At 38.7% G+C, this 115,343-nt stretch carries 98 protein-coding genes (2 of these 98 cut by a window edge); 69 read left to right on the top strand and 29 right to left on the bottom strand.

All coding sequences use genetic code 11. The annotated features are described in order from the left end of the window. Positions 1-177, bottom strand: partial view of an AzlC family ABC transporter permease gene (locus RCP16_RS17925; RefSeq protein ID WP_308640977.1) — the 5' end (the start) only. The gene continues 516 nt to the left of window position 1, outside the view; only the first 177 of its 693 coding nucleotides appear in the window; the start codon lies at positions 175-177; its stop codon lies off the left edge, out of view. 189 nt (positions 178-366) lie between these two features. On the opposite strand from RCP16_RS17925, the gene RCP16_RS17920 reads away from it, so the two are divergent. Further along, positions 367-936 (top strand): helix-turn-helix domain-containing protein, encoded by a 570-nt coding sequence (locus RCP16_RS17920; protein ID WP_308640976.1) that lies wholly within the window; start codon positions 367-369, stop codon positions 934-936. Between the two features lie 88 nt (positions 937-1,024). On the opposite strand, the gene RCP16_RS17915 is transcribed toward RCP16_RS17920, so the two are convergent. Together RCP16_RS17915 and udk are read right to left on the bottom strand one after the other, a co-directional pair. Continuing rightward, complete coding sequence (locus RCP16_RS17915; protein WP_308640975.1) at positions 1,025-1,306, bottom strand: hypothetical protein; 282 nt, start codon at positions 1,304-1,306, stop codon at positions 1,025-1,027. 183 nt (positions 1,307-1,489) lie between these two features. After that, entirely contained in the window at positions 1,490-2,125 is a 636-nt protein-coding gene (gene udk / locus RCP16_RS17910) for a uridine kinase (RefSeq protein WP_069325792.1), read from the bottom strand. A 356-nt stretch (positions 2,126-2,481) separates the two neighbouring features. On the opposite strand from udk, the gene RCP16_RS17905 reads away from it, so the two are divergent. The 9 genes from RCP16_RS17905 (at position 2,482) to RCP16_RS17865 (ending at position 9,228) form a co-directional block, all read left to right on the top strand. Next, positions 2,482-3,708, top strand: a complete 1,227-nt coding sequence (locus tag RCP16_RS17905) for a Zn-dependent hydrolase (RefSeq protein WP_308640974.1) — start codon at positions 2,482-2,484, stop codon at positions 3,706-3,708. A 240-nt stretch (positions 3,709-3,948) separates the two neighbouring features. Next, complete coding sequence (locus RCP16_RS17900) at positions 3,949-4,464, top strand: hypothetical protein (RefSeq protein WP_308640973.1); 516 nt, start codon at positions 3,949-3,951, stop codon at positions 4,462-4,464. Positions 4,465-4,560: 96 nt separating this feature from the next. Further along, positions 4,561-5,208, top strand: a complete 648-nt coding sequence (locus tag RCP16_RS17895; RefSeq protein ID WP_308640972.1) for a hypothetical protein — start codon at positions 4,561-4,563, stop codon at positions 5,206-5,208. Positions 5,209-5,279: 71 nt separating this feature from the next. Beyond that, complete coding sequence (locus tag RCP16_RS17890; protein ID WP_308640971.1) at positions 5,280-5,711, top strand: hypothetical protein; 432 nt, start codon at positions 5,280-5,282, stop codon at positions 5,709-5,711. A gap of 96 nt (positions 5,712-5,807) precedes the next feature. After that, entirely contained in the window at positions 5,808-6,137 is a 330-nt protein-coding gene (locus RCP16_RS17885; RefSeq protein WP_285097369.1) for a hypothetical protein, read from the top strand. Positions 6,138-6,583: 446 nt separating this feature from the next. Continuing rightward, positions 6,584-6,871, top strand: a complete 288-nt coding sequence (locus RCP16_RS17880; protein WP_308640970.1) for a hypothetical protein — start codon at positions 6,584-6,586, stop codon at positions 6,869-6,871. A 240-nt stretch (positions 6,872-7,111) separates the two neighbouring features. Then, positions 7,112-7,639, top strand: a complete 528-nt coding sequence (locus tag RCP16_RS17875; protein ID WP_308640969.1) for a hypothetical protein — start codon at positions 7,112-7,114, stop codon at positions 7,637-7,639. An 86-nt stretch (positions 7,640-7,725) separates the two neighbouring features. Beyond that, positions 7,726-7,953: a hypothetical protein gene (locus RCP16_RS17870; protein WP_069329738.1), complete on the top strand. Its 228-nt coding sequence runs from the start codon at positions 7,726-7,728 to the stop codon at positions 7,951-7,953. Between the two features lie 138 nt (positions 7,954-8,091). Continuing rightward, complete coding sequence (locus RCP16_RS17865) at positions 8,092-9,228, top strand: threonine aldolase family protein (RefSeq protein ID WP_308640968.1); 1,137 nt, start codon at positions 8,092-8,094, stop codon at positions 9,226-9,228. Between the two features lie 358 nt (positions 9,229-9,586). Here RCP16_RS17865 and RCP16_RS17860 read toward each other — a convergent pair whose 3' ends face one another. Next, positions 9,587-11,092, bottom strand: coding sequence for an FAD-dependent oxidoreductase (locus tag RCP16_RS17860; RefSeq protein WP_273592934.1), 1,506 nt, complete (start codon positions 11,090-11,092; stop codon positions 9,587-9,589). A gap of 148 nt (positions 11,093-11,240) precedes the next feature. On the opposite strand from RCP16_RS17860, the gene RCP16_RS17855 reads away from it, so the two are divergent. From RCP16_RS17855 to RCP16_RS17830, 6 genes are all read left to right on the top strand, one after another. Next, positions 11,241-11,903 (top strand): peptide-methionine (S)-S-oxide reductase MsrA, encoded by a 663-nt coding sequence (locus tag RCP16_RS17855; protein WP_308640967.1) that lies wholly within the window; start codon positions 11,241-11,243, stop codon positions 11,901-11,903. A gap of 718 nt (positions 11,904-12,621) precedes the next feature. After that, positions 12,622-13,620 (top strand): LacI family DNA-binding transcriptional regulator, encoded by a 999-nt coding sequence (locus RCP16_RS17850; protein WP_069329734.1) that lies wholly within the window; start codon positions 12,622-12,624, stop codon positions 13,618-13,620. Between the two features lie 12 nt (positions 13,621-13,632). Then, positions 13,633-14,634, top strand: coding sequence for an N-acetylglucosamine kinase (locus RCP16_RS17845; RefSeq protein ID WP_308640966.1), 1,002 nt, complete (start codon positions 13,633-13,635; stop codon positions 14,632-14,634). A 66-nt stretch (positions 14,635-14,700) separates the two neighbouring features. Beyond that, the gene (locus tag RCP16_RS17840; RefSeq protein WP_273592937.1) at positions 14,701-16,032 is read left to right on the top strand and encodes a 6-phospho-beta-glucosidase; all 1,332 of its coding nucleotides are present in this window, start codon (positions 14,701-14,703) and stop codon (positions 16,030-16,032) included. Between the two features lie 164 nt (positions 16,033-16,196). After that, on the top strand, positions 16,197-17,405 hold the full coding sequence (locus RCP16_RS17835; protein ID WP_308642505.1) for a family 8 glycosyl hydrolase: 1,209 nt from the start codon (positions 16,197-16,199) through the stop codon (positions 17,403-17,405). 261 nt (positions 17,406-17,666) lie between these two features. After that, complete coding sequence (locus tag RCP16_RS17830) at positions 17,667-18,497, top strand: endonuclease/exonuclease/phosphatase family protein (RefSeq protein ID WP_308640965.1); 831 nt, start codon at positions 17,667-17,669, stop codon at positions 18,495-18,497. A gap of 100 nt (positions 18,498-18,597) precedes the next feature. Here the strand turns inward: RCP16_RS17830 and RCP16_RS17825 are convergent, their stop codons facing one another. From RCP16_RS17825 to RCP16_RS17800, 6 genes are all read right to left on the bottom strand, one after another. Then, positions 18,598-19,155 (bottom strand): type II toxin-antitoxin system RelE family toxin, encoded by a 558-nt coding sequence (locus tag RCP16_RS17825; protein ID WP_308640964.1) that lies wholly within the window; start codon positions 19,153-19,155, stop codon positions 18,598-18,600. Between the two features lie 3 nt (positions 19,156-19,158). Beyond that, a complete protein-coding gene (locus RCP16_RS17820) occupies positions 19,159-19,476 on the bottom strand; it encodes a hypothetical protein (protein ID WP_069329728.1) in 318 nt (105 codons plus the stop codon). A gap of 73 nt (positions 19,477-19,549) precedes the next feature. Continuing rightward, positions 19,550-22,576, bottom strand: a complete 3,027-nt coding sequence (locus RCP16_RS17815; protein ID WP_069329727.1) for a DEAD/DEAH box helicase — start codon at positions 22,574-22,576, stop codon at positions 19,550-19,552. Further along, on the bottom strand, positions 22,573-23,829 hold the full coding sequence (locus RCP16_RS17810) for a hypothetical protein (RefSeq protein ID WP_308640963.1): 1,257 nt from the start codon (positions 23,827-23,829) through the stop codon (positions 22,573-22,575). The genes RCP16_RS17815 and RCP16_RS17810 overlap by 4 nt, the downstream gene beginning before the upstream one ends. 177 nt (positions 23,830-24,006) lie before the next feature. Then, positions 24,007-25,140 carry an MFS transporter gene (locus RCP16_RS17805; RefSeq protein WP_308640962.1) on the bottom strand — a complete coding sequence of 378 codons (1,134 nt, stop codon included), beginning with the start codon at positions 25,138-25,140 and terminating at the stop codon, positions 24,007-24,009. A gap of 168 nt (positions 25,141-25,308) precedes the next feature. Then, a complete protein-coding gene (locus RCP16_RS17800; RefSeq protein WP_371748123.1) occupies positions 25,309-25,857 on the bottom strand; it encodes a TetR/AcrR family transcriptional regulator in 549 nt (182 codons plus the stop codon). 150 nt (positions 25,858-26,007) lie between these two features. Here RCP16_RS17800 and RCP16_RS17795 point away from each other — a divergent pair, with 150 nt between their 5' ends. From RCP16_RS17795 to RCP16_RS17750, 10 genes are all read left to right on the top strand, one after another. Next, positions 26,008-26,646 (top strand): LysE family translocator, encoded by a 639-nt coding sequence (locus tag RCP16_RS17795; RefSeq protein ID WP_308640961.1) that lies wholly within the window; start codon positions 26,008-26,010, stop codon positions 26,644-26,646. 287 nt (positions 26,647-26,933) lie between these two features. Beyond that, positions 26,934-28,511 carry a response regulator transcription factor gene (locus tag RCP16_RS17790; RefSeq protein WP_273592942.1) on the top strand — a complete coding sequence of 526 codons (1,578 nt, stop codon included), beginning with the start codon at positions 26,934-26,936 and terminating at the stop codon, positions 28,509-28,511. Positions 28,512-29,197: 686 nt separating this feature from the next. Continuing rightward, the gene (locus tag RCP16_RS17785; RefSeq protein WP_273592943.1) at positions 29,198-30,988 is read left to right on the top strand and encodes a cache domain-containing sensor histidine kinase; all 1,791 of its coding nucleotides are present in this window, start codon (positions 29,198-29,200) and stop codon (positions 30,986-30,988) included. Positions 30,989-31,677: 689 nt separating this feature from the next. Continuing rightward, positions 31,678-32,961, top strand: a complete 1,284-nt coding sequence (locus RCP16_RS17780; RefSeq protein ID WP_069329719.1) for an ABC transporter substrate-binding protein — start codon at positions 31,678-31,680, stop codon at positions 32,959-32,961. A gap of 192 nt (positions 32,962-33,153) precedes the next feature. Beyond that, positions 33,154-34,056 (top strand): carbohydrate ABC transporter permease, encoded by a 903-nt coding sequence (locus tag RCP16_RS17775; protein ID WP_069329718.1) that lies wholly within the window; start codon positions 33,154-33,156, stop codon positions 34,054-34,056. Further along, on the top strand, positions 34,049-34,873 hold the full coding sequence (locus RCP16_RS17770) for a carbohydrate ABC transporter permease (RefSeq protein WP_069329717.1): 825 nt from the start codon (positions 34,049-34,051) through the stop codon (positions 34,871-34,873). The genes RCP16_RS17775 and RCP16_RS17770 overlap by 8 nt, the downstream gene beginning before the upstream one ends. A gap of 799 nt (positions 34,874-35,672) precedes the next feature. Continuing rightward, a complete protein-coding gene (lacZ, locus tag RCP16_RS17765) occupies positions 35,673-38,756 on the top strand; it encodes a beta-galactosidase, LacZ type (RefSeq protein WP_308640960.1) in 3,084 nt (1,027 codons plus the stop codon). A 218-nt stretch (positions 38,757-38,974) separates the two neighbouring features. Further along, positions 38,975-39,595: a VC0807 family protein gene (locus tag RCP16_RS17760; protein WP_308640959.1), complete on the top strand. Its 621-nt coding sequence runs from the start codon at positions 38,975-38,977 to the stop codon at positions 39,593-39,595. A gap of 125 nt (positions 39,596-39,720) precedes the next feature. Further along, positions 39,721-40,269 (top strand): MOSC domain-containing protein, encoded by a 549-nt coding sequence (locus RCP16_RS17755; RefSeq protein WP_069329715.1) that lies wholly within the window; start codon positions 39,721-39,723, stop codon positions 40,267-40,269. A 136-nt stretch (positions 40,270-40,405) separates the two neighbouring features. After that, entirely contained in the window at positions 40,406-43,858 is a 3,453-nt protein-coding gene (locus RCP16_RS17750) for a DEAD/DEAH box helicase (RefSeq protein WP_308640958.1), read from the top strand. 50 nt (positions 43,859-43,908) lie between these two features. Here RCP16_RS17750 and RCP16_RS17745 read toward each other — a convergent pair whose 3' ends face one another. Further along, the gene (locus RCP16_RS17745) at positions 43,909-44,973 is read right to left on the bottom strand and encodes an HD-GYP domain-containing protein (protein WP_308640957.1); all 1,065 of its coding nucleotides are present in this window, start codon (positions 44,971-44,973) and stop codon (positions 43,909-43,911) included. A gap of 486 nt (positions 44,974-45,459) precedes the next feature. Between RCP16_RS17745 and RCP16_RS17740 the strand changes: the two genes are divergently transcribed. Beyond that, a complete protein-coding gene (locus tag RCP16_RS17740; RefSeq protein WP_308640956.1) occupies positions 45,460-46,248 on the top strand; it encodes an SDR family oxidoreductase in 789 nt (262 codons plus the stop codon). Between the two features lie 19 nt (positions 46,249-46,267). On the opposite strand, the gene RCP16_RS17735 is transcribed toward RCP16_RS17740, so the two are convergent. Continuing rightward, complete coding sequence (locus tag RCP16_RS17735; RefSeq protein ID WP_273592949.1) at positions 46,268-46,591, bottom strand: MGMT family protein; 324 nt, start codon at positions 46,589-46,591, stop codon at positions 46,268-46,270. Positions 46,592-46,895: 304 nt separating this feature from the next. Between RCP16_RS17735 and RCP16_RS17730 the strand changes: the two genes are divergently transcribed. Further along, a complete protein-coding gene (locus tag RCP16_RS17730) occupies positions 46,896-48,407 on the top strand; it encodes a methyl-accepting chemotaxis protein (RefSeq protein ID WP_371748238.1) in 1,512 nt (503 codons plus the stop codon). A 186-nt stretch (positions 48,408-48,593) separates the two neighbouring features. On the opposite strand, the gene pyk is transcribed toward RCP16_RS17730, so the two are convergent. Continuing rightward, a complete protein-coding gene (gene pyk, locus RCP16_RS17725; protein ID WP_069329703.1) occupies positions 48,594-50,009 on the bottom strand; it encodes a pyruvate kinase in 1,416 nt (471 codons plus the stop codon). 291 nt (positions 50,010-50,300) lie between these two features. Between pyk and RCP16_RS17720 the strand changes: the two genes are divergently transcribed. Then, positions 50,301-51,083 (top strand): helix-turn-helix transcriptional regulator, encoded by a 783-nt coding sequence (locus RCP16_RS17720; protein ID WP_137224579.1) that lies wholly within the window; start codon positions 50,301-50,303, stop codon positions 51,081-51,083. A gap of 14 nt (positions 51,084-51,097) precedes the next feature. On the opposite strand, the gene RCP16_RS17715 is transcribed toward RCP16_RS17720, so the two are convergent. Then, positions 51,098-51,961, bottom strand: a complete 864-nt coding sequence (locus RCP16_RS17715) for an AraC family transcriptional regulator (protein WP_308640954.1) — start codon at positions 51,959-51,961, stop codon at positions 51,098-51,100. 175 nt (positions 51,962-52,136) lie between these two features. On the opposite strand from RCP16_RS17715, the gene RCP16_RS17710 reads away from it, so the two are divergent. The 5 genes from RCP16_RS17710 (at position 52,137) to abnB (ending at position 58,687) form a co-directional block, all read left to right on the top strand. After that, on the top strand, positions 52,137-53,435 hold the full coding sequence (locus tag RCP16_RS17710) for an alpha-glucosidase/alpha-galactosidase (protein ID WP_308640953.1): 1,299 nt from the start codon (positions 52,137-52,139) through the stop codon (positions 53,433-53,435). 101 nt (positions 53,436-53,536) lie between these two features. Next, complete coding sequence (locus RCP16_RS17705; protein WP_308640952.1) at positions 53,537-54,580, top strand: C40 family peptidase; 1,044 nt, start codon at positions 53,537-53,539, stop codon at positions 54,578-54,580. Between the two features lie 223 nt (positions 54,581-54,803). Further along, positions 54,804-55,370, top strand: a complete 567-nt coding sequence (locus RCP16_RS17700; RefSeq protein ID WP_308640951.1) for a hypothetical protein — start codon at positions 54,804-54,806, stop codon at positions 55,368-55,370. Next, positions 55,363-55,998 (top strand): PIN domain-containing protein, encoded by a 636-nt coding sequence (locus tag RCP16_RS17695; RefSeq protein WP_308640950.1) that lies wholly within the window; start codon positions 55,363-55,365, stop codon positions 55,996-55,998. The genes RCP16_RS17700 and RCP16_RS17695 overlap by 8 nt, the downstream gene beginning before the upstream one ends. A gap of 295 nt (positions 55,999-56,293) precedes the next feature. After that, a complete protein-coding gene (gene abnB, locus RCP16_RS17690) occupies positions 56,294-58,687 on the top strand; it encodes an arabinan endo-1,5-alpha-L-arabinosidase AbnB (protein ID WP_308640949.1) in 2,394 nt (797 codons plus the stop codon). A gap of 208 nt (positions 58,688-58,895) precedes the next feature. Here abnB and RCP16_RS17685 read toward each other — a convergent pair whose 3' ends face one another. Continuing rightward, positions 58,896-60,524 (bottom strand): tetratricopeptide repeat protein, encoded by a 1,629-nt coding sequence (locus RCP16_RS17685; protein WP_308640948.1) that lies wholly within the window; start codon positions 60,522-60,524, stop codon positions 58,896-58,898. Between the two features lie 200 nt (positions 60,525-60,724). Between RCP16_RS17685 and RCP16_RS17680 the strand changes: the two genes are divergently transcribed. From RCP16_RS17680 to RCP16_RS17665, 4 genes are all read left to right on the top strand, one after another. Next, positions 60,725-61,393, top strand: coding sequence for a TetR/AcrR family transcriptional regulator (locus RCP16_RS17680; RefSeq protein WP_161594289.1), 669 nt, complete (start codon positions 60,725-60,727; stop codon positions 61,391-61,393). A 31-nt stretch (positions 61,394-61,424) separates the two neighbouring features. Further along, positions 61,425-62,900: an efflux RND transporter periplasmic adaptor subunit gene (locus RCP16_RS17675; protein ID WP_308640947.1), complete on the top strand. Its 1,476-nt coding sequence runs from the start codon at positions 61,425-61,427 to the stop codon at positions 62,898-62,900. Between the two features lies 1 nt (position 62,901). After that, positions 62,902-65,997: an efflux RND transporter permease subunit gene (locus RCP16_RS17670; RefSeq protein WP_069329696.1), complete on the top strand. Its 3,096-nt coding sequence runs from the start codon at positions 62,902-62,904 to the stop codon at positions 65,995-65,997. Between the two features lie 242 nt (positions 65,998-66,239). Beyond that, complete coding sequence (locus RCP16_RS17665) at positions 66,240-66,575, top strand: DUF4870 domain-containing protein (protein WP_069329695.1); 336 nt, start codon at positions 66,240-66,242, stop codon at positions 66,573-66,575. 140 nt (positions 66,576-66,715) lie between these two features. On the opposite strand, the gene RCP16_RS17660 is transcribed toward RCP16_RS17665, so the two are convergent. Then, entirely contained in the window at positions 66,716-67,159 is a 444-nt protein-coding gene (locus RCP16_RS17660; protein WP_069329694.1) for a DUF6376 family protein, read from the bottom strand. A 138-nt stretch (positions 67,160-67,297) separates the two neighbouring features. On the opposite strand from RCP16_RS17660, the gene RCP16_RS17655 reads away from it, so the two are divergent. The 3 genes from RCP16_RS17655 to RCP16_RS17645 all read left to right on the top strand — a co-directional run bounded on the left by RCP16_RS17655 (position 67,298) and on the right by RCP16_RS17645 (position 68,524). Then, positions 67,298-67,543: a DUF6953 family protein gene (locus tag RCP16_RS17655; protein ID WP_069329693.1), complete on the top strand. Its 246-nt coding sequence runs from the start codon at positions 67,298-67,300 to the stop codon at positions 67,541-67,543. A 198-nt stretch (positions 67,544-67,741) separates the two neighbouring features. Continuing rightward, complete coding sequence (locus tag RCP16_RS17650) at positions 67,742-67,915, top strand: hypothetical protein (RefSeq protein WP_161594288.1); 174 nt, start codon at positions 67,742-67,744, stop codon at positions 67,913-67,915. 255 nt (positions 67,916-68,170) lie between these two features. Then, on the top strand, positions 68,171-68,524 hold the full coding sequence (locus RCP16_RS17645; protein WP_083243674.1) for a hypothetical protein: 354 nt from the start codon (positions 68,171-68,173) through the stop codon (positions 68,522-68,524). A gap of 145 nt (positions 68,525-68,669) precedes the next feature. Here the strand turns inward: RCP16_RS17645 and RCP16_RS17640 are convergent, their stop codons facing one another. Together RCP16_RS17640 and pbp4 are read right to left on the bottom strand one after the other, a co-directional pair. Then, complete coding sequence (locus tag RCP16_RS17640) at positions 68,670-68,894, bottom strand: hypothetical protein (RefSeq protein WP_069329692.1); 225 nt, start codon at positions 68,892-68,894, stop codon at positions 68,670-68,672. 169 nt (positions 68,895-69,063) lie between these two features. Then, positions 69,064-71,115 (bottom strand): penicillin-binding protein PBP4(5), encoded by a 2,052-nt coding sequence (gene pbp4, locus RCP16_RS17635; RefSeq protein WP_308640946.1) that lies wholly within the window; start codon positions 71,113-71,115, stop codon positions 69,064-69,066. Between the two features lie 193 nt (positions 71,116-71,308). Here pbp4 and RCP16_RS17630 point away from each other — a divergent pair, with 193 nt between their 5' ends. The 3 genes from RCP16_RS17630 to RCP16_RS17620 are packed head-to-tail and all read left to right on the top strand — an operon-like array spanning position 71,309 to position 75,634. Beyond that, on the top strand, positions 71,309-72,010 hold the full coding sequence (locus tag RCP16_RS17630) for an FHA domain-containing protein (protein WP_069329690.1): 702 nt from the start codon (positions 71,309-71,311) through the stop codon (positions 72,008-72,010). Further along, the gene (locus RCP16_RS17625) at positions 72,007-73,785 is read left to right on the top strand and encodes an ABC transporter ATP-binding protein (RefSeq protein WP_308640945.1); all 1,779 of its coding nucleotides are present in this window, start codon (positions 72,007-72,009) and stop codon (positions 73,783-73,785) included. The genes RCP16_RS17630 and RCP16_RS17625 overlap by 4 nt, the downstream gene beginning before the upstream one ends. Positions 73,786-73,813: 28 nt before the next feature. After that, positions 73,814-75,634: an ABC transporter ATP-binding protein gene (locus RCP16_RS17620; RefSeq protein WP_371748237.1), complete on the top strand. Its 1,821-nt coding sequence runs from the start codon at positions 73,814-73,816 to the stop codon at positions 75,632-75,634. A 26-nt stretch (positions 75,635-75,660) separates the two neighbouring features. Here the strand turns inward: RCP16_RS17620 and RCP16_RS17615 are convergent, their stop codons facing one another. From RCP16_RS17615 to RCP16_RS17600, 4 genes are all read right to left on the bottom strand, one after another. Next, complete coding sequence (locus tag RCP16_RS17615) at positions 75,661-76,023, bottom strand: DUF1304 domain-containing protein (protein ID WP_069329687.1); 363 nt, start codon at positions 76,021-76,023, stop codon at positions 75,661-75,663. 146 nt (positions 76,024-76,169) lie between these two features. Then, on the bottom strand, positions 76,170-76,655 hold the full coding sequence (locus RCP16_RS17610) for an NINE protein (RefSeq protein ID WP_273592962.1): 486 nt from the start codon (positions 76,653-76,655) through the stop codon (positions 76,170-76,172). Position 76,656: 1 nt separating this feature from the next. Beyond that, the gene (locus RCP16_RS17605) at positions 76,657-77,001 is read right to left on the bottom strand and encodes a TM2 domain-containing protein (protein WP_069329767.1); all 345 of its coding nucleotides are present in this window, start codon (positions 76,999-77,001) and stop codon (positions 76,657-76,659) included. 191 nt (positions 77,002-77,192) lie between these two features. Continuing rightward, on the bottom strand, positions 77,193-77,696 hold the full coding sequence (locus RCP16_RS17600) for an antibiotic biosynthesis monooxygenase family protein (RefSeq protein ID WP_308640943.1): 504 nt from the start codon (positions 77,694-77,696) through the stop codon (positions 77,193-77,195). Positions 77,697-77,883: 187 nt separating this feature from the next. Here RCP16_RS17600 and RCP16_RS17595 point away from each other — a divergent pair, with 187 nt between their 5' ends. Together RCP16_RS17595 and RCP16_RS17590 are read left to right on the top strand one after the other, a co-directional pair. Further along, on the top strand, positions 77,884-78,075 hold the full coding sequence (locus tag RCP16_RS17595; protein WP_069329672.1) for a PspC domain-containing protein: 192 nt from the start codon (positions 77,884-77,886) through the stop codon (positions 78,073-78,075). A 254-nt stretch (positions 78,076-78,329) separates the two neighbouring features. Further along, complete coding sequence (locus RCP16_RS17590; RefSeq protein WP_137224554.1) at positions 78,330-79,571, top strand: DUF445 domain-containing protein; 1,242 nt, start codon at positions 78,330-78,332, stop codon at positions 79,569-79,571. 91 nt (positions 79,572-79,662) lie between these two features. On the opposite strand, the gene RCP16_RS17585 is transcribed toward RCP16_RS17590, so the two are convergent. Continuing rightward, positions 79,663-81,399 (bottom strand): glycoside hydrolase family 13 protein, encoded by a 1,737-nt coding sequence (locus RCP16_RS17585; protein ID WP_308640942.1) that lies wholly within the window; start codon positions 81,397-81,399, stop codon positions 79,663-79,665. A 170-nt stretch (positions 81,400-81,569) separates the two neighbouring features. Between RCP16_RS17585 and RCP16_RS17580 the strand changes: the two genes are divergently transcribed. Both RCP16_RS17580 and RCP16_RS17575 read left to right on the top strand, forming a co-directional pair. After that, complete coding sequence (locus tag RCP16_RS17580) at positions 81,570-81,836, top strand: type II toxin-antitoxin system HicA family toxin (protein ID WP_273592973.1); 267 nt, start codon at positions 81,570-81,572, stop codon at positions 81,834-81,836. Beyond that, positions 81,823-82,167, top strand: coding sequence for a type II toxin-antitoxin system HicB family antitoxin (locus RCP16_RS17575; RefSeq protein ID WP_175425246.1), 345 nt, complete (start codon positions 81,823-81,825; stop codon positions 82,165-82,167). Before RCP16_RS17580 ends, RCP16_RS17575 begins: the two co-directional genes overlap by 14 nt. A 96-nt stretch (positions 82,168-82,263) precedes the next feature. Here RCP16_RS17575 and RCP16_RS17570 read toward each other — a convergent pair whose 3' ends face one another. Continuing rightward, on the bottom strand, positions 82,264-83,679 hold the full coding sequence (locus RCP16_RS17570; RefSeq protein WP_308640941.1) for a family 43 glycosylhydrolase: 1,416 nt from the start codon (positions 83,677-83,679) through the stop codon (positions 82,264-82,266). A 383-nt stretch (positions 83,680-84,062) separates the two neighbouring features. On the opposite strand from RCP16_RS17570, the gene RCP16_RS17565 reads away from it, so the two are divergent. The 11 genes from RCP16_RS17565 (at position 84,063) to RCP16_RS17515 (ending at position 99,141) form a co-directional block, all read left to right on the top strand. Continuing rightward, a complete protein-coding gene (locus tag RCP16_RS17565) occupies positions 84,063-84,836 on the top strand; it encodes a hypothetical protein (protein ID WP_308640940.1) in 774 nt (257 codons plus the stop codon). 71 nt (positions 84,837-84,907) lie between these two features. Beyond that, on the top strand, positions 84,908-90,361 hold the full coding sequence (locus RCP16_RS17560; protein WP_308640939.1) for an RHS repeat-associated core domain-containing protein: 5,454 nt from the start codon (positions 84,908-84,910) through the stop codon (positions 90,359-90,361). Between the two features lie 14 nt (positions 90,362-90,375). Further along, a complete protein-coding gene (locus RCP16_RS17555; RefSeq protein WP_308640938.1) occupies positions 90,376-90,792 on the top strand; it encodes an Imm7 family immunity protein in 417 nt (138 codons plus the stop codon). Positions 90,793-91,058: 266 nt separating this feature from the next. After that, a complete protein-coding gene (locus tag RCP16_RS17550) occupies positions 91,059-91,661 on the top strand; it encodes a hypothetical protein (RefSeq protein ID WP_308640937.1) in 603 nt (200 codons plus the stop codon). A 186-nt stretch (positions 91,662-91,847) separates the two neighbouring features. Continuing rightward, complete coding sequence (locus RCP16_RS17545; RefSeq protein WP_308640936.1) at positions 91,848-93,236, top strand: XRE family transcriptional regulator; 1,389 nt, start codon at positions 91,848-91,850, stop codon at positions 93,234-93,236. Between the two features lie 360 nt (positions 93,237-93,596). Then, positions 93,597-96,554 carry an RHS repeat domain-containing protein gene (locus RCP16_RS17540; RefSeq protein ID WP_308640935.1) on the top strand — a complete coding sequence of 986 codons (2,958 nt, stop codon included), beginning with the start codon at positions 93,597-93,599 and terminating at the stop codon, positions 96,552-96,554. Positions 96,555-96,569: 15 nt separating this feature from the next. Further along, positions 96,570-96,869, top strand: coding sequence for a hypothetical protein (locus RCP16_RS17535; protein WP_308640934.1), 300 nt, complete (start codon positions 96,570-96,572; stop codon positions 96,867-96,869). 127 nt (positions 96,870-96,996) lie between these two features. Then, on the top strand, positions 96,997-97,296 hold the full coding sequence (locus RCP16_RS17530; protein ID WP_308640933.1) for a hypothetical protein: 300 nt from the start codon (positions 96,997-96,999) through the stop codon (positions 97,294-97,296). A 237-nt stretch (positions 97,297-97,533) separates the two neighbouring features. Further along, positions 97,534-97,899 carry a dihydroorotate dehydrogenase (quinone) gene (locus tag RCP16_RS17525; RefSeq protein ID WP_308640932.1) on the top strand — a complete coding sequence of 122 codons (366 nt, stop codon included), beginning with the start codon at positions 97,534-97,536 and terminating at the stop codon, positions 97,897-97,899. 31 nt (positions 97,900-97,930) lie between these two features. Then, the gene (locus RCP16_RS17520; RefSeq protein WP_308640931.1) at positions 97,931-98,188 is read left to right on the top strand and encodes an Imm32 family immunity protein; all 258 of its coding nucleotides are present in this window, start codon (positions 97,931-97,933) and stop codon (positions 98,186-98,188) included. 527 nt (positions 98,189-98,715) lie between these two features. Beyond that, positions 98,716-99,141, top strand: a complete 426-nt coding sequence (locus RCP16_RS17515) for a hypothetical protein (RefSeq protein ID WP_308640930.1) — start codon at positions 98,716-98,718, stop codon at positions 99,139-99,141. Positions 99,142-99,290: 149 nt separating this feature from the next. On the opposite strand, the gene RCP16_RS17510 is transcribed toward RCP16_RS17515, so the two are convergent. After that, positions 99,291-99,815, bottom strand: a complete 525-nt coding sequence (locus tag RCP16_RS17510) for a GNAT family N-acetyltransferase (protein ID WP_308640929.1) — start codon at positions 99,813-99,815, stop codon at positions 99,291-99,293. 120 nt (positions 99,816-99,935) lie between these two features. Further along, on the bottom strand, positions 99,936-101,753 hold the full coding sequence (locus RCP16_RS17505; RefSeq protein WP_308640928.1) for an ABC transporter substrate-binding protein: 1,818 nt from the start codon (positions 101,751-101,753) through the stop codon (positions 99,936-99,938). Between the two features lie 159 nt (positions 101,754-101,912). Between RCP16_RS17505 and RCP16_RS17500 the strand changes: the two genes are divergently transcribed. Next, positions 101,913-102,623, top strand: coding sequence for a hypothetical protein (locus tag RCP16_RS17500; RefSeq protein WP_308640927.1), 711 nt, complete (start codon positions 101,913-101,915; stop codon positions 102,621-102,623). Positions 102,624-102,701: 78 nt separating this feature from the next. Here the strand turns inward: RCP16_RS17500 and RCP16_RS17495 are convergent, their stop codons facing one another. Next, positions 102,702-104,300, bottom strand: coding sequence for a peptide ABC transporter substrate-binding protein (locus tag RCP16_RS17495; protein WP_308640926.1), 1,599 nt, complete (start codon positions 104,298-104,300; stop codon positions 102,702-102,704). 206 nt (positions 104,301-104,506) lie between these two features. Between RCP16_RS17495 and RCP16_RS17490 the strand changes: the two genes are divergently transcribed. Together RCP16_RS17490 and RCP16_RS17485 are read left to right on the top strand one after the other, a co-directional pair. Then, a complete protein-coding gene (locus RCP16_RS17490) occupies positions 104,507-105,487 on the top strand; it encodes a magnesium transporter CorA family protein (RefSeq protein ID WP_308640925.1) in 981 nt (326 codons plus the stop codon). Between the two features lie 37 nt (positions 105,488-105,524). Continuing rightward, on the top strand, positions 105,525-105,944 hold the full coding sequence (locus tag RCP16_RS17485) for a universal stress protein (RefSeq protein ID WP_137224533.1): 420 nt from the start codon (positions 105,525-105,527) through the stop codon (positions 105,942-105,944). Positions 105,945-106,096: 152 nt separating this feature from the next. On the opposite strand, the gene RCP16_RS17480 is transcribed toward RCP16_RS17485, so the two are convergent. Continuing rightward, positions 106,097-106,651: a hypothetical protein gene (locus RCP16_RS17480; protein ID WP_308640924.1), complete on the bottom strand. Its 555-nt coding sequence runs from the start codon at positions 106,649-106,651 to the stop codon at positions 106,097-106,099. A 364-nt stretch (positions 106,652-107,015) separates the two neighbouring features. Between RCP16_RS17480 and RCP16_RS17475 the strand changes: the two genes are divergently transcribed. Both RCP16_RS17475 and RCP16_RS17470 read left to right on the top strand, forming a co-directional pair. Further along, a complete protein-coding gene (locus RCP16_RS17475; protein ID WP_308640923.1) occupies positions 107,016-109,736 on the top strand; it encodes a copper amine oxidase N-terminal domain-containing protein in 2,721 nt (906 codons plus the stop codon). A 208-nt stretch (positions 109,737-109,944) separates the two neighbouring features. Then, the gene (locus tag RCP16_RS17470; RefSeq protein WP_308640922.1) at positions 109,945-110,922 is read left to right on the top strand and encodes an aldo/keto reductase; all 978 of its coding nucleotides are present in this window, start codon (positions 109,945-109,947) and stop codon (positions 110,920-110,922) included. 74 nt (positions 110,923-110,996) lie between these two features. On the opposite strand, the gene RCP16_RS17465 is transcribed toward RCP16_RS17470, so the two are convergent. Further along, positions 110,997-112,079 (bottom strand): GGDEF domain-containing protein, encoded by a 1,083-nt coding sequence (locus tag RCP16_RS17465; RefSeq protein ID WP_137224525.1) that lies wholly within the window; start codon positions 112,077-112,079, stop codon positions 110,997-110,999. A 141-nt stretch (positions 112,080-112,220) separates the two neighbouring features. On the opposite strand from RCP16_RS17465, the gene RCP16_RS17460 reads away from it, so the two are divergent. The 5 genes from RCP16_RS17460 to RCP16_RS17440 form a co-directional block, all read left to right on the top strand. Next, a complete protein-coding gene (locus RCP16_RS17460) occupies positions 112,221-112,772 on the top strand; it encodes a DUF6985 domain-containing protein (RefSeq protein ID WP_308640921.1) in 552 nt (183 codons plus the stop codon). A gap of 366 nt (positions 112,773-113,138) precedes the next feature. Next, the gene (locus RCP16_RS17455) at positions 113,139-113,339 is read left to right on the top strand and encodes a cold-shock protein (RefSeq protein WP_069329657.1); all 201 of its coding nucleotides are present in this window, start codon (positions 113,139-113,141) and stop codon (positions 113,337-113,339) included. Positions 113,340-113,445: 106 nt separating this feature from the next. Continuing rightward, positions 113,446-113,664: a cold-shock protein gene (locus RCP16_RS17450; protein ID WP_069329656.1), complete on the top strand. Its 219-nt coding sequence runs from the start codon at positions 113,446-113,448 to the stop codon at positions 113,662-113,664. Positions 113,665-113,904: 240 nt separating this feature from the next. After that, positions 113,905-115,086, top strand: coding sequence for a GntR family transcriptional regulator (locus tag RCP16_RS17445; RefSeq protein ID WP_308640920.1), 1,182 nt, complete (start codon positions 113,905-113,907; stop codon positions 115,084-115,086). 176 nt (positions 115,087-115,262) lie between these two features. Continuing rightward, positions 115,263-115,343, top strand: partial view of a glycoside hydrolase family 125 protein gene (locus tag RCP16_RS17440; RefSeq protein WP_308640919.1) — the 5' end (the start) only. Its footprint extends 1,236 nt past the window's final position; only the first 81 of its 1,317 coding nucleotides appear in the window; it begins with the start codon at positions 115,263-115,265; its stop codon lies beyond the right edge, outside the window.

Genomic DNA, 115,343 nt, shown 5'->3' with positions numbered 1-115,343 from the left:
GATCACCAATTGCACAGAACCGGAAAAGACGAGCAAAGACATAAGTATCGTACTCCACAGACTCCAATGTGCTTGTGTAGCCAGTACTCCATAAGATAATCCATAAGCGGCTATCGCTAATGCTAAAGGTAAAGCTTCAAGCAAAGCGGTTCTAACGGTTTGCTGTTTAGTGAGCATATACCAATTCTCCTTGTATTCTATTTTGTGAAAGTATAAAGTAATAACTAATTAGTATATTATAATTAACTTTTGTATGATTATAGTATAGATTATAATTAAAAGTAAAATAAAATTAACTTTTTATAAAATAAAATATACTTTCGTGTAGAATAAATAAGAAAGAATTGAATATAAAAGGAGCTTACTATGGATACAACTACTGAATTTCAAGGAAAAGAAGAAGAAGTGGGTAAGCAGATTGGAATTAACTTACGACAATTTCGAACAGCTAAAGCGATTACAATCGAAGCCTTTGCTAAGCAAATAGGAGTGAGTAAATTAACATTGATTAAGATTGAACAGGGAGAAGCAAACCCTACTTTATCTGTGATCTGGAAAATTGCAGATGGTTTACATATTCCGATTGCAGCATTGTTATCTGGAGAGTCAGATGTGTCTATTATTCGCAAACAAGCAGGGATGCAGTTAAAAAGTTCAGATGACATTTTTGTGGTAGAACCTTTATTTCGCTCGAATGGATTTGAGTTGTATCGAGGATATTTACAGCCGAATCGTTCATACACATCTGAAGCGCATCAAGCTGGAGTGACTGAATTTGTAACCGTAATGTCAGGTCAACTTACCGTAGAAGTGAATCAAGAACGGTATGATCTGATGGAGGAAGAATGTATTCGTTTCAAAGCGGATCGTCAGCATACGTATAGTAATTCATCTGAATCTATGGCTATTTTACATTTTGTGATTACCTATCATTAAGATGGTCTGATCTATTTTAAAGCTAATAGTAAAGAAAAATGGATTCATCGATTATGTGAATCCACCCTATTAATATGTAATATGAAAATTATTGTTCTTCCTGACTTTTTAATTTGTTATTATACTTTTCTTTAAGGATTTTTATTAAAACCACTGAAAAGAATAACAAGCCAACAATCATAAATAATATACTGATTCTATAAGGAGTCTGTAATGAAAGTTCTTCCATTGCAGTAAAAAATCTTCCTGGTGGTGTAGACCAACCGGGTACATTAGGGACAAAATTAGCAACCGCAATTGGTGTCATACCTAGCAATAGAGTCCCTGAAATGAACATGATAGCTCCTATAAAGACAATTAATTTGCTCATAATTATACTATTCCTTTCTAAAATGACTTTGAATTAAAGTGGTAATCAATAAAATAAGTGTATACAAAAAATAAAGCTGCTGGATTAATTATCCAACAGCTTTTATAGTAACACAGTCGCAGAATAACACCATAAAAGGGTGCGTATCCTGTTCTTTTTATCTACATATATAGAGGGTTAAATTTACGCTTCGCCCCATGCACGATCACCGGTTAAATACTTTTCCGTCAAAATGGAAAGCAGTTGAATGCCCACTTCATTTTGTCCGCCTTCAGGAATAATCAGGTCTGCATATTTTTTGGAAGGTTCAATAAAAGCTTCATGCATCGGTTTGACTGTGGTTAAATACTGCTGGTGAATCGATTGAATACTACGTCCACGCTCTTCAATATCTCGCAATACACGACGTAAAATCCGCACATCTGGATCGGTATCGACAAATACTTTGATATCGAGTTCTGCACGCAATTTCTCATCAGATAATACATGCAAACCTTCCACAATCGCAATATGATTGGGATGCAATTCGAGCGTCTGATCCACAAATCGTGAGTCGGTTGTAAAATCGTATACAGGAGCAAAAGCCGCCTGTCCTTGTTTGAGCAAATTGAGATGTTCGATCATTAATTCATTATCAAAGGCAAACGGATGATCATAATTAATCAATCGGCGTTCTTCCGCAGTCAGTCGGGAGTGCTCTTTATAATAATTATCCTGAGATATAAAAGTGACTTTGTCTGTGCCAAGACGTTCAATCACTGAACGAGCAACAGTTGTTTTTCCTGATCCGGTTCCTCCGGCAATACCAATAATCAGCATAGTGATTACTTTACCCTCCCTAAATGTTCCCAATACAATTCTAATATTGTAGCATAGCAGCAACGTTTTTTCATTATATTTCATCAAAATACAGTGACAAATCCATGATGATATTAACGGTGTGTAAAGGAAAATAGACAAAAGGAAGTATTCAAACCAAAATGTAGCATAAAGTAACTTTGAAATTAGATAAAATATGACACAATGTCAAATGACTTTTCTTCAAATTACGGTAAGATGTAAGATAGATGATCTTATTTATTTTATTTAGTATGGAGAAATATGAACTAATTTTTAATATGCATTTAAAATATAAGTGTCACTCAAATAACGCCTAACAGAATGGAGAGATCGAGATGCAACAACAAAAACTATTTATTAATGGTCAGAGGTTAGCAGAAACGATCGAACACTTTGCCGATTTTGGACGCACAGACAATAATGGTGTGACACGATTGGCATTGAGTGAACAGGATATCGCTGTACGTGGATATTTTCGCTCCTGTTGTGAATCATTAGGAATGACGGTTGTTGTGGATGATATGGGATGTATGTATGCAACACTAGCAGGTGTAGAAGATGTACCTCCGATTGTCATAGGTTCTCATATGGATACTGTAAAAAAAGGAGGTCGCTTTGATGGTATATTAGGTGTCATCGCCGGGCTAGAAATTGTCCGTACTCTAGTCGATCATGGAATTAAGCCGCGTATTCCGATTACTATCGTGAATTTTACGAACGAAGAAGGTGCACGTTTTGAACCTTCGATGATGGCTTCTGGTGTATTATCTGGGAAATTTGCCAAAGCCGATATGTTAAACAAAAAAGATAGCGACGGCATTACATTTGGCGATGCATTAGCTCAAAGCGGTTATGCTGGAGAAGTCAGTCACCGAATTCAAGAAGCTACAGCTTATTTAGAATTACATATTGAGCAAGGACCTGTATTAGAACGAGAAGAATTACAGGTTGGATTAGTCGATTGTGTGGTCGGTATGGTCTGTTACGAGATTGAAGTCATGGGTGAATCGGATCATGCTGGCACGACCCCTATGGATATGAGGAAAGATGCTTTTTTTGCTATGAATGATCTAGTGACGATGTTGCGCACGCAATTAAGTACGTTGGATTCGGAGTTAGTGTATACGATGGGACGAGCGAATGTATTTCCAAATATTCATACGGTCATTCCCAATAAAGTGACTTTTACATTAGAAGCTAGACACAAGAATGAAGAGATTGTACGTGAAGTGGAGCATATCATCCAAAGGTTACCTGCGATGCAAGGAGATTGCGAAGTAAAGAGCACACTATTATGGGGACGCGATACCGTCTGGTTCGATCTCACCATTTGCGAAAAGTTGGAAACTTCGGTACAGGCATTGGGATATTCTTATAAAAAAATGGCAAGCGGAGCCGGACACGATGCCCAATTTGTTGCTCATTTTTTACCATCTGCGATGGTATTTGTACCTAGTGTGAATGGAAAAAGTCACTGTGAGGAAGAACTGACTTCGTATGAAGATTGTGAGAAAGGGATTAATGTGTTGTTGGATACCGTGTTGGGGATGTTGGAGAGTTGAATGGGATTCAGAATTTTATAAATCATACGTACCGCCTTTCGATAAATATCGTTAGGTGGTTTTTTTATAATAGTAATTAGGTCATTTAATAACAAAATCAGTGAAAATATTAACTTTATCCCAAGACACCTGAGAATATTAGAATCGTGAAAGAGACTTTGTTATTTGAATGTATAGTATGATGATGTACATATAAGATATATTATTTACCAGAATAGCTTCTAACTAGGGGGAAGTAATATGGAAAGAGATAAAATGAACTACCAAAAAAAGTGGGAGTTTTTAGATAAAAGACCTAGTCAACCTGGCATGATTATTGATGGCGAGAATGACATTGAGTTATGGATGAATTATAGTCAGGAGGAAATAGTCCAAAACCATATAAATCAAGATTTAATCGAAGATTCTATGTTCGAATTTGTAGAAATGTTTTGGAGTATAGAGCCAGATTATCAAGTATTAGAAATTGTATTTAACAAGGATTTTATATATGTATTGAATGGTAAATATGTAATGGTAAATAATAATGTTACAGATAAGAATAAATTAACCGTTCCTAAAATTAAAGAAATTCAGATGACACTTGATCCAGATACAGAATATATTCAAACATTTGAACTTATTTTATACGAAATGCCTGATGTAATGATATTAAACGAAAAAGTAAAGCAACTATCTCAAGAATTAGAATTTAAGAAGGATAATAATACATTGAAACTAATGGTGTCTGGAAAGGTTTTAATTATTTCTAACTGATCAAAATAATGAAAAAAGAATTTGTTTAGTATATAACGTGTATAAAGAGTATATAAATTTTCTATATCAAATAACAAATTAGAATAGGAGCACACATTGAGAATACTTACAGTTGTATTTAAAGGAATCTGGATAATAGCTATAACCATAAATGTATTATCGCTTCTATGGTTAGTAGTAGGTTCAACAGCTAATTTTCAAAGTTCCATGGATATCGTAGCTAGATACACATTATTTTCTGTCGGCATTTTCTCCATTATTCTGATCTCTCTATCTATCTTTTATTTGATAAAAACAAAAAAACAAAATATAGGGATTGCAGGTTGTGCTGTAGCTCTTGTTTTCTCGTTATTCTTACTGGGTTGCTCCTCCATGAATCAAGAGGGTGTGGTCGATAAAGAATGGTTTCGTGACTCTGTAGATCAAGATCCTATTAAATCTACAACAGATGTGAAGTATGATTATCGTCTAGAAATTATTAATGGAGGACAAAAAAATGCGCGCCAACAGTTATATGTTAAAGAGTTAGCTACAAAACAAGAAAAATATATTGATATTCCAATTAAAATGGAGCCTTCTTATGGCTATTCTTTAGGTACAGGTGATTGGGCTTGGGCACGTATGAAAAACACGGAATATTTGAATGAGTATATTTTAACAACAACTAGTGAATTAGGTGTTCCTATTCAATCATTTAAAATAAATACAGATGAAGGAAGTGCTGATTCGATTCTTTCTCAATAAGAATAGTAAAACGTAGCAAAATTATAAACGATTAAAACATCATATCTTGTTATAAAGTAGGAGGGTGCAAATTGGTAAGTGTAGTCATTGAAGAATATACACTTGAACTTAGCAGTCACAAATCAATTACGGGTGGAGTTTATTTTCAAATAGGAGATACATTTTTCCCTGATTGCCATTGGAATGATTTTATTATAGTTATTTTGACATGGTGGAATAAATCTATAAAATTACTTGAAACTTCGTCTGTTGGAACATCACAAAATTTTGATTTTATGGATGGTCCGTTCTATATGCATGGAGTAAAAAAAGATAGCTCACATATCACATTAGATTTTATAAAAAGAAAACAAGTTGGCTTGGAAGTCATTGCATCACTAGATACAGAGATTATTTTTTTTAAAAAATCAATTACAAAGGCTTCAAAAAAAGTGATGGGAGAAGTAGATGCTAAACAATGGATGACTGATGATATAGAAGAGTTGAGAAAGCAAATAAAATAATAGATATTTCGATGTTACAACCTTAGAGAAAAATTGAAGTTCACCCCTTAAAATAAACATTTGAGGTATCCATTACGTTATTGAAAAGGTGATAGAATGAATAAAGATAACTTATTAGAATTATCCAAAAATCTAGATACTGAATATGAGATAGGAATTTGGTCAGAGACAAGGGACTTACTTGAAAGACAGGATAATATCACAGACTTTTCTATTAAATATGCTGAGGGTCAGTATAATATCATAATTAAACTACAAGATCTTAACTTACACGCGGCAAAAACTTTATTTACATTATTAGTACAATTTATAGAGTATAATTCAACATTTTATGTAAGAGAAGATAAGAAAGATTCATTTGTATACTATTTACTTTCTTCAATGGATAGCAAAAAAGCGTTCTTATGTTATATAGTGATCCAATAAGTTTGAGATTTTGAGTAGGCAATATTCAAGGTTTTTCTTTATATCTAAAAGAAATGAATTGAAATATAGTATTCTAATAGAATGCTTATTACCTCATATTCAAATTTGGAAAATAGCTTATAAGAATTCAATAGTTGAAGGTGAGTACTCTTGTTATTATCCAATTCAAGAAAAAAATATAGCATCTTATGTTCTAAATGCTATAAAGAACTTTATGGAGTAGGATTTGGAAGTCGATCAGATAAACTACAATGTTTTCACTGTAACATTTATTATGACTACAATTTAAAAGGTAAAGTTCTAAAAGAGGATAATGATTATAGTAAGCTGTTAAAAAAATGGGATACAGGTAGTGGGGAATATCCTGGTATACTCACGAGCCAATTGTATAGTCCGTGGTATTTGAAGATATGTATTAGATAATTAATAATCTATGAGGTGATTCCTTGTTTGAAGAAAAAAAATTAAAGAGATTTATAAATATGTCTGAAAGTATTTTATCTTTAGAAGGATTAGAAGCTGTAACACATTATTTTGAATATGATGAATACGAAATGTCATTTGAAGGTTTAGTTATAGAACTTTATACAAGTAAAATGTATACTGCAAAGTTCGATTTTACAGAATGGAAAGAACTTGCATTGGCTTTTGGATTAGATAAGGAATCTATTTTTGACGAGAAATTTTGGGATAACTTTATGGAATGGGGAAATGCGTTTAAGGTTAATGAATAATTTGATTAAACTGGTTTTTAAGAAATAAAGGATTACAACATTTCATATCATTAGATTATAATAGTAGTTCTTTTAAAAAAATAGTCACTAAAATAGTGTAACAGCTAAAATAATTACATACGTATTTAAAGGAATTTGACTAATAGAGATCGTTATTAATTAACAGTATTTAAGAGAAAACGACATATAAAAATAGGTATACTTTTACTGGTTTTTTAATATGAAAGAAGAGTAATTAAAATGTTTAATATTCAGCTAATTTTGAAAAGCGCACCTTCTATAAATAGAGTATCAATAACGGATTCATCATCTGAAATGGAACTGGATGGTCCACTAGCCATTTTGATTGACATATGTGAAGTTTTTGAAATTTCAGAATCGATTATATTTCTTGTTTCTGGTTTCGGACAAGAGCAATGGCCTGTCGATTGTAGAACTGATCTGTTAACAGTAATCGAACAAATTCCATTTATTTTAAAGAAAATAAGTAAAAAAGATTTCTCATTTCAATTGGATTTTTATGAACAAGGGATTGAACGATTGCTTATTTTTGAAGAAGAGAATAATCAAGTCAGGATAAACTGTGTAAGTTATACCAATTGGACACCTGATGATGCTATTTATATAGAAAAAGACGAGCTTTTAATGATGTTTGAACATTTTTATGATCATTTTTTAGAATATAGTCAAATCTTATGCCCTAATCTAGCGGATCATATTTTGCTAAATGATTGGAAAAAGAGTGAGAATGAACATATCTTATATTGAAAAAAGATATAACAGTGTATATTTGTATATTGATGCTATATTAGTAAAGATACATATCACACAATAAGAACTTAGGAGGAATGATCATGGATCAGCAAGAAATATTTATGCCAGCTTATAGAGATAAAGGTATCAAAATAACTTTTCTTGATAATTTGTTTGTAATCGGATTGTACGTTAATTATTACTACTCCAATAATGTTATTGTGATTTGTCCTGAAGAAGCTCATGATGATACAAGAATGCTTATTCCTATGACTGCTATCAAAAAAATAGAACCTTGGTCTTTGGATGATTATGAATTAGACGATTAGAATATGCTATTGTGGATCATGAATAGATAAATGATTTTTCATATAATACATTACGCATTTATAGATAGATATGATAACGTTAACTTAAAGCCATAGCAAAAAACTCACTTCATCTGACATCCAAAGGAGCTTATATCTATGTACAATAATCCTGAATCGACTTCAGCCCAGCAACCTTCTTTAACATTACGAGAAGCGTTTGCGCAAACAAATTACATTTTAGTAGGGAATGGTGATCGGAATATACATGTGTTGCAACAAGCATTTGCAGATATCAATGGAGACCTTGCAAGTGATATGTATGGTCGGGGACCAGTGATCGAAGATTTCCAGAAACACATGGCAGATGTGTTAGGCAAAGAAAGCGCAGTGTTTTTCCCAACAGGTACCATGGCACAACAGATTGCTTTACGTATCTGGTGTGATCGCAAGAATAACCGTAACGTTGCGTACCATCCTTTGTGCCATTTAGAGATTCATGAAGAAGACGGATTGAAAGAATTGCATCATATCCATTCGATTTTACTAGCGGATCAAGATCGCCTGATTACACTTGCAGATGTACAGCAAATGGATCAAAAGGTGGCTTGTCTGCTACTTGAACTACCTCAACGCGAAATCGGAGGACAATTACCAGCCTATAGTGAACTACAAGCCATTTCAGCATATTGCCGAGAACAAGGAATTTTACTGCATTTAGATGGAGCTAGATTGTTTGAAATTTTACCGTATTACCAGAAAACGGCTGCTGAAGTATGCGCGTTATTCGATAGTGTCTACATATCCTTTTACAAAGGTATCGGGGGTATTGCAGGAGCTATCCTAGCAGGGCCAAGCGACTTTACCGCAGAATCTAAAGTATGGAAAAGAAGACACGGTGGCGATCTGATCAGCTTGTATCCTTATATCCTGAGCTCCAAATATTACTACGAACAACGTATTGGCAAAATGGAACAATACTACAAAGAAGCAGGGCAACTGGCTCATGAAATTAACCAGTGTACAGCGGTTCACACGCTACCAGAAGTGCCTGTCTCCAACATGTTCCATATCTATTTTGAACTACCCAAAGAACAAATCGAACCGATCTTGATCGAAATGTGTCAGGCTACTAATGTTGGATTAGCTCCTTATCTCACTGACAAAAAGGATGGAACACAGTGCTCTACCGAACTTAGCATCGGCGACCGCTATGGACAGATTCCTTTGGAGCACATCCAACAAGCTCTACACTGGCTAGATCAACGCTTGAAAGAAGTCTCAGCAAACCAATAGAAAGAGAGTGCCCCGCCAATTCCAATTGAATGGAAGAGATAGAGTGATCTACATCATTTTAATAGAAAAACAAAAAAGCTAAGTCGTTGATCCTACGCATCTTTCAACGACTTAGCTTTTTTAATGATGCCAATACTTCTCTAATCCTGTTCAAACTCACAAATTCTTTCCTCAAAAGCTTAACTCCACTACCAAAATAAAAAAAGAGAGCCACATTAGCAACGTTGCCAATGCCACCCTCTCTACAAGAACGGTTTTCAATATTGAGAATATTCTCTCCACACAGCGACGGCAAGAACAATATTTTTGCTGAAGCGGTTTCCCTCAGAACATTTTCCTTGTGTAAAACCAACCTAACTCAGTCTAATTTAATATTATAATCTTCACTCAAATACTGATGAATACGTTTGAAATCTTCTTCATTTAGATCACGTAATTTTTTCGTTTCATGCCCTAAAATAATGCCGATCGTCTCGGCTGCAAGTGCAGTGGTGGGTGTAATACGTGCGCTACCATAAGCTTTGATCGAAGCACCGATATTTTTACCAGCGACTAGAACATTATCGTAAGACTTTAACTCAAATGAACGCAGTGGAATCCCATAGAAATCCGGTTTACCGTATCCTTTACCGGTTGGGACAGAACGTGTGCCTTGAATGTCCATCGGATAACCACCTATACTGACATTATCCCAGAACATTTTACTTGCAACCACATCTTCGTAAGGCAATACATAATCTGTTTCAAATCGATTGTAGTCTCGAATATACAAGTAATCCGGGAACCCGTTTAACTCTGCATGTTCATATCCCGGAATATTTTCTTTGAGAAACGTTAATACACGTGGTGCTTCTGCTTTGCCTTTGGCTATAGCGGCTTGGACAGATTCTGGATTCGCAGGATCGACATCATAGATTAGTAGCGCATTGATAATGACATCACCATCTTTCTGATACGTCGAGTTGATGCCACGTAATTTGAGCTGTGGATCTAGTGATTTGAAGTTTTCTGTGATTTTGTTAAAGCCTGTTCCAAAATCATAATCGACATACGTATTGGTTCCATATTTCGCTTCTAGATTAGTCAAAGGATAATCTAACAATGTGGCACTATGCAGCTTCAGCCAATCGACCCCTTTGAACCGTAACATATAAGTCGCCGCCATATATTCAGGCTTATCGCCACCGAAAATAGATTCTACACCTGGAATACGAGTGACATGAAGCTTAGACGTTAATGCGTTATAATCGCTATTTTCGACCCAATATTTTGCTGCGATCGTATGAGATTGTTGATCCTTTGTTTTGTACGTTAATGAAGTGATCGCATAGTTAGCATCGGTATCGCTTTGCTGAATCTGATCAATTTGAATCCCACTTTCTAGCGGAATCCCTTGAATTAAGCTGTTATAATAGTCTGTAAATTGTTCTTCCGTACGGATATCGCCTGCATTATAAGCGTTGTAGAGCTTTTTCATTTCACCTTGTACCAGACTTTTCTTTTTGTTTGTATTGGGTTCATCCAGTACAAGCATTTGTCCTTGAATTAATTGTCCCCCTGGCTTTTCTCGTGGATCGATAATCAGCACCTTTTGACCTTCATCATGTGCAGCTTTTGCCATTAAGATTCCTTCGACTTCACTACCGATCACTACAAGATCGTATGTCTGGGAAATGGTAGGTGTAGCAGGTTGGGGTGTCGGTATATCTGCTGAATCATATGTAGAATCTGTTGTCGTTTCACCGGGTGGAGATGCTTGCTGAGTAGGATTAGATGCGGAGAATAGATTCATTCCTACAGGAATAAGTGCAATAATAACGATAAGTAATAGACCCCACAAAAGTAAAGATTTCTGTCTTTTCACTGTTGATATAACCACCTTATGTATAATTTTCATTGTACGGATTAAGGCTTGAAGCAAAATGCCGTATCTATTCTAGTGTACTGTAAAAGAGAGTCAGCAAGGTTACAAAATATAAATATCTACCTATAGAGCAAAGGAGCACAGCATAATGAATCCAACATCAACAGACAATCTATCTTTATCCTCTGAGCAATTAACATTAGCAATGGGATGCTTTTGGAACCCTGAAGCTTTGTTCGGACAATTCAACGGTGTGATCCAGATGGCAACCGGATATGCAGGAGGAACTACAACGCATCCAACATACCGTAATCTAGGAGACCATTCGGAAAGTATAGAGATTACATTTCATCCGCAACAGATATCTTTAGAACAATTACTTCATACTTTTTGGACTCATCATCGTCCTGAAGCGATCAATGGATATAAAGGAAGACAGTATATGTCGATTCTTTTTTATCGCAATATAGAGCAGTATGAAATAATGGTACATGTTCAACAACAATATGCACCCCAATCGCTTCATACAGAAATCTTGGCGTATACCGATTTCACACGAGCAGAAGAGCGTCACCAGAAGTATTATTTGCAACGGAAACCAGAGCTATTGAAGCAGGGGATAAAACATTTAGATTCACAAGAAAATCTTTTTCATTCAATGATAGGTGCACGATTAAATGCATGGGCTAAAGGATACTTATCTGAGGAAGAACTTATACAAGAAGTGCAAAAGAATGAATATAACCATATTACCAAAAGGCAACAACATGAAATATTAGAATCGATTCAGCAATATTCATCAAAACAATAATTACTGCTAAACCGTATATTAAATAACGATCGCTATGATATTATGGATAACTTTTTCGCTCATAATAAGGTAAATATATAATAAAAAGGCAGAAATAAGCCTATTTTTAACCGATTTTGCTTATAAAGTGGTCAAAATAAGCTTGTAATCAGGTCTGAAATCATCTATGATAGTTCCAATATCAAAAGTTAAAGCGCTATAACTTATATAAAATTGTTTTGTTTCGTGGAAACATAGAAGTGGAGAAATACTATTTATCTCTTGAATATCTTCACAATCGTTATGCATAATTATGAATTTATATTCTTCAATGCAAAAAGTGATAGGAGAATGATATTAACTGTAGGAGGTGAAAATAATACGATTTATTCCAGATATTAATCTAGCGTGTATTGTTTATTATTTCAAAAGTTAAAGCGTTATAACTTTTATTGAAGCAGAAAAGATAGACTCTCTTCAAAAGAAAGATAGCATCTACAGCCGTCTTCTGATCGCAAGCATGATACTTCTATTGTTGAAAAGAAATCTATATCTAGTCGTTCAGTGCAATATAATAAAAACGCTTATTCACACAAGAAATAACGATTTAGCGCATTACAGTGTAGTCCCTATCCTATATCATCCTGTATAATGAGCAAAAACAGGATGTTCGTTTTTTAAATAGTTGGCATATCTATGTCCTACTTTCGAAAAACGGCATCAATTAGGAGAATACAAAATGAAAGCCAGTATATTTGATGTTGCTAAAAGATCAGGATTATCGGTTGTTACCGTTTCACGTGTGCTTAATGGTGCAGGAACCGTACGAGAAAATAATCGTCAAAAAGTGATGGATGCGATTAAAGAGTTAGATTACCGTCCAAGTGCTGCGGCTCGTTCACTCGCTCGTGGACGTACAGGAATTATCGGACTGATTGTTACCACGCTACAAGATTCATTTTTCGATGCTGTTGCTAAAGAGATCAATGATGCTTTAGCTCTGCAAGGTTATTTTTTAGCGGTATCCGTATCCCGTAGCTTTGGCAATCAAGAAAGTCATTATTTGATTCAAGAAGATCGGGTAGATGGATTGATTTTATTATCTCCCGTAGAAGAAGAACGTTTCGTATCGGAATTGAAAAAGCGTAATATTCCGTATGTGCTTATTGATAATCAGTTGTCTGAAAATAATGCTTCTGCGATCACTGTCGACAATTACAACGGTGGTTATGAAGCGACTCGTCATCTTCTGGAATTGGGGCATACAAAGATCGCTCATTTGTGTGGATTAGATGTATTTACGAGTACCAAAGAGCGCCGACAAGGATTTATCGATGCTCTACAAGAAGCAGAATTAGAACCGTTTGCGATTGTCGAAGGGGATTACAGTATGGATTTCGGTTATCAGACTGCAAAAAAATGGTTAGCAGAAAATAATCTGCCTACAGCTGTTTTTGCAGGGGATGATTATATTGCGATTGGTCTGATCAATGCCCTCATGGAAGAAGGTATTCGTATACCTGAGCAGATATCTGTAGTCGGATATGACGATCAAAATATCGCTTCGCAATTGCGTCCTTTTTTGACGACGATGAGACAACCGGCTGATCGGATTGGACTGGCGGCGGCGGATATGATTTTGCGTAAGATTAGTAATCAGAGTAAGCGTACGACAGGACTCAAATTAAAATCAGAATTGATTATAAGGCAATCTACAGCACAATGTAACCAGGATTAGAGGTGACTCATATTGGAGTATTACCTTGGTATAGATGCAGGGGGTAGTAAAACGCTTGCTTATATTACCAATGAACAAGGACAGTTGCTTGGACAAGGACTTGCTGGCGGTGGGAATCATCAGACAGCAGGATTACTGGCTGGAGAACAGATTGGATCTGCGATTGAACAAGCATTACAACAAACGGGTATTCAGCGTGAACAATTAACATCCAGTTGTTTTGGCTTAGCAGGCGCCGATCGACCAGCCGATTATGCTATTTTACATCCGATGATTCGTAGCCTTGGATTTGCAAAGTATGATCTAGTTGGGGATACGCTGATAGGGCTTCGCGCTGGAACAACGCAACCATATGGTATTGCTGTGATCTGCGGTACAGGAACGAACAGTGCAGGTATTCATCCATCTGGCGAAAGTTATCAGTGTGGTGGATTCGATTACAAGTATGGAGACTTCGGCGGTGGTGGCTCATTATGTATCGAAGTCTTTCGTTCTGTGATTCGAGCATGGGATGGAAGAGAGCATCCTACGGTGCTAACAGAATTGTTATTAGATATGTTGAATTATAGAGATGTAGAGACACTGTTTCACGATTATTTGGATCATGATTATGACGTGCCTTTACGTGCGGCAGAATTATTATTTACCGCTGCTGCATGGGGAGATGGAGTTGCTTTAGACATTTTAACCAAACAAGGACAGGAAATCGGAAAGTCGATCACAGCAATTATACATCGACTCGCTATGCACACGTTAACATTCGATGTCGTGATGGCTGGAAGTCTATTAACACGTGGAGATCGGGGTTGGATTCGCCCCCAGATCGAGCAAGCCCTACAACAATCTGCTCCACATGCCTCATTAGTTAAGTTAGAAGTTGAACCTGTGATCGGAGCGATATTAAGAGCTATGGAGCAAGCAGGACGTTATATTACACCACAAGTATATACGCAGTTGCATGATATTGGACGCTTGAATACAGCGCCTAGCACAGAGCGGTCGATCCAATCTTAATTACAACCATCATAGGATACCACACGTCAATGTCTACTATTTTATAAATACAGGATGTGATTATGAATGAGTAAAGGGTTAAAGGTAGCTGTAATCGGCGGGGGTTCTTCGTATACGCCAGAGTTGGTCGAAGGATTTATTCGCTATTATCATGATCTACCGATTCGTGAATTGTGGTTAGTCGATATTGAAGAAGGACTTCATAAGTTAAATATCGTTGGCGAACTGGCTAAACGCATGGTTAAAGCTTCAGGATTGCCGATCACAATACATTTAACAACGAATCGAAGAGAAGCTATCAAAGATGCTGATTATGTAAGTACACAAATGCGAGTAGGTATGTTAGAAGCGAGAAGTGTAGATGAACGTATTCCATTGCAATATGGAGTGATCGGACAGGAAACGACTGGCCCTGGTGGAATGATGAAAGCGCTACGAACGATTCCAGTATTGCTTGAGATTTGCCGTGATATCGAGGAGTTAGCGCCACAAGCATGGTTGCTGAATTTCACTAATCCAGCAGGTATGGTCACTGAGGCGATCCATAAGTATAGTAAAGTACGCAGTATTGGCTTATGTAATGCACCGATCGGTCTAATCAAATGGTTAACAGCACATTATCAAGTAGAAGCAGATCGGATCTATGCTGAATTTGTAGGACTGAATCATCTACACTGGGTGACCCGAATTGATGTCGATGGGCAACCGAAATTAACAGAATTATTAGAACAACGCGAACAATATGCAGCTGCTAATGTTCCACAGCAAGGTTGGGATGCTGATTTTCTTCTCTCTTTGCAAGCTTTACCTTCGTATTACCTCAAGTATTTCTATATGACACCTCAAATGCTAGAAGATCAATTGCTTTCTTTTGAAAATGAAGGATCACGTGCTCAAGTGGTACAGCAAGTCGAACAGGAATTATTCCAGCTGTATCGAGATCCTGAGTTGAAAGAAAAACCAAAACAATTGGAGCAACGTGGAGGCGCTTACTACTCAGAAGCCGCTGTTAATCTGATGCGCTCTCTGCACAATGGCACAGGCGATATACAGACACTGAATGTTCCTAATCGAGGAACGATAGATTTTTTACCACATGATGCTTGTATTGAAGTCAACTGTATCGTGACTCAAAATGGCCCGTTACCGATTCAATTGTCGACTGTACCCGAGCCTATTAAAGGCTTAATGCATGCCGTCAAAACCTATGAACAATTAACGATCCAAGCTGCGATGACAGGAGATCGTCAAGTCGCTTTGCAAGCAATGGTGCATCATCCTTTGGTACCTTCGATTGCGATTGCCAAAGACATGCTCGATGAAATGTTAGAAGCCAATCGAGCCTATCTACCTTTATTTTTTCAAAAAGAGAATATAGCTGTAGCAGAGACGATTTAAGGAAATTTCAAAATATCCAAATATCAAAAAAGTTAGATAGCTTTACCCAGTTCAGAATATGAAAGTCTACCCTATGATAAGGAGGAATTACTATCATGCGTACTCTATTGCCTGTATCTATTGCAACACGTTTAATAAGTCTTTCCCTTGTGGTTGTATTATTCATGATCTCGTTCTTGGGAATGTTTGGAGTATCCACTTCTGCTTATGCTGCAAATGAGAAGAAACCTTTTCCACAACAAATCAATTATACAGGGGTCATCAAGCCCAATCATGTGACCCAAGCCTCGATGAATCAATCGGTCGCTTCCTATTATAGTTACTGGAAATCTACGTATATCAAAAATAACTTGTCTTCTTTGCCGGGTGGTTATTATGTACAAGGTGATATTACAGGCGATGCGGAAGGGTTTGAACCGCTAGGAACATCAGAAGGTCAAGGATATGGCATGGTTATCACGGCTCTTATGGCAGGACAGGATACGAATGCACAAACCATCTACAATGGACTATTCAAAACAGCTAGAGCATATAAAAGTTCAGGCAATCCTGCACTGATGGGCTGGGTAGTAGCAGATGATGTAGCTGCTCAAGGTCATTTTGGTTCAGCCACCGATGGAGATCTGGATATTGCGTACTCTTTATTACTAGCACATGATCAGTGGGGCTCTTCAGGAGCGATCAATTATTTAGCTGAAGCGAAAAAAATGATTGGTGCAATCAAGTCCAGTTATGTCACCTCTAACAATGGAATTAATCTAGGCGATTGGGATAGCAAAAATAGTTATGATACCCGCCCATCGGATTGGATGCTCAGTCATTTTCATGCTTTTTACGATGCGACAGGAGATCAGACATGGTTAAATGTAATCAACAATCTGTATAGCAAATATACTCAGTTCAGTAGTGCCTATTCGCCCACTACAGGGTTGATTTCAGACTTTGTTGTCGGCAATCCAGCCAAGCCTGCACCACAGTGGTTTTTGGATGAATTTAAAGAAACCAACGAATACAATTACAATGCTTCTCGGGTACCACTTCGAATCGTAATGGATTATGCGATGTATGGAGATACTCGCGGCAAAACGATAGCTAACAAAATGGCGGTCTGGATCAAAGGCAAAACAAGTGGCAAGCCTTCCAGTATCAAAGATGGATATCAGTTAAATGGTACAGCACGAGGTACGTATGCGACGGCTGTGTTTGTGGCTCCATTTATCGCATCAGGGGTGACTGATAATGCCCATCAAGCATGGGTCAATACAGGTTGGGATTGGATGAAGAATAGTAAAGAAAGTTACTTTAGCGATTCGTATAATCTACTCAGTATGCTATTTATTTCGGGTAACTGGTGGAAGCCAGCAGGAGTATGATCTTGGATCATTTTGGATGATAGCTCATCAAAGATGGGTTCAAGCGTAGATGCAAGTTAACGATTGATTGAGATAGGTTCATCATAAAAAACTTCAGTCCTTGCTAAATAAGCATCGATTGGAGTTTTTTTTCTGTATTTTGTATTTTTCTACATCATGACCTCTGTATCTCATTAAGATGTCTATTTGGGATTATGGTATAGTGAGATAAAGTATTAACCGGAGCAATATAATGAAAATAGATGGAGCAGGTGACAATCATTGAAATGTTTAACACTGAACACACACTCATGGCATGAGACCAATCAATTAGAAAAAATCATTCAATTAGCAGAGTATATCAATCAACAACAGTTCGATATTATTGCATTACAAGAAGTCAATCAATCCATGAGTGAATCAGCTGTAGATGAAGTGATCCTAGGAGAGTCACGTTATTACGCTACTGATGCTCATGTGATGATTCGGCAAAATAATTTCGCCTATGTCTTGTTACAACAATTATCGTCAGACTATCACTGGACATGGGTTCCCACTCATCAGACAAGACATACGTATGATGAAGGATTAGCGATATTAACCCGTACACCGATCGTACAAGCCAGTTATGATTTCGTTTCGCAACTACAAGATTATAACAATTACCGTACACGTCGTTTGTTAATGGTGCAGACGGAGATCAATGGACAGCCAGTATGGATAGCTGATGGACATTATGGATGGTGGCATGATGAAGAACATTTCAGAGGACAATGGGATTGTACAGAAGAGTTATTAGCGCCGTATCAAGATCAATTGATCTTCATGTTAGGTGATCTGAACAATGTAGCCGAGATTCGAGACGAAGGTTACGACTATGTGATGAGTAAAGGCTGGTTCGATACGTATACGTTAGCCAAAGTAAAAGACGATGGGCATACAGTTGTCAAAGCAATCGCTGGTTGGGAAAATAACGCGACCCATCTGCGGATCGATTACATTTTAACGAATCGCTCGTTGCCTGTTCATTCTTCTATGGTAGCATTGAATGGTGTGAATGGAGCGATAGTATCAGATCATTTGGGAGTGGCTGTAGAGTTAGAATTGGAGTAATTCTATGAGTATAATAGAACATTCCCCAAAATATAGTTCATTCAGATAGTAAGGAAAAGAGACCTCAACTAGCAGGTCTCTTTTTTGATTGTTATAAAAGTTATTCTTTATTTAAATCTTGAACAGCTTCGTACCAAATTTGATATGCTGTTGCTACTTCACCATAAGAAAAATGATGTAAAATTTGATTTTTAATAGATTCTTCTAAATCATCAAAATGGTCATCAAATATCTTATCTATCATACTATCTTGTTCTAAATCTTGATTAGCAATTGTATCTGTCTTCCAAATGAAAGGTGAGTTTTTCTGAGGTAGTTCAATAGCATTTTTTGTTTCTTGATAACGAATTTCAGCTTCCATATACAGTTCTGTATCATTCTTTTTAAAATCAATCAGAAGAATGTTTACAATAGCGAGAATATCTACATATTGATCGGTAATTTGATAAATAATACGTACCCCAGAACGTCTTAATTTCTTTTCTTTAGTACCTTTTAGATGAATTTGTCTTTTATTGCCTAGTAGTTTCCCTACTTGATCTGCTCTTTGTTCTAACGATTCCAGAGCTGTATTGACTTCTTCTATAATTGATCCGTCTAAGGCTTCATATTCTTTAAGAGATTTTTTGGTAAATTGAACTAAGAATCGTTTTTCCATTGCTTATTCTTTAGAACTGCGTCGAACGGTCTGCCAGTCTACAGAAGATTCAGGTTTAGCCGTTGCTTCTTCTGCACGATAATCTAGAACTTCTTGCTCTAGCGATTGGATACGATTATACATTTCTTCGTACGCTTCGTAGCTCAAAAGTACAGAATCTACATTTCCATTGTCTGTGATAAACAAAGGTTTTACTTTAGCTAACAATTTAACTTTGCTGAATTGACGTGAAATCGTAGCTGTATTTACTAATTGATCTCGTCCAAAAAGAATCGGCTGTTCTAGAGATACATCTTTTTGAGGCTCTAATAATTTAGCCATCATTTTCCTCCTAACAAAAACACATGATTATACGTTTAATTATACGTACAATCATGTGTAATGTCATGCTTTATTATTCCGCCCATTCACGACGTAACGCAAATAAGTCTTTTAACGCATCGTTAGATAGTTCAGTGATCCAGCCTTCTGAATTGGAAATCACATTGTCGCTTAGCTGTTGCTTACTTTCCAGCATTTCATCGATTCGTTCTTCCAGTGTACCGAGTGAGATAAATTTGTGCACTTGGACATCGCGTGTCTGTCCCATACGATAAGCACGGTCAGTAGCTTGATTTTCGACCGCAGGATTCCACCAGCGATCCACATGGAACACATGATTGGCAGCTGTTAAATTTAGACCGACTCCACCAGCTTTGAGCGATAAAATAAACACAGATGGCTTGGTGGAATCGCCTTCTACCGCAGGTGCTTGGAACTGCTCGATCATCCGATCACGCGCTGTTTTGGATGTACTTCCATTTAGATATAATACATTTTCCTGTAACTCTTCTTCCAAAATCTTTTGCATCAGCTGACCCATCCCAATATATTGGGTGAAAATCAGACATTGTTCGCCTTCTTCACGTAATTCTTTGACCATCGCCAGCAATCGCTCTAATTTGGCAGACCGACTGACCCATGCTTCGGTATTGAATCGTTTGCCTTTTTCCGGTTCAGGCAACGCTTCTTTGGTCACAAGAATCGGATGGTCACACAGTTGTTTGAGCTGAGTGAGTGCAGACAGGATGGCACCTTTACGCTTAATGCCATCCAGATCGTTCATTTGTTGCATTAAGCTATTGACTGCTTGATCATACAGTACTCCTTGTTCAGCTGTAAGATGAATATAGGTTTTCATTTCATTTTTCTCAGGCAAATTCAATTGAATATTAGGATCTTTTTTGGTACGACGTAACATAAATGGCTTAACCAGACGCTGTAAATGTAATGTTCGTTCTTCATCATGATCTTTTTCAATCGCATTGCTAAACCGTTCTTGAAATCCTTTAGCGGTTCCTAGGTAACCTGGCGTAATAAAGTCATATATCGACCATAATTCAGCCAATCTATTTTCGATCGGTGTACCAGTTAGCGCAACCCGATGCATAGCGGATAGACTACGAACCGTTTGCGATTGCCTTGTTTGTGCATTTTTAATATTTTGCGCTTCATCCAGACAAATGGTTGCCCATGTATAACTTTGAAGCAGTTCTTGATCGAGTGATGCTGTTGCATATGACGTTAGAATAACATCAGCTTGATCGATCAACTGCTGGAACTCTTCTCCTGAACGGCGCTTACTGCCATAATGGAGCGCTACTGTAAGTGAAGGTGCAAAGCGACTGATTTCTTTTTGCCAGTTCCCCAGTACAGAAGTGGGACAGATGACAAGGGAAGTCGGGCTGAAAATGGTCTCTTGATGCATCTGTTGCATTTCTTCGGTCTGATGGAATTGTTCGGCTAGTTGATGAATAGCGATCTCTGCATGTTCTTTAATATGCAGTAAATACGTGATTAATTGCACCGTTTTACCGAGTCCCATATCATCTGCCAAACAAGCACCCAGACCGAATTTTCTTAGAAAAGATAACCATGAATATCCTTCATGCTGATAAGGACGCAATTGCGCCTGTAGTCCTGCTGGAATCGGAGTGAGTGGAAGATCCACTTGCTGATTGATCTTTTCGATTAAAGAAGTCAGATGTTCATTCAATTCGACTTCCAGTTCTACACGTGTACTTTCTTCCTCAACCGCTTCTTCTTCGGCAACTTGAGCCGCACGATGCTGGCGCATCAGATGAAGTTGCAATACATCTTGAAAAGATAATCCACGTCGCTTATCGATCCCGTTCATCGCTCGCCGGATCTGTTCCAACAACTCAGGATCAAGCGCAATCCATTGTCCACGGAAAAGTACCAATCGTTCATTACGAGCCGCTAGTTCCAGAAACTCTTCTTCCGAAAGATCTGTATCTCCAATCGATACCCGCCAATCAAAGTCGATCAGTGCATCTAAGCCGAAAAAGGATTTGCCGTCCCGTTTTTCTTTATCTTCGCTAACTTTAGCACGTAATTTAGGCTTTTTGCGCCTTGCCGCTTCCCACCATGCAGGAAGTAACACTAACCAACCTGCTTGAAGCAGTCGATTACTTTCTGTCGTTAAAAAGCGCCATGCGGTTTCATTGTTCATCGGACGCTGTAAAATATCAGACGTTTCGGCGAATTGGGCTCGCGGTAAAGTGGCTCGTAGATGTTCGAGCCAGCCAGAAGCCCGATCTTGCACATGAATATTCCATGGCTCAGGCCATTTACCAGTCACATGTCCGTCAATTCCCAATTGTACAGGGACAAGAACCGTTTCATCGGCTTTGTCTTGTAGTACAAATTGGAGTCGCCAACCACTGTTGGAATCTTCCGGTTCCAGCAATTGAAGTGCCGGGCGAAAAGGAGCTGTATCACTTTTCCAACCGATCGACACCAGCCATGTTTCTTCATCTAGCCCTGCTGTACTCTGATTGCGATCAAATAATTGCGGATATTCACGTCTTAGATCAGCGGCTTCTGCTTCGCTGTTATAATATTGTCGGAACACAGTAGCGGAGAATGCCGCTTGTAATCCTTGTACAAATTGGAGTTGAGACGCATTTTTGAGCAAAGATCGTATCTCACGTTCGACTCCGTCTTCTTGCGCCCATTCTAAGAGCACATCTTGATCCCAGCTCCACTGTAATTTCCCTTTCCGATACGAAGCTAGACTGGGAAGATATTTACGTTCATCCAGACAACGTTCCAGATAGGGAGCCAACTTCCGAATCTGAGCGGTCTCGCCTTCCCAATTCCACTGCACATGATGAAGCAGAGGAGCCGATGCAAAATACGGAATCACCTGTTCAGCAGGGAGCACAATTAGTTCCACTTCAGGTGTTTCTTCTACTTCTAGCTCTGTTCCGTAAAAGGAATCTTCATGCCATGCAAATAGCAGATGCTTGAGATAGGTTGCAGGCACGAATCCATAAGCTTCTTTGGAGCCATAGATTAGAGCATCGCCATACTCGCTGAGTCCCATTTGGACAGTGATGTGTTGAAGATAATGACTCATGGTATCAGCTTCCCTTTCCGCAATTCTTCTTGAAGCGCACGTAGACGACTATTTCGCTGAGCAAATTGTTCGATAAAGTCATTCCAACGTGGTTCTTGCTTTATTTTTTTGTATAATTTAGCTAGACGTTTGAGTAATTTGACAGCGGCTTTGTAGCCCTGTCTGTTTTTGTGCGCCATATGTCGTTCTACCGCTTGATGGTAAAAAGGAAGTAACATTTCTGGTGCATTATTTTCGAGTGGTTGCAGTTCGGTGACTTTATAATTGGCAGGATCATTACCCGCAGACAACTGATAATCCATCCATAATTGCCATTTCCCGTACGATAACAATTTTTGCTCGTAAATGCGTCCACCGACAGGTAATAATTTTTCCAGTGCTGTCCACATTTGAAGCTCAGCTTCTGGTAGTTGGGTGATCACTTGTTCCCAATAAAGTGCATAATCTTGTAAATTAGATTGTTGCTGGCGTAATACATCAGCAAGTTCAGTCAGCCAATACGCTAATCGTGTCCAGTTCGCTTGATCGGTTAGACGCTCCAAGTAATCAGGTAGACGATCTGGATAGAAATCTTGCTTGGTCGCAGCAGTATGGATAAGAGCAAGAGATACTTCATCCTGCTCTGCTCCACGTTCAAACTGAATATAACTTTGCGCTAGCCACCATGCTTGCTTGAGCGCCGAATGGCCGGAACGTGGTTCTAATTGTTCGAGAAGCTTAACTTCAGCTTGTAGTGTTAGTTCGGTATCGTCTGCAACAGAATGAGTGAGCAATGGCAAAATCCAGTTGATCCATATCCGCATATAACTATTGAAAAAGGTAAAAGAATCGCGTGATTCACTAAGCATCTCGACACGAATATAAGAGAGTGTACCGCTTAACCATTCACGTTGTTCTATAGAAGTAACAGATGTGAGAGGAAGAGGTTCTGCAAAAAGAGATTCGATAGATTTTTGCAATTCAGCTACTGCCAGATGAGTATGATACCCAAGTGAAGACATCGTGCGACTCAGTTTATTTTGAACAGGTTGGACAACAATCTGTAGCATATACAGATAGGTATTCAGCTTAAATAACGCCTGTTCTATTGGATCATCCGGCAACCCTTTTTGGAAAATAAGGGCGAGCGCTTCTGTCGTATATTGCACATTCCGAATCCCTTGTCCCAGTGGAGCGATATTTTCAGCAAACTGCTCATGCCACTGTTGTACGGAACGATCTATATCTTGCTTTATATTCAATATCAACGTCATATTCTCTATTCTCCTAAGCGTGGTTCTCTATTCACGAATCTCTTTATTATACCATGATCTAGAGAAAGCTAGACAGTCTAACTAGAACTTGCACAACAAAAAAAGACACTATTCAGTGTCTTTATATTATGCGTTGCTTCTATAGAAATAAAGTATTTACTCCTATAAAGAGATTGATTATGCAGTCGTATTTGTTTTGATTTTAATCAACAGCCCGACCAGTCCGAGTCCGGCAAAGATCACAAATCCTACCGAATATGAAAATAGATCAATCACATTCCCCGCGATCAAAGCACCTACAAATTGCCCTGCACCAATCATCAAAAAAGAAAGGCTGATCCCCATAGAAGGTTGCTTGGTATAGACACGAGTAGACCACACAATACAGATACAGCTTAAAAAGATAAACGAAATTCCAAATAAGATAGCTGAAGCAAAGTTAAATCCAACAGACGGGATAATAAGGACTATGATTCCAATACTCATCATAAACATACCCAGACGATACGAAGCAGAAAGTCCAAGCCGATTGATCCATTTTCCAGAACTACCGGCAATCATACCTGATATCCCCATCACAATCCAAAACCAGATCGCTGTCGTATAAGATAATCCTTGTTCTACCGTCAAAAAGCTACGCGAGAACGTCCAATATATTGCAGAACTGCTTCCAATAAGTAATGAACCTACACACAATGCTAGACTGTGTGGCTGAAATAATTGGAATTGGTGCTGATCTTTAGTCGTAGCAGATGTAATAGGATGCCGATGCGGTATATTTTTGCTATTCCAATATAGGGTGATCAGAGCAATGATAGCGAATAGTCCATAACTTAAGCGCCAGTATTCGGTAAATAATAAAGCGATGGGACCGGATAACACCATCCCAAAGCTTGTTCCACTATTGATCCAAACATTTCCACGATCCCGATCGGCAACAGGAAGTTCAGTAGAAGCCGCATTGCCTAGAGCAGGCGATATCCAACCTGTACTTAATCCAGCAAAGAACAGACTGATCGTTAATATTAATGTATTTGGCGCCAAAGCCACACCGGCAATCCCAACCACTACACTGATTCCAGATAAGCGGATTACCTGATAATGTCCCCATTTGTGAATAAGAAAGGGTGCTGTTAATAATGCCAGACAATATGCAATATACATCACTGAACTGATCCAGCCTGCATCAGTAGTGGATAAAGAAAGAGAAGCAGAAATCTCAGGTAGAAATAGTCCAAAGCTGTATCTGCCTAATGTGTAGCAAACAGCAATCATCGCTATACCGGGAAATATAATTTTTTTAGCGTTCATAGGGTAACACTCCTTTATGTATTATAAATATATAGAACGATCATTATACTTTTGCTTAAATAAAAAGTGAGTATCTATATACTCACTGCGATCAGATATACTTTTGAACCGATAGAAATGATTGATCTTGGGTGCCAATAGTATGGCTATAACAGAATACTTACTTGTTTAAGCCGCACGTACAAATAGTTTTTCGGTCATATCAATTAATTGGGCGCATACGGTGGCTGTATCTTCTGTCTCAGCCAGAGCAGTAGATCCTTCTAACAACAGCGAAAATTGTAAAATTTGTTGCGAAGTCAGGGAAGAGTCCAATTGCTCGATAAATTTCATCACATTTTCTTTATGACGATTCACAGTCTGTACAACCGGATGCGTTGGATCACCAGCAAATTCTTCTTTTGCCCGTAAAAACATACATCCACGTGATTGAATATCCATTAAACGTTGCGCATGTCCTTTAGCCAAATTCAATAAAATAGCTTCACGATCATCCGTCAGAAAACGATGCAGATACTCCATATATTGTTGCTCACGTCGCTTCAACACTTCTACGATCAATTCATCTTTGGAAGCAAAATGGTTGTAGAGCGTCATAATCGCAATATCTGCTTCTGTAATAATCTGCTTCAGGCCAATCGCATGAAATCCATGTTCATAAAAAAGCTTTTCAGCTACAATCAGTAACGTTTCTCTTTTTTTACTCAATTGATACACTCCTTTATATAGAACGATCATTATATTTATTGTGAAGGAAAAGATGGATATTGTCAAACCACTTACATAAAGGTTAACGAATTGACTACAAAAGCGTATACTGTATAACAATCTTACATATACAAAACTATAAAAAAAGGAGAGACGGACATGATTAGTTTTGGAACGATGATTGCTTTTGCCGCTGTCGCTTTAGGGATGGTATGTGCGCCAGGACCGAATATGATCTATTTGATTTCGCGTTCGGTAACACAAGGAAAGTTAGCAGGCATGATTTCTTTGTTCGGCGTGATGCTCGCATTTGTCGTGTATATTGTAGCGACCATGATGGGATTATCTGCGTTATTTCTGACAGTTCCTATACTCTACAGTATGATTAAATGGGCAGGAGCAGTGTACTTGCTGTGGTTAGCGTGGAAAGCGATTCGTCCTGGAAGTGGAAGTGATCGCAATATACTGGAACCTCAATCATTAGCGATCGAATCGCCTAAAAAGCTATTTATAATGGGCTTTATGACAAATTTACTTAATCCCAAAGCAGCCGTATTGTATGTATCATTGTTACCACAATTTATAGATCCTGCACGGGGATCGGTATTGATGCAGAGTGCCACTCTAGGTCTGCTTCAGATTAGCATCAGCTTTATCGTTAATCTATTGATTATACTGGTAGCGAGTCAAGTGGTATCATGGTTCGGTAAACGTCCGATTTGGATGAGTATCCAGCGCTGGGTCATGGGAAGTGTGCTAACAGCACTTGCAGCAAGAATGGCATTCGATCGCAAATAAATAGGATGTAGCAGTATTGAAAAGAAATTCACATCATCCAATACAGAAATTCCCGAAACAGCCTAATGTGCATCCAATACGTTAGGCTGTTTTGATGATTTGGAAGAGGAGTTCTAGGATTAGCGATCATTATCATCTTCAAATATTTTGTCCCATGATTCTCTATTCTGTGTTAGCATAAAAATACTAATAGATAAATAATAAACTATACGTTTGAAAACGCTACCATAAATGGTATTCTGTAAGATTCTTGTAGTCTTCAGTAGAGTTATATAGGGAGTGTCATAATGAAAGAACTGTGTAGAATTTTGATCGTAGATGATGAAATTCTGGTAAGACAAGGAATTAAACACTATATGGTCTGGGAACAATTTGGATTTCAGATTGTTGGTGAAGCATCTAATGGAAAAGAAGCGCTCGAACTGGTAGATCAATTGCAACCTCATATTGTGATTACCGATATCGTCATGCCAATTATGGATGGCGAAGAATTCACACGAATTGTGAAGCAAAGGTATCCTCATATTGAAGTCATTGTACTGAGTAGTTATGGTGAATTTAGCTACGTACGTTCCACTTTTCAAAGTGGGGTAGCTGATTATATTTTGAAGCCGAAGTTAGAAACGCAAGAGTTGTTGCAAGTTCTACAAAAGACAGCACGTCGTATTCCTTCTCTTCAATATAATGAAGATAATGATCAAGAGTTATTGTCGATTGATCATATTATAGAAAAAGTGATCTCCGGATATGAAGTGAATTATGGACAAGAACTGATCAAGCAAGCTTTCCCGTATGAGCATTATTGTCTGATCGGCGTTCAGCCTTCCGGTTATATTGCGAACAACCATACGTCTGCGGCTGTACAAAGTCACTTATCTACTCTAGGAATGAGACTGGCAGAGGTGCTTGAATCGCTAGGGACATCGATTGTATTTCGACCTGCACCGGTCAGTGATTCCGGTCTAATTGTATTTCTGGTGAATCTGGAAGAGTCTCAATATTCAACGTTAGTGACCGTTATTCAGCAATTAGCCGATGATATTCATGCTCAGTCTCCACAAATCGGTTGGGTGATGAGTAGTCCTTTTCATACATTTGAGCAGATCGATCCGGTGTATCATCAACAGATTTTGAAATTGTTAGACTATCGCTTTTATTTCCCGGATCGCAGACTCATGTTAGAATCTGAACTTCCGCCACCGGTTGCAGTACAAGGTGCTTTCAACCTAAAGCAATTTGCTGAAGAGATGAAGCGAGAGCATTTTGAATTTGCTTTCCAAGAATTGCGCCAGTATGTCACAGCGATGTCGGGGAACTATGTCTCGACTCCGTTTGAGTTGAAATCGTTTCTAGGAAATGTCGTATTCAATATTATTACACTGCTTGGTAATCTGGATTATGATGTTGAACAACTGGATGCTGAGAAATATAACTATTTCAAACAGATTAACGAAGCCGAGCACATTAATGAAGCAATCGATTTGCTGAACCGCTTTTTATTAGTAGTTGATCAGCAGATTGCAGCACGTACACAGCCGAACAGTAACTCGAATATGAAAAAGTTATTAGAGTATATCGATATTCATTTTGCAGAGTCGCTCAGTCTGACCGGGCTAGGCCAATATTTTCATTTTAACCCTTCTTATTTATCCAGCTATTTCACAACGCATAATAAAGAAGGATTTAGTGAGTATTTGAACAAAATCCGCGTCGAAAAAGCCGCCGCCATGTTAAAAGAAGACGAGTTCACGATTGCAGATATCAGTAGCAAAGTAGGCTATTCCGACCCTAGTTATTTCACCAAAGTATTCAAAAAACTAACCGGACTATCCCCAAGCCAATACCGACGTAAACACTTGCGTTAAGCGCTTGGCAATATAAGCGCGACCCAGTTCAATAAGAAAGTGATTTTTGCGTAGCAAAATATCTTACATCAAGCGCTTGGCAATATAAGCGCGACCCAGTTTAATAAGAAAGTGATTTTTGCGTAGCAAAATATCTTACATCAAGCGCTTGGCAACATAAGCGCGACCCAGTTCAATAAGAAAGTGATTTTTGCGTAGCAAAATATCTTACATCAAGCGCTTGGCAATATAAGCGCGACCCAGTTTAATAAGAAAGTGATTTTTGCGTAGCAAAATATCTTACATCAAGCGCTTGGCAACATAAGCGCGACCCAGTTTAATAAGAAAGTGATTTTTGCGTAGCAAAATATCTTACATCAAGCGCTTGGCAATATAAGCGCGACCCAGTTCAATGAAAAAATGATTTTTGCGTAGCAAAATATCTTACATCAAGCGCTTGGCAATATAAGCGCGACCCAGTTCAATGAAAAAATGATTTTTGCGTAGCAAAATATCTTACATCAAGCGCTTGGCAATATAAGCGCGACCCAGTTCAATGAAAAAATGATTTTTGCGTAGCAAAATATCTTACATCAAGCGCTTGGCAATATAAGCGCGACCCAGTTCAATAAGAAAGTGATTTTTGCGTAGCAAAATATCTTACTATTATAGTATGTAATGAATGGGTTAAAGAAAAGGGAATGAGTATGAAGAAAAGTATCGACAATTTCAAACAGCAAGGTCTGTTTTTTAAATTGTTTATTGTTATGGTGGTCAGTATCATTGCTGTTTGTTTGTTGACTTCGCTCGTAACGATTCGAATGTCAGAGCGACTATTTGCCGAGACATTCAGTATCACCAACTCGAAAGTGTTGAATCAGATTAAAACAAGCTTTGAGTCGTTTAACGATTCGATTGTAAATGCAGTTAGCCATGCCTCTCAGACGGCTACCGTCAAAAGCTTTTTAACGAGCGGTGAAGGCGATTCGATCGCTACAGGTAGTTCTTATTTCAGTATGGGTCAACAGATGAAGCAGATTAAATCAAATGTAGACGCTTATGAAGTAGGCGTTACGGTCATAGGAGTGAATGGCAGAAGTTATGCTTCTGATTATGGATACTGGCCTATTCCAATGCATACGTTGTCTGAAAGTATGATTACTAAGAATACGATCGCTGAACCGAGACGGCTGATGTATCAGTATGATGAAGAATCAACAGCTATCGATCAGCCGGCAGAACATTACATTATTGCTTCCAAAGCTTTGATGGAGCGTACAAGTAACTTTCTGTATGGAACCATCTATATAGCCATTCAAGAGCGGGAATTCAAACGTTTTTATAGTAATTTTACCAGTACAGGCAACGATGTTCTGATTCTGAATGCGAGTGGACAGATTGTATCGAGTAATCGAGATGATCTGATTGGTTCTTTTTCACCGGAGCTCCTCAATTATGCGACCCAGATTAACAAAAAACATCTGGATTATATGGATGCGGATGTGATGGGTAAAGATCATATTATTTTATCGAATTATGTACCTGAATATGATTTTTATCTGGTTAATTTGGTTGATCGGGAATTTGCTGTTGGACAGATTATCAATGTGCGTTCAGTAGCACTGATCTGTATTGCGATTGTCAGCGGAGCGTTGTTGATTGTATTTTTAATTTCACGTCGATTGACCCAATCATTGACCCGTCTGGTGAAGCAGATGTCTACGATTACGGAGAAGAATTTTGATAATTATATTCAAGTGAGTGGAAGTTATGAAGTTCAGGAGTTAGGTCGAGCGTATAACTATATGCTGGATGAACTGAATGATTATATCGAACGTTTAATTCAGACGCAAAAAGATCAACGGAATGCAGAGTTAGCTGCATTACAACGACAGATCAATCCGCATTTCCTGTATAATACGCTTGCTTCGATCAAAATCCTGGTGCAAAAAGGAAACAAAGAAACGGCTGCGGAGACGATCAATGCACTGATTTCATTATTGCAAAATACAATCAGTAATGTCAGTGAAACGATCACGATTGAACAAGAGCTGGGTAATATGAAAAACTACGTATTTATCAACCATGTGCGGTATGGACAACGCGTACAAGTAAATTATTTCGTTTCTCCAGATTGTCTGGAATACCATGTGCCCAAATTGATTATTCAACCGTTTATCGAAAATGCGTTTTTCCATGCGTTTAATGAAAAACAAAACGGTATCATCTATATTATGGTGTCTCAATCCGATGGTGTACTGACCTGCGAAGTGGTCGACAATGGAGATGGTATGGACGGTCTTTCTGAGGTGGGCGAACAGAACCCACTACCGAATCCGAAAAGCAAACGTCAATTATTCACCGGCATCGGCATCCAAAATGTCCATAACCGCATCACACTACTCTACGGCGAACAATACGGCGTGACCATTTCCAGTACCAAAGGCGAAGGCACCAAAGTCAAAATCACCATGCCGTTAATTTTAGAACAACAATAACCTATAAAAAATACAAAAGACATCTACCATATCCCGTGTTCTAAACGGTATAAGAGATGTCTTTTGTATATAGAAGAAAGGTAGACACTTAGAAATAAGCGCCTACCTTTCTTCTATTTATAATGAAACAATCTATAAATATTCCTATTTTAAAAACACCAAGTATTTAATCCATAAACTTAACTCGATCTTTCTATATATAGTAGGCACAAATTCAAGATAGCTATATATTCACCAAGCCACTCCAATCTATTCTAATCCTCATTCTTTCCTGCCCCCGCTCCCCAACATTCAAATTGGTGCTCTAAATAAGCTATCCCATACCGAAAACCCTACCAGCACAGAGCGTAGGGGAATCTATTATTTCTGAAAGGAGCCTTTAAGACTCGGATATCGACCGCCTGCGGTCAAATCAAAATATCCGATCTTACCAGCGACGGCAAGAAAAAATAGATCCCCGAAGCGGTCTCCCTAAATTCCGCTCATACTCACTAATCCCACCCTATTTTAATCTACATTTTATACCATTATCCAAATATATTACTAATGATAACGCTATCAAAAATTTGAAATATAAGAAAATCACAAATCCTTACAAAGATAGTCATACCGTCTTCAAATCAAGAGGTGTTAAGATAAATATACCAAATGGTAAACGCTTTCAAAAAAAGAACAGGGGTTGAACAAAAATGAAAAAAATGATGTTTCTTTTACTAGCAACCGTTTTCATGTTGTCTGCATGTTCCGGTAATGCTGGTAGCGGTGCAAGTTCTGATCCAGCTAAAAAAGAAATCACAGTATGGGCATGGGACGCTAAATTTAACATAGCAGCATTGAATTTAGCTAAAGAGAGATATATGGCTAAGCATCCTGATGTTACGATTAACATCATTGAAAACGCTCAAGCGGATATTGTACAAAAATTAAACACAGGTTTGAACTCTGGTACAACTAAAGGTCTTCCAAACATTGTGTTGATCGAAGATTACCGTTCACAAAACTTCTTGCAAGCGTATCCAGATTCATTCCGTGATATGTCTGATTCGATTAAATCAGCAGACTTTGCAGATTACAAAGCAGGTCCTACTAACTACAACGGCAAACAATATGGTGTTCCATTTGATTCCGGCGTAACTGGTATGTATGTAAGAACGGATTATCTTAAAGAAGCAGGTTACACACCTGAAGATATGCAAGATATCGACTGGGATAAATTTATCGAAATCGGTAAAGCAGTAAAAGCTAAAACTGGTAAAGATATGTTAACTCAAGATCCAAATGACTTGGGATTGATTCGTGCAATGATCCAATCTGCAGGTACTTGGTATCTTAAAGAAGACGGTAAAACACCTAACATTGCAGGAAACGCAGCTTTGAAAGAAGCTATGGAAGATTACAAAGCAATGTTTGATGCAAATATCGTAAAAACGAACTCTGACTGGAGTCAATTCTTGGCTGCATTCAACAGTGGTGCTGTAGCATCTGTTCCTACAGGTAACTGGATCACACCTTCTGTTAAAGCAGAAGCTTCTCAATCTGGTAAATGGGCTGTTGTTCCATTCCCAACATTGAAAAACACACCAAACTCTGTTCACGCATCTAACATTGGTGGTAGCTCATGGTATGTCATGAACGTAGACGGACAAGATACTGCTGCTGATTTCATGAAAGAAACATTCGGTTCTGATAAAGAATTGTACCAAGATATGTTGAACAAAATTGGTATCATCGGTACGTTCAAAGCAGCTTCTACAGGTTCAGCTTATGACAAAGCAGACGATTTCTTTGGCGGACAAAAAATCTATGCTGACTTTGCAAAATGGACTACAGAAGTTCCTAACGTAAACTACGGTCTACACACGTATGCTATCGAAGATATCATGGCTGTAGAAGTACAGAACTACCTTGCTGGTAAAGACATTGACTCTGTATTGAACGATGTTCAAGCTCAAGCAGAAGCTCAACTGAAATAAAACATTTTGATTCATTAAAAAATCATACTGTACCCGATCTGCTCAAAAAGTGGATAGAGAAAGCTTGCTGGGCGTAAGGCAATAGAAACAGCAATGAAACCTTGGGCTTTGCCGTTCAAGGTTTTATTGCCGTATCTAAGCCATAAATAAAAAAATAAAACGACCACAAGCGATATAAAGGAGATGAAAGAAATGAAAGCAGCTCAACCTCAATCCAAGTTCGGCCCTCGTTTCAAAGCTGGCTTAACAGGATGGTTATTTATTGCATTAGCCGTTTTGATGATATGTGCATTTTACTTTTATCCAATGATTCAAGCACTTATTCTTTCGTTCCAAACGGGAACAGGCTCGAATCTATCATTCAATGGTATTGATAACTATGCTCGTCTGTTTACAGATGATATGTTCCTTACAGCAGTAAAAAACACATTTATTTATTTGATTTTCCAAGTACCTTTAATGGTTGTGCTTGCTTTGTTCATCTCTGTATTATTGAATAATCCTCGTTTGAAATTTAAAGGATTTTTCCGTACAGCTATTTTCTTACCTTGTATTACATCTCTAGTTGCTTATTCTGTTGTATTTAAATACCTTTTCTCTTCGGATGGTTTGGTTAATGCGTTATTGCTTAAAGTGCATTTGATTGGTGCTCCGATTGAGTGGATTGCTGATCCGTTCTGGGCAAAAGTAACGATTATTCTCGCTATTACATGGCGCTGGACAGGTTACAACATGATTTTCTATCTATCTGGACTACAAAATATCGATAACTCTATTTATGAAGCAGCACGTATTGATGGTGCTTCCGCTATTCGTCAATTTTTCAGTATTACTATTCCTATGCTAAAACCTATTATTTTGTTTACATCGATCACATCGACAATTGGTACATTGCAACTGTTTGATGAAGTCGTCAATATTACCAAAGGTGGACCCGGTAATGCGACAACATCCATTTCGCAATATATCTACAATCTGTCGTTCAAATATTCAGCAGACTTTGGTTATGCAGCAACCGTATCGTATTCTATCGTAATTATGATCATCATATTAGCATTTATCCAGTTCAGAGTGGCAGGTGATCGCAATGAATAAATCCAAAACGTTTTTTACTTATATTTTCTTGAGTATCGCTGCATTTATTTCGATTTTCCCGTTTTTCTGGATGCTCGTCAGCGCAACTAACCTTTCGGTAGACGTTACACAGGGTCGATTGCTTCCCGGTTCTCATTTGATCGAAAACTTCCAAAAATTAACGAGTTCTGTAGATATTATAGGCGCATTAGGCAACTCTGCTAAAATTTCGATCAGTACAACGATTTTGGCATTGTTAATCGCTTCGCTTGCAGGGTATGGATTTGAAGTCTATCGCAGTAAAGCAAAAGATATCGTATTTAACATTTTACTCTTGTCGATGATGATTCCTTTTGCAGCGATGATGGTTCCGTTATATCGTATGTTCGGTAAAATCAGTAATGTGGTACCAGTGATTGGGATCGATACATTAGCATCAGTTGTGATTCCAACCGTTACTACAGCATTCCTTATTTTCTTCTTCCGTCAAAGTACCAAAATGTTCCCGAAAGACTTGCTTGAAGCAGGTCGTATGGATGGATTAACCGAATTGGGATTGTTCTTCCGTGTATACATGCCAACAATGAAAACAAGTTATGCAGCAGCAGCAATTATTACATTTATGTCGAGCTGGAATAACTACCTATGGCCTTTGGTTGTTTTACAATCGCCAGAAAATCAAACGATTCCGTTGCTTATTTCTAACATGGGATCCAGTTATGCACCAGATTTCGGTATGATCATGATCGCTATCGTGTTCTCTACATTACCTACAGCTATCGTCTTCTTCGTTATGCAGAAGCACTTCGTAGCAGGAATGGTTGGATCGGTAAAATAAATCTCCGAGTTGTGGAGAGTGGCTGTGGTTGTTGATGGGGACCGCTTCGTCTAAGGAATTGTCCTTGCCGCCGCTGGTAAAGATAAATGCTTTAAATGACTGCCAAGCAGTCGCATTTATCTTTAAAGGCGACGTTCAGGACAATTTCCTTAGACTCCGCTCTGCCGCATCACAGCCACTTTGCCATGTCCACAAAAAAGAGATTTAGTTTTACTTCGAGTAGGTGGGCAGGGTAGGAATAAGAGATTTGAATTTTTAGGTTTGAGAATTTAGGACTTATAATTTTGGTTTAAAATCTAGAGTTTAGAATTTAGAACGTAGGGATTTTAAGAATTAGGGTTTGATAAGATTTTAAGGTTCCGATTTAGTAGTGCTTTAAGCTTATTCGATTTTGGGAGTAGCTTGAAATGCACTAGTTTGAGATCAAAGGCATTGTGATATCGATGCTAAAGTGAATAACAATGCTAGAGCGAGACTAAATATCATTATTTATGTAATGAAGAAACCATATAGCCAAAACGCATACGAGATCAAAATTCCAAAGCGACAATGTACTTCAAAATGATAATGTAATCTAAAGGATGATGTAAGGTGTAATCTTTCTGCGGAGACGCATTCAAATGGAGTAGCAGTTACCTCTAGCGGAGGGGAATGGTTATTCTGAAAGTCGCCTTTAAGACAAGGATATCGACCACTCAGTGGTCCAATCAAGATATCCCAGTCTTACCAGCGACGGCAAGAATAACCCTTCCCCGCAGCGCTAGTCACTCTAAAACAAAGAAAAGTCGGGGGTATGGACATGAACCAACAAAAGCCTAGTTTAGACTGGTTAACAGATGTCAGTGTATTTGCTGTAAATCGCTTGAAAGCGTACTCAGATCATAAATATTATGCAACGTTAGAAGAAGCACAGAAACGTGGCGAGATGAAGCTTCGCTCTTCTTTAAATGGAAATTGGAAATTCAACTATGCAACGAATCCAAGTACTCGTCCACAAGGATTTCAAGAAACAGAATTTGCTTGTGACGGTTGGGGAGATATTACAGTTCCCGGTCATATCCAGTTACAAGGGTATGGACAAATGCAATATGTAAATACGATGTACCCGTGGGATGGTCACGAAGATCTGCGTCCATTATTCACGTCTGAGACGGCTACAGTTGAAAATAGCCTTTCCACACAGTCCAATCCTGTAGGAAGTTATGTGAAGTACTTTACAGTACCTCAACATTTGCTAGAGCGCTCCTCAGGAGACAAGTCACCTGTTTATATTTCATTTCAAGGTGTCGAGTCTGCATTTTACGTATGGTTAAATGGACAATTTGTGGGATATAGCGAAGATAGTTTTACGCCAGCAGACTTTGATCTTACACCTTACCTGCAAGCAGGTGAAAATAAATTAGCAGTAGAAGTCTACCAACGCAGTACTGGTTCTTGGTTAGAAGATCAGGATTTCTGGCGCTTCTCCGGTATTTTCCGTGATGTGTATTTGTATACTGTACCTTCTGTACATGTACGTGATCTGCATGTGAATGCTGGATTAGATGATGCTTATACGCAAGGTCAGTTGTCGGTACAATTAACGTTAGAGCAGACCGTTGGAGCGAAAGCGATTATTGAAGTACAAGATGCTACTGGTACAAATGTAACTTCACTTGAAGCACAATTTGTAGATGGCAAAGCCAACCTTACAACAACGATCGATAGTGTACATACATGGAGTGCAGAACATCCTTATCTGTATACGTTATTGATTTCTATCTATGATGAGGCAGGTAACTTGGTAGAAGTGATCCCGCAAAAATCAGGCTTCCGCCGCTTTGAAATGATCAACAAAGTCATGTGCTTAAATGGTAAGCGTATTGTATTCAAAGGTGTAAACCGTCATGAATTCAATGCTCGTACAGGACGTGCGATTACAGCAGAAGATATGTTGTGGGATGTGCGCACGATCAAGCAAAATAATATGAATGCTGTACGTACTTCACATTATCCGAACCAGACGCTCTGGTATGAGCTATGTGATGAGTATGGTCTGTATGTGATCGACGAGATGAATCTAGAAAGTCATGGTTCATGGCAGAAGATGGGTGCTGTTGAGCCGTCTTGGAATGTTCCTGGTAATTTGCCAGAGTGGCAAGATATCGTAATGGATCGTGCGATCTCGATGGTGGAACGCGATAAAAACCACCCTTCGATTCTGATCTGGTCTTGTGGTAACGAAGCCTATGCAGGAGAAGTCATTTTGAATGTATCTAATTACTTCCGTGAAACAGATCCTACACGTCTTGTTCATTATGAAGGTGTATTCCACAACCGTGATTATGATGCAACCAGTGATATGGAAAGCCGGATGTATGCTAAAGTAGCCGATGTTGAAGAATACTTGAATGACAATCCACAAAAGCCGTATATCAGTTGCGAGTATATGCACGCTATGGGTAACTCGGTCGGTGGTATGTCTAAATATACGGATTTGGAACAGAAATACGAAATGTATCAAGGTGGATTTATCTGGGATTATATCGATCAAGCGGTGATGAAAGAAGATCGCTATGGTAAAGAGTATTTAGCATTTGGTGGCGATTATGATGATCGTGCAACAGACTATAACTTCTGTACCGATGGTATTGTCTACGCAGATCGTAAAGTTTCACCTAAAATGCAAGAAGTTAAATTCCTTTACCAAAATATCAAGCTTTTACCTGATCCAAGTGCGATTACAATTGTGAACGAAAATGTATTTGTAGGTACAGATGCGTATAACCTTGTCTACAGCTTGCACCATGAAGGTGTAGAAGTGTACAGCCATACAATGCCAGTTCAAGTGGATGCTCAATCCCAAGCACGTATTGAATGGGTATTGCCAGATACGCATACATCTTCTGGCGAATATGTGATTCATGCATCTCTTGTATTGAAAGAAGCCGAATTATGGGCAGATGCTGGGTATGAAATCGCATTTGGACAACATATTTTCCACGTGGAACCACAAGAAGTAACCGTCTTGCCTACAGGTACATTACGAGTAGCACATGGTGATGTGAATATCGGTGTACACGGTACAGGATTTAGCGTGATGTTTTCTAAAGGAGCAGGTAGCTTAACTTCTCTACGTTACGGTCAACGTGAAATGATCTCTACACCACCAGCACCGTTGTTCTGGCGTGCAACAACAGATAACGATAAAGGAACAGCTAGAGGATTCCATGCAGGCAACTGGTTCGCAGCTAGTCTTGCTCGCCAATGCGTAGGTATTGATGTGAATGAGCAAGCCGATCATGTGACGGTAACTTTCCATTATGGATTCAGTATTCATGCGGATTTGAAAGTAACGACAACATACACCGTATATGGAGATGGAAGTGTTAAAGTACAATCCACATACAATGGTGCTACAGGACTTGCGAATCTACCGATCTTTGCATTATCGTTTAAAGTACCGGCAGATTATGATCAATTAGACTGGTATGCTATGGGACCGGATGAGAATTACAGTGACCGTGCTTTTGGAGCTCGCTTAACTCGTTTCCAGAATCAAGCATCAGATAATGTATCCGGTTATGTTGTTCCACAAGAATCGGGTAACCGTACGGGTGTACGTCGTGTAGATATTACCGATCAACACAAACAAGGTATTCGAATTACAGCGCCATCAACTGCACCGGTAGAATGTAATATTTCACCGTATACGGCGTTTGAATTAGAAAGTGCATACCATCAATATGAATTGCCAAATGTGTATTACACGGTAGTTACAGTCGCTGGTAAGCAAATGGGTGTAGGTGGCGATGATAGCTGGGGTGCTCCTGTATTAGATGAGTATCAGATTCCTGCGGATCAACCGTTAGCCTTTGAATTTACAATTCATCCACTGGTATAAATGAATAGAGTATAATCACAAGACTTTCCTATCCGAACGCACATGTTCTGGATCAGGAAAGTCTTTTTTGTCTATCTAGAGGTATACGTCAAAACTAACCTTGCGATAGAGTTTATTTTTTGGCAATCATGCTAAGATTTAATGAAGAGATGAAGCGTAGAACAGACCGGAATATCATCTGTACAACTCAACATCATATGATCAGAGGAGTGGTAATCATGCTTAATATGTCATCGCGCAGTTATATTATATTCACACTTGTTATTAACGGTTTAATTCCGTGGGGCGTATATGTGTGGCTTTCCCCGTATGTAGGAGGTTTGGCTGCTTTGTCGATTGCGACCTTGATTCCTTTAGTAGATAATATCTTTCATTTTGCCAAGCACCGAACACTCGATGTGTTTGGAGGTTTAATGTTAATGACCTTTATTCTTTCCTTTGTGATGATCTTGTTGGGTGGCAGTGAGAAGATTCTTCTTTTGCGAGAGTCGATGATTACAGGTGTGGTAGGTATCGTCTTTCTAGGTTCATTATGTGCAGGCAAACCGCTTATTTATTATATCGCTAGTCGTTTTGCGACTATCACTCATTTCGAACAAAAATGGGAATATGCTTATTTTCGCAAAGTCATTCGAAATATAACGTTGATCTGGGGAGTTCTTCTGGTGCTAGAAGCTTGTACTAAAATAGTCATGGTCAACGAACTCAGTGTCACGCAGGTGCTTGCCTTATCCAGTATCGTATCTTATAGCTTTATTGGTGTAGCGATTGGAACAACGATACTTTATCGCCGTAGATCAGCAGTTCATATGAAGCATTTACAACAATCAATGTCTTAAATGATCCCTATAAAGAAGTCCTTCATCGTTGAAGGGCTTCTTTTTTAGGTGTATTTCCTCTATGATATTCACATTGTATATACAACAAAGATCGCATGACATGATCTACTTAAAGGAGAACGACTATGACCGAGCAGATTATCACAGTACAACAAGTCTTAATAGCAGATACGCCTAAAAGCTTTATCACTAGAGAATTACCTTCGATCGCTGTTGAACTGGCAGGTATTCCGGGAGATCGCCATTATGGATTGTTACGTCCTGCCGATTCCAGACAGAAAATATATAAAAAAGGCACAATGATTGCTAATCGTAGACAGATTAGTATTGTATCTTATGAAGATTGTGAACAGATTGCGATACGTATGAAATTACCAGAAATAAAACCCGAGTGGTTAGGAGCCAATCTGATGATCCGTGGCTTCGATCAGTTGACTCATTTGCCAGCAGGAGCACGATTAATTTTTCCTGATGGTACAGGTCTAATCTGTGAAGGGGAGAATCTACCATGTATTTTTCCGGGTAAAGTGATTGAAGAGGTATATGATATTCCCAAGTTACGTTCCAAATTTGTACCTGCTGCCCGCAAAGCAAGAGGTATTGTCTGTTCGGTAGAACGAGAAGGTAGAATTGCTCAAGGCGATACTGTGCAGATTATTACTGCTCATTTATAAAAAAACATAACTGATTGTGCTATGTAAAAATGACTTTTGATTGGACAGGAGCGCTCTTATACTACTAAGCGCTTACGGTATACTATAGAAATAACAACGATAGACCTGTACTACTTTCAGCAAGGAGGATGCCAACGTGAGTACCGAACTTCATTTGCCAACTATCGAATTATGGTGTGGAAAAACTGCTTTTGCTAAAGGGAAATCGTATTACCGTAATGGTAAAGTATCCTTTATTCAGTATGATCAATCATCTTCTGTGTACCAAGCCATTGTACATATTCGAGCGAAACTGACCGAGCAGGTTTCTTTAAATATAGATGAAGAAGGGGAAGTGTTTGCTCAGTGTACTTGTCCTTCTTTGTCCTCTTACGATCATTATTGTCAGCATATAGCGGCTGTATTGATCCATATCTATTATGCGCATCAGCAAGGGATTGTGCCGATCTTAATAGAGTCAGCGGTGAAGCCACAAGGGTTATCGATCGAACTACAACAAGAGATAGACCATCAGCAGGAAGCAGAACAGCTTATGCAGCAACAGCATGCGGATGCCGCGCAATTAACACAGCATTTGTTATCTTTATTTGCCGATAAAAAACAGCGTCCTAGTGGCAGTCGAGCCTACTTTGAGACGCGAACGACTCTTCAAGTGGAATGGATCTGTAAGCCAATTGCTTATGGTAATCGACAATATCGTATTGGAATAGAGATGAAAATAGGACCCAAGCGTCTGTATATTGTGCAACAGTTTATCGAATTTTTGGAATATGTGAAGCGCCGGGAAAGTTATTATTTTTCCAAAGCATTTACGTATGATCCTGAATTGCATAGCTTTACCCGTACAGATGACCGTCTTATTCAGCATCTACTGGATATTATGCAAGAAGAACAGCAATATGGAAGCTGGGAATCACAGGGTGTTGTAGCAAGGCAAAATCCTCGTCTGTTATTAATTCCTGCATCACACTGGCAGGAAATCTTGCAAGAATTGTCTCAAGCTTCTTCTACTGTATTGGAACATACCGGTCAGCCGTGGGGAGCAGTTGTACCCAGTGAAGAAGCATTGCCGATTCAATTTGAACTGGATCGTCATGAACCATTATCAGCAGATTCAATCAACTCTTCGCAGTCGTTAAGTGCACCACCTCGTTATGAACTGCATGTAGAAGGTCTAGAACACCTTATCGTCATGGAATGGTATGAAACGGTAATCTCTTATAGTCAGATTATTCATGTGCCTGAAAACGAGTGTCAGCGTCTGAGTGAACTTCAATCGGTATTGCAAGCTTCACCACAATATCGAACACACCAGACAATGACGATCCCTGAAGAACAATTAGAACCTTTTATCGAGCAAGTGATTCCCGGGTTAATGACATTAGGTCAAGTTCATATGACCCGTGCAGTCTCCGAATATATTGTACGCACACCGCTTCAAGCACGATTGTATCTAGATCGTGTACGTGATCGTTTATTAGCAGGCTTAGAATTCCAATACGGACAAGTCACCATCAATCCACTGGATATGCAAGGAACGCAATTGCCTGAAGGGCAGATTTTGTTACGAGATGGGAAGCAAGAAGAAGAGATTATGATGTTGCTAGATGAAGGTTCTTTTGTACAGACAGAAGGCGGGTACTTTTTGACCGATGAAGACGCTGAATATGAGTTTCTTTATCATCTGTTGCCCCGTTTAGAAAAGTGGGTCGAAGTCTATGCTACATCAGCCGTCAAAGCCAAATTATACAATCCTTTGTCTGCACCCAAATTAAAAGTAAATACCGATCCTCGTCATGATTGGCTAGAACTGACTCTAGAGTTAGATGGGATAGCAGAATCTCAGATTATTGAAGTGTTGAACTCCTTAAAAGAACAACGACGCTACCATCGATTACCTAATGGTTCACTATTACCTTTGGAACAACAAGAATTTCGCAAAATTATCGCTTTTATTCAGCAAACGGGTATGGCGAAGTCGATGCCAATGGATCAGTATCTGATCGACCTTGAGTCCAGTGAAGAACAGACCGGACAGTTGAAGATGCGTATGCCACTGATGCAAGGGTTAGCAGGGTTGGATCAAGAATCGCAAGACGAAAGTGTGCAGTTTGGCAAGTCTTTGCGATTATTATTGGAAAATATGCGTAATCCAGATCTACGGGAAGAAGCTGTGCCAGCGCATTTAGCTCCTATTTTGCGAGATTATCAGCAGTATGGTTATCAGTGGATGAGAACACTGGCTCATTATGGATTCGGTGGTATTCTGGCGGATGATATGGGGCTTGGGAAGACGTTACAAAGTATTACTTTTCTAGCTTCAGTCTTATCGGATATTCGGCAAAGTGGCAAGCCTGCATTGATTGTCACTCCGGCTTCGCTGATGTACAACTGGCAACATGAGATTCGGCGGTTTGCGCCAGAAATGAATATTTGTCTGATCGATGGTACCAAAACGGAACGGAATCGGCGGTGGTATCAATCGCTAAACCCTCAGACCAGTGATCAACCTGTAGTTGATGTGATTATCACATCGTATCCATTACTACGTCGTGATCTAGAACAAGCGCACCATTCTTCTTTTCACACGTTGATCTTGGATGAAGCGCAGACATTCAAAAATGATCTTACGCAAGTGGCGCGAGCAGTGAAGCAGATTCAAGCTCAGTATCGCTTTGCATTAACAGGCACACCGATTGAAAATTCGATCTACGAATTATGGGCGATTATGCATGTGGTATTCCCGCAGTTGCTAGGCGATAAAAAGTCATTTGCTGATCTCTCCAAAGAAGTAGTTGCGAAGCGCATCCGTCCTTTTGTATTGCGACGATTGAAAAAAGATGTGCTGAAAGAATTACCGGATAAGCAGGAGCATATGCTGGTGTCTGAACTTTTACCGGAACAGAAAAAACTATATGCCGCCTATCTAGCAAGGCTACAACAAGATGCACTGAAACATCTAAATGACAAAGCAGTTCCGCAAAATAAAATCAAAATTCTAGCCGGACTTACCCGTCTACGTCAGTTGTGTTGTCATCCGGCGCTATTTATCCAACAGTATCAAGGTGGGTCAGCCAAGCTGGAACAGCTGTTAGAGATTGTGGAAGAAAGTCTGGATGCAGGTAAGCGATTATTGATCTTTTCTCAGTTTACCGAGATGTTGGGGATTATCGGTCGGGAGCTTCAGCAAGCTCAAGTTCCTTATTTTAATCTGGACGGAAGTACACCTGTAGCGGAACGTGTAGAACTCTGCAATCGGTACAATGAAGGAGAGCGAGATATCTTTTTGATTTCGCTCAAAGCAGGAGGCACAGGGCTGAATCTGACAGGAGCCGATACAGTGATTCTATATGATCTATGGTGGAATCCTGCGGTAGAAGAACAAGCCGCCGATCGTGCACACCGAATGGGTCAGCAAAATACAGTGCAGGTCATTCGCTTAATCGCGCAAGGTACAGTCGAAGATAAGATGTATGAATTACAGCAGACCAAAAAACATTTAATCGACGAAGTGATCCAAGCTGGCAATGATCAACCAGCTTTAACAGCGTTAACCGAAGAAGAGATTCGCCAGATCTTAATGATCTGACGAATCTCTTTTTATAGTTAAGTGTGTATAACTTTAGTTGTAAGCAATCATTACGTATGCATATGCGTGTTTAGACCTTCTACACCTGCAATCACAATCGAATGATGAGCCAGTAGATCCAGATCATACGGAGAAGCTAACCGCTCGCCTGCTTCGTTATAAAGAATCCGAATAATAGGACGCTGAGTAATCGACTTATGAATATGAACAACAACACCTTTAAGACCATTGCTCAAAACCACCGTAAGACCGATCGGATAGATCGCAACACGACTTTTGAAAATTTCCATCATGTACTTATCATACATTGTTCCATAGCCTGCATATAAGACTTCCAATGCTTGATGAGGCAGTAGAGCAGAGCGATACACACGACTTGTCGTCAATGCATCATAAGAGTCTGCAATAGCGATCCATTTCGCATAGTCATGAATATCCGGTTCTGTAATTCCGCGCGGATATCCGCTTCCGTTCAATCGTTCATGATGCTGATAAGCACAATGTGCAGCAAGAAGAGGAATGCCAGGTTCGTCTTTTAACATTTTGAATCCGTATTCCGTATGAAGCTTAATTTCTTCATATTCCAGATCGGTGAGTCGTTCAGGCTTGGACAAAATAGAGCTAGGTATTCTGATTTTGCCAATATCATGTAACAGTGAACCAATACCGAGAACATGCAATTCTTCTGTGGAGTATCCGTGAACTTTGCCAAGTAAAAGGGTATAAATACATACATTTAATGAATGATGATACAAATATTGATCTTTGACATGAATATTCATTAACATGATCATCACTTCAGGATCGGTACTGATATCATTAAGGATAGAATCGACCACTCCTGAGAACGATCGTCCAATTAAAGGATAATTCTTTTTCTGAGCTTGAGGATCAATCAGACTGCGAAATCCAACCTGAATTTCTTGTAAAGCTTTGCGGCGTGTCTCCGAAGTGATAATATCTTCAACCACGATATCATCGGTATCAGCATCTTGAATATAGACATAATCTAGACCATGATTATGTAGTTTACGAATAATTCCGTTGGTTAATTCAGCATCTACAGAAAGGAGTACGACTCCTTCATCATTGTGTATTTTTTTGGCTAATCGCATTCCCGGCTGTAGGGAGGTAACAGGTATCAACCTCAATAGTAGTCACTTCCATCTATAATAGTTTAAGGTAACAATTCCACTTAGCTTATTAAGCGTAGAGTTTATAGGAGCGTCTTATTGAATCGTTCGACAATCATAATAAACAAGGTTAAAAAAACCTCGAACCAGCCGGATGGGTAAGTTTTCTTATGTTATTTCGGTTCGTGTCTATACGATGGAAGTATAATTTCAATAAGTGATACGTAATATACCAAATATGATAAAAGAAAATCACATTGGATTCCGCACAAAATGGGTATACTCATTATATCGACACTTCACACTTATTTAATAAATTATGTAAGCAAATTTGTGAGAAATTATAAAAAATAGTTCAAATTACAATTAAAAAAGTTTTTCACGAATCTACATGAATTATATAGGGATTTTTTAAAATGAACCAGAGAGATTATGGAAATCAATCACACAATTTTAGGAGGTTTTCACATGGATTTAGGATTGCAGGGGAAATCTGTATTTGTTGCGGCGGCTAGTAAAGGATTAGGCAGAGCCAGCGCACTAGAATTTGCCAGAGAAGGAGCAGAAGTGACGATTGCTAGTCGTGATCTTGAACAGTTGCAACAAGCGAAAGAAGAGATCGTTTCAGCAACAGGCGCAACAGTAGATATTGTACAAATGGATGTAAATGATGCTACACAAATCAAAGAAGCCATTGAACAGACGATTACACGCAAAGGTCGCTTAGACGTATTAGTGACCAATGCAGGAGGACCTCCTGGAGGAACATTTGCAGATATGGAAGATGAGCAATGGCAACAAGCTTTTGAGCAAAATCTGCTGAGTACTATTCGCTTGATCCGTGCCGCTTTACCTGCACTACAAGCAAATACAGGTGGACGAATCGTAAATATTGCTTCTTCCTCTGTCAAACAACCGATCGACGGCTTGATTTTATCGAATGTATTTCGTGCCGGTATTCAAGCATTGACCAAGACACTTTCTTCAGAATACGGGTCAAAAGGGATTCTAATCAATACCGTCGCACCCGGACGTATCGCTACAGACCGTATTATCGAACTAGATAGCAAACGTGCCCAATCTCAGCAGATATCTGTTGAAGAACTACAAGCGCAAGCTAATGCACAGATTCCACTTGGTCGAATGGGTACACCCGAAGAGTTCGCACGAATGGTTGTCTTTTATGGTTCTTTTGCAAATACGTATGTCACTGGACAATCCTTAATTGTAGATGGAGGAACCATCAAAGCTATATAAATAGAATATAAAATATGGATCAGATATCCGTAGATTCTTTATATTCGTAACGATACAGGGAGAGATCGACTATCGGATGGAGACCAAATGAAATTCCTTCTTCTTCAAGTAACATCTGCTGAAGAAAGCGAGATTCATCGTCTGCGATAGCGATCTCTCCTTTAATATTCACCACTCTATGCCACGGAAGATGATGCTTCTCGCTCATCGAATGTAAAATGCGTACTACTTGTCTAGCTCCGCGTGGACTTCCTGCTTCTGCCGCAATCTGCCCATAGGTCATCACTTTTCCATAAGGAATAGCTTGAATAATATGAATAACACGTTCAGTAAATGGTTGCATATAATCCTCCTATATCATTCTCTTGTATATAGTTATTAAATAAGTAAATTCCTCAGGTCTAAATACAGACACCAAAAGTCGTTTTTGTCTACATAATATGTCGAAAATTGTAATAAATACACTTTTTTTATAATAAAAAGATTGATTTTTAGATATAATGGGTATAAAGTCTTATACAATAAGAGAGTCAAAGGTACGAAATAAAGAATATAAGATATAAGAAAAAAGTCGTGTTTTTGCTGATATTTATCATTGTTCATCAAATTATATATATATGTAATCTAAAGGAGACCGGAAAATGTCTATTTTCTCACCGAAAAAATCAAGTCTTTCACTTCATTCCCTTGTTGAAGAAAGCCAAAAAATTCTAACCCAAATTGATCAGCAAAAAGAATTACCACAGTTAAAAGTAACTGACGCTTCACCTGAAGTACAAGCATTGGTTACCCATATGAATCAAGCGTTAGAAACACTATACAATCAGAAAAAAGATATTTCACTACGTTTGGATCTAGTGACTGAAGCGATTCAAGTCGGATTATGGGATATGAATGTCGTTGCTGGTGATCCAGTGAACCCAAGTAACAAATTTACATGGACAGATGAATTCCGTCATATGATCGGCTACCGTGACGAAAATGATTTCCCGAATGTATTAGATAGCTGGGCATCTCTACTTCATCCTGAAGAACAACAATTTGTACTAGATGCTTTTGCAGCGCATTTACTAGATCACTCCGGTCGTACTCCTTATGATATCGAATATCGTCTGAAATTGAAAAATGGACAATACCGTTGGTTCCAAGCTACAGGTACAACGATTCGTGATCGTCAAGGTGTGCCTTTACGTGTGGCTGGAGCTCTATTCGATATTCATGACAAAAAGTTAAAAGAACAAGAGTTACAAGCGCTTGTTACTCGTTATGATCTGATTAATAAAGCATTGATCGAAGCACCGTGGGATATGGAAGTGATAGCAGGCGATCCAGTGAATCCCAATAATGCATTCTGGTGGTCCCCACAATTTCGTTCAACACTGGGCTTCCAAGATGAGAAAGATTTCCCTAACGTATTAAGTAGTTGGAGTGATCGTCTACATCCTGAAGATAAAGAGTATTCTTTGAATGCTTTTGCAGCCCATTTGAATGATCATACAGGACGCACACCGTTCGATGTAGATTACCGTTTACAGTTGAAAAATGGAGAATACCGTTGGTACCATGCAGGTGGCGCAACGATTCGAGATAGCAAAGGATTACCGGTACGTGTAGCAGGAACGATTCGCGATATTACGTTTGAAAAAAATAAAGATATCGTTGTGGAAGGCATGAATAACCGTATGCAACAATTGTCTCAATCGATCAGCGAAATGACAACAGCGATGGCATCCGTATCCGAACAAGCGCAAGAAGTAGCTTCGGCTCAAGAGAAATCGACTGAAGCCGCCAATGAAGCGAAAAACAGTGCAGACGAAACCAAAAACATTTCTACCTTTATTCGTGAAATTGCGAACCAAACGAATTTGTTAGGACTCAATGCAGCGATCGAAGCCGCACGTGCTGGCGAATTGGGTATGGGATTTGCAGTAGTCGCCGATGAAGTTCGTAAGTTAGCGGTAAATAGTGCTTCTGCTACCGAAAATATCGAAACCAGCTTAAGCGATATGAAAGAATTGATCGAACAGATTCTAGAGCATATTGGTAATATGACGACGATGACACAGACCCAAGCCGCGTTAACTCAACAGGTAAATGCGTCGATGGATGAGATTAATCATATGGCAGAGTCTCTTGTTGATTTTGCGAAACAAATTTAAGTGTAGATGAAGAGAGTTTTACGGTAGTCTATGTATATAGCATAAACTAACAGAAGAGTACTCTTTTTATTTCTATAGATGTTCAAAAGATACTCAAAACAAAAAGACCTGTACACCGACCACTTTTCACAAAGTATCGGATACAGGTCTTTTTGATATTTATTCAAATCATATTAAAGGATGAAATTATACTTGTTGTACTTTGAGCAAGTTGGTATTACCAGATTGTCCAATTGGCACACCAGCAGACAATACGATAACATCGCCTTTGTTGATGTAACCTGTGTTGATGGCATTACGTGTAGCAGATTCGAACATCTCATCAGTAGTGCTTACAGCATCGCCTTTAACCGGGATCACACCAGACAATAGACATACTTTAGCCATTACTGAATCATGTTGAGTGACTGCAAAGATAGGTGCTTGTGGACGGTATTTGGAGATCATACGAGCGGTAAATCCACTCTCTGTTGAAATAATGATCGCTTTAGCCGCTAGTTCAAGCGAAGCACTTACCGCACTCTGGCTGATCACTTCTGTGATGTTGGTAGAGTGTGCTGCTCTTTTTTTAGAAAATTGTTCGTAGTAGTCGATCATCGTCTCTGCACGTTGTGCAACAGCTGCCATCGTTTGAACCGATTGTACAGGATACTTACCTGCTGCGGATTCACCAGACAACATGACTACGTCTGCGCCTTGCAATACTGCATTCGCTACGTCACTGACTTCTGAGCGAGTTGGACGCGGGTTCACTTGCATAGATTCCAACATATGTGTAGCAACGATAACAGGTTTACCTGCTAAGTTACATTTATCGATCATTTCTTTTTGCATCATGGGTACGTCTTGAATCGGAACTTCAACCCCAAGATCACCACGAGCAACCATAATACCGTCAGAAGCAACGATAATATCATTCAGGTTAGTCATACCTTCTTGGTTTTCGATTTTAGAGTAGATTTGAACATGTTCTGCATTGTTTTCAGCTAAGATTCCACGAATTTCGCGAATATCGTCGCCTTTACGAACGAAAGAAGCAGCGATCATTTCGATATTTTGCTCTAATCCGAAGTGAATATGCATAACATCACGTTCTGTTACCCCTGGCAAAGTCGTGTGAATACCCGGTAAGTTTACACCTTTACGAGGTTTGAGTGTACCACCGCTAATAATATCGCAGTAGATATCGTTTCCTCTGATTTCACGTACATTCAGATCCACCAGACCATCATCAATAAGAATGCGATCTCCTGCTTTAACAACTTCATTTAATTCAGAATAGTTTACACCGATACGTTCAGCATCGCCCAAAATTTCATCTGTTGTCAAAATCAATTGCCCGCCTGCACGTAATTCGCAGGAAGCTTCTCTTAATTTACCGATACGGACTTCAGGTCCTTTGATATCCATCATAATTGGAACAAATGTATTCAGTTCAGAAGCAGCTTGACGTACATTCTGGATACGCATCACATGATCTTCTAATTCACCATGAGCCATATTCAGACGAGCTACCGTCATACCCGCTTTAATCATTTCTTTTAACATTTCTACAGAATCACAAGCAGGTCCCATCGTACAGATAATTTTAGTTCTAAGCATTGGTTATCCTCCTAGAAGCGATTTTATTTAGTATACACTTGAATGATTTTCGCACAATCAAATCGATTCATATTTCTTTCAATAAACTTGATTGTACGAAAATCATAATCAATTTCGTGATTATTCTATATGCGATAAAACACTTTTCATAAATTATTGTACCTGTAATAAACACAGTATGCTATGAACTATAGTACAATTAGTAGACTATAGTACGCTAAAATACAAAAAGTGATGTCGGAAATGCTCATATTATAGGATTGAACTTGCGATAAAGGAGAAAAGATGCACATGTTGGAGATTGTTGATATACAGGAGCATGACAAGGTAGATTGGTATGAGAAAGAGCCATGTAGAGGACAGATCTATTGCCTTAGTCTGGTGACTTATGGAAAATGTGTATATTGGGTGAATGAGCAAAAGCAGATTATTGAAAAAGGAGAAATGCTACTTATTCCTGCTCATCTTGCATACTATGGCAAAAGTATTCCTACTATGATGCACACTAAATTAGTCATTTATTTCCGTGTGCAACAAGCAGATTTGGAATTATCGATTTTGCATCAAGCCGAGCCGTTAAGACTCAAACTAGGCTGTTATGATCTTATTCATGAAAAGCTAAAAGTGATTATTTTGCAATGGACAGAGCATACACCGTATTACGAATTGATGACACAGACGTTGTTAATGCAGTTATTAATTGAAGTCAGTCGTGAATACGATCAGAAGTTAATCAGTGCAGACAAACATCAATTAGTCGATATGATGAAGCACTATATTCAGCGTAATTACAACCATCGTATCACCAAAGAACAATTAGGTGAAGTGATTGAGCGAACACCGAATTATGCCGCTAATCTGTTTAAAAGTGTTACCAATCAGACGATCAGTGACTATGTCCATCATCAGCGGATGAAGCGTGCGGTGTATATGTTGACAGAATCTCAATTAACGATTGCAGAGATTGCTGAATTTTTGGGCTATCGTGATTTGTCTTACTTTTATCGTGTATTCAAGCGCATGATGGGGACTGTTCCTTCTGAATTGATGCAAGATCGTCCACCGATTTTATAACTAAAATATACGCACTACAATCGTTCACGAGTCTGTTTTGGCGAATGACCGATTACTTTTTTGAACATTTTAGAAAATAAAAAGGGATCTGTGTACCCGACTGAACGTGAAATATCGCTGATTGATAATTGACTATGATGAAGTAACTCTAACGCTCGTTTCATTCGGTATTCGATCATAAATTGCTGAAGCGATACGCCAAGTTCTGCTTTGAACAGACCGGATAAATAGGTACGATCCAGACCGACAGAAGCAGCGATATCCAGTACACTAATCTTCTGGCTGTAGCTATTTTCAATATATTCAATCGCTTGTTGCAAATAACGTTCTCTTGAAGGAGCTACCCGTAATGGAGTAGTTGATGCAGGAGCACAAGCTATTAATTCATAGATTAACTGATACAACATACCTTGCGCATAGACATCTTCGCCCGGTTCATTATAAGCGGCTAACAATTGATCATAAAAATGCTCAAACCATGACCGTCCCTGACTATCATACACAGGATGATCAAGTGTAAGATGCGCCCGTTGCATTAATGATTTGGCGTTGATCCCTTTAAATCCAATCCACGTATAGACCCACGGATCATCTGCATCTGCTTCATAATTCATAATCACATCTGGAAAAATCAGAAACCCTTGCCCTGCGGTAAGATGATATTCTCGCTCTTGAATCCGTAGAACACCTGATCCTTGATGAATATAGTGAAGAATATACGAATCTCTAACACCGGGGCCCCATGCGTGATTAGCCGTACATTGTTCAGTTCCAAAAAATAATAGGTTCAAATCCATAGGTGGGTAAGATACCGAATGAGTGTAATGCGTATACGGTAAATGGTTAAGCAACATCGTATCGATTCCTTTCCAAAGCACAATCGCTATCTATATATCTTTAGTATATCGTACATATTGACTTCATAAATAAAAAGATAAAATGGGATTATACCATGTTTATGATACTTTACTCTATGTTCTTATAAAGCGCTTACCTCTATAGTTAATCGTATTGAAGGCGCTTCATCAGATCTACATATGGAGGGAAATAATCATGAATAAAATTACTTTTATCGGTGCAGGTAGTACTGTATTTGTCAAAAATATTTTGGGTGATGTGATGTTAACAGAAGCTTTGCAAGGCTTTGAACTTGCTCTATATGATATCGATCTCAACCGTCTGCAAGAATCAGAAAATCTATTAAATAGTATTAAAAACACCGTAGGCAGTACATGTGAAATTGTGACGTATCAAGACCGTAAAGAAGCGCTACGTGGCGCTAAATATGTGATTAATGCGATTCAAGTCGGCGGATATGATCCATGTACGATCACTGATTTTGAAATTCCTAAAAAATACGGATTACGTCAAACGATTGCAGATACGTTAGGCATAGGCGGGATCTTCCGTAATTTGCGTACGATTCCAGTGATGCTTGAATTTGCGAAAGATATGCGTGAAGTCTGTCCGAATGCTTTATTTTTAAATTATACCAATCCGATGGCGGTATTGACCAATGTGATGAATACCTATGGTGGGATTCAGACAGTGGGATTATGCCATAGTGTACAACAATGTATTCCGAACTTATTTGAAGCGCTCGGTATCGACCAGACGGGTATTCAGGCAAAAATCGCAGGTATTAATCATATGGCATGGTTACTTGAAGTGACGCGAGATGGTGTCGATCTCTATCCTGAAATTAAACGTCTTGCCGCTGAAAAGCAAAAAACCAAACACGATGATATGGTACGTTTTGAGTTGATGTTAAGATTCGGTTACTATGTGACCGAGTCATCTGAGCATAATGCAGAATATCATCCGTATTTTATCAAGCGTCAGTATCCGGAATTGATCGAGAAGTTCAATATTCCATTAGACGAATACCCACGTCGTTGTGTAGAGCAGATCAAAGGATGGAATGAAATGAAAGAACAATTATTTGCGAGTGAGCATATCCAGCATACACGTAGTATGGAATACGCTTCTTATATTTTAGAAGCAATCGAAACAAATACACCGTACAAAATCGGAGCCAATGTGATGAATACTGGTCTGATTCCGAATTTGCCAACAGAAGCTTGTGTGGAAGTGCCTTGTCTGGTCGATGCTTCAGGTGTAACGCCAACATATGCAGGCAATCTACCTCCACAATTAGCGGCGTTGAATCGGACAAGTATCAATACTCAATTGTTGACGATCGAAGCGGCGATCACAGGTAAAAAAGAACATATTTATCATGCGGCTATGCTTGATCCTCATACTGCTGCCGAGTTATCAATTGACGATATCGTGGCACTGTGTGATGAATTAATCGAAGCACATGGAGATTGGTTGCCTAAATATATCTAAAAAGCTAGCGAGAAATATAGCCGAAATGGTACTCCTATGCTCCACAGGCATGTTATGATGAAGTCTAACATCACTTTGAAGAACATAGGAGAATATACTAAATGATGAGTAAAAAATCATGGTCTTTGTCGTTACTGAGCGTGTTACTACTATATATAGGATTCATGCCAACGATGTATGGTGCAAGTTCGACATCGACTTCAAGCGCAGATATCTGCTCGACCAATACCAAAGTACGCAAACATTATATTAATGTCTCTGTAGCGACTTTATGGAAGCAGCCCGGATTAGAACGTAAATTAGATGCCCCTTCGTTATCAAGTCCAGTCGATATGAAAAAGTGGACGTCATCGATGTCTTCCACTACACAGCGTAGATGGTTAACTGGCAAAACAGAAACACAAGCTTTGTATGGACAAGAAGTACGCTTGTTACAAGTCAAAGGGGATTGGGCACAGGTCGCTGTTGTGGGACAATCGACACCCAAAAGCAAATATGGTTATCCAGGCTGGTTGCCTAAAGTGCAAGTTAGCACATTAAGTACTATCAATTATAGCCAGTGCCCTGTAGCGATAGTGAGTGCTAAGACAGCTCTTGTATACAACGCCGATCAGACCACCAAACGTATTGAAGTTAGTTTTAATACACGTTTTCCTGTGATTGCTCAAGAAGGGAACTGGATGCAAGTCTGGACACCGGATGAAAGTAAGTCATGGATAAAGCAATCAGACGTGGCGGTATATGACTCATTGAAGGATATCCCTAAGCCAACAGGTGCTGATCTGGTAGCAACAGGTAAGCAATTTCTAGGATTGCCTTACTTATGGGCAGGTATCTCAGCCTATGGATTCGATTGTTCTGGATTTACATCGACGGTGTACGGTTATCATGGTATAGTCCTACCTCGTGATGCTTCAGCTCAGATCAAAGAAGGTACAGCGGTCAGCTGGAATGATTTACAACCGGGAGATCTGATGTTCTTTGCAACTAAAAACGGCAAAGGTAGTGTGCACCATGTCTCCATGTATATTGGGAATGGACAAATGATGCATTCACCAAAAGCAGGTAAAACGGTAGAAATCATTTCAATCAACACAAGCGCTTATGCTAAAGAATTTGCAGGTGCTAGAAGATATCTTGATTAAAATGATGCTCAAAATCAAAGATTAATCAGAACTCTATGCCTTGAAAAGGGTATAGAGTTTTTTATTTGAATTTTTTTAATTGAGTATTGATATTTTCAAAAGAATATTTCCAACTAAATATAGATGAATTTGCTTTATAAAATGTTCTAAAGGTTCCAAATGTTCTTTATGTTCTTTATATTTTATAGTATATTGAACATATCAAACCAAAGGAGCTGATGCTATGAGTACTTTAAAAGAGCGTCAACATGATCGAACGCTTTTGGAAAAAATGATAGCAAACGAAATGCAAGTAGATCCTGAATTGGCACATGAATTACTAAAAGATTATATTTTGCAACAACAGATAAAACGTAATCAAGAGCGATTAAAAGCAAGAAAACTGTCTAACCAGAAGATGCAAGAATTTAATAAGAAAATGGAACAGAAAGCAATGCAGGAAAATATTGAGCGGATTATAGAATACAGTGATGAAGAATATAAAGAAGAATTACTTTTGAATTATCCTAAATATTTCAACGTGCGTGAAGTTTCATTATATAAAGGGATTACTCCACAGCAAGTACGTCGAAATTGTATAAATGGAAAATATCAAGCCGAGCAAGTAGCAGGGGAAAACTCATCTTGGAGAATCCTAACAGATCAATTTAAAGAAGAAAATGATTTTTTCGATTTTATACAACAAAGAGCTGAGAAGTTTAAAAAGGTATCTGAGGCTTCTCAAATGGCTGTAGAATTATGGACAGAATCTCAAAATAGTATACAAATAGAGCATAAAAATAATGAGTAATCATCCTCTACTTTCAACAACATATGTACTAGATACTAATCTATTTAGATACCATACGGATAAAAGAAATGATGTTAATGTTAAAAAACATCGAAAAGCAGCTATTGATTTTTGGAATAAAATAATAGAGGAGTCGACTAATCAAGAAGCCGATGTTCTTATCCCTCTAGAGGTCAAGAATGAGTTACTTGTGCAAAGAAATCAGTTGAAAGATTCAGTGAATCAAAAGATTGATGAATTACTAAATCACTTTGATATGGATCATTATGTATTACCGTCAGCTATAGAATTAGAACTACGCTTGTTAAGTAGTTATGTAATAGGTAATTATCGCGATGTTATTCAACCTGTTGAAATAAATGGAAACGAGCCTTATAAAGTTACTTACTTGCAAGCTTCTGACGATCGCATTTTGGCTTCTGCTTACATGAATGAAGGTGTATTAGTAACTCGAAATATTAAAGATTTTATTATTTATCTTCTTCTATGTCCATCGGGATCTAAGTGTTTATATGATTTTGTTGAAAAGCAATACATTACTATTCCACAAGAAGCTAGGGATAAAGTATTACAAGATGTGAAATTTCAAGAAATGAAACGTAGTATCGAATCTGCTTTGTTATTGTAAAGTATGAATGAAATTCTAAATAATCGAATAAATAAAGATCATCAGAACATGCGAAGTGAATATTAACTTTGCATGTTTTTATTGATTTCTTTTTTAAATCAAATAATTCATATAAACATTAATTAATTTACATATAAATAAATAATTAGCTTGAAATAATCCAATAAACGCTATATATTTGTTTGTAAGCGTTTTTATAAACAAAAATTATATTGAATTACTAAATATAAAATATTCTAAAAGATAATAAATGTATTAACGATTAAATATCTTGCATCCAAAAGGAGACTCATTAATGACAAAACACATGTGGACCAAAACAAGTCTGCTGGCATTAACAGCTGCATTACTTTTACCGGTAGGGCCAGCATGGGCAAGTGATAATGGCAATACATTAGCAGCGTCTGAATCTACAACCAATCAAGCAATTCGCAATCAAGCCCCTACATACCAAGAAGCTTCTGTACATGATCCGTCTGTGATTCGTGTCGGCGATGAATTTTATATTTTTGGTTCTCATTTAGCATCTGCCAAGTCTAGTGATCTCATGAACTGGCAAATGATCTCTTCTGGTGTCGCCAATGGTAATCCGTTGATTCCAAATGTGAAAGAAGAGCTTAAAGAAACATTCGATTGGGCACAGTCAGATACCCTTTGGGCAGCAGATGTGATCCAGTTAGCAGATGGCAAATTTTATATGTACTACAACGCTTGTAAAGGAGATTCTCCTCGTTCGGCATTAGGAGTAGCGGTCTCTGATAATATCGAAGGGCCTTATAAAGATCAAGGTATTTTCCTCAAATCAGGGATGTGGGGCGAAGTTGGAGAAGGGGGTACGATCTATGATGCTACCAAAGATCCAAATGCGGTTGATCCCGATACCTTTTTCGATAAAGAAGGCAAGTTATGGATGGTGTACGGATCTTACTCTGGCGGTATCTTTATTCTGCAATTAGACCCTGTGAGTGGTAAGCCTCTTCCAGATCAAGGTTATGGTAAAAAGTTAATCGGTGGCAATCACAGTCGTATTGAAGGGCCTTATATGTTGTATAGCCCTGAAACCGATTATTACTACCTGTTCTTATCTTTCGGTGGACTGGATTCATTCGGAGGATACAATGTGCGTATAGCTCGGTCGCACAATCCGGATGGGCCTTTCTATGATGCACAAGGTAACGATATGACCAATGTCCAAGCCGATCCAGCCAAGCCACTATTCGATGATGCTTCGATTGCTCCATATGGTGTGAAAATTATGGGGAATTATCAGTTTGAACGTGCGATTGGTGATCCGGGTGAAGGTATCGGAGCTAATGCGGTGTCACCCGGGCATAATTCAGCCTATTATGATGAAAAAACAGGCAAGTATTTTCTGATTTTCCATTCACGGTTTGTCGATCGTGGGGAAGAGCATGAAGTACGTGTACATGAAATGTTTATGAACGATCAGGGATGGCCTGTTGTGGCTCCTTATCGTTATGCAGGAGAAGCCGATCCTACTTCAACCGTTCAAGCCAAAGATATCTCGGGTGAGTACCAGTGGATCACGCAGGATAAAGAAATCAGTGCGAGTGTCCATTCATCAGTGACTGTGCAACTGCAAGCCGATGGTCAGATTACAGGAGCCGTACAAGGCACATGGACATTGCAGGGCGATCATGATGTACAGATTAAGATAGGCAATGTGCAATATGATGGTGTCTTCTTACACGAGACAAACCCACAATCAGGTGAGACTACGCTAACCCTAACAGCGCTATCAGAAAGTGGTGTAGGTGTGTGGGGTAGCCAGATGCAACCCAGAAAAGACAAGCAATTCGTATCTGCTGTGGATAAAGATCTTGATCTGGGCGATATTAGCAGTGTGTTCTATAACCTTGATCTACCTGCTAAAGGTACGCATGACACGCAAATCACATGGAAATCATCCAAGCCAAACATCATCTCCGACAAAGGAGTCGTGACACGTCCTGAAGCAGGAACAGGTAATGCCAAAGTCACGATGATTGCAACGATCACCAAAGGCGATGCCAAAAAGAATAAAAATTTTAAAGTGACTGTGTTAGAACAAGGACGTGGCCCATTATTAGGTGAATATCACTTTGATCAGACGTCCGGTACAACTGTACAAGATAATACGTACAATCATTATGACGGTACACTTCATGGAGCGACTTGGACAACAGCAGGTAAGCAAGGTGGAGCAGTAGAGCTGAATGGTGCTGACGGTTATGTACAATTGCCAGGAACCGTTACCGATGGACAAGACTTTACATTTGCCGGTTGGGTGAAATGGCAAGGTGGGGCGCCATGGCAACGTATTTTAGACTTTGGGGACGGGATGAATAGTTTTATGTTTTTGACGCCTTCTCAAGGAACAGGGATGCAGTTTACGATCCATCAGCAAAATACGGATCAAAATCTAATCACTTCAACACCGCTTCCTTTAAATGAATGGGTACATGTAGCAGTCACTATTGAAGGAAACACAGGCAAATTGTATGTGAATGGGAAGTTGTCTGCAACCAATGAAAAGATGACTTTTAATCCGAATGAACTCATGACTCGTGAAGCATATTTAGGCAAAAGTCGCTTTGCAGCAGATGCGTATTTCAAAGGTGCCCTAGATACAGTGCAAATTTATAACAAAGCGTTAAGCGAAGCAGAAGTTCAAGCGTTAGCAAAATAAATGACTCGTGAATCACAAATAGAATGACAGACTAATCATGTACCAATCCAAAGGTAGTCATAAAAATCAAATAGCAAAAAAGCGTCGAGTGCTGTATAGGCTCGACGCTTTTTGCTGTTCTCACAGAAACAGTATCTACATTTGTAAAGTGTATTACATCATAGGTCTTCCTGAATACATGATACAGAGAAATTGCAATCAACTGAGATTAGACCAAATGCAAATGCTGTTCAATCTGATCAGCCATATCCCAATCTTGTTTGGCTTTTTCAGTTTCTCCTAAAAAGTCGTAGATATAAAAACGATTGCGATAATACAATGCACTTGTCGTAGGATCACATTCTATTGCTTTGCTGTAATCCGCTAGAGCCGCTTCATAATCTTTGAGCCTTTGATAAGCAAAACCGCGGTTATTGTACGATAAAGCATGTGTGGGATCAATAGAGATTGCTTGATCTAGGTACTGAATAGTTAATTCGTAATCTTTATTGTCTAGACAATACCAACTACACTCAAAATAAATCCAGACTGCATCAGGTTCAATCTCCATTAAGCGATGATAATCATGAATCACCCATGAACGGTATCCTTTGGCTTTGTACAGCGCAATTCGATTAATATAAGCTTGCTTATTGTGTTCATCTAGTTCTATCGCTCTCGCATAATCGTGTAAAGCCAGTTCGTCTTCTTGCTTGCATTGATAAGCCCAGCCACGACTTACATAATATTTAGATGTATTAGGATAGAACGTAATAGCCATATTATAATCTTGAATCGCTAAATCATATTGTTGACGATGAAGATAGATCAATCCTCTATTGTTGTAAGCTCGTGCTTGATTCGGTTGTAGCTCTATAGAGCGTGTGTAATCTTCAAAAGCCAGATCAGCACGATCATACACTTCATTATGAATCCAACCTCGATTGTAGTACGCATCACCATAACCGCTTTCTAAAGCAATATACGTATTCAAATCTTCCAGTGCCAGCGCATACTCTTGCAAATCGATGTACAATAGTGCCCGATTGTAGTGCATATCGATATTATAATCGCCACATTCGCTTGCTAATTGGTAATATTCTAACGCTCGCTGGGTATCCTCTATTTTGCCATAGTAGATTCCTAGATTCACATAAGCATTCGCATAATTGGCATCCAATTCGATTGCCTGTTCATAGTCAGCAACTGCTTGCGTATAGTTATCCACTCGGGCATAGGCGACACCTCGATTATAATACGCATTGGCATCGGGTTGAAGCTCAACAATCGTATTCGCATATTCGAGTGAACGATAAAGGTCTTTCTGTACAAAATAAATCTGACAACAATGATAATACGCATCGATATGTTTAGGATAACGATCGATCGCTTGATGGTAACTACGTAAAGCCAGATCTAAGCGTTGATCTTGTTCATATAACAATGCCCGTCCAAAATACGGAATATCATTTTCAGGATGATACTGAATCGCTTGTTGATAATCTTTAATCGCCAAAGCAGGTTGCTTCATATTCTCATAGACTTCCGCGCGCAAAATATGTATTCTCGCCAACAGCAAATCATCCGCAGTCTGAGCGATTAACATATTCAAGCGTACTAATTGATCATAATTATGTTCTGACTTACGAATATGATCCAATTGTTGCTGTACTTCTCGATGTAAGCTGAGATTGTGGCTCGCTTGTAATTGTACCTGTATCAAACGATACAGCTTTCGCAGACCTCTAACTGCATAGACCCCTATAGTAATCAATGCAAAAACAATACCAATTCCAATAACGATCCATATCGGATTCCATAGATCAGGCGTACTCCATACCAGAAGATAATGATTCATCAGCAACATCCCTTAATATTCTCAAATGTAGGAAATAGAATAAGTACATTATAAAGTTTTCCATATCATATATGAAAAAAAGATTAGAAACAATAAAAAAATGTCGAAAAAACACATATTTCTATTTGACATTCATTTAAATTCGTAATATGATTTGACCAGAAAACTAAATTGGTTTTTTGGTCATGGAGGTAGAGCGAATGAATGATATACTAAACCAGAACCACCATTTGGAAGAAGAGTCTTCTTTAGAACAAATGTTGACGCTATTCATTTTTGGATCACTGGAGGATATCATGATGGAAGAAATATATGTAGACGAACGACGTTTGAAAATTTTAAATGCAGCTAAACAGGTGTTTTCTTTGTTTGGTTATAAAGGAACGACTGTGGAGCATATTGCTAAAACAGCAGGCATTAGCAAAGGTGCAATCTACCTCTTTTTTGAGACCAAAGAAGATATTTTAAAAGCGATCATTCATAATGTGAATGATGATCTGGCTCAAACGATTGATGACAATATGGCTATAGAAGGAACGATTCATGAAAAGCTTCATCATACAATACAGGGGTGTATGCAGTTCCGTAAAGATCATGAATTATTAAATAAACTCGAGCAAGAAGCTGTTGAATATTCGACAGAAGCTTCTAAGAACGCACTGGCAGAGATCAATTGTGAGACCGTTCATTTTATCGCCAGTCGCTTGGAAAAAGCGGAACAAGAGAATTTGATTCAAGTACCGGATAAATTATTAACTGCTTTCCTATTGTGCCGTATGTATGAAGCATTGGTATTTGAATGGGAAAAGTTTGGTGATCCGTTGTCAGCAGATGAAGTGTTGGAACAGATTAAACGATTTATTTTATAACTATTTTTGGAATGATAAGGAGCAGATTAGAATGAAAATACGCAGTTTATCTGCTTTGTGCATCGTCTTAATGATGACTATTTTGAGCGCTTGTTCTACAGCAGATAGTCAAGCGCAAAGTGCCGAGCAAGCAAATGTGGAGTTAACCACTGTCAAAAAAGTAGCTTTAGATACAACCTATGATCTATCAGGAACATTAGCAACATCAGATGAATATCCAGTGTCTTTTGAAATTAATGGAACGGTAGAAGACGTTCGTGGCAGTGTAGGGGATACCGTGAAGCAAGGAGAGTTACTTGCTAATCTAGATCCTGCTGATCTTCAATTAAAAATAAGCGATGCAGCGCAAGCCGCTCAGCAAGCACAAGCCGGTATCTCTAGTGCACAAGCAACATTGAAAAGTGCTCAAGGTGGGCTAAGCAAAGCACAGGCTTCGAAGCAATCGGCAGCCGCAGGCGTAGCCGCTGCAAATGCTAAAGTAGAAAGTGCTCGTGCAGCAGAGCGTGGAGTCACCGATGGTGCACGTTCACAACAAAAGAATCAAGCTATTAATGCTGTTAACAAGGCACAGACGACATATAATCAAAACAAAATTGAAGCGGATCGAGCTTCTACTTTGTATCAAAATGGGCTATTAACTAAGCAAGAGTATGAGCAAGCACAGACAGCGGTAGAAGTCGCTGAGCAAAGTCTGAATGATGCAAAGCAACAACTATCTCTTTTACAAGAAGGAGCAAGTGCATCTGACCGTGCAAGTGCAGCATCAGCAGTTAAAGAAGCTCAAGCTGGCGTGCAATCTGCTGAAACAGGTATACAACAAGCAAATGCAGAAGTGGAGCAAGCACAAGCCGCGATTGCACAAGCACAAGCAGGTGTAGAACAAGCACAAGCAAGCTATCAACAAGCGATTGTCGCTCAAAAAGAAGCAGCGCTTAGTTTATCCAGAACGACATTGAAATCTTCTGTAAGTGGTGTGATTTTGGAGAAAGATATCTCAAGCGGACAGACTATCTCAGCAGGAACTCCTGTATTTACAATCGGTAAAGTGAATCAGCTTAAAGTATTGCTACCGATTGCAGACCAAGAATTGAAAAACTGGAAAGTCGGTCAAAAGATCAGTATCAATCTGTATGATCAAGTTCGTACAGGAACAGTCAAAAAATTATATCCAGCTACCAACAAAAATACCGGTTCAATCAATGCAGAAGTGGTCATTGCTAATCCACAGCAAGATTGGAAACCCGGGCAAGTGGTTAAAGCTTCACAGCAAGCTACAGGACGAACAGGCATTGCTGTACCTGCTTCGGCTGTGATCAGCACCTCGAACAATCCTTATGTATTTGTGAATCAAAAAGGAAAAGCAGTTAAAAAGACCGTTCAAATTGGTGAATTATACAATAATCAGTATGAGATCAAGTCTGGTCTACAAGTGGGTGATCAGATTGTCAGCAGCGGTGCCGATCGTCTAATGAATGGCGATGTGTTGCAAGTACAGAAGGGGCAATAACATGATTAATTATATCGTCAAAAAGCGCAAAATCACGCTGTTGTTTTTTATTGTTCTTATTATTGTAGGTGTAGCCAGTGGACTTCAATTACCAAAGCAATTAATGCCAGACGTTGTAGTCAAACAAGCGATGGTGACGACAGTCTATGCGGGTGCTAATCCAGATCGAGTCGAGCAGACAGTCACCAAGATTTTAGAGCAAAAAATCAAAGAAGTACCTAATCTCAAAACCGTTACATCTACATCCAGCGCAGGGGTATCGTCGATCTTAATCGAAGCACAACCCGATGCGGATGCAGAGACAGTCTGGAATGATTTGCGCAAAAAAATTCAAGATGTAGAAGCCGATTTACCAGATGATGCAGATAAGCCAATTGTGAATGATAATTTAACCAAATCGTTTGTTCAATCTTTTGCATTATATGGTAAGTCTACTGATGATATTTGGGCATTGAATGACTTGATGCACACATGGGAAGATCAATTGCGTTCGGTTGAAGGTGTAACAGATGTGGTGATTGATGGTATTCCGGAGCAACAAGTACGCATCGATGCCGATATGAATAAATTACAGCAGTACGGAATCGCCTGGGAAAGTATTTTGCAAGCGATCCAGTCTTCTAATGATCGAGTACCAACAGGAACGATTGATAATGGTACACGGAGTTATGAATTGAATGTACCGCTTAGTTATGATGTAAATAAACTCAAAAAAATCGTGGTATATCGTTCAGATACCAAAGTGCCTGTGTATCTGGAAGATGTAGCGAATGTGCAGATGAGCCATGCCAAAGCAGAATACCTTTCTTATTATAATGGTGTTCCTTCGATTGCAATTAAGATTAGCAGCGAAGTAGGCTCTGATGTACCTACAATGTATGAACGTGTAAATACCAAAATGACAGAACTTCAAAAAACATTACCTGCTAATGTAAAAGTGACTTCGTTATTTGCACAAAAAGATGAAACCGATCGTATTTTCCATGCTTTAACGGAAGAGACTTTAATTGCGATTGCTGTAGTTGTTGTGATCTGTATGCTTGGCTTAAATATGCTGACTTCGTTATTTGTGGCTTTGGCGATTCCCGTATCAATAGCGATAGCCATGATCTTACTGCCTTCGATGGGGATTACGCTCAATCAGATGACGGTTGTAGGTTTGATCATTGTACTCGGTATACTGGTCGATGACGCTGTAGTAGTCAACGATAATATCGAACGGCGATTAAGTCATGGAGAAAGCCCGAGCGAAGCAGCAGTCAATGGAACCAAAGAAGTGGCGATCTCTATTCTGACCGCTACCTTAGCGACAATTGCTGCATTTGCTCCATTATTATTACTTACAGGTGATATTGGAGAATTTATTCGTCCGATTCCCGTGATTATTTCATTAGCGATGTTGGCTTCCATGGTGATGTCATTAACGATTATTCCTATTTTCCGTGAATGGTATGAGACCCGTCAATTGAAAAAAGGCAAAGCGACACGTAGTAATAAACCATCTGGTTTACTAGGCAAACAGATTCAAGGTGCCACCGATGTTTATGCGCATCGAGTGATGCCTAACATTTTGAAACGTCCTGTGTTCGTCGCTATCTTGGGACTTTTATTTAGTACCTTAGCGTATGTATTGGTGTTATTCACGCCTGTAGAATTGTTCCCTAAATCAGACAATGCAGAGCTTACGATCAGTGTACAGATGCCTTCAGGAACATCGATCGAAGAAACGAATGATACCGTACAGAAAATGGCGGCATGGGTTAAAAAACAGCCGGGTGTAACAAAAGTGTCTTCTTCGGCTGGAGGAACAGCGGCGCCACTATTTTCTAATATTACAAGTGTAGATAGTTATGGAACCAATCAAGGAGCTGTCGTATTAACAGGAGACAAAGACAAGTTAAATGTAGCTACAGCGTCTACACAATGGGCAACAGCATTGAAGAAAGACTTCCCGGCAGTCACGACTTCTGTCAGTATGACAGAGCTTGGTATCCCTGTAGGTAAGCCGGTATCGATTCGTATTTCAGGGAATGACTTGGCTGAGATTCGTAAACTTACCGATCAGGTAAAAGGTATCGTGGCTTCAACCAATGGGGCTACCAATGTGAGTGATACGATGGGCATCGAAAGCTATTCGCTGGATTTTGTAGTGAATCAAGCAGCGATGGATCAATATCAAGTCACATACAAAAACTTAACTCAAACCTTATTAATGATGGGTACAGGGGTAAAAGTAGGCGACTTTGATACAGGTAAAGAGTTAATAGATATGAAGATCTATATGAAAGACTCTACCAAGCTCAATGCAGAAACGTTATTCCGTCAAGCCAATGTAACCAATGAAGCAGGTGTACAGGTTCCCCTTTCTCAGATCGGAGAGATGAAGCCTTCCTTCTCAATTAAGCAAATCAATCATTACAATCTGGAGCGCGTGAATACGATTGAAGCAGATGTATCCGGTCGTACCGCTACAGAAGTGATGGGCGATGTGCAGACTAAAATGGCAGGTGTATCGTTCCCTGATGGCTACAAATGGGAAACGGGCGGAGAAACATCCAAACAAAGTGATATCTTTGTCGATCTCGGTAAATTATTTATCGTCGTGATTATGTTGATCATTATTCTGATTACAATGCAATTCTACTCCCTCTGGATTCCTGTGATTATTATGACAACAGTGTATCTAGCGGCGGCAGGAGGAGTACTGGGATTATTTATTACCCGAACACCGATCGGATTTATGTCGATGATGGGTGTGATCTCCTTAGCAGGGATCGTTGTACGGAATGGTATCGTATTGATTGAGTTTATCGAAGATGCGCGTAAGGAAGGTAAAGAATTGAAAGAAGCGATTATTTTAGCAGCTTCGGCAAGATTCCGCCCGATTCTTTTGACTTCACTTGCAGCGATTGTCGCTTTGATTCCAATGGCGACGGTAGGAGAATTATTGTTCCGCCCGCTTGCAATAGCGATTATTTTCGGCTTATTATTCTCTACGGTATTAACTCTGTTAGTCGTACCTTCACTGTATATGGTACTGATCCGCTCACAAGAGAAAAGAAAACAACGCAAGTTGGCAAAAGAAGCAAAAGTATAAATAGAATCGATCAACAGATAATAAGGCGCTCTCAGGAGCGTCTTTTTGTTTATCATTTAGCAAATCGCACAAAATAAAAGTAACGATAAGTCATTTTTTACCTACTCAAGTGAACACAGTAATGTTATAATTTGGGTGATTTTCAATATGAGGCAAAGAATACATATCATATGCACTAACCAACTTCCAGACTGCCGCTAATCGGGAATTGCCACTTACATGATAAGAAAAGGGGTTAACCAATGTCCGACTTTCAACCACCACCGTATCCTCAAAACGATTCTAAAGATGTGCAAGACAATAAAGTGATGGCGATTTTAGCGTATATCATCTTCTTTATTCCTTTGCTTGCTGCTCGTAATTCACCATTTGCCATGTATCATGCGAATCAAGGATTAACGTTATTTTTAGTCGCTGTAGCGGCAAATTTAGTATTCTCCATTATTCCATTTTTAGGATTGTTACTTCCTTTTGTAAGCTTAGCTATTTTCGCATTTATGATTATCGGTATTGTTAATGCTTCTAAAGGCGAACGCAAACCGTTGCCATTGATGGGTAATGTTCAATTGCTTAAATAAAAAATAACTTCACAGTTCAATAGGTATACAGAAATCAAAAAAAACCTTTACTGCTCTATTATGCAGTGAAGGTTTTTTTGCGATATCCAAATATCTTAAGCGTTTGATTTATACAGATATAACTCAAAATCGTATTTAAATTACTGCCCTAACTGCTGGAACTGATTCATCAGTCCATTAATCTGATCGATTGTCTGAAAAATCTGCGAGTTATTTACTTTTTCTAGTGTAATCTGTCCGGCTTGAACTTGATCGATCAGTCCGTTGATCTCTGTGCCTAATGTTTCGTTATAACCAACAAGCTTCTGATGCAGATCTTGAGCAAAACCAGGGGCTTCAAGATTGGCGAATTGATTGATCTGAGTCTGCATTTGCTGTAACTCTTGCACCAGTTGAGTTCGTGCTTCTGTATCGACCACAGCTTGTTGTGTCATTTCAGGAAGTTGGCTAGAAAATTGAGAAGCTTGATCGATATAAGATGTTGCTTCACTCACATAATTGACGGATTGATTGACTTGATCGAGTGCAGAACAACCCGATAACAAGCTTATACTCAAAATAAGTAACAATAATCCTTTTTTCATGGTAGGTCACTCCTTTGACAGATATCGAAATCTTTTTGCAAAGTATCGTTATTAACGTATACTACTCTGAGAGGAACACAATGGTTTCATAAATATACAAGCCAATCTTAGAGCGACCAGATAAAGGGGACAAAACAAATGACAGATTCAACAACGATCGAACAGCATATCGCTGAATGGATGGTAGAACAGATCAAAAACAACGGTACATTAAAGCAAGAAGATGCGATTGCTTATGTACGTGCAGAGCATGGAGAAGAGTATATATTTACAAGTGAAAGTGGAAATGTCTCATTGTCCAAAGAAATCAAAAAAGCTTTTCGCAAGCACCATGCAGGTAGAGTCGCATGGGATCGAGACGGATTTTTCTGGGCATGGACATAATAGTGATCACAATCGTATCTAGCTGTTAAAAGCAGGATCATGGCGTAATTGTATGGACACAGTAGATGAGAAAGCGTTCATCCAAGCTCAGTCCATATCACACTTATTCTGGCGTGCTAAGCCAAGTTTCCATCTGTTGGCATATTCGATATACTTTACTCTAGTTGAAATGATCACTATCCATTGGAGGGAAATACATTGAACTCAACAGTAGTATTAGAACGCCAAAATGAGATTTTACGACGCAATATTGAAACGATGACGATTAAAAACAACAAAAATGGTCTAAGCCGTCAAGAAAGTAGCTTTTATCATACGATGGTAAAAGAATGGCATCAAAACCAGCGCGAGATCAATCATAAGCGTGATTAGATCATCAGGTACAACGAAGTAATATCGTCTGTACTGCTCTTACATAGGAATATGTGAATCATGATAGAGTAGTCATAAAATAAAGCATAAATTAGAAGTGTCTGCCACAGGTAGATGCTTTTTTTGTATGTTATGGAATGAATGGATAGTACGAATATTAAAAATAAGCAAAAAAATTTCAAAAAATGATCTTTAACTATTGCAAAGCCGTATATTCCGAGTATAATACTTGGTATATAGAAAAGGATGAAGGTGATGGTAACTGTGAATCGTATTCAAGCAATGATTTCCGAACGTAATGATGATTATTTGGATCTATTGAATTACGCGATCCAATTGGATGATGGACAGTGGCAAGAGGAGATTTTGGAATCGATGCGCAAGTTGAACGCTTCAGAAGAAACGCAACAGGAATGGGCAACAACCGAAGACCTGTGGAGACAATTTGATAAGATCAATTCCAGACTTACCGAAATCTACTATTCGATCCGAGCCAGTAAAGATGATGCAGATAAGCAGCGCTTATTGGAACAAATGTGGGAGCTTAAAATGCAACGCATTGATGTATCTCGTCAAATTAAATCCGAAACTTCTAATATAGAATGTTAATACTTTACACTGTATGTATACAAAAAAGTGCCAGATCATTTCGCACATGATCTGACACAAGTAATAATAGATGAAGTAAGTAATTGGATTTCGTAGATCTGATTAAACACAACAAGCTAGCTGTATTTCACATGGATATTGTGAATTACATGCTAGCTTGTTTCATGTCGCGCATCATTGTCATCATAGAAGTCATCATTTCGTCGCACTCTTGCAATTTACTCATCATCATATCCATATCCATGCCCATATCTTTCATGTTCATGTCCATGTTTTTACATTGTGTCATCATCATGTTCATGTTAGTCATTTTGCTCATCATATCTTCCATAGACATACCCATCATCATTTGCATACACATTTTATCCATTGGCTCATCTCCTCAAAGTATAGTGTCTTGCCCCTTGACTATACTATATCGCTCAGACAGTTACAATATAATTGGAAGATATGTTTCTTTATGCCAAAACGAATAAAAGATTAGACAAAAAATGCTGTCTAGAACGATTGATTCTAGACAACATCTATGATGATTATGCTTATCGATACTGTTGCAAAAATGGATGAAGCTTGTTCACGACATAATGACTACCGCCCCGGCCGTTCACCTTTTCAATCACCGCAGCCAGTACAAAGGAAGACTTAGTATCAAATGTAATCACAAATCCATTCTCTTGACCCTGTTCACCTTTGGCTAATTTTAATTCAGCTGTACCAGTTTTAGCGGCAACTTGATAAGGAAGATCAGCTAGAGCATGAGCCGTTCCGCCTGAATTGCTAACGACTTGTAGCAAAGCGTTTTTGACTGTATCAGCTACTTCTGGCGTAATAATACGTTTATTCGCAGGTGTAGCCCTGTTTAATGCTTGATTTTCAAATAAAATAGGGCTGATTAATGTGCCTTCTGTAATAAAAGGTGTGAATGAAGCCGCTAAATGAATCGGAGACATTAACATTTCACCTTGTCCATAAGCCGTATCAGCTAAAAGAACTTCTGAATCCAATGCCATATGATCTTTATTCGCATACTGACTTGGCTTCAGATATAGAGCATCTAATCCAAACTGAGTATCAAAGCCGAACTTCTGAATGCCTTCGATAAATTTGGCTTTACCCATTTCGACTGCTTCTTGAGCAAAATAAATATTATCTGAATACATTAGTGCATCATTCATATTGACGTGTAGCACATCTTTGACACGAGTGACGTAATAGCCACCCCAACTATTATCTTTGCGCCATTGTAATCCTTGAATCGTATGCACTTTATCCGGTGTAGTGACTTTTTCGGTTAAGCCTGCTGCCGCTGTAATGGCTTTGAATACCGAGCCAGGAGCATAACGATTGGTGAAGCGATTGGTAAAAGGTAAATTTGGATCATTCGAATAGGCATCCCACTCTGCTTGAGATAAGCCAGTTACCATTTGGTTGGGATCGTAAGCAGGAGTGCTCACGAGAGCAAGCAACTTGCCGTTGGTTGGATTCATTAATACAGCTGAACCGGCATCTTGATCACTAGCCATCGTGGTATAAAGTTCTCGTTGTGCAGAGGAGCTGATCGTTAACGTTATATTTTCACCATTGACCTCTTTTTCTTCGGCAATCACCGATTTGCTTTTACCGGCTTCATTTACAATTTCGATACGTCCACCTTTGGTTCCACGCAATTGCTTTTCCATTGATTGCTCAAGCCCTGCTTTGCCGATCCAATCTTGCGCACTGTAATAGCCTTCGGTATCTTTTTCCAAATCTTCAGCTGTCGTCTGACGGACATATCCAATCAGATGAGCCGCCGCAGTGCCCAGAGGGTAAGTACGTACTTCTTTGGTCTGCATAGAGACACCATGTAATTCAGTCGGAATATCCGGTTTTGTAGTCGTACCTATAGGCACAAAATAATCGTCTTTAACCCATGATTGCCCTAATGCTTTTTCAATCGTAGCTTCAGGAACCTTGTAATACTCACTGATTGCTGTCATAGAAGCTGCTTTAGTCGTATCATCTGTACCTAATTTGCCAGGAACGATTCCCCATTCAAAGATTGTGCCTTTGGTGGCTAAAGGATATCCATCTTTGTCGAGGATTTCACCACGTTCGGGATGAAGAATCTGTACTTTCACTTTATCGCCTTTTTCCATTTCAGGTAAAATGAGTGACGGTTGCCACTGGATACGCCATGTTTTGCCATGATCACTATCTTGCTGGATCAGCTTCAGTTGATATTTTGGATCAATATTACCGAGAAATGTATTCATTTGAGCTGAATAATTTAATGTGTATTGATGCTTATCGTCAGGCACAGGAACGGGTGCGTCAGCATTTACTTCAATCGTAGAAACTTTCATACCGTCGAAGATTAATTTATATTTCTGTACAAATTGTTCTTTGGTCATACCGGATTGTTGTAATGATTCTGGTGTCATTAAGTTATAAAGCTCGTCATAATTTTGAGTCTGTAGCGTATTGATATATTTCTGAATTGTTGTATCTGGTTGTTCTTGAAAGCGACTTTGCATATATACATATAGACCAAGCCCGCTTGCAATCAGAAAAGAGAGCAACCCGTAAATGATAATATGTTTGGTTTTCAATCGAGACACCTCATTTATATTGATCTTATTCAGAATAAATCTGATGATCAGTAGGATTTGTTGAAATCACTTTAGTATAATAAGATAAGGCGATACCAGCGCCTGTTTACACTATAAAAGGATGTACGTTAGCAAACAATAGAACAAATCTGATGAAATTATCATTGTTTACGTATAGAAGGAGAGAGATTCCATGCCGGACGTTATCAAAATCGTAATCCACACTGCCGGTCAAGAAGGCGATGGTTCTTTTGTATATATCCAAAGAGGACAAAGCATTCAAATCGGTAGACATATCGGAACAGGACAGATGGATCTACCTATCTACAATCAATTAGTCTCCAAGCAACACTGCACGATCCACCGTGTAGGCGATCAACTATATATTGAAGACCTCGGTAGTAAAAATGGGACAGAGCTGAACGGGCAACGATTAGTTCCATATCAGCGTTATGCGTTAACCGCCCAAGATCAATTAACGTTGGTCAATGGATTAGTAGGGTTGCAAGTAGAACAAGGTAACTTGTTAGAAGAAACACGTGAGTATGTATTAAGCGATCTGGTCGATCATAGTATTCAATTAAATGACTTTTTCCAACGGATCGAAGTAAGTGGCGAAAGTATAACGTTATCGAAAAAAGAATATCAGTTGTTCCGGTTATTGTATGGATGTCTGGATCATTTTGTAACTCGTGAGCAGATTATTGAAGAAGTATGGTCAGAACGCTATAGCGAAAATGTCGATCTAGTAGGAATAGATGAAGTCAATTCGTTGATCTATCGCACAAATAAAAAACTAAATAAACACTTTATGATCAAGTCAGTCTACAAAAAAGGGGTATATATGAAGAGAAGTATACATCAGGAAGTCAATCACAAAGGGGACTACATATGACAGTACTTTTTTCTTTTTTGAAAAAATATCGGGTTGCGGCATTTTTAGCGCTAGGTATGATGCTGGTCGAATTGGCGCTTGAATTGTTACAGCCTTTTTTGATCTCCAAAATTATTGATGATGGTGTAACGCAAAAAGATATTTCGACCGTATTATTATGGGGCGGTATTCTAACAGGTGGAACGATTATTGCTTTTTTTGCAGGGATATTTGGTTCCTTTTATGCTGCTCATGCCAGTCAGGGTCTAGGTTATGATCTACGGGAAGCGGTCTATAACAAAGTGCAATCCTTTTCGTATGCGTTATTTAACCGTTTCTCTTCCTCCTCTTTAATCACACGATTGACCAATGATATTACCCAATTGCAAGATATGGTCTTTATGGGATTACGATTTATGTTACGGATGCCATTGTTAGTTGTCGGTAGTAGTGTGATGGCTCTACTTGTGAATGTGAAGTTAGGATTATTGTTAGTTGTGGGTATTCCGATTCTTTTATTCTTTGTCATTATTATTATGCGTAAGGCTTCAGGATTGTTCCAACAAGTACAGCGTCGCTTAGATACAGTAAATAGTGTGATGCAAGAGAATCTCACAGGAATGCGCTTGATTCGGGTGTTTGTCCGTAAAAATCATGAACGTCAGCGATTTGAAGAACGTAGTAGCAATCTTATGCAAGGTACTGTGTCTGCTTTACGTTTAACTGAAACGACAATGCCTTTTATTTTGTTAATTACGAATGCCAGTATTATTGCAGTGCTCTGGTATGGTCATCTTGATATTATTATTGGTCAAGCTTCCGTAGGTGAAGTGGTAGCGATTATTAACTATGCAATGCGTACGATGGGCGCTTTATCTGCATTTTCGATGATTGTAGCTTCGTTCTCTCGTGCTAAAGCTTCAGCAGAACGGATTCAAGAAGTGATGTTTACAGTGGAAGATGAACGTCCACTAGATAATCAAGATCAATATGTTGCAGGATCGTCTTCTGTAAGCGCATCACAATCATCAGATGTTTATGAAGTAGGTGTGGCTTTCCGTCAGGTGAGTTTCCATTATCCAGGTACAGAAGCTCAAGTGCTCAAAAATATAGATTTTACGGCTCGTGCAGGCGTAACTACAGCAATTATGGGTTCTACCGGTTCAGGAAAGTCTTCACTCGTGCAATTGATTTTGCGATTATACGATAGTGATCAAGGAGAGATCGATGTATTGGATCGACGTATCCAAGAGCTAGATGATCATCAATTACGTGGTCTGATCGGGTATGTACCGCAAGAGATTGTATTATTTACCGGCAGTATTCGTGAAAATATCGCATGGGGCTATGAACATGCCACTCTTGAAGAAATTCAAGAAGCCGCTCGTATTGCACAGATTCATGATACGATTATGAATTTGCCACATGGCTACGATACATTGCTCGGGCAACGGGGTGTTAATCTATCAGGCGGGCAGAAGCAACGGATCTCTATCGCTAGAGCATTAGTACGCCGTCCAGCAATTTTATTGTTGGATGATAGTACCAGTGCGCTAGATGTACGTACAGAATCATTGTTGCTTGATGCACTACGTGAATTGTCATGTACGACCTTATTGATTACACAAAAGATCAGTTCAACGATTCGAGCAGATCAAGTGTTATTGCTAAGTGATGGTCAGTTGATTGCACAGGGCGATCATACTCACTTGCTAGCGACCTCTGAGTTATATCAACAGATCTATGCCTCTCAATTTGGAAAGGAGGAACTAGAGCATGTGGAAAGCGTTAACTGATCCTTTACGGTATCCTAAGCCAGCGGTTATGACCGAAGCGATAGCGAACAAGTCTGCCAAAGTGGAACCTGTTCCTAGTAAAAAAAGGCGTGCCAAAGACTGGAGAGGTACGCTAGCACGAATCTGGGGCTACCTTGCAGAACGCAAACTCAAGTTAATGTTAGTTCTATTTATGGTACTGCTGACATCAGCGCTAACCTTGCTCGGACCTTATCTTATCGGGATAGCGATAGATGATTTTCTCGCTCGTGATGCAGGTCAGATGTGGGTATGGTTTCTTGTTGGATTAGCTGTTGTCTATATTCTGAACTCGGTAACTTCATGGCTTCAAAATATATGGATGATAGAGATTGCACAAGAAACGGTCTACCGGATGCGAGTCGATTTATTTTCTCATTTGCATCAATTGCCTATTCCTTTTTTCGGGAAAAGACAGCAAGGGGAATTAATGAGCCGGGTTACCAATGATATTGAAAATGTCAGTTCTACGTTGAACAGTTCGGCAATCCAAATTTTCTCCAGTGTATTGACCTTGATCGGTACATTGGTCGTCATGTTGTGGCTTAGTCCATTGTTGACGTTAATTACTTTTCTCGTAGTGCCGTTGATGGCTTTAGGAATGCGCTGGATTACCAAGCGTACAGGGCCTTTATATCGAGAACGTCAAAAAAATTTAGGTGATCTGAACGGTTATATTGAAGAGACATTATCTGGTGAAAAGATTATCAAAGCGTTTGCTCAAGAACAACGAGTGATTGGTGAATTTGGAGAGCGGAATGATCGTATTCGTTTATCTGGATTTTGGGCGCAGACGATTTCGGGGTTTATTCCCAAATTGATGAATGGATTGAACAATTTGAGCTTTGGTCTGATAGCAGGAGTAGGCGGTATCTTAGCAATCAAAGGTATGATCACTGTGGGTGTGATCGTGATTTTTGTTGAGTATGCGCGTCAATTTACCCGCCCGTTAAATGATCTTGCCAATCAGTGGAATACATTGCTATCAGCTATTGCCGGGGCAGAGCGTGTTTTTGAAATTTTGGATGAATCGGTAGAAGCAGAAGATGAACAGCATGCTGTCCATGTCGATCATATCGAGGGTGCTGTTGTGTTTGATGATGTATCATTTGCCTATGATACAGGAGATGGTGATAATACATTACAGCATATTTCATTTACCGCAGAGCCAGGTGAAATGATTGCACTAGTAGGACCTACAGGTGCTGGTAAAACAACATTAATTCAATTGATTTCACGCTTTTACGATGCCGATCAAGGAAAGATTACAATTGATGGGCGAGATATTCAGAGTATTAAGCGAGAAAGTCTACGTTCGCATACAGCTTTTGTTTTGCAAGATTCGTTTTTATTTGAAGGAACGGTTATGGATAATATTCGCTATGGAAGACTAGATGCCACAGATGCTGAAGTACAAGATGCCGCAAGATTAGCGAATGCTCATTCCTTTATTGAACGTCTGCCAGAAGGATATAATCATCGTTTGAACCGGGATGGTGGAGGGATTAGTCAGGGACAGCGGCAATTGATTAATATTGCTCGCGCGTTGTTAGCCGATCCTTCAATTCTAGTATTAGACGAAGCGACCAGCAGTATAGATACTGTGACTGAGATTAAGATTCAAGAAGGATTACAGCGCTTGATGGAAGGTAGAACGAGCTTTGTCATTGCTCATCGACTGAATACGATTCGAGCAGCCGACCAGATTCTAGTGTTACGAGACGGTCAGATTTTGGAAAAAGGTTCTCATGATCAGTTGCTAGACACCGGCGGATTTTATAGCGACTTATTTTACAGTCAACTTCATTCTTCCGATGCCCGGCAAGCTTGATCTGAAAGCTACCGTTATCATCCAACTTAGCTAAGCAGTAAAAAAAGTAACGCAAGCAAAGCAGGAGCACCTTGCATTAACCAGATTCTGCGACTAGAAGTTGCACCGCCATATAGAGCTGCGATCAAGACACAGATAATAAAGAATAATTGAATCTGGTAACCAAACTGCGCTGTCGGATGAACCAGTCCCCATATCAATCCTGCGGCAAGAAAGCCATTGTATAATCCTTGATTGGCAGCAAGTGATTTGGAAGACTCGGCTAGTTCAGGGGTAAGATTGAACGTTTTTAGTGTACGTGGCTTGGTCCATAGAAACATTTCCATCACCATGATATACAGATGTTCAACTGCAACCAGTACAACAAAGATTATTGCCAGTAAATGCATACGTATTTCCTCTTTTCTTGAAAATAGTCATTTTTCTTGGAGAAGCAGTGTTAGCGTAACAGAATTGCTTCATATAATGAATAATAACACGAAAAAAGATGCCTTGTTCAAGGGCATCTTTTTCTATGTTACAGCAGCAACATCTATTATTCGTTCTTATTCAATGAAATCGACGGTGGAATGACATTAGGATGAGGCGAAGCAGATGTCGTATCGTGAGCATGACGATCTGGTATAGGATGCTGACGTAAGTACTCGATCTGAGACAAAATATAAGCTTCTGTCTGATCATTCAATTCTTTGACCATTTTCGGGATCATAAATAAATCAATAACGATCCAGATAAATAAAGCTAATCCAAATAGAATCATAAATATCGTGAACACCATAGTACCGGTTTCACTTTCAACAATCGACATAAAAGCGAGTAAAAAATAAAAGATCATCGTAAACAAAAAAAGAACCAGTTGTACAATTCCACTAGGGATACGCTTCAAATAAAATCGGTGTATACCTAAATGACCACCAAGTAGCATCACATACGTTAAACCTAGCGACTTTTCTTTGCCTCGCATTTCAGAATTCAATAGCATCATTTCTTGCGCAGATAATTCGTATCGAGATATAGCCATCTTAATAACTCGGTGGATCAATCGGTTTTTGAATAAGAATCTGATCAATAATATTACTTTCTACATAATCGTTACGATCTTTAACCCATGTGTGAAGCAAGAATGCATCTACAATCCACCATATGCTGGTTACAATCGATCCGACTATTGTCAGCGTCAAGATTAATTGAGCAATAGCCGATCCTGTTTTCCCCATATAGAAGCGGTGTCCTCCAAATATGCCTAGAAAATACCACAAAATATAAGCAACCACCATGTTTTTACCGTACGTTTTGACTTCTGATTCCAGTAACATCAGCTCTCTTGTATCTAGTTGAGCTTTACGTTGCCAGTTGTTATAACTCATGCCCATATGCGTAACCCCTTTACTTTGATATCATCGTTCATTTCCATCAACACTGCCATTTTAACAAGATTATCCTATTTAATCTACTGTATTCTACGTTGTTAGACGAGGAAAGTAACTGATATGTAACACAATCTTTTAAAAAAAGAACCTCTCCATTTTAAAGAAGAGGTTCTTTTTTTTATGATTAATTACGCCATAACCGTGTAATTTTTAACAAAAGAAGGACGTGGGAAGATAGAGGGTTGTTGCGTAGTAATCCCTTCCGATGAATCCCGTTTGCGGTGTGCATGACTATAGGCTTGCGATTCTTGCCATGCTGTGAAATATTCTTCTGATGCCCATAGCGTCATGATGACATATGTATCATCATCAAGTGGACGCATAACCCGAATGCCGACAAAGCCCGGTTCATCTTCTACTTTGCGCGCACGATTGCTAAATCGTTCTTCAAAAGTAGAGCGACCATCCGCAGTCACAGGAATATTGTTCAGTACAGCATAGCTACCACCAATCGTTCCACTGCTATCAAGCACTTCATATCGTGATGAATTTTCCGTATGGAAATCCAGCGGTTCATCAATCTCTAATACATAACGAGTCTCATCATCATGTTGCAACGTAACCGCCTGTGGCAATTCAGCCGCTTCTGGAAAATGTTCTTCAAGCAGGTGCGAGCTAATATAAATATACATCGTGATCCACCTTTCTTTTGAGCGAGATATTTATAATTTAACATGTTTGCAGATGGTATCCTAATTTCTATTTAACTAGGTTCATCCCCGACTAAAGTCCAAACCATAAAACCGTCCTTAGGCGGTTGGAAAGAAGACTCTTATTTTCTATGATATAAGAAAGAGAATAAGAAAGAGGAGATCAATAATGAGAAAATTGTATCGTTCTAATCGGGATAAGTACGTTACTGGTTTAATTGGTGGACTGTCAGAAAGTTGGAATATTGATGCAAGTCTGTTACGGATTTTATTTGTAATTAGTGTATTTGCTACAAGTGGTGCTAGTTTGCTGGTTTATGTACTTGCTTTATTATTTGTACCGAAAGAATCAACGTATTGATGTATATGAATTGCATATGATTAAAAGTCGCATTTTCTTCTACATGTAGAAGAATGCGATTTTTGGTTTTTGTACTTATTATAATATAAATAAGCTTATTCTAACTTTCTCCATGTTCTCTATTGATAAAGTATCTATGTCATCTATGTATTTATCTGCCTGATAATTTAATATAGTACCAGCTCATATGCTATACTATGGAATGGAAATCCCCGGCAGATTCATGCGCTGTCACCATCAAGAGGAGGAAAGTTATGAAATCAAAATATTTGGCGGGTGGATCTTTAGCGATTATGGCGCTTGGATTTATAGCCACTCTGTTTTTTCCGAAAACAACGTTATTGTTGATTATTCAAGGCGGCTTTGAAGCCGGTCTTGTCGGAGGGATCGCGGACTGGTTTGCGGTGACTGCATTATTTCGTCATCCACTTGGTATTCCGATTCCGCATACATCACTTTTGACCCGTAATCGAGATAAAATTATTCGCTCTCTAATCTCAGCGATGGAGAATGAACTGCTCAACAAAGAAAGTATCGAAAATAAATTGCGTCAATTCCGTATTTTCCCGTTTGCACTGTCGATGTTAACCCGTCAATTGGGCAAAAAGAAAATGCGGCGTGAGCTGTTAAATATGATGATTCCACCGATTGAACGTTTGCCTCTTGAGCCTGTAGCTACATTTATTGGTAAAGGGTTAGCGAACTATACACAAAAAGCAGATTTACAGTCTGCGGCAACAACCGTATTAACGAATGCACTTAACGAGCGTTATGATGAGAAAGCATTAGATCATATTTTGAAAGAAGTACGCACATGGGCGGCTCGTCCACAAAGTCGTGATACGATGGGCAAAATTGCGCACGAGCAATTAGCTAACATCAACATGGGTGGATTGAAAGGTTTTGCTTTTCAAGCTTTCGCAGGCATGATGAATGAAGAAAGTCTAGGTAGCATTTTGCAAAATATGATCATTTCCGGTGTTGGCAAATTACAGGAAAAAGATAGTGAATACCGTGAAGCCATTATCCGTGAACTGCGTATCCAGATGTTCCAAGTAGTGGATGAAGAAGATAACTGGCTGAAAATCAAAGACTGGACCGCAGAGTTGATCCAGGGTGAATTTGCGAATGCATTCATGATGGAGCGTCTGGAAGAACTACGTCGTCTATTGATCTCTATGCTAGAACAAGAGCGAGATGGTGGCGGTCGTCATGTATTTGCAATCTATCGCTCGATTATCCGCGATCTAGGTAAAGACCCGCAAAAAGTAGCTGTGTGGGAAGATCGTCTACTACAAGGGATTATTCGTACCGTTGAGAAAAATCATTATCGTATCGGAATTCTGGTTAAAGAAAATCTGGATCGGATGGACGATGCTGCATTGGTCTATATGTTAGAAGAAAAAGTAGGACAAGATTTGCAATGGATTCGTGTAAATGGTGCGGTCTGTGGTTTCTTAGTCGGTATTATTTTATCGCTTGTTCAATTAATCTAATGTCTCATAAGAAAAGGTATCTTCACTGTGATCTACAGCGAAAGATACCTTTTTGGTTATATACATATGCAGATGGTGCTAGATGATATATTTATTGATCTAAAATCGACAATCCTCGGAAAGCTAACGATTCATACGGATGTAATGTTGTTTGTTGACCTGATTTCAATGCTTGTAAAACTTCTTCGGAGTGTTCTCCATGTGTACCTATCATCAGTTCAGATTGCTGAATACGCTCTACCAGTTGCTCGGGCAATTGAAGATCTGTAGAAGATTTGGAGAAGTTCAGGATGATCAACCAGTGTTCGTCATTCCATTCACGAGTGTATGCAAAAATATACGGATCATCTGAAAGTTCGCAAGCATATTTACCATAGATCAGAGCCGAACTTTCTTTGCGAATGCCGATCATTTTACGATAGAAATGAAAAACAGAGTCTTTGTCTTCCAATTGCTGAGCTACATTGATCTCTGCTTTGTTGGAATGAGCAGGTATCCAAGGCGTTGCTGTAGAGAATCCAGCATGTTCGCTGTCATCCCATTGCATCGGGGTACGAGCATTGTCCCTAGCTTTAGCACGAATGCGCTCCATAATAACTTCAGGATCTTCTCCTTTTTCTTCCACCATTTGTTTGTAATATCCCTGAGCTTGTTGTTCTTTGACATCTTCGATCGTTTTCATATGTTCAGCATTGGTCATTCCGATCTCATCCCCTTGATAAATATAAGGGGTACCACGTAGTGTGAGTAAGAACATTGCTAGCATTTTGGCAGAGTCTGTACGATACTCCCCTTCATGCCCTAGATAGGAAACAAGACGCGGGTGGTCATGGTTGCTGAGATAGATTCCCATCCAACCTTGTCCGTAAATATCTTCTTCCCATTTAGCGATGATTTCTTTGAGATCATGAAGCGACCAGTCTTTACTTTGCCACATATCATTATCTGCATCACAGACTTTGGATGCTTCAATCATCAAGACCATGCTCATTTCTTCACGATCTGGATTGGTGTATTTTTTAACATCATCGATAGAGACGCTTGCTGCTTCGCCTGCGGTAAACATTTTATAATGAGAAAAAACATCGGTATATAATTCATGTAAATATTCGTGAATCCGTGGACCATTTTTATAAAATCCTTCAGCATTGGCTTGAAGTTTGTCAGATGGGGGTGCATCCGGGAAGCTGGTATCTTTGGAGATCATATTAACAGCATCAATCCGGTACCCATCAATGCCTAGATCCAGCCAGAAGCGCATCATTTCTTTCATATCATGACGGACTTTAGGATTCTCCCAATTGAGATCAGGTTGCTTTTCACTATAAGAATGCAAATAGTATTCATTAGAAGCTTCATCTAATTTCCACATAGAATCTCCCAAGTAAGAGATCCAATTGTTAGGTGCTGATCCATCTTCTTTGGGTGCTTGCCAGATATAGTAATCACGATAAGGATTGTCTGGAGAAGAGATCGCTTGTTGGAACCATTCATGTTGATCTGATGTATGATTCACCACTAGATCCATAATCAACTTCATTCCACGACGATGCACATCGTCCAGTAACTCTTTCCAATCATCCATCGTTCCATATTCGGGTTGAATATCACGGTGTTCTTTAATATCGTATCCATAATCAACATTAGGAGAAACATATACAGGAGTCAGCCACAAAATATCGACTCCCAATTGTTGTAAGTAGTCTAATTTCGAACGAATTCCGGGAATATCGCCGATGCCATCATTATTGCTATCTTTAAAACTACGAGGATAAATTTCGTAAACAACACTTTCTTTCCAGAATTCTGGCTTCATAATCGTCTTCATTTGTCAGTCTCCTGTTCTGATGTAACATATCTAGTTACTTACTAAGTATTACCCCTTCATACATGACAACAATCGCAGGACGTTCAAAAGAAATAATGAGCCCTCACTATATATGACTAGAAAAATAAAAACAGGTTAAGTATAATGGTATCAAAGGATGGTATCATAATATGAACAATAAGCAACGTAATACATTAATAGATATTTTTGAAGATCCTTTACGTTCTAATATTGAATGGACAGATATTGAATCGTTATTAAAAGCTTGTGGTGCAGAAATTACAGAAGGAAATGGTTCGCGTGTTCGTTTCTATTTAAATGGAGTTAGAGCTGTTTTTCACCGTCCACATCCTAAAAAGGAAACAGATAAAGGTGCAGTGAAATCAATACGTAAATTTTTAATAGAGGCAGGTGTATATAATCATGATGAAATATAAAGGGTATGTAGGTGTTGCTCAATATGATAGCGAAGCTGAAATTTTACATGGCGAAGTTATGAATATCAAAGATGTCGTTACTTTTCAAGCTACTTCTGTCGAAGAACTTCGAATTGCTTTTCAAGAATCGGTAGATGATTATTTAGACTTTTGTGCAGAAAGAGGAGAAGAACCGAGTAAGCCATATTCGGGTCAGTTAACACTTAGGATATCACCAGAAAATCATCAGTTGATTACGATTGCAGCATACAAAGCTGGAAAAAGTCTGAATCAATGGATTGCAGAACATATTCAACAAGATGCAGAAAAAGAAGTGGGTACGTTGATATAAAAGGAGTAAGCAAAAGATAGTAAAAAGAACCTTAACCCCATACATGCTGAGGGATTAAGGTTCTTTTGTTATATTACTGAACTGTTCTCAATGCTCTTAACTACCCATCAATCGGACTTCGTGCAAAGTTGGAGTATACCAGTTGTTGGGATTGTTATGGAGTACAGCATTTACCATATTAATACGTACATAACGAGCCGTAAATGACACTGCATCTGTTGTAAAGCCATAGGTGGTATTGGTTGTGCGATCAATCGTCGTATAATTTATACCATCGGTGCTGTATTCAATTTTGTATTTATAATAAGCCTCAGAACCTTTGTACATAAACCATGAAATATCCACTTCACTAATCTTTTTCGCAGCGCCTAGATCGACTTTCCACCATGCCGGCCATGTTGCAGAAGCAGCCGCCCAAGAAGTCTGAGCATTACCATCATTGGCATTGCTTGTTGCAGAAGAAGAAGCGGTAGAAATGGCAGTTGCGGGTTTACCCAGAGCATGGTTGGTCAACGTTGGCAAGCTCACTGTACCTGTAGCGGCATCTATATTCCAACTGCTGTACCAATTCAATGTAGCTGTGCTGTTGCTATCATTTAAGGTTAAAGGTAACCAGATAAACTTGTGGTCACTGAGGTTAAGCGGATTCCAGCGATCCCCCATATAAATATAACTGGTACCTGCACTACCTGTAATGGTAGCGATGGAATGGATCTGTGTCGCATAAGCAGAAGGATCGCCAAAAGGAGACAGTGCCGACCATGTACCTGTTATCGAAGAAGCTGTTGCATAACCGCCTTGATTCGGATACCAGCCAGAAGCTTGAGAAGTGAACAGATAATATTTACTTCCTTTTTTCACAACCGCAGGTGCTTCCCGATAAGCTCCTTCAAATACCCAACCGACCAAAGAAGCGACACCTGTGTAATCATCGGTTAAGCGGAAGATTGCCATCGAATTGTTGGCACCACCATTATTTTGACGAGAAGCTGTAATGAGATAAGCTTTATTATCTGTATCTACAAATACCGTCATATCACGGGATTCATAATCGAGCGGACGGAAGCTTCCTTTATACGTGAAATTACCATCGGGTGTATCACTAGTCGCTACAGCTACACGAGCTAGCGAATAATCACTACCATTTTCATAATGTGCCCATAGAATATACTTTTTCGTTGTTGCATTGTAGATCACTTTGGGACGTTCAATCTTACTGGAATTAAGTTCAGTAGCGGAATTTTTGGTGAGGATGCTGTTGCCAAATGTCCAGTTTTTAAGATCAGTGGAAGTATATACGTTAACTTTATCAAATTTACCGTTGGTTGCATGTTCACCGTACCAGTAGTATGTAGCCCCGACTTTGAGAATATTACCACTGTTGGCTTGGATCGGATTACCAGCGGTATCTGTCCAGTTGGTGCCATTGGTAATCGTAGCACTAGCCGCTTGAGCAGATTGCCCGTTAACACCTAAGCCAGTGATAACAAGCACCAGACTAAGCCATAACATCAGCGTTTTACGTGAAAATTGCCAAGAGATTTGTAAAATAATAAAAACCTCCTTCGGTCATTCTAAGATAGTCTCTCTACAAAAGAAGGGAGACTTCAAATTAATCTTAAGTATTTTTGTAAGCGTTTACAATAAAATAATAACGAAATAATGACATAAAAATACAGTAGCTAAAGATTGTGAATGGTGGTTATAATCTATTTTGGTAACATATTCTATAATAGAAAGTTGAAGGAGGGTAGTCTAAATTGCACCATCTCTACATCTAGCAATATACGTCAAATACTGTGCAATGCTAACTTGCTATTTGGAAAATAAAATATCATATCAGTCTAACGCTTTATCGCAGAAGCGAGACGATCAAAGGGGAAACGTAGAAACACATGAATAAGCACAAAACTACTCCGATACATAAGATTCGGAAAATAGCTTTATCTGCACTGCTAATCAGCAGTCTCACGTTATCATTCGCGTCCACGACATGGGCAGCCGCTAGTAAAATCTATGAGTACGATATCAATGGAAGACTCTCCACCACGTATACCACGACCGAGAAGACCACATTTACGTACGATGCCAATGGAAATCTATTACGCAAGCAAGTGGAAAAAGGAGATTACAGCAGTCAAGTCAATCCACAAGCCCCTGTTGTGACACCAGAACCAACGCCAACACCTGTCCCACAACCAGAGCCGCCTCCAACGTTACCAATACCTGGAATTGACCCATCTATTGTCCCGCCGCCAGTTCCAGTACCTACAAAATCGGGATTACCGTCTAAGCTCATTTTAGATAGTCCCCAATTATCTCTTACTAGTAAAACGCTTGATCTGTATGGATGGTATCTTGATCCAGAAGGAATTGCCAAAGCAGAAGTATATGTGGATGGTGTCTACTATGGTAGAGCTAACATGGGTGGAAGTCGTGAAGATGTATATCAAGCATTCCCAGAGTATAACAATCATGTAGCAGGTTATTATATCAATCAGCTAACAGTAACTACTCAAGGTATTCAGTATCGGAAGAAAAATAATAAAGATAAAAAAGTTGATGTTCCAGGTGCATTTATTCATGAATTTAAAGTAATTGTTACAAATAAAAAAGGAGTCATGAAAGAAACATCCAGAGGAATAATAATCACTACACCAGTAAATTAGGTGAAAGAGTGATTATCCAATAGTTAGGTTTATATAAGTATTTCAAATGATAAGGAGCAATACTAAAAATTATGAATAAATTGATCCGTACAAATATATTATTTATGTTATCTGTATTACTTTTGTGTACAACAATAGTAACACCTGCATATAGTGCAATATCAACAGCTTCAAGTGACAATAAATCTCTTCTAGCTGTTAAGTCTCCTAGTAAAATAGTTCCTCTAAAAGATGCAGAGCCAGAACAATGGACTAGTGTTATGAAAAGCGTTTATCAAGATGTATACGAACCTGATAATCCTGAATTAGATAAAATTCAGGCTAAGTTAAATCATCTTGAAGAATCTCAATCTAAAAGACTGTTTACCTTTTCTTTGTCCGATCAATCTGTAAAAAGTGAAAAGAGTACTTTAAGTACAGAACAGGTTAATACGTTGGTTGAAGATGGCGCAGAAGTCTCAGATGTATATTGGTTAGAGTATCTGACCCGTATAAATGGTAATAACCCATTGACCATGTGGAGATATCAGCAAGATAATCAAAAATCGTGGGAAGAAGTTCAAGACCATTATGCTCAGACTTCGAATAATTCTCCATCTGTTACAGAAGAAGTATATAAATCTTCTGTAACAACTATGAGTCGTAATTTGAGTACGAATACGGTATCTATTGCGGCAACCTCAGACGAAGACTCTGATTTAGATGATAAGATCAAAGGTGCATTCGATAATTTAGTGAAGCAACAGATACTACAAGGAACTACAAAATCTCAATTTGCAGAACGTACAGAATCTACAGAAGAGATTAGCCAGTCTTCAGGAAGCTTAACTTGGAAAGAAGCTCAGATTAGTTTGCCTGGTCGTGATGGACTGAACTTAAATATTGGGGTTTCTTATAGTTCAAGTCAAAGCTCACCTTATGATGTTCATAGTACGCGTAAAGGTTCTACTAATATTTTCAAAAAAAATTATTTGGCTTCTCGTTATGATTTAGGATTAGGTTGGGAATTTCAGTTTCCTTCTTTAGAAGGTGCAGTACCTGCAATTTCTGCTTTGACCTATCACGATGGTCAAGGAGGAATTAAATCAGTCGATTTTATGGACTCTTATGGCATAGTAGGCAAAACCCATATTCAGGATTCTCAAAATACAACACAAGTATTCATGATAGATAACAAAAAGTTATTTTCAAATGGTGTAGATTTCTCTAATTTTTATATGGAATATGCTGATCAAAAAAGAGAATATTTTTCTGGAGATGGTCGTTTACTTGGGATTGTAGACCGATTTGGTAATCAAATTGTATATCATTATCAAAATCGTACAGATTTTTTAGGTGAATCTAAATTAATGATTTCTTCGATTACGGATTCAGTTGGAAGAACAGTAGAGTTCCAATATGATTCTACAATGGGACAAGGTGAAGAGTTTCAAGGCGAAGATATTAGAGTCATTGTAAAGGACTCTTTTGGAAAAGAAATACAACGTGTTACGTATACGAAAGGAAGAGCAGTTACTAATAATAGAGGGGTGCCTGAAGGATATGCACCAGTTCTTTCTAAAATAACAAATACTTTAGGCGAGAATGAAGTATTAGATTATGATTTTCCAGAAGGATCATTTCGCTTTACTCGTTCTAAATTAAGTGCTCCAAGATCATATGCACTTCTTAAAAAAGTGACATATCCGCGCTCAATTACACAATATCAATATGAATCTTCTACTCATATGGTAGGTAGGAAGGGAGATTCAGTAGATTATCGTATATTGTCACGAGAAGATTGGGCTATTGGAATAGATGGTTCACCGATCAGTAGCTTTAATCATGTAGATTATACGTATGTAGGAGACTATACATCTTATCCAGCAGGATATGATACCTTGGTATATAAAGCGGAAGATTATCGTTATCAACAAACAGCTACCGTCCGAAGTTTAAGTAGTTCTAATGGAATGCGAAAGACATACACTTTTGATGGTAAACAGAAATTAATAACAACAGAAACACAAAATAATAAAGGAGAAATACAAAAGAGTACAAATCTAAGCTTTCATCCAGAATTCAAATACACTCCAACCAGAACCCAAATGATTCAACAAGATGCAGATGGTAGTACTACTCGTACTAGCGAGACTGTTTATACCGATTGGGGAGGTATAAGTAGTCAGACAGATGCATTGATAGATAGCGATTTTAATAACGCAACAGTCAAAGCGCAACACACGGTAAATTATACGTATCAAGATCAATTTAAATTGCTAACTAGTAAATCGTGGTATCAAGATAATAACAAACAGGTTAGTGAGAAGTATACCTACAACTCAGATGGTCGCCCTTTAAGTGTAACCAATAGTTTGGGTGAAAATACCATTTATAGTTATCAAGCATCGCCCCAGAATGAACATCAAATCAAACAAATTACTGTATCTAAGCTTGTCCGTTCAGGCGTAACATCCACCACAACAACAGCGTATGGAGAAGCAACAAACTATGCTTATCCGACAGAACAGACACAAAGCATCACCAATACAGCCAAAGACGGTAGTAAGAATACACAAGTTATTCGTCAACAAACCAAGTATGATATGGGCACAGGCTTACCTACCCAACAAATCGACAGCAACGGCAAAGCCACGACTACAACATACGATGCACTGGGTCGCCCAGTCAAAATTGTATCGCCATCGATCACCAACTTGGATGGAACCGTCTATGCGGTGGAAGATCAATATGGCTATACCAATCGGGCGTATAGCACGGAAGCCGATAGCACCAATGCAGGCATCCTAACGATGCGGGTCGATGCGATTCGTCAATACACCAACACCGCTACAGGAGCCGTTACCGTACTGAGCCGTCAATCATCGTACTATGATGGATTTGGCTTTTTGCGAGTGGATGAGACGTACAACGAAAGTAACGGCTGGACTCGTTCCCAGTATCACCCCGACGATCAAGGACGAGCCATTTATGCGATCGATCCACTAGGGAATACGCAGACGGCGAGTTATGATGCATGGGGACAACAAGTCGAAGCGACCGATCCTTACGGCAACTTGTATATTACCGCCAACCATATGACCCAGCGGAAAAACAATCATTTTGCGATTGCAGCTGCAGATGTGTCCGCTTACCGTGCGAATGCAGATAACCGTAGTATCCGCCTGAATGCAGTAGAACAATCCTATGATTTCTATGGCAACCTAGAGACAACAACGGCGTTCAAAGACGGCGCATCTCAAAGTCAACCGATTCAAGAAAGCTACACTTATGATCTACAAGGTAATATCCTAAGCTACATCGATCCGAACCAGAGCAAAAACAGCAACGGAGTCACCAACAACTATACCTATGATGCTTTGAACCGACTGACTGCGGTGCAAGATGGGATCGACCAGACCACTCGCTATGCGTACGACGGTACAGGAGGTCTGACGAAGATCACTGTAAACGACTCTGGTGGCAAAAGCGAAACGTTATACACCAAAGCGTACAACGAAGCCGGACAACTGACCGACAAAACCGATACGTCAGGCAAAAACACAGCCAATAGCTACAGCTCTCGTGGCTTAGTCGAAGAAATGCGAGATCGCAACGGCACGATCACCAACTACCAATACGACGAGCGAGGTCAACGTACCGTAGCGACACTAACCGCAAGCAACGGCAACACGTTGCAAACCAAAACCATTTTCGGTAGTGGCGGCAACATCTTAACCGATCGACACGAACTGTATCTGAACGGCACCAAGACCGCGACTCAGACCAGTACGATCGACAAACAAGACCGGATCACCAGCCTGACATCGACTGGAACGAACCAGTACAGTTCTCGTCTGGATGTGGCATACGATACACTCGACCGCATCACCAACCAGAAAAACAGTCTGTCAGGTAGTAGCTTTTTCACCAACTATGGCTACGATAAGCTTCGTTTGAGCCAGATTCAGACGAACGGCGCACAGACACGTAACACTGCTAAAGCCAACAATGTGAACTACGAATATACGCCGTTGGGTATGGTGAAGGCGATCACGTTCCCTACGTTAGCGGATGGCAGTGTGCTCCAAGAAAGCTTCACTTATGATGCACTGAACCGATTGAGCCAGATGAGCAATACCAAAGGTAGTAACACGTTGTCTGCCTACAGTTACACGTACGACAACAATGGCAATATCCTTACGGTGAGTGAAAGTCTCAATGGTGGCGAAGCGAAAACATCCACCTACACGTACGACAAGCTCAACCGCCTAGCAACCGTGAAACGAATCGACGGAAGCACCGCCAGCTACACGTATGATCTACGGGGCAATCGGAAAACGCTGAGCGATACGCAAGAAGCGACAGCGACCAAAGAATCTAGTTATAGCTATGATCCTGATGATCGCTTAACATCAGCTACAATCGATGGAACCAAAACCAGTATCGACTATCTACCGAATGGCTTACGTTTCCAGAAAACAACAGGTACTATATCGACTCAGTACGGATACGATGCTCAGAACAATGTGACTTCTGAGAAAGTTAGTAATGGTGCTCAATCCACATACATCTATGGTGACCGTATTCTATTGAAAAAAGATCAGACAGCAAACAAAGATTACTATTATCTGTCTAATGGACATGGCGATGTTGTACAGATGGTAGATACCACAGGAGCCGTTGTTAATAGTTACGGATATGATGAATGGGGTAATCTGACGAAAAATCAGGAAACAGTCGCCAATAACTTCAAATATGCCGGCGAAGCGTATGATAGTGAAACGGGATTGTATTACTTGAAAGCAAGATATTATGATCCGAGTCAGGGACGATTCTTGAAAGAGGATAGTTATGAAGGACAGATTACCAATCCACTGACGCTCAATAGTTACACGTATGTAGAGAATAACCCAGTGAACTATGTAGATCCAACCGGATATAGTTCTATGCAACCAAGAAGTAAAAAATCTACTGCTGGTGGTAATGGAGGTGGAAGACCACCAAGAGGTGGAGGTGGTGGTGGTGGCGGAAAGTCATCTAGTAGTTCTTCAAATGGTAAGAAAAATAATAATACAGTAGAACCTGCGACGAAACCAAATACTAATAATCCAGATCAGTTAAAAAAAGAACAAGAGTTAATAAGAGAAGCTGTAAAAGCAAAAAATTATTTAATTAAAGGTAAGGGAATATATACACAATACTCAGGAGGTCTTAGACAATCAGCTAAAGAAGATCCTTCAGCTGATTTACTAGCAATTAAGCTTGGAGGGCAATCTAGAATGATATTTAAAAATGATCCTCAAGGAAGAGAGTTTGATGTTATATCTAATCAATATATTGCTCAGACCAAAACCTCTATAAATAGTTTGAGTTCACAGTATAGAAATCAAGCTAAAGCAACTATTGAAGCTGCAATCGAAACTAATAGAACAGCCTATTTTCATTTCGAGACAAATCCTGCTGAAAGTGTTGTTAGACAATTGAGAGAGTATGAAACGAGATATGGTGTTAAAATAATTATTGATGTATCACCATTAAAATAAGAGAGGTAATGAATATGTATCAGTATCATGGTTGGGCAGTTATTTCCCAAAGTGTGGATGATGAAATCAATGATAAAGAAGATCATAAAGTGTTACTAAAAGTACAAAATTATATTTCCCAGATGAAAGACAATATTAATATTATTGAGGTCAAAGCGATAAACGGACAATATCATTTTTTGATAACTGGTTTTTCTAATCATAAAATTCTAAGTAAATATAACCCTATAACCATTTTAAGACGGATAGGAGAAATAGCCCCTGGATCATATGGGATATTATATGTCTATGATGATGAGGATGAGGTATATTTTAATGAATTTCGAGTTTATGTTCTAACAAGAGGGTATTTAGCTGAAAAACAAGATCCGTTCTTATCACCTTTAATCCCAACAATAGCAAATAGATCAGAATTTGATAGCGAAAATTGAGAATATAACTAAAAAATATTTTTGCGTTTCTTCTGGTTATGACTCCATGAATGGATATGATTTTTACTCATTGATAAGAGGAAAAGATAGATCATATATGTATCCATCTAGTCCATTCATTGAGCTTTCGCCAGATGCTGATTATATTAGTATTGGAGAAGCTATTATTAAAGCTTTTGAATCGTGTGAGTAACATGATGAGTCCAACTGAGGCATAACTCAGTTGGGCTCATCAATAATTTGAGTTAATTTAGGAGGGCTGTTTAGTGATATTAAACTTCTTCAAGGACTTATATGATAGTCTGCTAAAAAAAACTAATCGAAAACTAATAAATGATTCTAGTTTTGTAGTAACAGATTCTTCAAATGATTTATATTATTCATTGGGTTATAAATCATGTTGGATTGCTGTTAAAACAAGTTCGATATCTTTTAATACAATTAAAGATATTTTTAAAGAATTAACTTCTGAACTTCTTGTATTTGAGTCTATCAATGGATGGACAATTATTTCTGGAGAGACTCTTCCTGAATTAGATGGATATAAAGGAAGTTATACACTATTAACTATTTTAGAAGAACTAAGTATTACATTTGGAGAATCACAGTATTTTGGTAACCACCGAACGGTAGGTTATTATGCATGGGTGAAGTTCGTAAAAGGTGAATTCATTAGAGGTTATGCGCATCTTTCTGAAAAAGGAATTACTTTCTTAGATCATGGTGAAGAATTAACTACTATCGAAAAAAGATTATTTAATGAATTAGAGGGTGAATCTTTTTTACCTGATGAGGATACAGTACTATCTATAGCAGAAGATTGGAGCATCATTCCTGAGGATTTAAAAAAAATAAATCATCCAATATAAAAGTACAAACGATTATATTTCGTTTGTGCTTTTTACAGTATAATAATTTATTTTGGCAATTGTGATTCCAAATTTTAATTTTTAAAAAAATAAGTATCGAAAGGGGCTGGTTCGTGTTAAAATAATTATGAAAATTAGATCAATATACATAATTTTCGTACACTAATAAGATAGGAGAACGTGTCTATGAGTAAGCAAAAAGATATTCGCTCAAGTATTCAGACGTATATCGATCAGCATCGGATTTCAATGGCTGAGTTCTCTAAAAGAGCAGGGATGAATCGAGGCAATTTAAGTACTGTGATGAATCATAGCACTCATAAATTGTTATCGTTGAAGCAATTCGATCAGGTGTCTACTGTTTTAGGCTTTACTCATGGAGAACTTTATCCTTTATATATTGATGAATGTTTTTACGGAACGGTTCATTGGGGAAAAATAAGGGAGTTTTTATTTCGTTGCGCAGAATGGGGATTGAAAGATCATACTCAAACAGTCATTCAACGGCTATCTGAAGATTTAAAGCATATTCCAGAAATCTTTAATACCGCAGAAGGTTTATTTGAACAAGGATATAATGAATCAGCCCAAATATTATATGAGACGGTTGTAGATAGTGAAAAACAACATTTATCTGAACGACTAGCTATGAGCTACTATCGACTGTTTAAAATTGATCAAAATAATATACATAAAAATCTCAAAGCAGCAACTCAATTTTTGCCTTATCGTGGACGGTTACCCGAATATCTTGCTTTAGATGGATTTATTTCTTTAGCACACTTATTTATTATTCGTGAAGAATGGAAAGAAGTCGAAGTATATGTTGAAGAGCTATATGATTTATCGCAAGCTCTTTTCAAAAACAAGACATGGAAGTCTTCTCATTTTCATTCAATCCGTCCATTTGTTTATTATTACGGACAAAGTTATTTGTTGAAATCTTCTATTTGTGTACAGAAGCAAGATTACGAACAAGCTTTAGCATGGACAGAAAAATATGCTGACTTGAGTGGGATGATAGGAGTAGATGCTCGCGATCAACAAGAGGTACTGAAACTAAGTCAATTTGCTACAGCTAACCGTTTATTATTTCGTATTAAATTAGGAGATCAGACGGTTATTTCTTCATATGTATCTTTTATGCGATGTCATCCAAAAGAAATTATAAAAGGATTAACGACACTTCTGGAATTTGCTAACATACATCATTATGATATGGATCAAGTCCTAGAAGAGTTTAATATTTTTACTGATCAAGTACCTTCTAACTTAGATGCGAACTACAACGAAGCATTTCAATATTTCAATAAAGTTCTTTTCTATAAGCAATATGCTATTTATGCATTGAAAAAACGAAACTATGAGAAAGGTGTACAATTTCTTTTAGAAGGAATCAAAATCTCGAAAGAGATTGAAAATCAAGAGATGTTGAATAAATTAACTACACTATTTGAAGTATATCGTGCATATGCTACTCTGGAACAGAATAATATATATACCATGATATGTAGAAAGGAGTGCGAGGATGAAAAACAAAATTATTACTTGGAGTTTCCAGCTTTTTCTAGTTAGTTTTTTCTTACTAGACCCTATTTCTAAAATTGTTCCTTTAATTCATGGACAAGGTGATTAAACGAAAAGCTTATGAATTATGTTTTTAATAAACAAGCCCTTTTATTTTAATAAAGGGGCTTTTTGAACTTAATTTGATGTTGTTAGTATAGTAAATTTTACATAAAATTGGGTGTTTGTAAATCATAGTATCAAGATGCTAGCAAACCTGTCTGTTCAGAGTAACATCGACCAAGACAACAGCAATATGGAGAAGCCGCGAACTATGCTTATCCAACCGAACAGACCCAAAGCATCACCAACACAGCCAAAGACGGTAGTAAGAATACACAAGTTATTCGTCAACAAACCAAGTATGATATGGGCACAGGCTTACCTACCCAACAAATCGACAGTAATGGCAAAGCCACGACTACAACATACGATGCACTGGGTCGTCCGGTCACAATTGTATCGCCATCGATCACCAATTTAGATGGAACCGTCTATGCGGTGGAAGATCAATATGGCTATACCAATCGGGCGTATAGCACGGAAGCCGATAGCACCAATGCAGGCATCCTAACGATGCGGGTCGATGCGATTCGTCAATACACCAACACCACTACAGGAGCCGTTACTGTACTGAGCCGTCAATCATCGTACTATGATGGATTTGGCTTTTTGCGAGTGGATGAGACGTACAACGAAAGTAACGGCTGGACCCGTTCTCAGTATCATCCTGACGATCAAGGACGAGCGATCTATGCGATCGATCCACTAGGGAATACGCAGACCGCGAGTTATGATGCATGGGGACAACAAGTCGAAGCGACCGATCCTTACGGCAACCTGTATATTATGGCTAACCGTATGACCCAGCGGAAAAACAATCATTTTGCGATTGCAGCCGCAGATGTGTCCGCTTACCGTGCCAATGCAGATAACCGTAGTATCCGTCTGAATGCGGTAGAACAATCCTATGATGTCTATGGCAACCTAGCGACAACGACGGCGTTCAAAGACGGCGCTTCTCAAAGCCAACCGATTCAAGAAAGCTACACTTATGATCTACAAGGCAACATCCTAAGCTACACCGATCCGAACCAGAGCAAAAACAGCAACGGAGTTACCAACAACTATACCTATGATGCTCTGAACCGACTGACTGCGGTGCAAGATGGGATCGACCAGACCACTCGCTATGCATACGATGGCACTGGAGGTCTGACGAAGATTACTGTGAACGACTCTGGTGGCAAAAGCGAAACATTATACACCAAAGCGTACAACGAAGCTGGACAACTGACCGACAAAACCGATACGTCAGGCAAAAACACAGCCAATAGCTACAGCTCTCGTGGCTTAGTCGAAGAAATGCGAGATCGCAACGGAACGATCACCAACTACCAATACGACGAGCGAGGTCAACGCACCGTAGCGACCTTAGCCGCAAGCAACGGCAACACGTTACAAACCAAAACCATTTTCGGCAGTGGCGGCAACATCTTAACCGATCGACACGAACTGTATCTGAACGGCACCAAGACCGCGACTCAGACCAGTACGATCGACAAACAAGACCGCATCACCAGCCTCACCTCGACCGGAACGAACCAATACAGTTCTCGTCTGGATGTCGCTTACGATACCCTTGACCGGATTACCAATCAAAAGAATAGCTTGTCCGGCAGTAGCTTTTTCACCAACTATGGCTATGATAAGCTTCGTTTGAGCCAGATTCAGACGAACGGCGCACAGACACGCAACACTGCCAAAGCGAATAATGTAAACTACGAATACACGCCACTCGGGATGGTACAAGCAATTACGTTCCCAACGTTAGCCGATGGCAGTGTACTGAAAGAAAGCTTTACTTATGATGCCCTCAACCGTTTGAGTCAGATGAGCAATACGAAAGGCAGTAGCACGCTTTCGGCGTACAGTTACACATATGACAACAACGGCAATATCCTTACGGTAAGTGAAAGTCTAAACGGTGGAGAAGCCAAAACATCCACCTACACGTACGACAAGCTCAACCGCCTAGCGACTGTCAAACGAATCGACGGAAGCACCGCCAGCTACACGTACGATCTACGTGGCAACCGGAAAACGCTGAGTGATACGCAGGAAGCGACAGCAACTAAAGAATCCAGTTACAGCTATGATCTAGATAACAAACTGATTGCAGCAACGATTGACGGAACCAAAACAACGATAGACTATTTACCAAGCGGTGTGCGTTCTCAAAAGACTAGTGGATCAACTAATATCCAATACGGCTATGATGCTTGGAAAAATGTTGTATCCGAAAAGTCTAGTGAGGGGAAACAGTCTACGTACATTCGTGGTGATCGAGTATTGGTGAAAAAAGATCAGACGGCAAGTAAAGACTATTATTACCTGTTCAACGGACATGGTGATGTGGTACAGATGGTCGATACTAGTGGCACGATTGTGAATAGTTACGGGTATGACGAGTGGGGGAACATTGCCAAACAACAGGAGACGGTCTCGAACAGCTTTAAGTATGCAGGCGAAGCTTATGATAGTGAAACGGGACTGTATTATTTGAAAGCGAGATACTATGATCCAAGTCAAGGAAGATTTCTAAACGAGGATTCTTACGAAGGGCAGCTTGTGAATCCTTTGACTACAAATGGATACACATATGTAAGTAATAACCCTTTATCCTATATAGATCCTACAGGACATATGGAATGCCAAGGAGCATCTAGCTGTGGGGCAGGTTCTACTTTTACTCAAAGTGAATGGAATGCTTTTACAAAAGCAGCTGTTGATTTTTATTTAAACTTCACTCCTGGAGTTAATGTCTTATATAGCAACTATCAGTTTTTTGCTAATGATGTTCCATTTTTATTTGATCCGAATGGATCTAAAGTGGAAAAAGCTCTTATATTAGTAGGATTTATACCTGACGGTAAAGTAGTGAGTCAGGGTGGGAAAATGTTTGTCAATATTATGAAGAATGGTGAGAAAATTTCTGCTGAAGTTTCTAGCAATGTAAAATGGGTGAAATACAAGAAGCATATTTCTCCACCTAATAAATCATGGAAAAAAATTATTGAGTCAACTGAGAATGGTGGCGCAGCAAAATATAAGCCAGAAGTCGATATTGAAGCTGCTGAGCGTTATGCGTGGGAATACGGTACACCTGCAAAAAATAGAGAGGACTTTAAAGTGATGGAATTTAAAGATGTTATAGGAGCAAGTGATGGTTCTGAAACTAAGTATATGCGAGTAGAGATGAACTCTGTTGGAGAAATACATGGACATCCAATTACAGAGCAACGTTACAAAAAATATTTAAAATAAAGGAGTTTTAATATGTTGGAAAACTTTGATTTTAAAGATGGAAAAGTTAATTTCAATTATTTCGGGAAAATAGATTACAAGTCTTCCTTACAAGAAGATGAATCTTCTCTTAGTGAAGATATGTTATCACTCTCATATTTTGATAATAAGTATATTATTGATATAGGCTGGTACGATAGCAATCAAAGTTTTATAATTCATTTAATAAAAGATGATGATTGGGAATTTCCACAAAAAACAGAAAAGTTTAAAAATAAAGAAAAAATAGAAGAAATATTACAAACATTTATAGAGGTAGTCTATAAAAATGTATAACGTTATCAGTTCTAAAGAATGTATGTCCTGAATGAGAAGCCTAATAATGGGAGATAAATCCTAACTCTCATTATATAAATACAAATCCTTATTAAAATGGGAAAGTGATACTGTGTTAAATGATCATGTGGATTTTAGAAGTGGAAAAATAGTATTCAATGATTTTGATTTAAATTCGGCTGTACCATTAAATGAGCAGATATGGTCTTTAAAAGAAGATATTTTACAAGTTGAATATAGCAATGAATATATATTAGATGTGGGTTGGGTACATGATTTTGATGCTGAAAAAGGTTGTTTTAAATTAGTAATTATTAAACAAGAAGATTGGTTAAATCCAATATTTGTATGGAAAACCAAGAGTGTAAGGCAATTATATAATTATATGAATGAAGCAGTATCAAAACTTGAATTATTAGTTAAATAATATTAAAAAATTTATTTTAAAGATGATTTAATTGATTTTAACTAGTTGGAGATAGCTACTTTTGTTTTCAATAACAAAAGTAGCTATTTTTCTTTGATTTATAACACGTATTAAATTTAACTGTAACATTTATAGATGGCTATAATAGACTGGATGAGAGATTTGGATTGGCTTTATAAAGAAGAATATGTATTGTTTATTAGATAAAAGTGTCACAGCATCTTAAAGGGGAATATTATGAATACAAGGATAGATTATTACTCAGCCTTTGAAGGAGAATCAGAAATTAATTTTCTTTATACGGGTTTAGATGGTATTGAATACTCAATAAATATGTGGATAGGGTATTTTGATAATATAATGGGGTGTGTTGAGCCCACTTCCGAAGGATGGAAAGGGCTTTCTTACTATTATCATACACATACGGGTTGGTATGAGCATTCTCCCTGGCAAGTTCCTGATATGTTAATTGTTCTTAGTGAATTACAAACTATAGATGATCTCCTTCTAGATCCGAAATCTCGCAAAATTTTAAAGCATATATGTAATTTATTTGCAAAAGCAATACAAGAAAAAAGATATATATGGATTCATTATAATTAAAAAATCATATAGAAGATTGGAGAAAAAAATAATGGAAGTAAATATTAAAGTACCCGAGTATTCTTCGGTTAACGGACTACGACTAGAATGGGAAGATAATTTTGAAATCTCATCTAGTATAGAAAATAATACCGTTACGATCACAGCCAACCAAGAAGGTCTGATTTCTCTAGCCAAACACTTACTTACATTAGCTCAAGTAGAAGTTCCTACTGGAAGCCATATTCATTTAGATGATATCAATTCGTTAGAGACGAATTCTGTTGAACTTATTTTTGAGAAAATATAGTGTTTAATTTTAGCTGATTAAGTATCTATCAGAGATTTCTAAAACATCTAAAAGGAATAACAAATGTCTATGATAAAAAAGAAGCTATCGATCAAAAAAATATATTGTTAGAAGAGTTAGGTTTTGAAAAATGTATATTAGATGATAATAAAATGTACAAGTATCATCAAAGCTATTATAAATTAACGTTTTGGAATACATTTCAAGCCTATATTATTGAATATGCATTAACTGTAGAAGAGGCAAAGAATAATAGGTTTGAAGACGGCGATCTGTATCCGATTTCGTTACAGAAGCAGTTTATAGATACATTGCGCTCGGATCTGCTTAAATACTATATGAGATAGGCGTAGATGATGATTAGAATAAAAGGGATTAACAACAAAATGAATCGAATTCAAATTTGATAATCAGCAGAATGTTAGTGAAATAATGATTTATTACGGTCCTTAATAAACAATCAGAATAAATCACATATAGATTGAGGTGAACATCTTATTTTTACATATATTCAAGCCAACAAAGAAATGACAGGAACATTAATTTATAGAAAAGAAGATCACTCATTTGATTTTGAACCGATGATGAGTAGCGACTTTTCGATCATGATTGGATATTTGAATATTACATTCGATTCGTATACGAGAGTAGCGCGGCAGATATGGGGATTTCATGCTATTGATTCATGGCAACATAAAATCCTTCAACAACCGATTTCGTTTCAAGGAGAATTATTATTAGACGATTCGATCAATATAGAGTCAGGGGAAGTAGAAAGAATTATAGAAGTAGATGAATGGTCAACGTTTTACGATCATCAATCTGGTTGGATTTGTATAGGTGATTCTGATGCTATTGCAGAAGTGGCTATAGAATTTGCTTTATCTACGATTGTTGTTCTTGAGAAAAATAGATTAAAAGCAATTTGGCTAAAGCCAGAGTTTGTAGATTAGCATTGAAATATTTATAGACCAACATTATGAAAATCAATGGAGTCTATTTCGAATTACAAAAAATAAAGTGGCTATAATCAATGCGATATAAAAGTTTCGATAAAAAAAGGAGATTGATTCATTCATATGAACCAATTTCCTTTTTTATCTTATATCAAATTCTTATAATATAAGTTCGTAGCATCCAGACTACCTGTTCCAGACTTAGCATAGTTTGGGATTTGCCCAGCTTGGCTGTATCCTAGTGACTGATATAGTCGATTAGAAGGGTCGCCATCCCGGGTATCCAGCACAAGTAGAACTCGCTGTGCCAGGCGTGCTTGTTGTTCGACATGCTCCATTAACAGCCTTGCTATACCATGACGACGATAATCCAGATGCACCATTAATTTAGCAACTTCCGCTCTGTGATCGCCATTGGGCTTGGTACATAGATGCAATTGAATCGTTCCTGCAATCACATCATTAATCTTAGCAACGTATAAAAGAGTTGCAGGTTGCACCACCTGTTCCCAATAGGCTACAGCTTCTTTGTGCTCCAGAGGCGGTAGGAATCCAATAGATGCACCCGCATCTACAATTTGTACAAGCATATCTGACATTTCATCCAGATAAGGTTCAATAGAGTTTACTTGTTCGATAACAACAGTCTGTAGCAAGATATCCACCTCCATGTATAAAATCTGTCGTGCTATACCTTTTATTCTATCGCTTGGCTGTAAGCATAAAAATAGCAAAATAAGCACGCATTATTTCCACTTTTAGTATGGAGTAGACTCTATCGCTTTAATAAATTACGTTTGGTGGAACCAGAGCGTATCGAAATTGATCCATCCTTTGTGATTAACATCCACGCCACGCAAAGAGTGATGATGAATGGTACTGGCTGTGCGTACCACTAGAAATGCACTTGTGCATGTATCACTCAATAGCTGATTCACAGCAGTAGACCAATGTGAGGGCGCATGTTGATCTGTAGAAGCAAGCATAGGATAGGTGAGTTGATCCAATTGAGCAACTATGTCTAAAGGCAATGAATGTCTTATAAAATTACGATCTGACTGAATATATTCAAGCAGATGCAGCGGATCTTCACTAACCATAGCTTCGAATAAGATTAGATCTGCTTGTTCCATCGTTGCCAGTTGAATCGTTTCTGACCATTCTACAATATGTACGTCAATCTTTATTCCATAATTCTGATACTGTTGTTGAAGCCAGTAGGCATCCTGAGCATGACGGTTAAAAGTATACAAATGTAGCGTTTCTCCAGCATATGTAGTGTGTTGCAGTTGTTCTAGCAGTGATGTAGATAGAGAAATGGATACTTTTGACTCCGACACATGTTCTGTAGATGCTGTTGGTAGAGAGTTTGTATGGATCTGTAATCCTTGCGCAGGGCACAGACGGGTTTCCCCTAATTTTTGTACCATATGCTGGCGATTGATAGCATGGACTAACACATTGCGAAATGTTTTATCTTGCAAAATGCCTTCTTTTCGGAGGTTAAAAGTAAGGGTGGATATCCCCGTGATTGTTTGTGTTAAAGGCATTTTTAAATCTTCTGGGATCGAGAACTCTCCTGTCACTACAGTCAGTACCCCGGGGCTAGTACCCAAACAAGCTTCTGCTTCATTTTCAGGTACAATAATAATCTCGATCTGGTCGATCTGACCACGGTATCCAAAATACGATGGAAAGACTTCCAGTGTACATTTTCCAGCATGACGTGATACGACCTGATAAGGACCTGAACCGATAGGTAAAGAAAATTCATGATTCGAATCTACCTCAGATGAAGGGAAGATCGATGCAGCACTATGACTCATATAAAAAAGAAATTGAGTATTCGGTCGGTGTAGTTGAATCTGGATTTGATACCTGGTGATCACTTGAATATGAGCGATATCTTGACCTAACCAGTGATGAACCACAGTCGGTGATTGTAGTTGTATCAGACTGGTATATACATCTTGTGCCGTCAGTTCTTGCCCGTTGTGAAATGAAATACCTTTGAGCAGATCAAATGTCCAGCAAGTAGCATCTGAATTACTTTCCCAGTGATGAGCGATGTCTTTGGTAAATGTACGCTGAACAGGATCGTAATGTACCAGTCTACTAAAGACCTGACCGATCAGATGCGTATCAAAAGCATATAGCGCATTAGCAGGCTCTAACGAGACAATCGGTCGATAAATGGGCAAACGCAATGTCTCGATGATACGATCTTGCCCGATCTGCTGAGTCGTATATCCAAAATAACGAATAAGCCATTCCAAAAACAGTGGACGTACCACAGCTAGTGCTTCATGTTGTTGTAGCCACTCAAAAGCAGATTGTACCTCTCCTTGTATCACCCGTTGCTTGGCCTCATCTAATAATACAGTCGTCACTGGCAACAAAAAGGTAAGCTCAGAAGTATGTCCACGACCTCGACCAGAGCGAAATTGTATCCATTGCGCATCTACCATTTTGGTGATGATGATTTTGGCATTACGAGCTGTACAAAATAAAGCCTGTGCTACTTCTTCCATCGCTATATGAAATGATTGCTGATCTGGATAATGGTGAAAAGCCAATCGAAGCTGTACATAATCTTCTGCTATTCGCAAATCTGACCGCTCCTTTCGATAATCTTCAAATGGATACTCTATAGATTCTAATGTACAACATCGTAGCAAAAAAAGAATTGTAAAGAAAAGTAAGTTATGATTAGAAAAATAGATATAATAGATAGATATCTGATATTGATTTCGAATGGAGACCCATACATGTGGATCGCATTACTCATCACAGCTAGTGCTTATTTAAGCTACTGGATCTATCAGCAAATCAAGCCAAAGCCGTTGCAGCCACCAGTCAAAGTCATAATAGGATTAGATATTCCGCCACCTACATTATTCTTTTGGCAAGATACAGCAGAAGATAGCGTTATCGATTTTGGTCACAAAGCTACATGGTTACGCGTTAAAAGTACAGACTCTATCGCCGTCCAATCTGAAATAGATATTATTTTAGCTCAAATAACTAACGTTTCTCCACCACAGCCACAGACTAGAGAACAATGGATTTTGACGACAGTAGAAGATTGGGTACTGGTTAGCAGTTATGATATTCCCTTTCCTGATGATGCCCAGACAGTGATGCAACTCAAGCAACTGGTACAAGAATTAAGTAGGGTATTTGGAGAAGTTCATTATTTTGGCAATCATCGTACAGTCCAGTATTACGCCTGGGCCAAAGCAGTATCAGGTACATTAATACGTGCATATGCATACATAGATCAAGCAGAAGACCCCCTTTGGGAAGAAGGAAAATTAACATTAGAAGAAATACAGTTAGAATTAGATTTTAGAGATCTAGGACGAATGGTCGAATGGGAAGAGGCTAGAGAAGAAGATAATGATCATGTTCCTGATGAACAATCTGTTAAAATGATAGCTGCTGCATGGCGTGCAACCAGTGATAGACCATCTATTTAGCTCATAAGCCATATAGAATAATTAAAAAGCATAACTGCTATAGATAGCGCAGTTATGCTTTTTAGATTCAGACATATATTACTTTTTATACCCGTATACAAAATGGAGAGCACCTGAGTAATCGGTATACACATCGTGTACATTCGACTTTTGTAGAAAATACGTATTAAAATAGTAAAGTGGGATCGCAACCATCTGATCGGTCAATATTTTTTCGGCAGCACGATATTCTTTCATACGAGCTTTGGCATTGGTCAAACTGTACGCTTTCTTCATATGAGCATCATAGGCATTGTTTTTCCAACCGGATGTATTTTCATTGCTCCATGAGGTGAACAAATCTAGAAAAGCAGCAGGATCGTTATAATCCGCTGACCATCCACCACGTACAATCTGATAATTTTTCTTTTGTTTTTCTTCTAATAAAGTATAGAAATTTTCTTCTTTTACTTTAACGGTAATACCTAAATGTCTTTTCCACATATCCGTAATCTGATCCGCTACATAGCGATTACCATCACCATTCGTTAGTAATGTCATCGCAGGTAAAGAAGTGATTTTTTCTTCTTTCATTCCTTGTTGTAATAATTGACGAGCATGCTTAGAACTGATCTCAAAATTAGTCACTGGATACTCTTTACGGAAAGTAGATGTAGCTCCTTTGATCGCTGGAGGTACAAATCCATATGCAGATTTAGGACTAATCAGCAGTTTGCGCTCAATCGACATGGCAAAAGCTTTACGAATATTTACATTATTGAACGGCTTCTTCTTCACATTAAAAGCATAATAGTATAAGGATGCAGTATCTGGATAAACGATTTCTTTTTTCATCTGATCGGTCATTTTAAACGTAGGAATATTGCTTTCTGATAGACCCGACCGATCAATAGCACCTGATTGGTACATGGTGTACTCTTTGTTAGGATCATTAATAAAGCGAATAAATACATGATCAAAATGAACTTTTTCGACTTGTGCATATTGAGGATTACGAGCCAGTGTTATGGAATGACCTTTTGCCCAAGATTGAATAGTAAATGGACCATTGCTGATCATATCCTTAGCAGAGGTATTCTTCTTCTGAATAGATGTATTGCTTGATGTATGTATAGGTGAATAAGCAGGATACGTTAATGTTTCTAGAAAATAAGGGAGTGGCTGTTGCAACACAACTTGTAATGTATGATCATCTAATGCTTGAAATCCTAGCTGACTGGAATCGGTAAGCGTTCCTTTATAATAATCTTGAGCATGTGCGATAGGGAATAGCAACGAAGCAGATAGAGAACGGGTTGCAGGGGTAAGCACTCTTTTCCATGCATTTACAAAATCAGCAGCGACCAGTGGATCGCCATTACTCCAACGAGCATTCGAACGTAATGTGAAAGTGTACGTTTTGTTATCCGGTGAAAGGGTCCACGATTCAGCTACACCAGGTTCCACTTTGCCATTTGCATTGGTGCGAACAAGCCCTTCAAACATAGCTTCAATAATCGTACTGGTCGTTCCATCACTAGACAATGCAGGATCAAGAGTAACCGGTTCTAAATACAGATTAAAGCGGAAGGTTTGCAATGGATCACTTTCGGCGTGTGACATTTTGGGAGTGATCGTACTGAACAATAGCACAAATGTAAGCACAATGAATATGCGCGTGATGTAGGTATTTCTCATAAATAGATAGTTCCTCCTTTAGGATTAAGTACGTTCCTTCTAGTTATAACATACTATTCTACAACTTAGGTCATGAACTAAATAATATAAAATATCTTTTGATTGCTATTGATATCTATCCCTCTTTAGCAAAATGGTAAGTCACAGACGACTGAAATAGGGTAATACCATAATGATAGAAGTAAGAGTAAGGAGGTACTGATCCAATGGAGCAAGTAGAAGTGATGCAAGCCGGGCAAGACAAATGGACATGGTATCAAATGAAAGATGCCAAGCTATTGATGGAGCATCCTGATTTTGATGAGCATTTACAAAAATGGGCACAGGAAAGCCTGATGTGTACGCATAATCAAATTACTTCTGTTTATTATAAAGAAAAGAATGAAAATTATATCAGTGGAACATTAGCAATCAATATGAATCCAGATCACTGGGAAGATGTTCATATTCTCCATTACTATATTGATGAGAAGCGATTGGTAACGATCGGAGATCCTACATGGCTCTTTCATAATATGGACAATCACGAATGGAATCAGTATATTCTGGGTTGTGATTATCCGGTAGATGGCTTTATGTTTGTCGTTAATGCGATTATCCGTGCTTTTTTCGGACGGATGGATGAGATTGAGATGCAATTGAAAGAGATCGAATTTCAAATGAAAGAAAATAATGGTGGGAAATTGCTACGTGAAATTGTAGATTTGCGCAATCAGATGACACGCTGGAATGTGCAGACGGTCGCTTTGAAAGAAATTCGGTTTGCGATTGAAGAAGTCTTTCCTGCTCTGGTTAAAGATGCTCAGACATTCCATACTTTAAAAGTCAGATTAGCACGGATTCAAATGCTTCAAACAGCATACGAACATGAAATTGATACATTGCTCAAAATTGATGATAATGTTGCTAATTACCGTTCAAATAATATTATGAAAACATTAACGGTATTTACAGTTCTACTGACACCAATGACAGCATTAGGCGCAATCTGGGGAATGAACTTTAAAAATATGCCTGAATTAGAGTGGAAATGGGGCTACCTCGCTTCACTCATCTTAATCTTTGGACTTACTGGCTTAACCTACTGGTGGCTCAAACGAAAAGGGCTGACTGGCGATATTTTGGATATGAATCTTGAACATACTTCTAAAAAAACACGTAAAAAGACTGTGCACCCTAGCGAATAGATATATAGGATATCTCTTAGAGAAGGGACGTTGATTTATGTATCAGAACATATTGTTAGCGGTAGATGGTTCAGACAATTCATTGCGAGCAACAACAGAAGCGCTCAAATTAATGGAGTTACAACAATATGGTGAGATCGAAGTAGTGTTTGTCGCTGATTTCGGTAAAAGCCGTGATGAAGTCTTACGCTATGGCGATATTGATGAATTAGAACTTTCGAGACGACAAAAGCTTTTTCCCATCGAAGAACTTCTCAAAGAGCAACAAACGACATATACGATCAAAGTATTACATGGAGAACCCGGGCAAAGCTTGATCAGACATGCCAATGATCATGGATTCGATCTAGTGGTGATGGGAAGCAGAGGATTGGGTTCTTTTAAAGAAATGGTACTTGGAAGTGTCAGTCATAAAGTTGCTCGTGGTGTGAAATGCCCTGTCCTGATTGTGAAATAATACCAAAAACACGTATACAGATGGAGTGTATGAAAATACTCGTGTCCTGTATACGTGTTTTTAAGTTGTTTGGATAGCCTAATATTAAGCGATAAATGCTAACGATAGCCGTACATATCTCTGAATTGTCACTTTTCTATTGTAACCAGATATTATGACTTGGGAACAGATACAGGAACATATTTGGCAACATCTACAGCAACCTGCTCTAACTTCGCTTTACCTAATAAATGATAGGGTGAAGAAATCGTTACATACCGATCATCTAATTTGAATGTTAACATATCTACTTTATCGGGTTTGTACCATTTTGCTTTTACATTATTGGAATTAGGAAGAGTTAACGTTTTGCCTTTATAACTATATGAATAATCACGTGGAGAGACAGATACCGTCATATATTTAAAAAGAAAAGTTACACCATCGCCCATGCCACTGACTTTGCGGAAAGCATCGCCTTCGATCATACGTGTAGGTACATAGGGAGTCTCAAATCCATCAAAATTTGCAAAAGCTTGTGTGATTTTTTTCAATTGAGCGGTAGAGTAATTCACATTGGTTACAGGGTATTGCTTACTCATTGTGGTAGAACTAGATGTTGTTGCTTTGGGCGTTGTTGTAGAAGTTGTTGCCGCATGTGTAGTCGTAGCACCTGTTAATAGTACTCCTGCGATCACGGAAGTAGCGATCCATTTACTATAGTTCATTATTGTACATCTCCTCTGTGGTTTGTTTGTTTGTCTTGCCTTTATCTTACTCGTTAAATGTATCTAACTTAAATGCCAATTGTATCCAACTTGTAAATAATGATCATAACTTCGATAATCATTAAAAAACTGTTGCTAATTTATGACGAAGATTTGGTTGTTCGATAGAGGTAACGATGATAACTTACATATAGTCGATAGATATGCACACACAGATCCTACTTATCCATGTGAAAGGATTCCAAAATAAATAAACAAACATGGAAACTTTTCAGGAGCGGTGTGCGTCTAATAGACGGGGAATAAAAGACAAGCTTGGCAGATAGCGTTTGGCACTATTTCGGGGGAACGAGGATGAATACAAATGAAAAAGAAGATTTGTTCAGCAGTATTAGTTACAGCTTTGACGGTAAGCGGAGGTCTACATACACCATCCGTCAGCGCAGCAACACCTATTAAAATTACAATTGACGGAGTTCAGCTAACAACAGATCAGGCACCTGTAATGTCAGCGAATCGGACGATGGTACCATTAAGAGGTGTTTTCGAAGCGTTAGACGCGAAAGTACTTTGGAAGCAAAGTACCAAAACAGTCACTGCAATCAAAGATGGCACAACCATTGTATTACCGCTAGGATCTAGAACAGCAACGATCAATGGCAAAAAAGTTACGTTGGATGTACCTGCTAAGTCGATTAAAGGAAGAACGGTTGTACCGTTACGCTTTGTTAGTGAATCGTTAGGCGAGAAAGTAGGCTGGAACGCATCTACGAAGACTGTAAGTATTACGACTACGAATGCTAAACCGACCACACCCACTACACCAACTACTCCATCGACTTCTATCTCACCTGTACCTTATGTAAATGCCAAAGTTGTAGGACAACAAGGAAATGGAAATGATTTAGAAATTAGCTTTCCGGCTTCTGCTAGCACTAAAGGAATCAGTCAATATCGAATTTTAGTAGTCAAAGCAACTAATAGTAATACATTTAACGTCAATACAGCATTAACAGTGCCTGCGGCGAATTATACAGGCATTCCGCAAGGCAGTAGCAATTATACAATCACATTAATGCCTCAAGCCCGTGATACAGACGGCGCATTGATTCAGAAAAATGTAAATTACCGTGTCTATGTATTGGCAGTAGGCGCAAGTGGATATAATAGCTCTTTATCTGTAAGTTCACCGAACGTATCTTTGGGCGTTGTGGCTACAGCTTCTGCGATAGCTACAGATGTTAAAGCAAGTGATGTCTCTGACAATGGCGATGGACGAGATTTCTCAGTCAGTTTTACCAGAGCAAGCGATGAGAGTAAATTAAGCAATTACCGTGTGTTTGTTGTAAAAACAACAAGTGCAGGAAGCTTTAGCACAACAGAAGCAGCTAAAATAAGCAATTCTAACTATACAACGATTAACAAAACAGGCTCTAACCCGACTACACGCTTGACGAACACAACGCGTGATACATCTGGTGAGTTGATTACAACAGGAACAGCCTATACTGTATTTGTTATCTCGATCACAAGTGGTGGCGATAATATTGGAATATCCGCAGGTTCTAATTCATTAACATTAGGACGTACAGTAGAAGCACCTTCTATCACTAAAGTAGAAGATGTAAGTAATTTTGCAGACGGACGCGATATTCAAGTGACTTTTACCAAGTCTTCTGAAGAGTCCAAAATCAGTGGCTATCGTGTATTTGTCGTTCGAAGTAAAGTATCTGGAGATTTTGATATTGCGACTGCTAATGGTCTGGCATCTAGTCGATACATCGATGTATCCAAAACAGGTAGTGATCGCACTGTGACGCTAGCAACATCGCTTAAAGACAGTGGTGGAGACACGATTGTGAATGATGTGCCTTATCGTATTTATGTGATGGCGCTTGGTTCAGGTTCTTATGCGAATAGCTTATCTTCCGCATCTTCTACACTGACACTAGAGACAGGTGATCGGACGGTAGGCAATGTGAGTGGCATCGCTGTTAGTGATATTAGCGATTATGGAGATGGACGCGATCTACAAGTGACATTTAACAAAGCAAGTGATGAAGGATTAGTAAATAATTATCGTGTTATGGTCGTTAAATCCATTAATGCGAGCAAATTCAATCTTTCTACAGCAAATAGCGTATCCAGTTCTAACTATTTGCAAATCAGCAAAAATGGTTCGAATCGTACGGTTGCGTTCAGTGCCGGATCAAAAGATGTAAATGGTGACCTCATTAAAAATGGTACCAATTACCAGGTGTTTGTCTTAACAACAGGTACAGGTAGTGCTTCTGGCAATAACTCATTATCTAGTGCATCTTCTGTTATTACATTAACATCGAATGGCGCAACATCAGCTGTAACTAACGTAGCGACTACCAATAGCGCTTCGACCAATACAGCATCTGATATTACATTTAGTTTTGTACCGGCTAATGATACAGGTATTTCGGAATATCGTGTCTATGTAGTACGTGCGGACCAAGCCGGTTCATTTAATCTCACTACAGCTAACAATACAGCCGCAGCCAATTATACACGTATTGCCAAAACAGCGACTAAAGTGACACAAGCTTTAACCACAAGTACGAAAGACTACAACGGAAATACGATTGTGAAAGAGGTCGCTTATCGTGTCTATGTATTAAGCGTAGCAGATGGTTCGGTACGCTCGGTTAACACCTTATCTGGCGCATCTAATGACTTTACGATCAAGTCATCAACGGTTGCTTCAGTGACTAATGTTAATGCTAGTGCAACTAATGGCGGAATCAAAGTGACATTCTCCAAACCAGCAGGTGAAAACGGTATTGCTAACTATGCTGTAATGCTAGTACCGTCTGCAAGCTCAAGTAATTTCTCATTGGCAGATGCGAATCGTGTGAGTGAACGCAATTATAAGACAGTAACGCAAGGGGTATATAGCGAGTGGACATTTACAACCACAGATGTAGATGTAAATGGTGCTGCTATTCGCTCAGGAGTGACGTACAAAGCGTTTGTTCTATCGATTGCTGATGGACGTTCAGCCACAATCAATGCTCTCTCTGTAGCTTCTAGAGAAGCTCAAATGATCACTCAATAAAAGAAAAAAGATTATTTTGTAAGCAAGCTTTTATCGGTATTCACCGAAAGAGCTTGCTTTTTTCCTATTTCCAGATTGGATAAAGATCGCTAGCGATATCAAAATAATGTGGCTCAATATGTCTATTTTTGGTTATGATAAGTAAGTAAACATCTATCTATTCGCTAGATCATGCAAACTTGCCTCAGGGCGGAAAAGAGGGACATTGATGCAATATGTAAAGTTAGGTCGTACCGGTCTCGATGTATCGCGAATTTGTTTGGGATGTATGAGTTATGGAATACCTGATCGTGGAGCACATCCATGGACCTTAGATGAGCAGAGCAGTCGTCCTTTTATCAAGCAAGCTTTGGAAGCAGGGATTAATTTTTTTGATACAGCCAATGTGTATTCAGATGGTACAAGTGAAGAGATCGTCGGAAAAGCGCTCAAAGAGTATGCAAACCGAGATGAGATCGTTATCGCTACCAAAGTCCATGGCAAAATGCGTCAGGGTGCTAATGGTGGAGGACTTTCTCGCAAAGTCATTATGGCGGAGATCGATCACAGTCTACAACGTCTGGGAACCGATTATGTAGATCTGTATCAGATTCATCGCTGGGACCCGAATACACCTATAGAAGAAACACTAGAAGCTCTTAATGATGTTGTCAAAGCAGGGAAAGCAAGATATATTGGTGCTTCATCTATGGCTTCATGGCAGTTTATGAAAGCTTTAGATATTTCCAAGCAAAATGGCTGGGTACGCTTTGTCTCGATGCAGAACTATGTGAACTTGCTCTATCGAGAAGAAGAACGTGAGATGCTTCCTTTATGCAAAGAAGAAGGCATCGGTGTTATTCCGTGGAGTCCATTGGCACGCGGCCGCTTAACCCGGGATTGGGAAGAAGAGACTTCACGTTCTGAAAGTGATAGCTTTGGTCAAAGTCTTTACAAGGAAAGTGCTGAAGCCGATCGCAAAGTGGTAGAACGGGTGGCAGAGATTGCGTCGGAACGTGATATTCCACGCGCACAAGTCGCTCTAGCATGGGTATTGCAAAAAGAGCCGATTACCGCACCAATTGTAGGAGCAACCAAATTACATCATTTACAAGATGCTGTGACTGCTGTAGATATAGTATTAACAGAAGACGAGATCAACCGTCTGGAAGAATCATATATTCCGCATCCTGTCACAGGCTTCTAATATAAATCAAAAAAACACTCCAACCCTTTTGTAGAGAAGGATTGGAGTGTTTTTGTTTATTATACCTTGGTGACTTAACTTACTTCCGTATGAAGAGCAGTCACTGTTTTATTTTTACCTGTACGCTTTGCCTCATATAGATACGTATCGACTTGTTCAAAGAGTTGCTCTTTGGTCTTCTCAGAGCCATAACTTTGCAGTCCAATACTGACAGTAACGGACTTCCCATTCATTTCAAGATGTTGTAATTCGGCAACACTACTTCGTATACTTTCAACCAGTGCATACGCTTCTTCAAATGTCTGATCGAACAAAAGCAGTGCAAATTCTTCGCCACCATAGCGAGCTGCTATATCGCTAGAAGACATATGTTGCTGAATCACTTGAGAGACTTTACCAAGAATAGTATCTCCTGCTTGATGACCATACGTATCATTAATGACTTTGAAATCATCAATATCGATCAATGCTAGATGAAGCTTAGCACCTTTGGTCGCATAATCAAAAGCCGTATTATAATAATCTCGAAACGAAATCTGGTTATACAGATTAGTCAGACCATCTGTTTTGGAAAGCTTGCTCATAATAGCATTTTTGACAATTAGATCTTGCTTGGCAGACATGGTTAACTGCAAATCAGCTAGAATTTCTATACCGCTAGCTACAATAATATGAGCGATAAACGTACTTACAATAATAAAAGAAATGACGGCGATAACGTCAAAGGACGAGAGATAGTTGCGAAAATGTGAATCGGCTAGATACAATGAAGTGAATGCGATAAGCTGTAATACAGAAGGAATCCATAACAAGCGACGTCTGAAAAAGACAACAGCTGATAAGATCGGTAACAAACATAGTGCTGTAATAATACGAATATCATAGTTGAGATAAATAATCGTCCATGTGATTAGCGTACTTGCACTGAATAACACGTAAAAAGATAAATGATTCCAACGGATGTATATCCATCTTGTAATCAAAGTGACTAAGCTCATCAAAAGAGTAGGCATAATTAGAATATAGATATAGAAATGATAGGCATCATCGTCATAATCTAAAAAGACAAAAGAACCCCACTGAGAGAAAAAGTGGACACCAATGACAATCCAGTATACTTTGAAAAACTGATGTATCCATTTGGACTGTTTATTCATAACATCACCATACAGCCTCAAGATTTAAGATGTGCAATCTTGCACATTCATGTAAAGACAAGTATAAATCATTATAGGATCATAAGAAAAGACAAGCTTTACCAAAATAAAAAATATCATTGAAATAGGAGGTATTCATAGATGATCGATTCTACATGGTATTCACAACTCACCCTAGAAGATTATGCATATGATGTAACAGAAGAGGTGACTTTTGAAGGCGAATATTCTTTGCACATAAACAATCAACAGTTATCTATTCATGTTGAATTTATACAGAGTATTGCGAATGAAGAGGAGATTGAGCATCTAACAGCTCCTTCTATAGTACAGCAACAGTTATGGGAGCATTATATAGAACATTGCGAATCTATTCAGGAGCCAGTATTACAAGCGATATTCAACCATTATCAACACATCGAAGAACAATATCGTCAAGCCTGGCAAATTGATCCGCAAGATCCTGCAACAATAGAAGAAAGAGATCAATCGATTCCGTATATCCAAAATGTTAATCAAATTGCAGATTATATTACACTTCAAGGCTTTTTGATCGGAGATTCACCATCTGGCGATACGTATTACCTTAATTTTCATTGTACATGGGACACAGAACATGGATTAGGAGTCAAAATGGTTAATCATCAACCTGTTCATGTGAGCAGTTTTTATACAGCCTACGATATAGATTAAAGACAATTTACTTTAAAAGTATACGCTTACATTTATTGCTTGAAAGCGATTCAGTTCTGTATGCTCTGGTATAAGTATAAAGTGAGCCTTATGACCTTAGCGATTGCTGACGAAAAATGTCACCATCTAAGATGAAAGATGCGGTTTAGTGAAATTACAAAAATTACCTGATAAAGACGTTGTATTTATTCGTGCAATCGGTTATAATAAGAGTAACGAAAACGTGACTGGTACTCACATATTGTAGAGGGTTGTTATATGGGAAGGCGAAGAGCCTTGTACAATATGTGATTATTCTATTTTATCGGATGTTAATCTTCTGAATAAAGAAGGTCATGTAAATTTAATTTCTTTGGAGGTACTACAATGCAAACAGGTACAGTAAAATGGTTTAATGCAGAAAAAGGATTTGGTTTTATCGAGGTTGAAGGCGGAAGCGACGTATTCGTTCACTTTTCTGCTATCACTGGCGACGGTTTCAAAACTTTGGACGAAGGTCAACGCGTTGAATTCAACGTTGTTGAAGGAAACCGTGGTCCACAAGCTGAGAACGTTGTAAAACTGTAATTCAGTTTATAAGACGCCCTTAACGTTAGTTAAGGGTGTTTTTTTATTCAAATATTTGCAACTTGTGCAAGAACAAATAGATATTACTACTGGGAGGGGACTACACATGTACTATTCACGGAAAAATCCATCGCAAGAGATTCCTACAGCAATGACCGATATATGGGAATGTACGAATCCAGATTGCAAAGGATGGATGAGAGATAACTTTGCACTTGCAGATGTACCGGTTTGTTCACAATGCAAGTCGCCCATGACCCGCGCTCAAAAAGAATTGCCGGTGTTGGATAATACAAGCTATAGTAGACCCAACAAAAAGCGTTAATTCTTATGGAACGTTTATGTAAGAATCATAAAAAAGCATTAGTTTACTGATGGATGATCATAATCCAGAGGTAGACTAATGCTTTTTTTAATAGACATTATGACTACTAAAGAGGATACTTTTACATAAACAACCAAAAATAATAATTAGATTCCAAATATTTAGTCTATCCCTCTTTGCATAAATGATATAACATAGTATACTAAATGATAATAGTAAATCTAAATTGAAGGTGATCGTATGGCAGATAGTTCAATATCGCTCAAACCTCGATATGAGCAGATGTATTTAACATTACGTGATCGTCTACATTCAGGCGAATATACAATAGGCGATAAGATTCCATCAGAGAAAGAATTAATGGAACAATTTGAAGTGAGTCGTATTACTTCCAAAAAAGCACTGGACATGTTAGTACAAGATGGATACATTGTACGGCAACCGGGTAGAGGTTCTTTTGTTATTCATAATGGCAATCATACAGAAGCTATTGAACCTGCTGAAGCTGGCAAACATGATTATAACACTAGATTACGTACAGCAAGTGATCAGATTGTTCTTGGATTGATTATGGAAGATTTCAGTGACAGTTATGGGAAAGAAATGTTGGTCGAGATGGAAAGAACCGCTCAGAAAATGGGTGTGTATTTGATGTTACGACTTTCTTTTTCACAGACTGATATTGAAGAAAATGCGATTCGGATGTTAAGAGATTATGGTGTCGATGGCTTGATTATTTATCCAACTCGCGGACAGATTTTTAATTCTGAAATTCTAAAATTAGTGATTGATCGTTTTCCACATGTACTGGTTGATCGTTATGTCAAAGGCATCGATTCGACGTCGATTAGTACCGATAATGTAGCAGCAGCAAGCTTTGGCACACATTACTTGTTGGATCAAGGACATCGTCATATAGCATTATTAACCTCCAAAGTGACTGATAATGTAGCGATTGAAGAACGAATAGAAGGGTTTGTACAAGCTCATGCTGAACGTGGAGTTGTACTGGATCGCTCTTCATGGCTTACCGATATGCACTGGAATAGTAATCAAGAAGAAGATGAACAAGTATTGGTACAACACAATGTAGATATGATTCAACAAATGATTGAAGCTCATCCACAGATTACGGCTCTTTTTGCTATGCAGTATGAACTAGCGTTATTTGCCAAAGAAGCGATAGAACATATGGGACTTCATATACCGCAAGATATCTCGATTATCTGCTTTGATAGTCCTCAAGCCAGTGCGGCGTTATATCCATTTACACATATGGAACAAGATCAACAATCGTTAGGTAGACTGGCGATCGAAAATGTACTCGCACTGATCGAAGGAGCAACATTACCGAGTAAAATTTCGTTACAAGCCAATCTGGTGCATGGGCATTCGGTGACCAAAGCGTCTGTTCGTTCATAAGTTATGTTTAGAAGATGTATCTTGCTTATACAGAGGATACATCTTTTTTGTATATCTATACATTTAGAGTTCTTAATATTTTTCTTTAATAACATAATATAATGTATTGACATGTTAATAAGCTGTGATCTATTATATAGCTATAAATGTAAGCGCTTAAAAAAGGGAGGATTGCAATGAATGATATAGGAGATGGAGTATTGCCATTATCTGTCCAGCAATTAATTACAGAGGTCGAAGAACATTTACAAGAACGT

This window comes from Paenibacillus nuruki (genome assembly GCF_963311185.1).
Taxonomy (GTDB): domain Bacteria; phylum Bacillota; class Bacilli; order Paenibacillales; family Paenibacillaceae; genus Saccharibacillus; species Saccharibacillus nuruki.
This window is presented reverse-complemented; position numbering and strand designations above follow the sequence as displayed.

Coding starts and splice junctions, on each gene's coding strand:
- RCP16_RS17840 (WP_273592937.1), top strand. CDS start 14,701: ATGAGTAAAGGGTTAAAGGTAGCTGTAATCGGCGGGGGTTCTTCGTAT.
- RCP16_RS17500 (WP_308640927.1), top strand. CDS start 101,913: ATGTGGATCGCATTACTCATCACAGCTAGTGCTTATTTAAGCTACTGG.
- RCP16_RS17805 (WP_308640962.1), bottom strand. CDS start 25,140: ATGAACGCTAAAAAAATTATATTTCCCGGTATAGCGATGATTGCTGTT.
- RCP16_RS17850 (WP_069329734.1), top strand. CDS start 12,622: ATGAAAGCCAGTATATTTGATGTTGCTAAAAGATCAGGATTATCGGTT.
- RCP16_RS17555 (WP_308640938.1), top strand. CDS start 90,376: ATGTATCAGTATCATGGTTGGGCAGTTATTTCCCAAAGTGTGGATGAT.
- RCP16_RS17680 (WP_161594289.1), top strand. CDS start 60,725: ATGAATGATATACTAAACCAGAACCACCATTTGGAAGAAGAGTCTTCT.
- RCP16_RS17510 (WP_308640929.1), bottom strand. CDS start 99,815: ATGGAGGTGGATATCTTGCTACAGACTGTTGTTATCGAACAAGTAAAC.
- RCP16_RS17820 (WP_069329728.1), bottom strand. CDS start 19,476: ATGGCTAAATTATTAGAGCCTCAAAAAGATGTATCTCTAGAACAGCCG.
- RCP16_RS17825 (WP_308640964.1), bottom strand. CDS start 19,155: ATGGAAAAACGATTCTTAGTTCAATTTACCAAAAAATCTCTTAAAGAA.
- RCP16_RS17585 (WP_308640942.1), bottom strand. CDS start 81,399: ATGAAGACGATTATGAAGCCAGAATTCTGGAAAGAAAGTGTTGTTTAC.
- RCP16_RS17720 (WP_137224579.1), top strand. CDS start 50,301: ATGTTGGAGATTGTTGATATACAGGAGCATGACAAGGTAGATTGGTAT.
- RCP16_RS17445 (WP_308640920.1), top strand. CDS start 113,905: ATGGCAGATAGTTCAATATCGCTCAAACCTCGATATGAGCAGATGTAT.
- RCP16_RS17665 (WP_069329695.1), top strand. CDS start 66,240: ATGTCCGACTTTCAACCACCACCGTATCCTCAAAACGATTCTAAAGAT.
- RCP16_RS17695 (WP_308640950.1), top strand. CDS start 55,363: ATGAGTAATCATCCTCTACTTTCAACAACATATGTACTAGATACTAAT.
- RCP16_RS17645 (WP_083243674.1), top strand. CDS start 68,171: ATGGTAACTGTGAATCGTATTCAAGCAATGATTTCCGAACGTAATGAT.
- RCP16_RS17920 (WP_308640976.1), top strand. CDS start 367: ATGGATACAACTACTGAATTTCAAGGAAAAGAAGAAGAAGTGGGTAAG.
- RCP16_RS17470 (WP_308640922.1), top strand. CDS start 109,945: ATGCAATATGTAAAGTTAGGTCGTACCGGTCTCGATGTATCGCGAATT.
- RCP16_RS17590 (WP_137224554.1), top strand. CDS start 78,330: ATGAAATCAAAATATTTGGCGGGTGGATCTTTAGCGATTATGGCGCTT.
- RCP16_RS17460 (WP_308640921.1), top strand. CDS start 112,221: ATGATCGATTCTACATGGTATTCACAACTCACCCTAGAAGATTATGCA.
- RCP16_RS17875 (WP_308640969.1), top strand. CDS start 7,112: ATGTTTAATATTCAGCTAATTTTGAAAAGCGCACCTTCTATAAATAGA.
- RCP16_RS17570 (WP_308640941.1), bottom strand. CDS start 83,679: ATGTTATGGCTTAGTCTGGTGCTTGTTATCACTGGCTTAGGTGTTAAC.
- RCP16_RS17915 (WP_308640975.1), bottom strand. CDS start 1,306: ATGAGCAAATTAATTGTCTTTATAGGAGCTATCATGTTCATTTCAGGG.
- RCP16_RS17735 (WP_273592949.1), bottom strand. CDS start 46,591: ATGCAACCATTTACTGAACGTGTTATTCATATTATTCAAGCTATTCCT.
- RCP16_RS17485 (WP_137224533.1), top strand. CDS start 105,525: ATGTATCAGAACATATTGTTAGCGGTAGATGGTTCAGACAATTCATTG.
- RCP16_RS17465 (WP_137224525.1), bottom strand. CDS start 112,079: ATGAATAAACAGTCCAAATGGATACATCAGTTTTTCAAAGTATACTGG.
- RCP16_RS17785 (WP_273592943.1), top strand. CDS start 29,198: ATGAAGAAAAGTATCGACAATTTCAAACAGCAAGGTCTGTTTTTTAAA.
- RCP16_RS17640 (WP_069329692.1), bottom strand. CDS start 68,894: ATGGATAAAATGTGTATGCAAATGATGATGGGTATGTCTATGGAAGAT.
- RCP16_RS17670 (WP_069329696.1), top strand. CDS start 62,902: ATGATTAATTATATCGTCAAAAAGCGCAAAATCACGCTGTTGTTTTTT.
- RCP16_RS17760 (WP_308640959.1), top strand. CDS start 38,975: ATGCTTAATATGTCATCGCGCAGTTATATTATATTCACACTTGTTATT.
- RCP16_RS17905 (WP_308640974.1), top strand. CDS start 2,482: ATGCAACAACAAAAACTATTTATTAATGGTCAGAGGTTAGCAGAAACG.
- RCP16_RS17810 (WP_308640963.1), bottom strand. CDS start 23,829: ATGACGTTGATATTGAATATAAAGCAAGATATAGATCGTTCCGTACAA.
- RCP16_RS17675 (WP_308640947.1), top strand. CDS start 61,425: ATGAAAATACGCAGTTTATCTGCTTTGTGCATCGTCTTAATGATGACT.
- RCP16_RS17520 (WP_308640931.1), top strand. CDS start 97,931: ATGGAAGTAAATATTAAAGTACCCGAGTATTCTTCGGTTAACGGACTA.
- pyk (WP_069329703.1), bottom strand. CDS start 50,009: ATGCTTAGAACTAAAATTATCTGTACGATGGGACCTGCTTGTGATTCT.
- RCP16_RS17615 (WP_069329687.1), bottom strand. CDS start 76,023: ATGCATTTACTGGCAATAATCTTTGTTGTACTGGTTGCAGTTGAACAT.
- RCP16_RS17450 (WP_069329656.1), top strand. CDS start 113,446: ATGTACTATTCACGGAAAAATCCATCGCAAGAGATTCCTACAGCAATG.
- RCP16_RS17775 (WP_069329718.1), top strand. CDS start 33,154: ATGAAAGCAGCTCAACCTCAATCCAAGTTCGGCCCTCGTTTCAAAGCT.
- RCP16_RS17700 (WP_308640951.1), top strand. CDS start 54,804: ATGAGTACTTTAAAAGAGCGTCAACATGATCGAACGCTTTTGGAAAAA.
- RCP16_RS17755 (WP_069329715.1), top strand. CDS start 39,721: ATGACCGAGCAGATTATCACAGTACAACAAGTCTTAATAGCAGATACG.
- RCP16_RS17865 (WP_308640968.1), top strand. CDS start 8,092: ATGTACAATAATCCTGAATCGACTTCAGCCCAGCAACCTTCTTTAACA.
- RCP16_RS17625 (WP_308640945.1), top strand. CDS start 72,007: ATGACAGTACTTTTTTCTTTTTTGAAAAAATATCGGGTTGCGGCATTT.
- RCP16_RS17870 (WP_069329738.1), top strand. CDS start 7,726: ATGGATCAGCAAGAAATATTTATGCCAGCTTATAGAGATAAAGGTATC.
- RCP16_RS17790 (WP_273592942.1), top strand. CDS start 26,934: ATGAAAGAACTGTGTAGAATTTTGATCGTAGATGATGAAATTCTGGTA.
- RCP16_RS17660 (WP_069329694.1), bottom strand. CDS start 67,159: ATGAAAAAAGGATTATTGTTACTTATTTTGAGTATAAGCTTGTTATCG.
- RCP16_RS17560 (WP_308640939.1), top strand. CDS start 84,908: ATGAATAAATTGATCCGTACAAATATATTATTTATGTTATCTGTATTA.
- RCP16_RS17655 (WP_069329693.1), top strand. CDS start 67,298: ATGACAGATTCAACAACGATCGAACAGCATATCGCTGAATGGATGGTA.
- RCP16_RS17885 (WP_285097369.1), top strand. CDS start 5,808: ATGAATAAAGATAACTTATTAGAATTATCCAAAAATCTAGATACTGAA.
- RCP16_RS17610 (WP_273592962.1), bottom strand. CDS start 76,655: ATGGCTATATCTCGATACGAATTATCTGCGCAAGAAATGATGCTATTG.
- RCP16_RS17795 (WP_308640961.1), top strand. CDS start 26,008: ATGATTAGTTTTGGAACGATGATTGCTTTTGCCGCTGTCGCTTTAGGG.
- RCP16_RS17475 (WP_308640923.1), top strand. CDS start 107,016: ATGAAAAAGAAGATTTGTTCAGCAGTATTAGTTACAGCTTTGACGGTA.
- RCP16_RS17705 (WP_308640952.1), top strand. CDS start 53,537: ATGATGAGTAAAAAATCATGGTCTTTGTCGTTACTGAGCGTGTTACTA.
- RCP16_RS17835 (WP_308642505.1), top strand. CDS start 16,197: ATGATCTCGTTCTTGGGAATGTTTGGAGTATCCACTTCTGCTTATGCT.
- RCP16_RS17600 (WP_308640943.1), bottom strand. CDS start 77,696: ATGTATATTTATATTAGCTCGCACCTGCTTGAAGAACATTTTCCAGAA.
- abnB (WP_308640949.1), top strand. CDS start 56,294: ATGACAAAACACATGTGGACCAAAACAAGTCTGCTGGCATTAACAGCT.
- lacZ (WP_308640960.1), top strand. CDS start 35,673: ATGAACCAACAAAAGCCTAGTTTAGACTGGTTAACAGATGTCAGTGTA.
- RCP16_RS17605 (WP_069329767.1), bottom strand. CDS start 77,001: ATGAGTTATAACAACTGGCAACGTAAAGCTCAACTAGATACAAGAGAG.
- RCP16_RS17495 (WP_308640926.1), bottom strand. CDS start 104,300: ATGAGAAATACCTACATCACGCGCATATTCATTGTGCTTACATTTGTG.
- RCP16_RS17540 (WP_308640935.1), top strand. CDS start 93,597: ATGGGCACAGGCTTACCTACCCAACAAATCGACAGTAATGGCAAAGCC.
- RCP16_RS17595 (WP_069329672.1), top strand. CDS start 77,884: ATGAGAAAATTGTATCGTTCTAATCGGGATAAGTACGTTACTGGTTTA.
- RCP16_RS17575 (WP_175425246.1), top strand. CDS start 81,823: ATGATGAAATATAAAGGGTATGTAGGTGTTGCTCAATATGATAGCGAA.
- RCP16_RS17525 (WP_308640932.1), top strand. CDS start 97,534: ATGAATACAAGGATAGATTATTACTCAGCCTTTGAAGGAGAATCAGAA.
- RCP16_RS17490 (WP_308640925.1), top strand. CDS start 104,507: ATGGAGCAAGTAGAAGTGATGCAAGCCGGGCAAGACAAATGGACATGG.
- RCP16_RS17780 (WP_069329719.1), top strand. CDS start 31,678: ATGAAAAAAATGATGTTTCTTTTACTAGCAACCGTTTTCATGTTGTCT.
- RCP16_RS17770 (WP_069329717.1), top strand. CDS start 34,049: ATGAATAAATCCAAAACGTTTTTTACTTATATTTTCTTGAGTATCGCT.
- RCP16_RS17900 (WP_308640973.1), top strand. CDS start 3,949: ATGGAAAGAGATAAAATGAACTACCAAAAAAAGTGGGAGTTTTTAGAT.
- RCP16_RS17545 (WP_308640936.1), top strand. CDS start 91,848: ATGAGTAAGCAAAAAGATATTCGCTCAAGTATTCAGACGTATATCGAT.
- RCP16_RS17455 (WP_069329657.1), top strand. CDS start 113,139: ATGCAAACAGGTACAGTAAAATGGTTTAATGCAGAAAAAGGATTTGGT.
- udk (WP_069325792.1), bottom strand. CDS start 2,125: ATGCTGATTATTGGTATTGCCGGAGGAACCGGATCAGGAAAAACAACT.
- RCP16_RS17630 (WP_069329690.1), top strand. CDS start 71,309: ATGCCGGACGTTATCAAAATCGTAATCCACACTGCCGGTCAAGAAGGC.
- RCP16_RS17620 (WP_371748237.1), top strand. CDS start 73,814: ATGACCGAAGCGATAGCGAACAAGTCTGCCAAAGTGGAACCTGTTCCT.
- RCP16_RS17815 (WP_069329727.1), bottom strand. CDS start 22,576: ATGAGTCATTATCTTCAACACATCACTGTCCAAATGGGACTCAGCGAG.
- RCP16_RS17745 (WP_308640957.1), bottom strand. CDS start 44,973: ATGCGATTAGCCAAAAAAATACACAATGATGAAGGAGTCGTACTCCTT.
- RCP16_RS17855 (WP_308640967.1), top strand. CDS start 11,241: ATGAATCCAACATCAACAGACAATCTATCTTTATCCTCTGAGCAATTA.
- RCP16_RS17565 (WP_308640940.1), top strand. CDS start 84,063: ATGAATAAGCACAAAACTACTCCGATACATAAGATTCGGAAAATAGCT.
- RCP16_RS17480 (WP_308640924.1), bottom strand. CDS start 106,651: ATGAACTATAGTAAATGGATCGCTACTTCCGTGATCGCAGGAGTACTA.
- RCP16_RS17710 (WP_308640953.1), top strand. CDS start 52,137: ATGAATAAAATTACTTTTATCGGTGCAGGTAGTACTGTATTTGTCAAA.
- RCP16_RS17515 (WP_308640930.1), top strand. CDS start 98,716: ATGACAGGAACATTAATTTATAGAAAAGAAGATCACTCATTTGATTTT.
- RCP16_RS17580 (WP_273592973.1), top strand. CDS start 81,570: ATGAACAATAAGCAACGTAATACATTAATAGATATTTTTGAAGATCCT.
- RCP16_RS17685 (WP_308640948.1), bottom strand. CDS start 60,524: ATGAATCATTATCTTCTGGTATGGAGTACGCCTGATCTATGGAATCCG.
- RCP16_RS17740 (WP_308640956.1), top strand. CDS start 45,460: ATGGATTTAGGATTGCAGGGGAAATCTGTATTTGTTGCGGCGGCTAGT.